This is a genomic window from Thalassorhabdus alkalitolerans, assembly GCF_042656525.1.
GTDB lineage: Bacteria > Bacillota > Bacilli > Bacillales > Marinococcaceae > Thalassorhabdus > Thalassorhabdus alkalitolerans.
In genome coordinates this window covers 1-115,057 of record NZ_JBHSOZ010000008.1, presented here as the reverse complement: position 1 = coordinate 115,057, position 115,057 = coordinate 1, and the positions used below count along the sequence as shown (strand labels likewise).

Sequence of the window (115,057 nt, the reverse complement as noted above, 5' to 3'; positions counted from 1 at the left end):
GATCCTCCAGCACTTTTAATGCCTCAAGTACCCTGTCTTTAACACCTTGTTCTACACCTTCAGATAAATATTCTTTCGGCACGCCAATCCGCTTGCCTTTGATTTCCCCAGTAATCATGCTGAGAAAATCTGGAACAGGAATATCTGCGGACGTGGAATCCATGTTGGAGTGACCAGCGATTTGCTGAAGAACAAGAGCATTGTCTTCTACTGTGCGGGTAATGGGCCCGATTTGGTCTAGAGAGGAAGCAAATGCTACCAGTCCGTAACGAGATACTCGTCCGTATGTAGGCTTTAGCCCCACAACTCCACAATAAGCTGCCGGTTCCCTTATAGAGCCACCTGTATCAGAACCAAGAGTAAAAGGTACTTCTCCAGCTGCTACAGCGGCTGCTGAGCCCCCGCTCGATCCTCCTGGCACATAATCGGTGTTCCAAGGATTACGAGTCACGAAAAAACCTGAATTTTCATTAGAAGACCCCATAGCAAATTCATCCATATTTAACTTTCCAATTTGAACAGAATTTGCCTTGTTTAACCCCTCAATCACTGTGGCGTCATGAACAGGCTCAAAGTTTGCGAGAATTTTACTTGCACAGGTGGTGCGAACACCTTTTGTCGTAATGTTATCTTTAATTCCGGCAGGTATCCCGAAAAGGGCACCGTTTACTCCCTCTTTTTCCAAAGCTTCATCGAGATTCTTTGCGTGGCTGCGTGCTTCTTCTTCATTTAATGTGAGAAAGGCCTTAACTTTATCATCTACTTCATTGATGCGCTTAAATGAAGCATCAACCAGTTCTGAGACAGTAATTTCTTTGTTTTCGAGCCTTTTATGTATCGTAGAAAAACTCTCTTCTAAAATAGACACGGTGAGCTCCCTCCTTTATTCAAGAATAGACGGCACTTTAAATCGGCCATCCTCATGATCTGGTGCATTTTTGAGTACGTCTTCACGATCCAAAGACGGTCTTACTTCATCTTTTCTAAGAACATTGTGAAGATCTAAAACATGGGTCGTTGGTTCTACGTTTGTTGTATCTACTTCATTTAACTGTTCTGCTGATCCAATTATATCGTCAAGATCTTTAGTGAACTTTTCTACTTCTTCTTCTGTCAAAGACATGCGCGCGAGATAAGCAACGTGTAAGACCTGCTCTTTCGTAATTCTGCTCACTGCCTGTCACCTCCGTTAAAATCGTCCTTTTTCACAATACATTGATGATACCAAATCCAACATGTACAAGCAACAAAAGGCAAGAAAGACAAACATTGAAGAAAGTTTCCCTGACATCTGCTTTCTTGCCGTGCTTTTAATGAATATGGATATATGGTTCCTCGTCGGGCTCTCTTACAATTAAGGCTTCCTCTTCTCCCGAAGCAGTCACACGAATCTGGACTTCAATTTCAGGAGAAAAATGCTGTTCCACCCTGTCAGTCACATGCTGGGTAAATGCTATTACTTCTGTTTTACTGTAAAAACGGATAGGAATCTCAATCTCCATTCTTTGCATCTGGTCATTTTGATAATAACCATTTCCAACTACCCCCACATAGTTTTCAAAGAATCTGTTTATATCATTACTAAATTGATTAAACCTCTCCGCATCTGTTCTTTGCTCATTTTCAGCAGTTCCGGAAGGAAACAAATAATGAGCTTCGTTTAAGGTTTGCCATCCGCCTACGTCCTGGCCGGGATCAGCCACTGCTGTGGCTATAAACTCACCTGGCACAGAAGACTGACGAGGTGCTTCTCTAAAGAGTGCAAAAACGATTGGAACGTCTTCCAATCTTCCGTCTTCCCTGTCTTCACTTCTTAGGCGTTCCAGTACCTCCTGGGCAATCCTTTGGCCCTCTTCCAGACTAACCTCTTCATCGATTTCTTCATCAAACCAGGGACCGTAACTTCCATCATCGTGACGTTCTCTAAAATAATAGGCACTGTTTAAGGAAATTCCTATGGCCAGTCCGCCAATCTCCAAGTTGCCATTTTCATTTTCTGTTACATAATTATGTTCCAGAATATGAGACAAATAGCGAGGAGAATTTCTTTCTCTTTCTTCAAAAGAGCTTCCTTCTCCAAGGGGCGGGTTCAATCCAAGGAGATTCCCCTCGTCGTCTTCATCTTCCGGTTCTTCATAACGACGTAACCAGCTGTTCAAGTCACTTCTCGTAATAAACTGGCCTTCACTAAAGAAATAAGAAGAAGGATCAAATTGATCAGACGCCAGTTCCGTAAGGCCTACCTCCAGCCTTTCTAAGTCCATACGGTTGTAAACCACCGATGTGCTGAACCCTCTGGTCGCTCCATGTCGATACTGTCCGTCCTGTAAAATGCTTCTGTAATAACTGTCCAAACTTGGAATTTCCGGACTCACTTCAACAACCGTGTCTGCTCCATCTTCATCACTTTCTTCCACGTCTGCCGTTTCATCTGTTTCTAACCCGGGCAGGCAGCCTGAAAGTAAAATGAGGGCCGCAAAAGCAAAGCAACCCGCTTTATTAACCATTATTCCCATCTCCTCATTCCCTGATCTCAATCTTATTTATTAGGCACCACTTATAAAGCTGGCTTCTTTTACAGGTAAAACAGCCATGATTTGGATGTCTTGTTTTATCATAGGCTTTTCCATCCAAGCGCTCAAGAGAAAAATAAATCAATTCTCGAAAAGAAGGAGAAGGAACCTTCTCCTTCTCCTTTCCCTTATTACTCCACTCCACCTGTTTCCTCGATAAAACGGTTTTCATCCCACACTTCAACTTCCAGTTTTTTTGCCTTTTCCAGCTTTGAACCAGCATCTTCACCTGTTACTAATAGGTCTGTGCTCTTGCTTACACTTCCTGTGACTTTACCGCCTAAGGCTTCTATTTTCTCTTTTGCTTCATTTCTGGTCAGGAGAGAAAGCTTTCCGGTTAACACAACAGTTTTTCCGTTAAAAACAGAATCCGCTTGTGATTCTTTGTCGGCTTTTGGTCCCGTATAAGTCATGTTAACTCCCAGGCTTTTTAGTTCTGTTAACAGTTCGTCTACTTCCGGCTGGTCAAAGAAGCTCACAATAGAGTCTGCCATTTTGTCACCAATTTCATATACAGCAAACAAATCCTCGTAAGTGGCTTTCTGGAGATTTTCCATCGTTTCAAATTCCTGAGCCAATGTCTTAGCTGCTTTGGAGCCGACAAAACGGATTCCCAGACCGAATAGGAGCTTTTCCAAGGAATTTGTCTTAGAGTTTTCAATGGCATTCAGGAGGTTTTCTACTGATTTCTCACCCATTCGTTCTAATTTTAATAACTCTTCCCGCTCCAGCTTGTATAAATCTGCTACATCGGTTACGAGTTCGTGAGCAAAGAGCTGAGAAATCACCTTTTCCCCCAAGCCGTCAATATTCATTGCATTTCTTGACACAAAGTGAATCAAGCCTTCACGAATTTGTGCAGGACATTTGGGGTTAAGACAGCGCAGGGCTACTTCTTCTTCCAGCCTGACCAGCTCACTTTCGCAAGCCGGACACTCTTCCGGCATAGAAAAGTCTCTTTCCTCCCCTGTCCTAAGCTCGGTAAGCACTCTTACAACTTTAGGGATAATATCCCCTGCTTTTTTGATCACTACTTGATCGCCTATTTTAAGGTCCTTATCCCGGATTAAATCCTCATTATGAAGTGTTGCCCTCTGTACGGTCGTTCCCGCCACTCTAACTGGTGCTAAATGAGCATTAGGTGTGACAACTCCAGTCCTTCCAACAGTCAGGGTAATACCTTCAAGGGTAGTAACCACCTCTTCAGCCGGAAATTTATAAGCTATGGCCCAGCGCGGACTTTTCGCGGTAAAGCCAAGCTCCTGCTGCTGTTTTATGCTGTCTACCTTTATAACAATACCGTCAATTTCATAAGAAAGATCATCCCTGCGGTCAAGCCAACCGTTCACGTACTCAATAACTTCATCTATAGACTCACAAAATTCAGTTTCAGGATTCACCTTAAAACCTGCTTCTTTCATAAAAGACAACGCTTCATAATGAGAAGCCAGACCTATTCCTTTATCGTTGCCAATCGAGTACAGAAAGATATCAAGGTTACGTTTTGCTGCTACCTTTGGATCTAGCTGTCTGAGGGATCCAGCAGCAGCATTTCTTGGATTCGCAAATAGAACTTCGCCATTTTCTTCTTTTGCTGCATTCAGTGCTTCAAACGATTGCTTTGGCATAAACACTTCTCCGCGAACTTCTATATCTGCGTCCTGCTTAATACGCAAAGGGATAGACTTAACGGTGCGCAGGTTGCTTGTAATATCCTCACCTGTTGTTCCGTCCCCTCGTGTAGCTCCACGGACAAAAACCCCATTTTCATAGGTTAATGATACTGCCAATCCATCTATTTTCAATTCACATATATAAGCTGGACTTTCTCCGATTCCCTGCCTTACTCTTCGGTCAAAATCTCGCAGCTCCTGTTCGTTAAAGGCGTTAGCAAGGCTTAACATAGGAATTTCATGCTGGACTTTCTCAAAGTGAGATAAGGGCTCTCCACCGACACGTACAGTCGGCGAATCATTCGTGATGAGATCCGGATTTTCCTCTTCAAGCTTCAATAGTTCCTGCATGAGCTGGTCATACTCCGCATCGGAAACAAGAGGCTGATCCAAAACATAATAATGATTGCCGTATTTATCCAGAAGCTCACGGAGTTTCTTCACCCGCTCTTCAATCTGCTTCTCATCCATGGCTTCCAATCCTTTCTGCTTTGTTTGTCACGATGATAATCAGGATGTGTTTTCATTATTTTTACGGGATTTTAACCTTTTTTTATTGGAGCGAACTTAGCAAACAGCCTTTTAATTCCTTCTTTTGGAAAAGCAATATCAAGTTCAAGGTTCTCCCCTTCACCCTTTTTGCTTACCACGGTGCCAGTTCCCCATTTTTTGTGTTCCGCCTTATCGCCAACTTGCCAGTCAAATTCGTTTCCGCCTGTCGTCATCGTTGCAGGGCGTGAAGAGGCAGTTCGGCCTCCCTGCGGGCTGCTTCCTCCGCGGTTTCGTCCCATCAGCTCCTGGCCGGCACCTCTGCTTGTTTTCATCCAGGCAGGTGTCTCCTTTTTCTCCAACCCGTCCAGCAGTTCTTCAGGAAGCTCCTTAATAAAGCGTGACATTGGATTAGCCTGTGTACGCCCGTATAATTGGCGCATGTTTGCCCGCGTTAAGTGCAGTTCCTGCTCTGCACGGGTAATTCCCACGTAGGCAAGACGTCTTTCCTCCTCCATCTCTTCTGCCTCAAACAGTGAGCGGTTATGGGGGAAAATTCCTTCTTCCATTCCTACGAGAAAGACAAGAGGAAATTCCAGACCTTTGGCAGAGTGAAGGGTCATCATTACAACTGCTTCATCTTCCTCTTCTTCATCCATTTGGTCAATGTCTGCTATTAGTGCAAGATCAGTTAAAAAAGAAATAAGGGATTTGTCATCATTATTCTTTTCAAAATCCTTCGTAACAGACATAAACTCTTCAATATTTTCTAAGCGGCTCTGAGATTCAAGGCTTTTATCTTCTTTTAACATATCCCTGTAGCCTGTTTTTTCTATTAGTTCTTCAACCAATTCTGTCACTGATAAATAATCCTGCTGCTGGATCCAGTTGCCGACCTTATCAGCAAAATCTTTCAGCTTACTTGTCGTACGGGCATTAAGACCGATCTGCTCTGCCTCCTGCAAAGCAGAAAACATGGAAAGATCGTGAGCCATTGCATAAGCTGCAACCTTGTCTACGGTCGTCGCACCGATCCCGCGTTTTGGCACATTAATGATTCTTGCCAGGCTGATATCATCATCAGGGTTAGCAACCAGGCGGAGATAGGCAAGAACATCCTTAATCTCTTTACGGTCGTAGAACTTTGTTCCGCCGATCATATTATAGTTAATGTTTGACTTTAAAAACATTTCCTCAATCACACGGGACTGGGCATTTGTCCGGTACAGTATGGCTACATCAGAATACTTAAGGCCTTTCTTTTGAACCGCTTGCTTGATCTGGTCGATAATATAGACAGCTTCATCACGCTCGTCTGCCGCTTCAAAAAAGTAAAGGTTCTGCCCCTCATCATTATCCGTCCAGAGATTTTTGGGCTTGCGTCCGGTGTTGTTTTTGATCACTTCGTTCGCTGCCTGTAAAATCTTTTTCGTTGACCGGTAGTTTTGTTCAAGAAGAATCGTAACAGCTTCTTCATAATCCTCTTCAAAAGAAAGGATGTTTTGAATATCTGCTCCTCGCCAGCGGTAAATAGACTGGTCAGAATCCCCTACAACACAAATATTCCGGTAACGTTCAGCAATCATGTTCACTAATACATATTGGGCATTGTTTGTATCCTGGTACTCGTCTACGTGAATGTATTGAAATTTCCTCTGGTAAAATTCCAAAACTTCCGGCACCTGTTTGAACAGCTTAATTGTTGTCATAATCAAATCATCAAAGTCCAGAGAATGATTTTTCTTCAGACGCTTTTGATACTCTTTGTACACATCAGCTGCAATTTCCTCAAAAGGGCCATCGGCCTTTTCCGCAAATTTCTCAGGAGAATCCAGAATGTTCTTTGCCGAAGAAATAGCTCCAAGGAGGGAACGTGGTTCAAATTTCTTGGAATCAATATTTTGATCCTTTAAGATCTGCTTAATGACAGACAGCTGGTCTGAGCTGTCGAGGATGGAGAAGTTTCGATTGATTCCTATACGATCTGCATCTCTGCGTAAAATCCTTACACACATAGAGTGAAACGTAGACATCCATATATCTTCTGCTGTTCCTCCAACAAGCTGAGCTACTCTGTCTTTCATTTCTCTGGCAGCTTTATTCGTAAATGTCAGCGCCAGAATATTATATGGAGCTACCCCTTTTTCCCTTATGATGTAGGCAATGCGGTGAGTCAGAACTCTTGTCTTTCCGCTGCCCGCTCCTGCCATTATAAGTAACGGCCCATCTGTGTGCTTAACAGCACGTTTTTGTTCTGGATTCAATCCCGAAAGCATTTTTTCAATAATTTGCTGTTGCACAGTATCACCACCTCAAAACGTATGTTCGTGTAATATTATTATACCTTCCCTTTTGGCATCCTTCAATTTTCTTTTACTTCTTTAACGGCTTTGACTGTTTTTAATGCCTGCCTGCTATTTTCATATATGATGTTGCCCACAACCACAGTATCTGCATAGGCAGCCATTTCCCTTGCCTGCTCAGAAGTTTTGATCCCGCCGCCATAAAACAAGCGGGCATGCTGCAGCGACTGTTTTGCCTTCTGGACAATTTCAGGATCTCCGTATTCCCCGCTGTATTCTACATAGAATACAGGGAGATGAAACATCTTATCAGCCATTAATGCGTAGGCTTCCACATCATCCGCGCTTAACTCTGTATCTGCCTGGGTAAGCTGAGCAGCTTTTGAACTCTTGTTTAAAATACAATAGCCTTCTGTAATAATCTCCTCCCAATTCATTAAATGGCCGAACTCCTTTAACGCCTGACGATGTAAACCTGTCACCCATTTTGTTTGGCCGGCATTTAATACTGACGGGATGAGAAAATAATCGAACCCCGGGGTCAACGCATCCAGGGCCGAGACCTCCAGTGCACAGGCAACGGAATACCTTCGTACTCTTGATAGAAGAGCCAGCGTGTTATCAAACGTAACATTATCACTGCCTCCGATAATAATAGCATCCGTGCCAGATTCACAAACCTTTTCTAACAGATCATCAGCTATTTCCTTGGCTGGATCAAGTTTAAATACATGTTTCCATTCATTATAGGAAAGCATTTATATCCTCCGACTTGTTATTGTTCTGTTCTTCAAACTCTGATTATATCAGAAAACAAAATGATCTCGAAATGGGATCACCCCTAAGATATGTGTCAAATTCTTTCCTTTTTTCCTCTCAGCCCCAGCCTTCTTCAAACTTACTGTATTCCATCCACATATCATCCATAAGACGATAAATTTATTTCTTAAACAGGAGCTTTCGTACCCGTTTTCTAAAACGCTCATCCTTAACTTCCTTCTTGTTTTCATGTTCACTGCAAAGACTTTCCATGACAAGAAATTTAGGTTCATTTACAAGCTGTGGAAAGGGAGGGCGAACATTGTGAAAAGGTGATTCTCTGCCCAAAGCTTGACACCATACATGCACGGCCCATTTTGCCGTAACAGGTCTTATGTTTTCAGTCATAAGCTTTTCGGCTAAGGCCATAGCTTCCCCGTAAGTAATCCCACTATCTTGTTGGAGAATCCTCTCTGGAACCTCACAATTCAAGGCCAGAATCAACGCATAAATGTCCGTTCTATTTTCCCCGTATAACTCGGATAGAGCCTTTTTAAGATGATCTTCTTCTATACACCATGGCAGACCAAAACGATTCACAAATTGACAAACAGATTCTTTCATGTAATCCTTCATTTTCGTCTCCTCAATTATTGTACTCAGCAGATCAAACGGAAAAATAAAGCCTGCATCTGTGTTACATTTGTTTTCCTTTATACAGACTCAAAAAGTCTAAATCATTTGATTTATTGGAATAGGATAAATATGAGAGAAGATTTATCAATCCCCTTTCATATGCACCTTCATTTCTGTAGGATAGAAGAAAACTTAAAGGGTGAATGCATGGTGGAGGAACATATATTACAAGAACGTTTAAATGCAGCCACTGGACGTAAAAAAGCAGAAATTGTTTTTAAAAATATAAAAGTGGCTGATGTATTTAACAAAGAATGGAAAGAAACAGATGTAGCGGTGGAAAAAGGCAAAATTGTCGGGCTGGGTGCGTTTGAAGGTGAAACGGTGATAGATGGCAAAGGAAAGTACTTAAGTCCGGGATTTATTGACGGCCATGTTCATATGGAATCTTCTATGGTTGCTCCAGCAGAGCTGAGCAAAGTTCTTCTCAGTCATGGTGTTACATCTATTGTGACAGACCCCCATGAAATTGCCAATGTTTCTGGGACAGAAGGAATACAGTACATGCTCGACGCCACGGAATCACTGCCTCTGCATGTCTTTTTTATGCTTCCTTCCTGCGTTCCTTCCACTGAATTTGAGAATTCCGGAGCTGTTTTAAAGGCTGAAGACCTCTCTCCTTTTTACAATCATAAAAGAGTGCTGGGCTTGGCTGAAGTCATGGATTTCCCTGCTGTCAGGAAGGGAAGGCCTGATATGATTGAGAAGCTTCTTGATGCCATTAATGGAAATAAGCCTATCGACGGCCATGCAGCAGGGCTGCAGCCGGAAGATATTAACACGTACCGCACGGCAGGCATTTCCACCGATCACGAAGCTGTTACAGAGGAAGAAGCGAAGGCCAGGCTTGAACGAGGCATGTGGCTTATGATTAGAGAAGGGTCAGCGGCTAAAGATCTCACCTCATTGATAGGGGTTGTGACAGAAAAAAATGCAAGCAGATGTTTATTTGTAACAGATGATAAGCACTTAGATGACCTGAAAAGAACCGGAAGCATAAATTACAACGTCCGGCTTGCAATAAAGGAGGGCATCGACCCTGTAACTGCTATTTCCATGGGGAGTTTTCATGCTGCTCAATGTTTCGGCTTAAAGGAAAAAGGTGCTGTAGCACCTGGATTTGATGCAGACCTTGTTTTGCTGAATGATCCCTACAAGCTCGACATCCATGAGGTGTACAGCTCAGGAAAACTGGTCGCAAAAGAGGGCGAGTACTGCGGACCGGATCCAGTTCCGCATCCAGTTCCAAAAAATCTTACTGAAAGTGTTTCTCTTAAGCCTGTCACAGTAGAGGATTTAACAATCAGGTTTAAGGAAAAGGAAGCAAAGGCTCATGTTATTGAAGTGAGACCCAATGCTATTCATACAAGACACGTAGTAGAAAAAGTGCCAGTAAACAATGGTGCTTTCATCTCAGATCACATGTATTTAAAGCTTGCTGTCATCGAAAGACACAATGCAACTGGAAATATAGGCAAAAGCATTGTAAAGGGAATGACTTTTACCGATGGGGCTATTGCATCTACTGTTGCTCATGATTCCCATAACCTTATGGTTTGCGGAGCAAATGATGAGGATATGATCGCAGCAATCGAACAAGTACAGCACCAAAAAGGCGGCATAGCAGTAGTAAAAGACAAAGCAAGTATTGCTTCTATTCCTCTTTCTATATCAGGCCTGATTTCTGACCAGCCTTCTCATGTGGTAATGAGGCAAATTGAAGAAGTAAACGATGCATTAAAGCAAATTGGATTTACTGGTCATTTTGACCCTCTGCTAACTCTTTCGTTTTTAGCACTTCCAGTTATTCCAGAGTTAAAAGTAACAGATAAGGGATTGTTTGACGTAAAGCAGTTTGACTTTCTAAATATTGAAGCTATTGAATAGCCCAGCCTCAGACAGTGATAGAGATGTAAACTCTCTTCACTGTCTTTTTTCTTCCTTTCATACTTCCCCACTTTTTCAAAACATTTACATCGTATGGAATGTATATTAACCTCCTTTGTGAAGTTTTTATGTTAGATAACCTAACATGAATGTACTATCTGCTTTTTTCCCGTGTTAGTGTAAGTACATAGAAATCAAAGGAGGCAGTAAAGCAATGAGACTACATAAGCTCAAAAACTTACCACCTCTGTTGTGGAAAACGGGCTCACCAACATCCAGACGGACCTGAAATCAAAATCCAATAAAACACCATGAGGCTAATTATTAAAAAAATTAATTTATATTCAACAAATGGAGGAAGATTATGTTAACACCAAGTACAGGATATTTAATTTTGCTAATATTCGGATTGTTTTTCACCACTCTAACCATTGTCATGCATAGACGCAGAGGAAAGGAAATGACCGCAGAACAATTTAGTACTGCCGGCAGAAGTGTTGGTGTCGGCCTGGCAAGCGCTTCTATCATTGCGGCATGGACGTGGGCAGCTACACTGATGATGTCGTCATCTACCGGCTTTCAATACGGAATCAGCGGTCCATACTGGTACGCAGCCGGCGCTTGTATCCAGGTCCTATTATTTGCTGTTGTAGCTCTTCACTTGAAACGAAAGGCACCAAAAGCTCACACGTTCTTGGAATTTATCGGAAAACGGTTTGATAAGAAAAATCATAAACTTATGATGGTGTTTGCCCTCATGACAAATATTATTGTAACTGCCATGGTTATACTTGGCGGAGCGATTGCTTTAAATTCACTAACTGGGATGAATATTTACGCTGCTGCTTTCTTGATTCCGCTGACTTTCACCATTTATACAATGATCGGCGGTTTAAAAGCTTCTTTTATAGCAGACTACTTAAATACTGTAATGATATTTGTTATCTTAACGATTTTTGCAACTGTTGTTTATCTGAATTTTGGCGTATCTACTGTATACGAAGGACTCAGCTCACTTCCTGAGTCACAGCAGATGCTTACTATGGCCTCTATCCCTGGATTGTTTTTCGGGATGATCAATATTATCGGAAACTTTGGCGCGGTATTTGTTGACCAGTCTTACTGGCAGCGTGCTATAGCAAGTAAAGACAGCGCTGCTTCCAGAGCTTATATTTATGGCGGGATTGCATGGTTTTCCATCCCATTTGCGATTGCTACCTTCTTAGGGGTAAGTGCAGCAGGTCTGGGATTAAGCATAACTGATCCAGATGCCTCCGCTCCCCTCATGGCAGCTCATTTATTAGGTTCTGTCGGGTCAATTTTATTCTTAGTGATGTTGTTTATGGCTGTGATGTCTACTGGCGCAGCCGAACTTACAGCCATTACAAATATTGTCGTAACTGATATTTATCGTAAATCGATTAACCCAACGGCAAGCAGTAAACAAACATTAAAAGTATCACGTATCGTTACTCTTAGCTTTGGACTCTCTATGGGATTCCTGTCTATCTTACTTTTCAACATAGGAATAGGTTTAGGTTTTGTTTACATGGCTATGGGTATTTTTGTAAGTGGTGCCGTTATTCCATTAACGTTAGGACTGCTTTGGAAACGCGCAACCAACACAGGATGTTTTTACGGAGCATTGTTAGGGATGATTTCTGGTGTAACCGTGTGGGTCACGACTGCTTACGTCTCTTATGGACAAGTCAGTGTTGCATCCTTGGGAGAACTCAATTCTATGCTGGCCGGTAATGTTACTGTATTTGCCGTAAGTGGAGCCATTTCTATAGGACATGCCTTGCTCTCTAAAGAAGAATTCGACTTTGAAGCGTTAAAAGATCAGTTTAAAAGCTTTGATGATGAAGTAGAAGAAGAAGGTGCACTTGAATCCGGTGCAAGGAAGGAAGTAGTCTAAGCATGGAAGAAGATAAGCAGTTATTAAGAGATGCTAAATTGTGTACAAGATGGGTATTCGGACTAACATTTGTGTTGATCATTCTTTTCCCAGGAATCATGTTTATTACAGGATATAATTACAGCCTGCAATTTTTCAAAGGGTGGACATACCTTGCGTTTGGCTGGCTGGTGATCGCAGGTCTCTATATAGCCATCCGGCCATGGGTGGAGTACTTCAAGGAAAACAAAAAAGCCTCTTAATGAAAGAAACGGGTCAGCCTCAAGCAGGAAAGCTTTTGAGGCTGACCCTTTTTTCTGTTACCGAGGTACATACCATAAAACAAGCTCAGAGCAGCCATTGCTCTGAGCTCGTTTTGTTATCTTTGATACTCATTAATAATTTCTTTGACCTTCCCCTGCACGTGATTCATTTCTTTTTTCAGCTCAATGAGATCATTACTTAACCACCGAAAGTGCCATGCTCCCTCTTCTACTTCTGTCACTGCTCCCCTGGTTTTTGCAGCCGTTCCTAAAAAGCTTTGAAATTCAGCCAGTGAGTTTCTATGTAATGAAGGAGAAACCACCCAAATCGTTGCATAATAAACAAATGTATCAAAACCGCCTAGGCCCAGCTGCCTTTCATTCTCAGAGGGCGAATAAGAAAAACGGTCAAAACAAAGGAGCTCCTCATCTTTTGTAATTTCAAAAAGGGTATCTACTGCTTTGTACTGGAAGGACTCATCTTTATCCTTTCGCCCTGGGGCAAGGATATCTCCCCAAACCAGATGAGCACTGTCGTTCATATGCACTCTGGTCTCACTCAGAAATCTTGCATCCTGAAATGGAATAACAGACTCTGGAGCGTATTCTAAAAATGCATTCTCCCCTACCTCTACATGAAACCTCTGAGTGCTCCACAAGCCCTCTTTTTCAGGATAAACCTTTGTAGCTGACTGAGGGATCATGCGAACATGAGCATTCTCCCCTAAACGAAAACCAAAGTCGTTTTCATCCCCTGCTACCATTCCTCCAGAGGTTTCTACCAAATAAACCACAGCTTCTTCCTCGCTTTCTGGATAAAGAACTCTGCTGACTCTTAGAGGGGGATGCTGGTACACTTTGTTAAGGACAGTTTTGTTATTTTTTTGAATGAAGGACAAGGTGAGCTGTCCTTTTAGATTTAACCTCTCTTTAAGAGCCACTCTTTATTTCTCCACTCTTTTCAACATCTTCAAAGAGCAGGGAATGCTTGATCCATGAAATTACTTCCTCAATTCCCTCGGAGGTCTTTTGGTTCGTGAAAGTAAATGGACGCTCCCCTCTCGCTTCTTTTGCATCCTTTTCCATCTGGTCCAGGTCAACTCCTACATAAGGAGCAAGATCAATTTTATTGATGACTAGAAAATCAGAACGAGTAACACCCGGGCCGCCTTTTCTAGGAATGTCCTGACCTTCAGCTGTATCGATCACATAAATAAAGCCGTCTACAAGCTCAGGGCTGAACGTAGCGGACAAATTATCTCCGCCGCTTTCCACAAAGATCATATCTAAATTGTTGAATCTGCTCTTTAAAGCATCAATGGCTTCAAAGTTCATAGAAGCATCTTCTCTAATGGCAGTGTGCGGGCAGCCCCCTGTTTCCACACCGATGATTCGGTCTTCTGATAACACCCCATGCTTGGCTAAGTACTGAGCATCCTCTTTTGTATATATATCGTTTGTAATAACCGCAAGTTCATAATCCTCATGAAGAGCTCTTGTCAGTGTCTGAACTAAAGCCGTTTTCCCGGAACCAACCGGCCCTCCAATACCAATTCTAACTGGTTTCATATTTCTACCTCCATATTATGAAATGAATAATCTTGTTCGTAATGTTTCATGTTCCATTGAAGCCAGTTCCAATCCAATAGCTTGGTTTCCTAGTTTCTCTAATGTAAAAGATTGAATTTCTCTGGCTGCTTCCGTGAAGATAGGGAGTAATTCATGAATGAGTTCAACTCCTGTACTTTGCCCTAAGGGTACTGACCTGACCGCATTATGAATGAGCCCGCTGACTGAGGAGTAAAGGAAGGCACCAAGTGCTTCCTCCTTACTAAATCCCATAGTGGCTGCGTACGCCCCGTACACGATGGGATAATGCCCTTTTCTTTCCTTATCCTTCCACAAGGTTTCTAACTGAGCTAATTCTCCGTTTGGGTGCAACAGGCTGACAGCTTTAAAAAATTGCTTCCCCATCATCAGGCTGCCATCTCTGGACTCCTTGGCCAGCTTCATGCCATGACAAAGCTTTTCCAGCACCTCAACCTGCTCCCACTCCTTATGAAGAGTCTTCTCGTATGCTTCCTTTACTAACAATCCATCCCCAGTCAGAAGGTTGCCGTGAAGGTAAGAAAGGCAAAATTCCTTTAACGTCTTTTTATCTTTGACCAGGTCACTTTGAATATAGGTTTCCATTCCGAAAGACTGAGTGTACGAGCCAATAGGAAAAGCTGAATCATGTATTTGCATTAAATGAAGAAATTGATAAGTCATCTTAATGAGAGTGCCCTTTGTATTTAAATGGCTTTTGAAATCTTCTTTCTTCTTCCCGGTAATTTACACCGGCATCTTCAAATAGGACAGGCAGCGTGGAATCATAGCGGACAACAATTTCATTATCCTCTATGATGCATGGTGTATGTCTGTTCCCTAATTCAAAAGCAGCCTTTCCCATTTCAACCATGGTTTGAGGAGTAACTACATACACCTTTTCAAGAGAGGTACGGACAACAACCTGCACCTGTTCGTCTTCATACAAAATGTCACCGACCTGCAGGTTTTCCCCTTCTTCTAAGGCAATGGCTACATCTCTTCCTTCGGATGTCTTTTTTCTAATAATTCGTTTGCTAAGCTCTTCCCAGTCCAGCTCCAGCCACTCCTGGCTTTTTCCGCTGCTACTCTTTTCAGAAATGTTTCCCAATGTTTTTTGTACATACATAGCTGTCACCCTTCACCTTTTAAAATAAGAAATAACGCTGGGCCATTGAAACTTCTTTTAACGGCTCACATTCTATTTTTTCGTTGTTGACAAGTACTTCATAGGTTTCTGGATTAATGGAAAGTTCCGGGGTCTCTGTGTTGTTTTTCATGTCTTTCTTACCGATATCCCTGCATCCTTTTACTACCCCGATTTTCTTATTAAGTCCCAGCTTTTCATGAACACCATTGCCATAAGCACTTTGGGAGAGAAACGTAAAAGTGGAGCTGCTTAATGCTCTTCCATAGCTTGCAAACATCGGGCGCTGAAAAACAGGCTGAGGAGTTGGGATAGATGCATTCGGATCTCCCATTTGCGCATGAGCAATATGACCGCCTTTGATGATAATTTCGGGTTTCACCCCAAAAAAGGCAGGGTTCCACAACACAAGATCAGCCCACTTTCCATTCTCTATTGATCCTACTTCGTGGCTGATGCCATGGGTAATCGCAGGATTAATTGTGTATTTGGCAATGTATCTTTTTGCACGTTCGTTGTCATTAGTTTGTCCTTCTGTAAGCAAACCTCTTTGCTTCTTCATTTTATCGGCTGTCTGCCATGTACGTATGATTACTTCACCAACTCTGCCCATTGCTTGAGAATCGGAAGAAATCATACTGAGAACACCAAGGTCGTGAAGGATGTCTTCTGCTGCAATGGTTTCCGGACGTATCCTTGAGTCTGCAAAAGCTACATCCTCCGGAACATTATGATCAAGATGGTGGCAAACCATTAACATATCCAGATGTTCATCGATCGTGTTATGAGTAAAGGGACGAGTCGGGTTAGTGGAAGAAGGCAAAACATTCGGATAGGCTGCAATTTTCATGATATCAGGGGCATGTCCCCCTCCTGCTCCTTCCGTGTGATATGTATGAATCACTCTGTCCCCAATAGCATTAATCGTATCTTCTACAAATCCTGCCTCGTTAAGAGTATCCGTGTGAATCGCCACTTGGACATCAAGTTCATCAGCCACTGACAAGCAGGTATCAATGGCAGCGGGCGTAGTTCCCCAATCTTCATGAAGCTTCAAGCCTATAGCCCCTGCCTCCACTTGCTCTCGAAGCGTTTCCTTGCCAGAACCATTCCCTTTCCCTAAGAACCCTAAGTTAACTGGAAAGGCCTCAGCTGCTTCAAGCATTCTGTGAATGTTCCACTCACCCGGCGTGCATGTTGTAGCATTCGTTCCCGTTGCCGGACCGGTTCCCCCGCCTATCATTGTGGTCACTCCAGAAGAAATCGCTACCTCAATTTGCTGAGGGCTGATGAAATGAATGTGGGCGTCAATGCCTCCTGCTGTTAAAATCTGTCCTTCGCCGGCAATCACTTCGGTAGAGGGACCAACTATCATATTATCGTCCACTCCATCCATAATGTCCGGATTTCCACCTTTGCCGATTCCTTCAATTCGCCCATTCTTAATGCCGACATCAGCTTTATAAATCCCTGTGTAATCAAGAATTAAAGCATTTGTAATAATAAGGTCAAGGACCCCTTCTTCTCTTGTTCTCACACCATTTTGACCCATGCCGTCACGGAGGACTTTCCCGCCGCCGAATTTAGCTTCGTCTCCGTAGGTAGTGTAGTCCTTTTCAACTTCAATCCATAAATTTGTGTCAGCCAGGCGGACCTGGTCACCTGTCGTCGGCCCATAGGTCCCGGCATATTGTTTTCTGGATATTTTCATTATTACACTCCTTTGAACCCTTTTTCTTTCGCTTTCTGCACCGCCTCTTTAGACTTATCAAGGTCTCCCTCTGTTAAGGCATTTAACCCGAAAAATCTCTTATTACCTCCGCATTCCACTAATTCGACTTCTTTTTCTTCCCCGGGCTCAAACCTGACAGCTGTCCCTGATGCTACATTTAAACGCATTCCAAACGCTTCATCTCTGGGAAAAGATAAAAATCTATTCGCTTCGAAAAAATGATAATGAGAGCCCACTTGAATCGGGCGGTCTCCCGTATTGCTAACCCTTATGGTTTTTACCTTCCTGCCTTGGTTAATTTCAATAAAACCTTCCTCTGTACGAATTTCGCCAGGTTTCATACCACCATTCTCCTTTTTTATATGATTGGATTATGAACGGTTACTAATTTCACGCCGTCAGGGAAGGTCGCTTCAACTTGAACATTATCTATCATTTCTGGCACGCCTTCCATAACATCCTCGCTTGTAAGAACCTCTTTTCCGGTACTCATTAGCTCTGCGACTGTTCTCCCATCCCTGGCCCCTTCTAAGATGAAAGAACTAATCATAGCTACAGCCTCAGGATAATTTAGCTTTACCCCTCTATCCTTTCTTTTTTGAGCCAGCTCTCCAGCCATGAAAATCATCAGCTTCTCTTGTTCTATTGGTGACAATTTCATTTCCTTCACCCTCTCTTTTCATGAATATATAGTATCGAACTTTTATGTAAGAAAACTTACCTCAATTGCGTTAACTAAATTCACTTCCCTACTATAAATTTTACTGTATTTTGAAATAACAAGTAAACCTATATATTAAATATTTTGATAAATAATCTAACCTAAATACACTTTTCTTCAATAACCCATGGTAATTTAAAAATGTGCTAATTTTCACACTATTTTACATATGGATGGAGGCGTGTGTAGTTGAAGAAAGCAAACAAACCTTTGGTCATGCTTTGTCTTGCATTACTCCTTGCTGTTTTATTAACAGCATGTGCAGAGAACACCGATTCCTCTGCTGACGAAGCGGAAGGTGCAGATCCGGTACCAGAAGCAGGTGATGTTGAAGATTCAAGTACAGAGGACATTCCTGAAGCCGGAGAAGAAGTAGTCGTTGAGGACGATCAAATTCCCGTCGGCATCCTTCATTCCCTCAGCGGGACAATGGCTATGAGCGAAACATCATTAAGGGATGCAGAGCTCCTTGCTATTGAAGAAATAAATGAAGCAGGCGGCGTCCTCGGTAAAGAGCTTGTCCCTATTATTGAAGATGGAGCCTCAGACTGGCCAACCTTCTCGGAACGGACAGCTAAACTCTTACAGCAAGATGAGGTTCCTATTATCTTTGGAGGCTGGACTTCCGCCAGCCGCAAGGCAATGCTTCCTGTAGTTGAAGAAAATGACGGGTTATTGTTTTACCCGGTGCAATATGAGGGCATGGAAGCTTCACCTAACATTTTCTACTCCGGTGCAGCCCCTAACCAGCAGATCGTTCCTGCAGTAGAATGGCTCCTTGAAAACGAAGGGACAGAATTCTTTCTTTTAGGTTCTGATTATGTCTTTCCTCGCTTGGCAAACCAAATTATTACGCTTCAATTAGAAGCACAGGGAGGGACTGTTCTTGATGAACAGTACACCCCGCTCGGCCACACCGATTACAACACGATCATCTCAAGAATCCGCGACGAACAGCCGGAAGTTATCTTTAACACACTGAACGGTGACAGTAATGTGGCCTTCTTTAACCAGCTTGCCGATGCAGGCATTACCTCAGATGATGTAACTATCATGTCTGTAAGTGTCGCTGAAGAAGAAATCCGTGGAATTGGGGCAGATGTCCTTGAAGGTCACTATGCGAGCTGGAACTATTATCAAACGACGGATACCCCGGAAAATGAAGCATTCGTCGAGAAGTACAAAGAAGCTTACGGAGAGGACAGAGTAACTGGAGATCCTATTGAGGCCGCTTACTTCATGGTTCATTTATGGGCGGCAGCAGTAGAAGAAGCTGGCACGACAGACGTGGACGCTGTCCGTGAAGCCGCTGCCGGAATTGAAATTAATGCTCCGGGAGGTCCGATACAGTTTGATGGAGAGAATCAGCACGTTTATAAAACTGTTCGAATCGGCGAAATTCAAGCTGACGGTCAATTTGAGGAGATCTGGAATTCAGGAGAGCCTGTAAAGCCTGACCCATTCCTGGAAAATTATGAGTGGGCAGAGGGATTAAGTGATTTCGTGCCGGAAGAAGAATAAGCAGACGAAAAAAGGTAGCCTTGGTGAATGCCAGGGCTACTTACCTTCTATTTACCCTAAGAAGGAGGTTTCACTATTGGAAAGCTACTTAATACAAATATTTAACGGCCTGAGTCTCGGTTCGATCCTTCTTCTTATCGCCCTTGGCCTGGCAATTACGTTTGGTTTGATGAACGTTATTAATATGGCACATGGAGAGTTAATTATGATAGGAGCCTATTCAGCCTATATGGTTCAAATGTTTTTTATCACATATGTCCCTGCTCATCTCTTTGACTGGTATTTCATCCTGGCCATTCCTTTTGCATTTCTTCTTGCTGCAGGAATAGGCTTGCTCCTGGAACTCACTGTCATAAGACACTTGTACGGAAGGCCTTTAGACAGTCTCCTCGCCACGTTTGGTGCAGGCCTTATTTTGCAGCAGGCAGCCAGAACGATATTTGGAGCTCCCAATGTAGGGGTGGAAAATCCAAGCTTCCTCACTGGCGGTATCCAAATACTGTCTGTCACCTTACCCTATACGCGGCTATTTATTATTTTATTGGTGGCTTCCTGCACTTTTCTTCTTTACCTCTATTTTTACAAGACATCAAATGGCCGCCGCATTCGGGCAGTGATGCAAAATAGAGACATGGCTAAATGCGTAGGAGTCTCCTCTCGCAGAATTGACGCCACGACCTTTGCCTTAGGAGCAGGGTTTGCCGGTGTGGCAGGTACGGCTCTTTCATTAATTGGGCCTGTCGGTCCAACCATAGGTACCTATTATATTATTGATGCTTTCATGGTGGTAGTTGTAGGCGGTGTCGGTATGCTTGCCGGAACCATTGCAGGAGCTTTCGGGATCGGGATTTTCAATACACTATTTGAATACTGGACGAATGCTTCACTGGGAAAAGTACTAATTTTTGCTCTTATTATTGCCTTTCTTCAATGGAAACCGTCCGGAATTTTTTCACTTCGTACGAGATCCGTTGACTAATACCAAAAAAGGAGAAGTTTCCTATGCAACTATCACTTGTGAAGATGCTCGTGAGCAAACAAGGCATGTTCTTAATTCTAGTACTTGCCCTGCTGCTGGCTCCCCTTTTCTTATCCGATTTCCGTCTGAATCTCCTTGGCCGCTTTTTAGCATTAGCTATTTTGGTAATTGGCCTGGATCTTCTGTGGGGCTACACCGGTATCTTAAGCTTAGGTCATGGTATCTTCTTTGGGCTAGGAGCCTATATTACGGCGATGTATCTCTTGCTGGAATCAGCTTCTTCCAGCGTCCCTGATTTCATGATGTGGAGTGGTATTCTGGAGCTCCCCTGGTTCTGGTCGATTATGGAAAATCCTTTTATTGCTATCCCGCTGGCCATAATAGTACCTATGCTCTTAGCTGGAGCCCTGGGCCTATTTACCTTTCGTAATAGAATTAGAGGAGTTTATTTCACAATTCTTACTCAAGCTCTTGTGCTGGTGACAACTACGTTAATTGTCAGCCAGCAAAACTATACAGGAGGCACTAACGGGCTTACAGGATTTCAAACCGTTTTTGGATTTTCCTTAAACCAGGCATCCACTCAGCAAGCCATTTACTTTATTACAATCGCCTGCCTCGTAGTTGTCTTTTTCCTTTGTTCCAAACTGGTAAACAGTCGTCTTGGAAAAGTTTTAATAGCTATCCGCGATGGCGAAAATCGCCTTCGCTACTCAGGCTACGACGCCTCTGTGTTTAAGATTTTTGTCTTCTCTCTCTCTGCCGGGATAGCTGGCCTGGCAGGAATGTTATTTGTTCTTCAAGTTGGTATTATTTCACCAACCATGATCGGGATTGTGCCATCTATTGAAATGATTCTTTGGGTTGCTCTTGGGGGCAGAGGAACACTTATAGGTCCTGTGATAGGTGCTGTCATTACTAACTCTGCAAGTACTTTTTTCAGTGAATCCTATCCTGATTTCTGGCTGTTCTTTATCGGCGCTGTTTTTGTCTTAATTGTTGTGTTTTTGCCAGGAGGATTAATGTCATTAGGTGCTAAATTCAAAAAAGGAAGAGGAGATCAGTATGAAAAAGAAAGAACTGAGCCGACAACAGAGCAAAAAAATACTGCAGTGTGAGAACGTTTCTGTAAAATTTGATGACTTCTTAGCTCTTAATTCTTTTTCTTTCCAGTTAAAAGAACATGAGCTTCACTTTCTAATCGGCCCAAATGGCGCTGGAAAAACAACTTTCCTTGATGTTCTTTGCGGCAAGACCAAAAGCAGTGCTGGAAAGCTGTTATTCAAGAAGGAGTACGACTTATCGAAAATGAAAGAGTATCAGATTGCCCGTCACGGGATTGGCAGAAAGTTTCAAGCGCCGTCCATTTTCCCTCACCTTACTGTCTTTGAAAATTTAGAAGTCTCAATGAAACAAAAGAAAGGTTTATTCTCTATTCTAACTGCTTCTCTGTCCGACAGTGAAAACGAACGCATTACAAATCAATTACGTACGATAGGGTTAACAAATGAAAAAGATAAAAAAGCAATAAATTTGTCACATGGACAGAAGCAATGGTTAGAAATAGGGATGGTAATGATGCAGGAACCAGATCTTCTTCTGCTTGATGAGCCAATTGCCGGCATGACTGAAGAGGAAGAAGAAACCACCGGCCACCTTCTACGTGAACTAAAGAAGGAATGCTCTATCATTGTGGTTGAACACGACATGGAATTTGTAGAAAAGTATTCAGAAAGAGTAACTGTCATGCACGAAGGCTCACTCCTTTGTGAAGGAAGCATGAGAGAAGTTCAGCAGAATGAACAGGTAATGGAAGTATACTTAGGGCGCAAGGAGGTACCACCTTATGCTGCAACTTCGGGAACTTGAGGTCGCTTACGAGGAAAGCACCGTCATAAGAGATATTTCTCTTAAGGTAAAAAAAGGGCAGGTTGTATGTATCATGGGGAGAAACGGTGTAGGAAAGTCCACCCTTATCAAAGCTGTTATCGGCCTGTTAAAAGCTAAAAAAGGCTCCATTCATTTTCAAGATAAAAACGTAACTAAGACCTCACCAGACAAAAGAGCGAAGAGCGGCATGGGGTACGTACCCCAGGGGAGAGATATCTTCCCGTATCTTACGGTGTATGAAAATCTATTAATGGGTCTTGAAGGACGTAAGAATGCAAACAAGAAAATCGATAATATTATTTATGAATACTTCCCTGTCTTACGAGAAATGAAGAACAGGAAAGGCGGGGATCTCAGCGGAGGCCAGCAGCAACAGCTCGCCATTGCCCGCGCTTTGGTTGCCGAACCAGACTTCCTCTTGCTTGATGAGCCTGCTGAAGGAATTCAACCCAACATTGTTCAGGCCATTCAGAATGTCATTATTGACCTAAAAAAAGAAGGCAGCACCTCTATGCTCCTCGTTGAACAAAATTTCGACTTCGCCCAGACTGTAGGTGATTATTTTTATGTCGTAAACAAAGGTACCATCGTGTATGAAGGAGAGTCACTCATAGAAACAGAAGTAAGCAGATATTTAAGTGTGTAAGAAACTTGGTTGAATCTATAAAAACAGATTTTCGTGTGGTCACCCAGTCTTTCTCCCTCCCTTACCTTGTAGGGGAAGCTCCAACAAAATACCTCCAATAAAAGAGAAGCCTAATACAAAAGGCTTCTCTTTCTAATTACAATCTTTATACAATCCTACTTCTTTACATCCTTTACCGAATTTACCAAGGGCTCAAACCCTTCAATATGACACTCTACTATGTCTCCCTCCTTAATAGGAACAGCACCAGGAGTTCCTGTTGAAATAATGTCTCCAGGCTTCAACGTCATCACTTGAGAATGAAAAGATACCAGGTTCCAGGGAGTAAAAGTCATATTCGAAACGACATTCTCGCGGTGCACCTCTCCATTAATGATGGTCGCTACTTTTAAATCGTTTACCTCTCCTACCTCGTCAGGAGTAACGAGAAAAGGTCCAAAGCTGAAGAAAGTGTCAAAGCTCTTTGACCTGGTTAAATACCGTGGGTTTTTTTCAAGGATATCTTCAGCGGTCATATCTATGATTGTAGTAAAACCTGCTATGTATGCAGGCGCTTCACCTTCAGAAACATCTTTGCATTCTTTACCAATAATAACTCCCAGCTCCGCTTCCGCTGTGGTTCGAGACGATTGTCTTGGTATGTTAATCGTATCACGGGGCCCAATGATTGTAGTGTCAGGCTTCATAAAGCTGGCCGGCTCTGTACTAGGTGCTTTTTCACTTAAATCCGCAGCATGGTCTACGTAATTTAATCCAATCCCCCAGATTTTGCTTGGATGACGGTATAAAGGCTTAAACGTATATTCTTCCGCTGAGACTTCTTTTCCTTGCAGCTGCTCGCTGTTTTCTTTATACCAATGTCTTATTTCGTCCAGCTGTCCTTGCTGGATAATCGAAAACAAATCCGTTTCCCATTTTCCACCGCTCAACTCACTTACATCTTTCATAAGGACAGGCCCATTCTCTGTCATGACAGCTGCCTGTTCCTCACCGTTATGTAGAATTGTTGCCAATCTCATACTTGCTCCTCCTTTTGCTGCTCTTTGGTCATAAGCAGCCATACATAATGGCCATCCCTATAATTACTTCTCCTTTCCCTCCCATACACCTTCCTGCCCTTCTTCCAATTTCTATTCCATAGTCTTTTTCATTTCCAAAAATGCAGAAAAGCACACCAGTTGTCTAGTGTGCCAGTTGTTTACCAAACAGCAATATGACCATCTGCCCGTGAATCTGTCCCTCCTGTAAGTACTCCTGTTGCTGGATCTCTCCAAATAACCTGCCCTCGCCCAAATCCGGTTTCATCTACTGCTTTTTTAATCTGGTGACCTTTTCGCTCAAGAGACTGAGCAATATGGTCCGGAAAGTGGGGTTCGACCTCTATCGTTTTCTCTTCAAGCCACCGCCATCTCGGTGCATCTAATGCTGCTTGAGGGTTTAAATGAAAGTTGATCGTGCTGGTAAGAACCTGCAGATGACCTTGCGGCTGCATGAATGCCCCCATTACTCCAAAAGGTCCCACTGGCTGGTTCTCTTTTGTTAAGAAACCAGGGATAATCGTGTGGTATGTTTTCTTTCTCGGCGATAGAGCATTCATGTGTCCTTTATTCAAACTGAACCCATGCCCTCTATTTTGCAGGTTAATCCCTGTACCAGGCACTACAACACCTGAACCAAAGTCCATATAACTGCTCTGAATAAAAGAAACCATGTTCCCTTCATTATCAGCTGCGGCAATATACACTGTTCCTCCTTTTGGAGGTTCCCCCGCTTCAGGTGTCATTGCCTTATCACTTATTTTCTTTCTCCTTTCCTTCGCATATTCTTTAGAAAGCAAATCTTTTACCCTTACAGACATTTCATGTGGGTCGGTAATATAATGAAGACCATCTGCAAATCCTAGTTTCATAGCTTCAATTAATAAGTGATAAGTATCGACTGTTTCTTTTTCAGAGAGGTTCATATCTTCTAGAATGTTTAAAGCAAGAAGTGTATTTAATCCCTGACCATTAGGAGGGATTTCCCATATATCAAACCCTTTATAAGAGGTAGAAATAGGTTCTACCCACTCTGGCGTAAAATCCTCAAGGTCTTCTTTTCTAATTAAGCCGCCGTGATTTCTGGAGTAGCTGTCTATCTGGTCTGCAAGTTCCCCTTTGTAAAATGCATCTCCATTCGAATCCCCAATCTTTCGCAAGGTTTCCGCATGATCTGGCGCTTTCCACATCTCACCTGCTTCCGGACATCTTCCAGAAAGTGAAAACGTATCGAACCAATTTGAAAACTCTTCTCCTGTTAATACCTCTTTAAATAACTCATAAGACCTTTTCCAATACTTTGAAACTACCGGAGAAACGGGAAACCCTTCTTCTGCCAAGGAAATGGCAGGAGCCAATACTTCCTTAAACGGCAGCCGACCAAACTTTTCTGAAAGCTCGGCCCATGAACCTGGAGCACCAGGCACAGTGACCGGAATCAGCCCATGTTCAGGTATCTCCTTATACCCGGCTTCCTTTACCGCCTCCATGGACATTTTTCGAGGTGATTTCCCACTGGCATTTAAACCGTGGAGCCTTCCATCTATCCACACTAACGCAAAGGAATCCCCGCCCATGCTATTGGATGTAGGTTCCACTACTGTTAAAGCTGCAGCTGTAGCAATCGCCGCATCTACCGCATTTCCTCCCTTCATTAACATTTCTTTTCCTGCTTCTGCTGCTAGAGGATGAGAGGTAGCCACCATCCCCTTTTTTGCGAAGACTGGATTTCTCTTTGAAACGTAAGGCTGATAAAGAACGTCGCTATTCATACACTCACCCTCTCTTTTTAATACATGCTGCCGAGGATAGATCATTTTCAACTGGCTTGAGCCACTTACCACCAGGCCTGGTCGAAATCAGACCCTTGTTTTTTTCATACACTATTTCTCCGCTTGAAAACACTGCCGCAACACTGCAAGGAAAGGTCCGTCCTTCGTACACACTGAATTTGTGCTTGTCATACATATTGTCCTTGACTGCTGTAAATGCATCACTGGTATGAACAACTGCCAGATCTGCCTGCAAGCCAACCTTCAGTTCCCCTTTTATTTTATCTAGACCAAACCTCCTTGCAGGTGCCGAAGCTGTCCACTGGGCTACCTCGTGAAAAGGCAGATCATATATAAGAGCAAGCTCAATCATTGAAAGCAAAGTAAACTGCCCTCCATTAATGCCGCCCCACGCTGTAAACATATTATCCTGGTCTTTTAAATCAGGGGTACAAGGTGAATGGTCAGAAGAAACCATATCTATTTGTCCTTCCACCAGCGCCTCAACCAGTCTCTCCTGCTCATGTTTCTTTCTAAGAGGCGGAGCGCATTTAGCTATTGCTCCTTTTTGAGCGAGGTCCTCATGTGTAAATAGCAGGTAGTGTGGACAGGTTTCCAATGTAATATCTAATCCCTCCTGCTTTGCTTTCTGGATCTCCACGGCAGCCGCTGCACTGCTGATATGGACAAAATGCAGGGGACAGCCGGTTATCCTGGCAAATGAAATGGCCCGCTGCACTGCTTCAACTTCAGCTTCAATCGGACGAGAAGAAGCATACGCATCTGCGTCACTCAGCCCTTGGGATTCCTTTTCTTTCTGCAGTAATTCTACAATTGGTGTGCTTTCAGCATGAAGTGCCAAAACCTTCCCAAGCTGTGCAATTCTTCTCATACCTTTTAAGAGAGTATCATCATCTGCTCGTTCAAATTCTTCATTACCGCTTGGAGACATAAACGCTTTGAACCCGACTACTCCGCTCTCTGAAAGAGCTGACAATTCTTCTTCATTTCCAGGAACCAGCCCGCCCCACAACCCAAAATCTACAAGGGACTTCGAACCAGCTATACTCTTTTTTTCCTCAAACGCTTCCTTTGTCACCGTAGAAGGGATGCCATTTAAAGGCATGTCAAAAAATGTGGTGACGCCGCCTGCCGCAAGCATGGCAGAGCCAGTGGAAAAACCTTCCCAAACCTCTCTTCCCGGTTCGTTAAAGTGAACATGAACATCAATGGCACCGGGGAAAATGTATTGTCCTTGCGCATTCCAAATCTGCTCTGTACTTCCTTTCACTTCTGGTTCCAGAGCAGATATCAGGCCATCCTTAATTCCAATCTCGTAGTCTTTAACGCCATTTGGAGTAACCACTTTTCCGTTTTTAATGACAAGATGATAATCATACATCTTTTTTTCTCTCCTTTCGCGATAGAATTTTCTTTCTTACATGGAAAGGGAGACTTCATTGCTTTCTTTCGTATAATAGGCCAGGGCTGCCTGAAGTGCTTTTCCAGGTTTCACTTCTGCCCCGTGATAAAGCAAAACAGCTTCAAGCGCAGCAAGCACAAGGAGAACATTTTCTTTCCGGCAGCTGTATCCCATTGTTCCAATACGCCAAATCTTACCATGAAGAGGACCAAAAGAAGTGGCTATTTCCACGCCAAATTGCTCCAATAGCATGGTTCGTACAGAATCTCCATTAATTCCTTCCGGGATTTTTATACATGTTACCATTGGAAGCTTCCATTCTTCTTCCACAAACAATGAGAGCCCCATGGCCTTCACACCTGCTCCTAACGCTTGTTCATGAGTAAGATGACGATTAAACCGATTTTCCAGACCTTCTTCTAAAACCAGACGAAGCCCTTCATGAAGAGCATAAAGCATAGAAGTTGCTTCTGTATGATGGTTCAGTCTACGCGGACTCCAATAGTCCTGAAGCTGACTTAAATCAAAGTAATTACTTGTAATCTTAGGCCCATCAGACTGGTTTTGTTCATCTAAGGGAGTTGCAATTCCCTTTTCAACTTTCTTTCTAGACAGTACTACTTTTTCAATTCTTTCATTATATGTTACCGGGGCCATGCCCGATGGCACAGACAAACATTTCTGGGTCCCGCCAACAGCTGCATCAATGCACCATTCATCTACCTTTACCTCAGTGCCGCCAATGGTTGCCACCGCATCTACAACAAACAGTATATCTTGTTCTCGACAGGCTCTCCCGATTTCTTTCAAAGGCTGCATGCATCCAGTGGATGTTTCACCATGTACCATTGCCACAATATCCGGCTGAACATTTTTCATTACCTGAATAACAACCTGGGGATCAAAGACGTTTCCCCATTCACACTCTATGGTCGAAATTTCTCCCCCGTATCGTTCACAAATTTCCATAAGAAGGTGACCGAACCTTCCAAATACCGGGATAAATACTTTGTCTCCCGGTTTAATCACACTCGCAAGCACTGCCTCGATCCCAGAGCGGGAAGTCCCATCAACAGGAAAAGCCCACTTGTTTGTAGTTTGAAACACCTCTCGCAGCATGTCCATTGTCTTGTTCATAATAGAGGTAAATGCAGGATCAAACTGACCTAGAATAGGAGTACTCATCGCTCGTAACACCCGCGGATCCACTTCAACAGGACCGGGGGTCATAATTGTACGCTGTGGTGTTTGCAGTTCAGAATATGTCATTTTTCTTCGCCTCCCTTATCATATGCCATCTCGTATAATAACTCAGTCAGCATCTGGACTCCTTGTGTTAAATCCTCTGCCTTTGTGTATTCTTCAGGAGAGTGGCTGACTCCATTTACGCTTGGAACAAAAATTAAAGATGTGGGGCAATGAGTACCAAACAGCTGAGCATCGTGCCCTGCTCCACTAAGCATCTTTTGAAATGACAGCTGCTGCCTTGTTGAAACTCCGATGGCCTTTTCTTGTAAGAAAGCATCCATTTCCACTGGCTTCACGTCTGTCCATTGGGAAAAAGAAATGTTGACCTTCTTTTCCTGAGAAACGACCTCAAAATGTTGGAATATTTCCGCACAGACTTTTTCTAACATTCCCTCATCATAATGGCGAATATCCAGGGTGAACGACACTTCTTCCGCAATGACATTTGGAACATTGGGAGTAGCGTCAAGTTTACCGACCGTGGCCACCAAATGAGGATCAGCTTTCTGGACTTTGGCCGTAATATACGTAATCAGTTCCGCTGCAGTGGTCATCGCATCATGACGATCCTGCATCGGAGTGGTCCCCGCATGATTGCTTTTCCCTTTTATGGAAACAGTATAGCGGCGTTGACCGACAATATGAGTCACTACTCCAAGAGAATTACAGCTTTTTTCGAGAACACTGCCTTGCTCGATATGAAGCTCAATGAAAGCTTCTATATTTTCTCGGTAAGGCAAGCGATGAATTCCTCTCCCAAACCCTGCCTTGTTCATGGCTTCCTTTAAAGAAACACCTGATTTGTCAGCTATATGTGTTATGTCCTTGTCCTTATAAACTCCCGTAATGTTTCCAGACCCCCAGAAAGTAAGAGGAAAACGGCTGCCCTCTTCTTCACAAAGAGACACTACCTCGATTGTTTTTGAAGGGCGGCCGTATTTTCTGTAAAGGTGTTCCACAGCAAGGAAACTGGCAATGATGCCGTATGCGCCGTCGTACTTTCCGCCATTGACAACCGAATCTATATGAGACCCTGTTAATACGGTAGAATCAGCATCTATCGTTCCTTCAAGCCTGCCGAATAGATTTCCTGTATCATCATAATAAGTGTCAAGGCCACCTTCTTCCATTTTTCTTTTTAATGCTTCCTGTGCTTCTAACCACTCTTCGGAATATAACAATCTGGTGACTCCACTGCCTTTGTTTTCAGTAAAACCAGAGAGCCACTCGACCATTGCGTTCAACTGCTCGACCGGAAGAGGAAACGAGGTTCTTGAGTACACCTTCATAAAATCTCTCCTTTTTTATGTTAACTTTCTTAACAATGCCTTTGTATGTATTTCATTTTACTGCTAATATAAAAATTATTCATCGGTAAAAATAGCAGTTTTTTCGATTTTATTTATACAAAATAACCAAAAGAAATTTTACATACGTTACCTTTACTCACACGAAAGAAGGGATAAAGATGGATATAAAGGGTGTTATGGACCTGCCTTTGTTTAAAGAAGCACAAATGCTAGCAGGCGAAAGCGGAAATCACCGGGAGGTTTGCCACATTAATATGATGGACGCTCCCGACATTAGTGATTATTTAAAAAACGGCGATTTACTGGTTACCACCGCCTACCACTTTAAAGATGAACCTTCTCGATTACTGGGCTTAATCAGGCATATGGCAAGCTGCGAGTGTGCGGGGCTGGGGATTAAAACACAAAGATTTCTCCATGAGATCCCTGAAGAAGTGCTTTCCTTAGCTGATGAGCTCTCTTTTCCTATCATTGATCTCCCCATTGATGTCAGCTTAGGAAGCATTGTCAATCAAATCCTGAGTACTATTTTGAATAACCGCACAACAGAACTGAACGATGCTATTGAAGCCCAACACCAATTTACTGCACACATTGTGGGCGGAAAGGATTTAAAAAGCCTGCTTGGAAGAGTGTCCTCTATTATTAAACAGCCTATTATTCTATTAGATCAGCATTCAAAGCTTATCAGTTCGTCTCATGAGCCTTCTACTCTTATAGAAACTATTAAAACTATGTATATACAGAACTTTGATTTTTTACTTCCCGCTAATTCATTTTCCTGCTTTTCTATGATTTCAGAGGAGCACCACTCTGAGATGGTATCAGTGTTCCCAGTTTATACCCATGCAAGGAAATGCGGATACCTTCTTGTTCTCGGCGAGGAGCTTCTCAACAATCAAGGAATGGCTTTAACGATTGAGCAGGCGGCCAATGTTATTTCCTTTGAGCTAATGAAGGAAAATGCATTAAAGCAATACGAACAAAGGGCGAGGAATGAGTTTTTCAGCAACTTTGTGGAAGGGGTGTTTTCTTCCAAAGAGGAGATCATCAACCGTTCAAAAGAATTTCACCTTCAAAATGCAAAGAAATATATTTGTATTGTAGGAAAGTTGGATCGTGATGAAAAAGCAATTAGTTTCACCCAGTATCAAATGGAAACAGATACAGCCTATGAATACTTGGAAGGAGAACTTGCTGCTTTTTCTTTTCAACCCCATTTTTTTATTAAAGGAAACACCTGCGTCATCCTCCTTGAAGTGAATGATTATTCTCAGGAGACCAGTGCATCGGCTTTATCTACCCTTCAAACCATCCAACAGGGTGTCCAAAAACAGTTCCAGCGTACTCTTTCATTTGGAGTGAGCAATATATCCCATCAGTTCATTGAAGTGAAAGAGGCCTATGATGAAGCAGCTGATGCCCTGCAAACCGGCCAAATGTCCGGAAAGGCAAATTTCATCCAAACCTACCAAACGAAAGATATAACAGAGCTCCTTAGAATGATCCCAACAGACGATTTGAGAAAGTTTCATGAATACACTCTTCAAAAGCTTTCTGAACCAGAATATAAGGATCAGGGACTTTTACACACTTTATCTGTGTATCTGGAGACACACTGCCAAATCTCTGAAACTGCCAAACGTTTGTACATCCACCGAAATACAGTTATTTACAGATTGGAAAAGTGCGAGGAGCTTTTAGGAAAAAGTTTAAAAGATCCCGATACCTCCCTGAGATTAAGACTGGCTTTAAGAATACAAACTTCCTTGAAATTGAATGAATAATACGTAAAGCAAAGTAACATTGTATGTGCTTTACCCTGAGGGATTTGTAGTATGTATATAATCTTTTAAGTAAATTCAGTTAACTTGCATAATGACATCCCCCTCTCCCTCCTATATTATGTTACTAAAGTTAACACGACATTTACAGGCAGGTACAAGGAGGTATGTGCCCGAGTTATTTGCTGCACTTCCTCCAAGCCTTCATATCTTAGTCAGTGATGGCGTGATCACTGGAAGCATAGCGGCCATTTTACTTAATCTTCTTCAGCATCCGTTCAGGTAAAGTAGAGCTGCCTGTTCAAGAACAAAAAATGAGAGCGTAAATTACAAAATACAAGAGAGGAGAAATCCGTTTATGATGACCCTTGAACAGTTGAACAAACTTACCGTTGAAGAATTTACACAAGAGCTTGGTGAGGTCTTTGAGCATTCCCCCTGGATTGCCCGCAAGGCGGCTGAAGGCAGACCCTATACTTCAATTACCGACCTTCATCAAGGAATGATTGAAGTGGTGAAAGAAGCAGGCAAAGAGGATAAGCTTGATTTGATACGAGCTCATCCAAAGCTTGGGGCCAAAAAAAAGATGAGTATCACCTCAACTCAGGAACAACAAGGAGCCGGCCTGCACGATTTATCTACTGAAGAATCTGAAGAATTTTACAAATTAAACGAGGACTATGAAAAAAAATTCAATTTCCCTTTTATCTTTGCTGTAAAAGGAAAGACAAAAAGAGATATTTATGATTCTCTGCAAGAGAGGGTTACTAACAGTCAAAATGAAGAATTCGAGAAAGCTTTAGGTGAAGTATACAAAATAGCACTTTTTCGTTTAAAGGAAACTTACAAAGGAGATGATCATATGACTTCAGAATCCAGATTGATGACTTATGGAAAAGGGGACGTATTTGCTTACCGAACTTTTATGCCGCCCCTCACTGGTCTACAGCAAATTCCTGAATCAACTTTTGAAGGAAAAAGCAACACTGTATTTGGAGTAAACGCCTCAATAGAAATAGGAGGAAAGGCTTTTCTCCCTTCCTTTGCAGAAGGAGATAACAGTCTGGTTGTTGCCACAGACTCTATGAAAAACTTCATTCAAAGACATTTAGCTGATTATGAAGGATCCACTCTTGAAGGTTTCCTGGATTACACTGCCCGGCGTTTTCTTGAAAAATATACCCATGTAGACACTATTAAAATGACTGGGGTAGAAGTTCCTTTTGAATCAGCTGTGGGCATCAAAAACGGGGAATCCTCCTCTAGTGATCTTGTCTTTAAAAGGTCTCGTAATGAACAAGCCCGTTCTACAGTTTCATTAGAAAGAATAAATGAAAAGATGGAAGTGACCGGCCACTCCAGTGAAATTACTGACCTTCAGCTAGTAAAGGTGAAGGGCAACTCCTTTGTCGGCTTCATCAGAGACGAATACACCACTCTTCCTGAAGACGGCAACCGTCCTCTCTTCATCTACTTAAACATTGGCTGGACATACGAGAACCAACAAGACTCATTAGGAACCAACCCATTGAATTACGTTGCAGCCGAGCAGGTAAAAGATATCGCAAGCACTGTGTTTGACGAAATTGAATCCCCATCAATACAATATCTGATTTACCTTATTGGCTGCCGCGTCCTTGAAAGATTTCCACAGCTCAAGGAAGTTACCTTTCAGTCTCAAAACCGCACATGGGATGTAGTTGTTGAAGACATTCCAGGCTCAGAAGGAAAAGTGTATACAGAACCCCGACTCCCATACGGATTCCAGAGATTTAGTGTCACAAAGGATGACCTGAATACTTCAGCTAAAAAAGCTGTTACTAGTGATACTTATAAATAAGGAGGACGAAAAGTCATGAGCTCACTTACCACTCATATCCTGGATTTAACTCATGGCACACCAGCTCACAACGTAGAAATTCACCTTAGCCGGGTAATAAACAATCAAATAAACCCGCTTGCCGTGGCAGTAACTAATGAGGATGGGAGGCTTTCCGAACCTCTTTTATCAGAAAAAGACATGAAGAAAGGAGAATACGAGCTTCTTTTTCATATCGGTGATTACTTCCGAAAAAAAGAAATACAGGACAAAGACCCTCGTTTTTTAGATAAAGTTTCTGTTCGTTTTGGAATCTCTGACTCTTCCTCTCACTATCATGTACCCTTACTTGTCTCTCCGTGGGGATACCAAGTGTACAGAGGAAGCTGAACACATTCGCACCTTTAGAAAACACTCAAAGCCAATTGGGTGTTTTCTGTATTTCCCATTGAAAAAATCGCTTCCTAAAATGAAGAGCATTTAGTCCTTTCTTATTTTTTCAAAATTACCCAACCACAAATACAGGAGGTTACTTATGAAGCGATATTTTCAATTTGATAAGCACCAGACAAATTTGCGCCAGGAATCCTTAGCCGGACTTACAACCTTTTTAGCGATGGCTTACATTTTGTTTGTTAACCCCTTGATATTGGCGGACGCTGGAATGGATGAAGGGGCGGTTTTTACCGCTACAGCCTTAGCCGCCGCCGTAGGAACTCTCATTATGGGGCTTGTTGCTAACTATCCGATAGCTCTTGCACCTGGAATGGGATTAAACGCGTTTTTTGCTTATACAGTCGTGCTCGGAATGGGAATTGAATGGCAGCTTGCATTGTTTGGAGTTTTGGTATCGGGGATTGTTTTTATTATTATTACCCTGTTTGGGATAAGGGAAGCCATTATCAATGCGATTCCTGCAGAACTGAAATATGCAGCGGCCTCCGGTATAGGACTCTTTATCGCATTTATTGGACTGAAAAATGCCGGAATTGTTGTTCCTGATGAAGCCACAGCCGTAACACTAGGAGATATGAGCCAGGCAACCACTCTTCTCGCGGCCTTCGGTCTGGTGGTTACTGTTATTTTAATGGTTCGAGGATTTAAGGGCGGGATCTTTTATGGAATGGTTCTTACGTCTGTCGCTGGTATTATTGTCGGGTTGATTGACATGCCTTCACAAATTGTCGGCGCTGTTCCAAGTCTTGCCCCTACCTTTGGGGTAGCCGTTACAAGCTTATTTCAAGTAGAGTGGACGACCGCCTTAATGGTGCAGCTGCTTATTGTGGTGTTGACCTTTCTCTTTGTTGACTTCTTCGACACTGCCGGCACCCTTTATGCAGTCGCAAATCAGGCGGGATTTGTGAAGAATAACAAGCTGCCGCGTGCAGGGAAGGCTCTGCTTTCCGATTCCTCTGCCACCTCTATTGGAGCGTTATTAGGAACTTCCACTACTACCGCTTATATCGAATCTTCGAGCGGGGTAGCTGCTGGAGGAAGAACTGGATTTGCTTCTATTATTACAGCACTTTTATTCTTAGTGTCTATGTTTTTTTCTCCCCTGCTAGCTGTTGTCACCGACCAGGTGACGTCTGCAGCGCTAATTGTTGTTGGAGTGCTTATGGCTGCTTCTCTTGGGTTGATCGACTGGAAAAAACTTGAGATTGCTGTCCCTGCTTTCTTGACTGTAGTGGCCATGCCATTAACTTACAGCATTGCAAATGGGATCGCTCTTGGCTTTATCTTTTATCCTATAACTATGGTACTAAAAGGAAGATCAAAAGAGGTTCATCCAATCATGTATATTTTATTCTTTGTCTTTATTGCTTACTTTGCTTTCCTAGGTGAATAAAAAGAAAAGAGTCTCACAAAAGTCTAACTTTTGATGAGACCCTTTTTTTCGGCAGGCTCTGTAAAGGCAAATATTGATTTTTATAAGTATTTTGATTATTAATCACTAACCAACAACAAAATGTAATAAGACATTGTTATAAAAAAATGCAGCCTGACCCTTGTCTGGTTTTGACGTTACGATACTTGCGAGAGGGGAAAAAAACCACCCCAAAATGCGAGCAGCTATACTCGTTTCAGCTAAGCTAATGTACCCATTATTTGTAGAGTATGTTGTCTTCTAATTTATTCAAGCTCATACTTATAAAATTTTTTATCTACTTGTAACACTGGAAAACCCTTTGGTAAATCACCTAGAAGAATGCTTATAAATCCATTTTTTTCATAAAACCTGTGAGCAGCCAAAAATTGGGGTGTAGTTCCAAGATAGATTGCTTTGATTTTATGTTCTACAGCCCATTTTATTGCTGTATCTAATAACAAGCTTGCCGTTTTATACTTTTCTCCACGGTAATCTTTATTTACAAACATTTTTCTTAAAGCAGCTTCATTATTTCCTATATCTAAAAGACTAATGGTCCCAACTACAACCTCATTGTAAAGAGCTACCCAAAAGTTCCCTTTTCCCGACTGATAATATTCTTCTATAATAAACAAATCAGGCTGGTCATGTTTTGTTATTGGTACATTGTATTCTTTTTGTTGAATTTGAAGAATCAAGTCTAATACTTGAGCTTGTTTATCAAAAGAATATTCTTGAACATTAGGGAATTTCTCCATAAAACACCGCCAAATAAAAGTTTCTCAGTAAGTATAACTAATCGTATAATTTAATGTATTTTCAGTCGTTCGTTGAAAAGATCATCCACATCAAATGCTACCATAATCTAGTAAATAGTAAATAAATCTCTTTTTATATTACAACTATCAATGCCAAAACATCCTCCCTACGGGGTTCCAGGCAAGAAAAGAAAAAAGAAAGGAGAGCGATATGCAGATCACTCTCCTTTCTTCTGGGTGTTTTCAACAGCCCTGTAAACAGCACGTATAATTCCGGCATACCCTGTACAGCGGCAGATGTTTCCTGATAAGGCTTCTTTAATGTCTGCTTCTGAAGGTATTTCAATTTCTTTGAGTAATGCTTTCACCGCCATGATCATACCCGGGGTGCAATACCCGCATTGAAAGCCTCCTTCATTTAAAAAGGCTTCTTGAACGGGGTCCAGCTCTCCTTCTTCTCCCACGCCTTCTATAGTTGTAATAGTACCTCCATCGACTTGATAAGCAAGTACGAGACAAGCATTTACAAGCTCCCCGTTCAGAAACACCGAACACGCTCCGCAGCGGCCGATGCTGCAAGAAATTTTGGTGCCTGTAAAGTTTAATTCCTTCCTTAACATATCAATGAGTCTATAGGCAGGCGGAACTGTAAGATATACAGGCTTGTTATTAATAGTTAGAAAGATGTTTACCATCTGTTGTTCTGCTGGCGGCTCTTGCATTGCTAATTTTTTATCCATGACAGGACCCCCTTCTCATTGGAAACAGCTTGGAGCAATTCCTCTGATGATACTGGCAGCTTAGATACCCAGCATCCAACGGCATTTTTAATCGCAGCTGTAACAGCCGGTGATACTGCCACTGTTCCGATTTCCCCTACTCCCCTGGGCCCATATATATATCCCTCAGTCAGCATTTCTACCGCCTTTACATCCATGTCAAAAGGAACATCACTAATACTTGGCATCATATAAGAATCAAGATTGTCGGTTACATATTTGCTGTCAACCATTAAAGCCTCTTCAAACAATGTGTAGCCAAGCGCCATCACGCCTCCGCCTTCTATTTGCCCCGTGTATCCCAAATGACTTACCACAGGTCCTGCTGAGACAGCCTGGTCAAGATGGGTTACTTTTACCTTTCCAGATAATAGATTCACTTCCACTTCAGCAAATACACCGCTAAAGGTATATAAAAAATGACCTGAATCTATTTCATCTGGTGTAGTCGGAAAATCAAAACTTGTGTTTACCACGACAGGTTTACCGTTACACTGTTGCATAATATCTTCATAGGTCATCAGCAGTTTTTTTGAATCATCCTTCGTTATATAAACTCCGCCTTTTCCCAGGCTCAGTTGATGCTTAGGAATAGTTGTCACCTGTTCCGCCCGCTTTAGTACTTCTTTTATAAAAGTACCTTTCAACCTCTGAACAGCATGCCAGACCATGCTGGTTCCTCTTGAAGCTGTGGTTGAGCCCGAGGCTGGAACCGTATTGGTGTCTCCAATAACAATGTCTATATCATCTGATGAACAGCCTAGTTCCTCTGTAATAATCGTATCAATAACAGACAAAATCCCCTGTCCCACTTCTTCAAAACCAAAAGAAATTTCGATTTTTCCATCTTCCCGTAAGGAAAGCCTTCCTCCTGCAGGGTCAAGACGGCCGTACCCCAGGCCTCCGCCATGCATTGTAATAGCAATACCTGTTCCTTTTTTCTTCCAGGGTTCCTGGATTTCCTTTGGCTTTGAGACTCTTCTGTCTGACACCTTCTTAATCTCTTCTAATACATAAGCTGCTCCCTCTGTAAGAGCAATTCTTTGACCTAAAGGTCCTAAGTCCTCCTCCCTTCTGATATTAGCTTTTCGAAACACTACCGGGTTAATGTTCAGTTTCTCAGCTAACCGCTCAACTTGACCTTCTAGTGCAAACGTTACCTGATTGCCCCCAAAGCCTCTAAATTCACCTGCCACTCCATTGTTTGTAAACACCGAAATGCCATTTACTTCAACGTTTGGAATAATGTAAGGTCCCACTGCATGCTCGACAGCAAAATCTAATATCGCAGGACCCAGGGTAGAATAAGCTCCTGTATCGGCAACAATGTCCACTTTGTGTGCAAGAATTTTTCCTTCATCATTGGCCCCCGTCTTCATTGTAATTCTCATCGGATGCCTCTTAATACTGGAGATAAACGATTCCTTTCTTGTTTGGTGAATTTTTACAGGCTGCTTTGTAAGGAGTGCTAATATTGCAGCGTAAGGCTGGATATTCAACTCGTCTTTCCCGCCAAAAGATCCGCCCATTGGACTTGATACGACCCTGATCTTTTCTTCGGGAAGCGCAAGAATTCTTGATAATTGAAAACGATCTTTAAAGCCGTGCTGAGTCCCAATATATACTGTAATTCCTCCATCTGCTTCAGGAACAATAACTCCCCCCTCCGTATCCATGTAACCATGCAGCTGCCGGGGGAGCTGGTACGTCTCTTCTACTACTTCAGTGCATTGTCCAAAGCCGTCCATTACCGTCCCCTTTGAATACCCAGCGCGATGAAGGAGATTTCCATCTGGATGAAGCTTAGGGGCATCTCTATTTAAGGCTTTTTTGGGATCATCAATAACGTCCAACTCTTCATATTCTATCTCTATCAGATCCATGGCGTAGGCTGCTGCTTCTTCTGTCTCCGCGGCCACAGCCGCCACAGCGTCTCCCACGTACCTTACCCGGTCCTGACAAAATACAGGCTGGTCCGGCTGGACAATTCCGTAGCCATTTAGTCCAGGAACATCTTTATACGTAGCTACCGCTTTTACACCAGGCACTCTCTCAGCTTTTTCAGTGGAAATAGAAAGTATTGCTGCGTGAGGGTGCTCACTCCTTAGTATCTTTCCATAAAGCATATTTGGAAATGTGAGGTCACTCAAGTATTTCAGGTCTCCCGTTATTTTTGAAACCCCGTCAGGCCGCACTTTGTTTCGACTGATATGTGGTTCGTTTGCCGTCTCCATCCTATTCCTCCTTTCTTTTTTGCTCAATCAGTCTGTGAAACTCTGAAACCATAATATTTGCCGCTACTTTCTTTTTATAAGATGCCGATGAAAAAGGGTCTGACATTGGGCTGAATTCTTCCATCACGCCATCATAGAGGTCTTTCATGAGTAACGGGTGATAGACAGTATCTTCGAGCAATTTTTCACAGCCAACCAGCCTTTCAGGATGGTGGTCCCCTCCGCCACAGGCAAGTCGAATATTCTTTAGGGTCCCCATGCCGTCCTTTAAATCAAGCTCTCCAGAACAAGCTACGGTGAGCATCGAAGCAGTAAATGCCTCTCGGCGTCCTACTTTTTTGTAAAATCTAAAGGGTTTGTTCTGGACCTCCTCAAAAGGAAGACTAACACTTAGTAATAGACGAGAAGTTGGGTCTTGATCCTTACCATATATAGCATCCATGTACTCCTCAATTGGTTCGGTAATATATTCAGCCTCAATAAAATATGTCACTTTAGCCTGTAATACGAGTAATGCAGGTATAATGTCTCCTTTTCCATATGAGATATTCCCCCCAATGGTCCCGCGGCTGCGCACAGCTGGAGCAGCAACATTCTTTACGGCTTCGATGAAGAAAGGATAATGCTCCTTAAGGTCATCATCACGAAGACAACCAGCTAAAGTGGTCAAAGCTCCTATTTTCAAAAATGTGCCTTCTTCACTTTCTTCCTTTGTAATTCCTTTCATTTCCTTTATTTGTTCTAAACTGATCATATGCTTTGGCAGTGGGGTCCCCTTCTCTCTTTGAAGCTGAATAAAGGTTCCTCCCGCTATAAATAATGCATCTTCCTTATATTGGATCTTTTTTTTCCATGCTTCTGCCACCTTTGCAGGGGTCCAGACGATTGTGTAAAAAGGGTCTGTTTGATGTTCTGTTAATGGTTCTTCACTTCTTTTATCCATTGGTACTCTTCCTTTGTATCAATATCATAAAAATTTTCCCATTTGTCATTTTCTATCACCACTCCTTTAATTAAGGGATCATGACGCAAGACAGCCCGTGCACCTTGATCTCCTTGAAGCTTCATCAGCTTTGGAAAAAGATCTCTAGATAAAAAGATCGGAGGCTGAATTCTATCCTTAAAGCTTGCAGCTGCATATTGATTAGCGCTTCCCACCGCCTCTCTGCTTTGAATGATCACTTCCTCTAAAAGCGATAAAGATAGAAAGGGCTGGTCTCCAAGTAATACGACTGCACCATACACTTCCTCTGTTTCCGCCTTGTTAAGTCCTGCTCGTAAGGAATACGCCTGCCCCAAGTCAGTCTGTTTTGCTTTTACCTGAGTCCACCGGCTTCGGTAAAAAGGGGAAAAAAGCAGGGGGTCTACCCACTCCAACTGGTCCTTTTCATCTGTAACAACCAAAATATGATCAAGACTAGAATCTAACGCTGTTTTTAAGGAGAGACTGCCTATCGATAACTGACCTAAGAAAAGAGCCAGCTTATTTTCACCCATTCGGCGGCTTTTGCCGCCCGCAAGCAAAATACCTATGACCTTGGGTTTCATTAGGTAGAAACCTTCTCATGCCCTGGCGTTTTCTTAACAACTTTTACTAGCTCAGCCGCAACACTAAGAGCGATTTGCTCCGGCCCCTCTGCGCCTATATCAAGCCCTATAGGGCTGTGAATAAAAGAGGGAACATCCTTTTTCTCAAGCAAACGGGAAGTTCTTGATTGGGATCCAAGCACCCCTAAATAACGCAGCGGCTTATCTTTCACGTGAGATAAAATTTCTTTATCTTTATGAAAATTATGAGTCATAAGAATCACACTATCTTTGGGAGTAAAGGTGATCTGTTGCAAAAGATCTTCAGGAAACCCAGTCATAAGATTGACTGCCTCTGGAAACCTTTCTTTTGTACATAAAGCCGGCCTCCAATCAGCTACAGTAACAGTAAAGCCCGATTGGTCAGCAAAGGATGCCAGCGGGACCGCATCAGGCCCTGCACCAAAAATAAATAACCGTGGTTTAGGCTGAAAATATTGAAAATAAACCTCAGTCAGCGGATCCAGGCTCAGTTGCTTACCACTTTTAAGTCCTTCTTTTGATGCTTTGTCCCTCAATTCCTTAAGAGAGTCAATATGGCGGTCAATAACCCAATCTCCAAATACAACGTCATCGTCAGTTAAAAAGAAGCATTCTGCCCGTTGTTCCTCAACATCTATCTTTTTTCCCATGAGCACTTCTTTTCCCTTCGCCAACTGGGACCCTAACATTTTCAGCTGTTTTAAAAAAATATCATCGAGGGGTTCTAGAAGAATTTCAATCTTTCCATTACAGCCTGAGCCTTCCCCCCAAGAAATTTCATCACTGTTTCTCATGTCATAAACAATTTTTGTGGACCCTCGAGCCAGAACACTGTCTTTGCGAGCAAGGATGTCCTCCTCAAGGCACCCCGCACTCAAAACACCAATTTGAGCTCCGTCTCCCTTGACAAGCATCGATGTTCCTTCTTTTCGATATGCCGATCCTTCAACATGAATAATGGTTGCAAGCATTGCTCTTTGAGAAGAGGAATCAATTTCTTCCAAAACCTCGTAAATTGTATCCATCCTTTGCTCCTCCTTTACGTGTCCTGACCTCTTCTTTTGCTCCCTATGCTCTTCTAGGCAAGACTGGGCATTTTCGCAAGCAATCGTTTTATTGACTCATTTGATTTTGTTAACACTTCTTCTTCATCAATGTGTGTAAGCTTTCGCTCCTCCATGACGATGTCACCGTTAATCATTGTCATTTCCACATCTTGGGCACTAGCTGAATATACAATTCTGGAGATAGGATCAACCGTCTCTGAAGGATAAGAATGAAACTTCTTTAGGTTAACCATAAAGAGATCTGCTTTCTTTCCTTCTTCTAAGCTTCCAATTTCATCTTCCAAACCCACTGCTTTCGCCCCGCCAATTGTGGCCATTTTCAATACTTTCTCTGCCGGCATCGCTGTCGGCCCGTGGTAAGGTTTGGGGAGAAGAGCGGCAAGCTTCATCTCTTGAAACATGTTGAGTGTGTTATTACAAGGAGCTCCGTCTCCTCCAAGGCTGACCTGAATTCCTTCTTCTGTCATGCCGTATACATCCGCTATGCCAGACGCCAGTTTCAAGTTAGAACCAGGGCAGTGAGTGACCTTTACGTTTCTCTCCTTGATAATCTGCTTTTCTCTTTCGTTCAGCCATATGCAATGAGCCAGAACCAAGCGTTCATTTGCTAATCCAATATGGTCAAGGTACTCTACATTTCTCATCCCGCGCTGTTCTTCCACGATTCTGATTTCGTCCTTGTTTTCCGAGGCGTGAGTATGAACAAGAACATTATAAAAGTGTGATAAGTCTCTTACCTCAGTGAGCAAATTCTCTGTACAGGAGACGACAAAGCGCGGACAAAAAGCATATTGTAGACGTCTCCCATCATGTCCATGCCATTTTTCAAGCAGTTGAACACTATGTTCAACTGAATGCTTCGTGCTCTCTAAAAGCTGAGGCGGCAAATTATCTCCTAAGTCCATCATCACTTTTCCGGATAAGGCCCTGATTCCCGACTTCGCCATAGCTTGAAATGCGGCTTCAGTGTGGTTTACAGTTTCCATATCCACGACTGTTGTTGTGCCCCCCTGAATTAATTCTCCTAGTCCCAGCATGGCAGAATAATAAAGTGATTCACTGTCATGTGCTGCTTCTAGAGGCCACAGCTTGTTTTGCAGCCAATCCATCAGTTCCATATCATCAGCTTGACCGCGAAACAAGGTTTGGCATAAGTGAATGTGGGTCTGAACAAAACCGGGAAGAATGGTTTTTCCTTGTGCATCTATAACTTTCGTCTCCGGCCTTGTTACTTCTGTTAAGTCCTCTCCAATCTTTTTTATTTGCTTTCCTTCTATGAACAAATCACCATAAATAATGTCCATGGATTCATTCATCGTAATAATTTCTGCATTCTTTATTAAAGTGCTTTCCATGCAAGTTCCTCCTTTTTCGCTCTTTAAGCGGCTGTTAACTTATCTTGGTTTTCTCTGATGGCAGGGTATCTAATGTTTCTCGCTGAACTGCTTTTTCCTGCCGAAGGTAGTAGTAACTAAAAAGCCCTGCCAGGAGCAGGTAACCTGCCATAAAATCAGGTGCAGCAGCCACCTGCAGTTCAGATGCATGCATAAATCCTAAAAAGGATAACAAAGCACCTATTAACGAAAAAATTGCTGCTTTTCCAAAATGCTTGTCGGTTATAAAAGCTGTGACTGCCCCTAAAACGATTCCGGTGAACATTGCTCCTTCTCCTAAGGGAATAATTCCAGTGGAGAGCTCTTGTACAATATCGCCTGCATCACCTTGAAAGTTTGTCATTATATAATTTGCAAAATAAGGGAGCATGGCAATAGCCACAGCTGGGTAATATTTTGTATGGTTATTCTGAAACGCTGTGGATACCATGGAGATGCCTACGAATACAAGGATTGGAGCGATAACAGCCACGGGAATGATCTCAGCCATCGCAGCAATTAGACCAAACATGGCTGCTGCGGCATAAACGATCCCATTTAAGATGCTGTATCCACGCCCAGCTCCCATCCATTTTGAGCCCACAGATGCTATATAAACGGTTGTTGGAAAGATCCCTCCAAACAAGGCACCTATCATTGTTCCTGCTCCATCAACCGCCTGGCATTCACGCACATCATATTCATCGCCCTCTACTGCCATGGCCTCTACATTATTCATGGTCTCTATTGCGTTATAAATCGTAATCGGGACAAGAACTGCTAATAATCCAATCAATCCAGTAAAAAGGTAAACCATACCATCAAACGCAGCTAAGGTAGGAAGAAGGGGGTAAAACCCCACGTTGCTAAGGCCTTCGGTAATATTTCCTGCACTGTGCTGGCCAAGAAGAAAAGCTAACAATGTCCCAATGACAATAGCGAACAATGAAGAAGGAATATTAAATGGCATTGATACTTTTCCAATGAACCCTAGAAGAATAATTCCAAGTACAAGTATTCCTATCATAGGCATTTCAAGGGTGGCAAAAAGCATTTCGCCAGCCACAAAGGTAAGAGCTACCCCTGCCAGAGCTCCAAGCATCGCCGGTCTTGGTATGTTTTTTCTAACCCATTTTCCAGCGAAGCTCACAACACACTCAATCAGTCCGCTAAGAAAAGCTGCCGCAACTGCTATCCTCCAAGCCAATTCCGGATCATTGGTTAGAGTGTATGCTGGCAGAGTAACGCCAAATAAAAAAACAAACATCACGGGTGTGCTAATTCCATAAGAAAGAGCTGTAACATCAATTCTGCCCTCTTTTTGTGCCAGCCTCTTTGCCGAATGTGCATAATATAAATTTCCTGCTAACACGGCAACAGCTGCTCCAGGAATCACTTGACCAAAAACAATGCTTGCTGGAAACCCCATCCCTAAAAGTGTGACTGCGATGATAACAAAGTTAGCCAGGTTATTTTGAAATAAAGCAAAGAAAGCATCAATGTCTTGTTTTTTAAATAAGGGATAATGGACTATCTTTCCATCCATTTGTTATATACCTCCTTCACTTCAATCATTTGCATACTCATTCTCCTAAGCAGATTTTTGGTTTTTGGAACAAAAAAACCGGAGAAATGCATAGCCAAATACGCTAACATCATTTCCCCGGTTTCTTCACCTCTCCGGCAAGCAGAGAGGAAGCTCCCGATCAATCTGTGGATAAGAAAACAACCGTTACAACAGCTCGTTCTCCTATACCTAATCGTGCTATCGACTTATCTTGCCTTTATTGTAAAAAATAGTTTATTGCCTGTGTGAATTTACGTAAGAAATGCTTACACTCTTTTTATTGCTTTTCTGTTAAGTAAATGACAGCCACTGCTTCCTCACTCTTAGGGTCAAAATCTTTAAGGATGGTTTTTACTTTTAGATTCAACTGGCTCCCCAATTCCTTTTTTAAGCGTTCTTTAAATTCTTGAATAAGAGTGTAATCAACTGATAATGTAAGCTCGGGATGCTTCTGTCCAATCGCATGCAAAGCCTGCACTCTTTTGTGCAAGCCAAAAATAATAATTTTATCCTCTAAGACCTCAATTTTTTGCTTTCTAACTCCCAGGCCATACATCTCCTGGTTAACCTTATTATAAATTTGAGCAATGGTTTTCTTCATGGATTTCTCTTGTGCAGTTGAATGTGGCAATGTAAATCATCTCCCTGCTCATACTGTCTACATTATAGGCTTTGGCCTTTATTACAGTAATATCTTTGTAAGGTTTTCTTCTATAATTTCTCTTGTCTACCAAGTCCAAAAAAAAGACATGCCCTGTCCTAGGCATGCCAATTCCTTACTCTACTTTTTCTTCCTGTTCTTTAACCCGGTCCAATGTCATTTGATAGCTGTCGTTTCCATAATTTAAGCAGCGCTTCACACGAGAAATCGTTGCTGTACTCGCTCCGGTTTCTGTTTCAATTTTGTGGTAGGTATATCCTTGCTGAAGCATACGTGCTACTTCCAAACGCTGGGCAAGAGATTGAATTTCATTTACAGTGCAAAGATCGTCAAAAAACTGGTAACATTCTTCGAGATCACGAAGGGATAAAATGGCGTTAAACAGTTGGTCGAGCTCTTTTCCCCTTAACTTATCAATTTGCAATGAAGGACACCTCTTTCATCCTGATTCTCATGTAATCTTTCTGTCTTATGGGCTTAGTTCTACTGCGTGATCTACTCCTGGAGATGAAGGGACAATGTTAATCCAGGTATTTCCCGGTACAAGCGGAACGGTCTTGCCATTTTTCACAGGCAAAAGACGCCCGTCTATGTTTTTCCACTCCACATCATAAGCTTGTCCCTTTTGAAGAAGGATTCCATTTCCTCCAGTTGACAGCTCAATACTTCTTCTTCCTTGTTCGTCCACTTCTTTATGAGGGGCTTCCAAAATAAGAATGTTAGATATAGTAATAGGCTCCTGTGTCTCTAAGTCGATATCTTTCTTATTATCCGTGGCCCGTAAATATGACCCTGATTGCTGATCAAAAGTATAGGTAACATCATATTGGTCCAAGTAATTGATTTCAGCTTTGGAAGCCTCGGCAGTCTGCTCCAATGTTTCTTCCTCAGCAAATGGAAGGGGCCTAACCTCGTACTCTGCTTCATAACCCTTACTCGTAAGCCCGGATAGTGCATCGATATAAGAAATATAAGAATTATGCGGCGCAGACCGATCCGATGATCTTTGAAACAGCGTTCCGTCATGATGAAGTCCGCTTAGATAGGGAGCTGCGTTGTTTTCGAGCATCCTTTCTGCCTCCGGGCTCCAGCCATGTGTAACAAAGAATGCATCAAAACCGTTAGCCAGGTCAATATGGTATCCTCGAGCACTGCGTACCGGACCTATTCTAACTGGCTGCTGACTCTGATAAATAGCAACAAACCTAGTGACCGCACCTTCACTTAATACTTCGTATACAACATCCGCATGCTGCAGTCCGGACTGAGGCCGCGCTTCCGGATGGTTATTAATGATAACTGCAAGAGGACGGTTAACAATGTGAGAATCTGCTTGTTCCCCGGTTAAAGGGTAAATAACACTGTCGTCACCCTTTTCTTGGGAACGAGCTTCTTTGCTGCTGGAAAAAGGATCATAAGGGTTTTCACTATTACTTCCTGTTAATCCAGCCCACAATACGACCGCCGCTCCAAGGAACGTGACACTAATAAAAATTATGATCCACTTTGTCATCTCGTTCCAACCTTTTCCGAGTTTCAAACTTACTTTTATAGTTTAACGCATAATCGAAGGAAAGAGTACACTTTTCTTATGAACATCATAGATTCCTTTTTGAGTGACCCGGATATATGGCAAATGCGTGGAAGAAAAGAAGAGAACACTGTAAATAGGATCGTCATGAGGGTATCCTCGTTCCTTTAATGCTTGTTCCAACTGCTCATGCTGCTCCATGACATTTTCCATACATTCCAGTGACATAGCACCAAACAGGGTCAAAGGCATACTCATAACTACCTCATCATTTTCCACCAGGAACATGCCGCCATTATGAGTTTTAAGCTCTTTAAAGGCACGGAGCATATCTTTTTTGCTTTTCCCTATAAGAACTACGTCTCCAGTATTGGAATAAGTGGTAGCAAACCCCTGAACATTTGTTGCAAACCCTTTGATAACCGTGTTAATTCTCCACTTTCCATGACGATCAATCATAATAAAATAACTTTCATCATGTTCTGAAGAAAGGACATCTTGCGTGGCGTCCACAGTAACCTGATAAGGCTTCAAAATCACTGAGTTAACCAGTTCAAGTCCCATAGGCATGGAGAAAGTCAAGTCTTCCTCTGTTAGTGTCCAGTCCACTAAAAATGGATACACTCCATGCTCCTCCCAGGAGAAATGTTTATCTGGATATCTGCACTCTCCCTCGTAAAGGACCCACTTACCTTTTGCTAAAACTGAGCTCGGCAGGGGATTTTCCATATCATCCAAAATATTCAAATGAGCTATTCTTCCAGGTGCGACCATCCCAATTTGGTCGTCTATGGAGTAGTGCCTGGCTACATTGTAAGAAGCCATTTCATACGCATCAATTACAGGGACACCCTTTTCAATTGCGATAGCAATCATATTATCAATAACCCCGTTTTTGTAAAACGCCGGGGTAGAACCATCAGTGGTGAATATAAAACGGCTGTAATCTTTTACTTCACTCTCCTTAAGATCCTCTAAGATCTTTGGCAAATCAGGGCGGATCGATGAGTAACGCAATGAAGTAATCAGCCCTAGATCCAGCCTGCGTAAAGCCTCTTCTCCCGTCATTGCTTCATGGTCGCTATTTACTCCAAGAACAGACAACTGTGTTAATGTCCTCTCAGAAGCTCCCGGAAGATGCCCTTCAATAGGCTTATTGATCTCCTTTGTGTATTGCATCCAATGTAAAATCGTATCATCACCGTGCATCACTTTCGGCCACCCTGTGAGTTCCCCTCCCTGCAGGACAAGAGGATGATCCAGCCATGCCTTCATGTTAGAAGGTGAAAATAAGGAATCTTCTTCCTCCATTTCAGTCTGTGCATCGTATCTGCACCACCAGAACATGCTCGTTGGCAGCTGGTCAAGCTCCTCTATCAAAGTAAGCGCTTTCTTTTTTTCAATATTCAAAAAGAAAAACATGTTGTCGTTAATGAGGGTCGTCGTTCCCCGTTTAGATGCATACTCAGCAAGGGTATGGGGATTATATAATTGAAACGGGTGTGCGTGGGGTTCTATATAGCCTGGTACTATGTATTTATCAGTACAGTCTACAATTTCGGTGTTCTTTGTATTAGCGGGAAAATCTTTCCCCACATAAACAATCCGGTCTTCATAAATCCAAATGTTCCCCTTTAACCAATCCTTACGAGGACTGCTTAAATACGTAGCATTTTTCAAAACCTTTGTGGGAGGTTTCTCTTCTCTTATAACAGAAAGCTGCTCACGCAGCATTGGTTTCGTCCATCGAAAAAGCTGTGCTGCCATGTCCACCACCTGCTTTCAATTGTGTAAAATATCAAATTAGTATTATGGGAATGTATGGTAGCATTATATCACATTTTCGTCCATTACCTTACGAAAGTGTGCCCTCATCTTATCATGTTCCCATATAGAAAGGAAGGTCTTTGTCATGAAATCCAACATAGGAATTTTGAATGCATTATGCAGAATTACCTGCGGATTAACAGTACTGGCTTGGGCAACAGCTAAATTAACAAAGCGTTCGTCCAGTTCAATGTATTTGTTAGCTGCCATGATGGGAGCTATGAAGGTAGGAGAAGGGATTACGCGTTTTTGCCCAATTACAAAAATGGTTCAGGATACTGTACAAGAAGCTGACAGCCAAAGCGAAGGACAGTCTGAAACCGGTCCTTCCATGAATCAACTTTAATTAAAAAAGGGACCCGTTGCCGGGACCCCTTTTTTTGTTAAGAATGTTTGCCGGCTTCATGAGGAATCCTGATAGCAAGGAGTGATAATATGTTTAATGCTTACTGGGAGTATGTCACCCATACATTATTTGTTTACTCAATGCTCATTGGTTCTCTCATGGCCGTTGGAGCTGTATTTGTTAAAAAGAAATACGTGAAATAGCTTTCTCTCCAATATCTTTTCGATAAAAAAGGTGTTGTTCTTCAAGTGTGCTAAGTTTTTTATACGTTCTTTGTTGGGCTTCTTTTAATGTTGGTGCTTTTTCTGCATGCAATAGCACACGGCCGCCTGAGGTAACCAGGCGGTCCTTTTCTTTTTTAACCCCTGCATAAAAAGTGTACTCACCTTCCTGGAGACCAGTGATCTCGTGTCCCTTTTCGTACGAACCAGGGTAGCCTTTCGCTGCCGCCACTACCCCCACTACAGCATCTTCCGTCCACTTGATGTCCGGCTTATACCCATCAAGGATGGAAAAGATGATTTCACATAAATCAGACTCCATTCTCGGTAAGACTACTTGTGTCTCAGGGTCCCCAAACCGTGCATTAAACTCAATTACCTTAGGCCCGCTGGTTGTCATCATTAAGCCTGCATATAGAATTCCTGTAAAAAACCGGTTTTCTTCGACAAGAGCATCCGCCATTGGCTGAAGAACTTCCTCAACTGCACGCTGAACCTCAGTTTCGTTAAACTGGGGTACCGGACTATAAGCGCCCATTCCGCCAGTATTAGGTCCCTTGTCTCCATCATAAGCACGCTTGTGATCCTGAGAACCAACCATTGGAACTACCGTATGGCCGTGAACAAATGCCATTAACGAAAGCTCCTCACCATCAAGGTATTCCTCAATGACCACCTGGGCGCCGGCTTCTCCAAATTTATCATCTAGAAGGATATCCTTAAGACTTGCGACAGCTTCTTCTTCTGTCATTGCCACAGTCACGCCTTTTCCTGCTGCCAGTCCATCGGCTTTAATGACAATAGGTGCTCCCTGCTTCTTCACGTAAGCAGCTGCAGCCTCATACTCTGAGAAAACCTCATAATATCCTGTCGGGATCTGGTACTTTTCCATTAATTCCTTAGCAAATGACTTGCTTCCTTCAATAAGAGCGGCTTCTTGAGTCGGGCCAAAAACAAGAACATTCTCCTGCTGAAGACGATTAACCAGCCCATCAAGAAGTGGAACCTCAGGACCAACAAAGGTCAATCCTATCTCGTTCTGTTTAGCAAACTCCACAATCTGATCCTGCTCACTTTCCTTAATAGGCACGATATCGGCTACATTGCTCATCCCATCATTTCCAGGCGCCACGTAGACTTTGGTTACTTTTTTACTTTGCGAAAATTTCCATGCAAGAGCGTGTTCACGTCCGCCGCTGCCAACCACTAAAACGTTCATTGCACTCACCCTCCTCGTTATCCCCTTACTAACCTCTTACTGCTCCACTACCTAATGCCTTCTTAATGTTTGAAATGACGCACTCCTGTAAAGACCATCGTTATGCCCAGCTCATTAGCTTTCTCGATGGATTCTTCGTCTCGAATAGAGCCTCCTGGTTGAATAATCGCAGTGACACCTGATTTTCCTGCCTCTTCCACTGTGTCCTTCATTGGAAAGAAGGCATCAGAGCCCATGGCACTTCCTTGAGCATTCTCCGCGGCTTGTTCAAGGGCAATTTTAGCAGAGCCTACCCGGTTCATTTGCCCTGCTCCCACACCCACGGTTTTCTGGTCTTTTGCTAACACAATGGCATTAGACTTTACGTGCTTGACGACTTTCCAGGCGAGCTTCAGGTCTTTCCATTCTTCCTCAGATGGCTCTCTGTTTGTTACAACTTTTATCTCTGCGTCTTCAAAGCCTTTTACATCTTCTTCTTGGACAAGGGCTCCCCCGTGCACTGTTGTAACTTTTCTTTGGGCTTCACTGCCTGTATCTTTCAGGTTAATCGTCAATAGGCGAAGATTTTTCTTGCCAGTTAGAATTTCCTTAGCCTCTTCTGAGAAAGAAGGTGCAATAATGATTTCAAGAAATATCTCTTTCATCTGCAAAGCCGTGTCTTCGTCCACTTCCTCATTCACAGCGATAATACCGCCAAAAATGGAAACAGGGTCTGCTTCATAAGCTCTTTCAAATGCCTCCTTAATGGTCTGTCCCACACCAACCCCGCAAGGGTTCATATGCTTAATGGCAACAGCGGCAGGCTCATTAAATTCCTTTACAATGGACAATGCCGCATCTGCGTCATTGATATTGTTATATGAAAGCTCTTTTCCGTGAAGCTGTTCGGCATTGGCAATAGAGCTTTCCGGCCCTAAAGGCTGTTTATAAAAAGCTGCCTGCTGATGAGGGTTTTCTCCATAACGCAAATCTTGTTTCTTTTCGTATGTAACGGTATAGGATTCAGGATACAGCTCTCCTGTTTCTTTTGTTAAATATGTGGAAATCATAGCATCATAAGAAGCGGTATGGCGGAACACTTTTGCTGCCAGGCGCTGCTTTGTTTTGCTGCTGACTTCGCCAGTTTCTTTGATTTCTTCAAGAACGATCTCGTAATCCTCCGGGTCTGTTACAACTGTAACGTGGCGATGGTTTTTGGCTGCTGCCCTAAGCATTCCAGGTCCGCCGATATCGATATTTTCAATGGCTTCTTCAAAAGTGGTTCCTTCTTTGGCGATCGTCTCTTTAAAAGGATATAAATTCACAATAACCAGATCAATAGGTGTAATATTATGCTCTCTTAGTTGATCTAGATGCTCTTCTTTCTCACGCATAGCCAAGAGTCCGCCATGGATCGCAGGATGAAGGGTCTTCACTCTTCCATCTAATATTTCAGGAAAACCTGTGACTTCAGAAATCCCCGTAACCGGTACATTTGCTTCTTCCAATACACGTTTGGTTCCACCGGTAGAGACTACTTCTACACCTTCCTGAACTAGCTTTTTAACAAAGGGTACAATCCCCTCTTTGTTCGAAACACTTACCAATGCTCTTTTTAAACTCATGTTGATGTCTAGCTCCCTTCATGACTTTTGAATAATACAAGTGAAAATGTTGTAAAAAAGAAAGCCCGAGTTGGGCTGAAAGTTACAAAAGTTTTTAGTGATATTCACTTACATTTTGTCGTTCTAAAATGTTCTTCAAGGTTTGGGGATAGAGCCTGTGCTCTACAGTCTGAATAGCTTTCGTTACTGTCTCTCTATTGTCATCTTTCTCTATGACAATTGCTTCCTGGGCTATAATCGGGCCCGTATCCATGCCATCATCAACAAGATGGATGGTGACTCCCGTAACCTTAACTGATGCTTGAAGTGCTTGCCCTATCGCATCTTTTCCAGGAAAGGACGGCAGCAACGAAGGATGGATGTTAACGATTTTTCCTGGATACTCTTGCAAAAGTGTATCTCCAACTAAACGCATATACCCGGCCAAAACAAGAAATTCAACATCACGACTTTTTAGTTCATCTAAAATAACCTTTTCATATGATGCTTTACTTGGAAAGTCTGAAGCCTGAAAAACAAATGTATCAATTCCAAGCTTCTGTGCCCTTTGCAGTACGATAGCATCCTTTTTATCGCAAACAACAAGCGCTATTGAAGCGTCCAGTTTTCCAGTATGAATGGCTTCTGCTATGGATTGAAAATTTGTGCCGCTTCCTGAAGCAAACACGGCTAACCTTGTCACGAGGACACCCCCTGAATCTCTATACCCTCTTTGTCTGTGACCTTCCCAATCACATAAGCTTCTTCTCCTTGTTCTCTTACATGTTTCAAAGCTTTCTCAGCTTCCCCTTCACTGACACAAACAACAAAACCGATTCCCATATTAAACGTGCCAAACATATCCTTTTCACTTAATTCGCCCTTTTCCTGAATAAAGGAAAAGATCTCCGGCCTTTTCCAGGAAGAAGGGTCAACTGATGCACCGCAGCCATTGGTAAGCATGCGGGGAATGTTTTCATAAAAGCCGCCGCCTGTCACATGGGCCATCCCTTTTATGTCCACCTTGTTCATCAAGCTTAATACAGGAGATACATAAATTTTTGTCGGCTCAAGAAGCTCCTCACCTAAAGAACGCTGAAAAGGGGCATACGTTTCATGCAGGGAGAGACCTGAATTCTCAAGCAATACCTTCCGGACAAGGGAAAACCCGTTACTGTGAATGCCAGAAGAAGAAAGGCCGATCAGAACATCACCTGTTTGAATCTTCTCCCCTGTAATTAATTTTGACTTCTCGGCTACCCCTACTGAGAATCCAGCAATGTCGTACTCTTCTTCTTCATACATCCCTGGCATTTCAGCTGTTTCCCCGCCAATAAGAGCTGAGTTTGCCTCTTTGCACCCTTCAGCCACACCTTTTACAATCGCTTCAATCTTTTCAGGATAGGCTTTCCCGCAGGCAATGTAATCAAGGAAATAAAGAGGTTCAGCACCCTGGACCACGATATCATTTACGCACATAGCTACTGCATCTTTTCCGATGGTATCATGCTTGTCCATCATAAAAGCAAGCATGAGCTTTGTACCGACTCCATCTGTTCCCGAAATAAGGACAGGTTCCTTGTACGGTAAGGAAGAAAGATCAAACATACCGCCAAAAGCTCCTAAACCTCCCATGACCTCCGGACGCATTGTCATGTTGACATGTTTTTTCATTCGATTGACTGCTTCGTATCCAGCTTCAACGTCTACACCGGCCTGTTTGTAAGCTTCAGACATTGTATAGGCCTCCTTGTCATTACATTCTTAAGTGTTCAATACTTTATCATGAGGGTGAAGAGTATCCGGATAAATTTCGGTCGGATAGTTTCCAGTAAAACACGCAAGACACTGGCCACAGCTTGAACTTTCCTGCTTGCGTCCAATTCCTTTTAACATCCCATCGACGCTCAAAAAGGACAAGCTGTCAGCGCCCATCATTTCTCTCATCTCTTCAACCGAGTGACTTGATGCAATGAGCTCCGACTTTGTAGATGTATCAATACCGTAAAAACAAGGATGTGTAATTGGCGGCGAACTGATCCGCACATGTACCTCTTTCGCTCCTGCATCCTTTAATAGCTTTACAATACGTCTGCTTGTTGTCCCGCGCACAATCGAGTCATCTACCATGACCACTCTCTTTCCTTCTACAATGCCTCGGACAGCAGATAGCTTCATTTTCACTCCCTGTTCCCTAAGCTCCTGAGAAGGCTGGATAAATGTTCTGCCCACATAGCGGTTTTTTATGAGGCCAAGCTCATAAGGAATGCCAGCTTCCTCAGCATAACCGATAGCTGCAGAAATGGAGGAATCAGGTACGCCGGTTACAACGTCAGCTTCAACAGGCAGTTCTTGTGCCAATTGTCTTCCAAGGTTTTTCCTGGCACTATGGACGTTAATCTCATCTACATTAGAATCAGGTCTGGCAAAGTAAATATACTCCATGCTGCAAATGCTCCGAGCAGAAGAGGAAGAGAAAATTTCTGAGTGCATGCCATCAGCATCAAAGGTTATAAGTTCTCCAGGCTGTACTTCACGTAAATATTCAGCACCCACAACATCAAAAGCACAGGTCTCAGAAGAAATGACATAGCCTTCCCCAATTTTACCTATGGACAATGGGCGCAGGCCATTTGGATCTAAAGCAACCATCAGCTTGTTCTCTGTCATGACCGCAAAGGCATATGCTCCTTTAATCATGGATAAGGCATTGGTGACTTTATCCTCGAGCCTTGGATACACGCTTCTTTTGACCAGGTGGGCGAGGACCTCCGTATCTGAAGTAGATTGAAAAATGCTCCCTTGTCCTTCAAGCTGATGCTTTAGTCCATTGGCATTCACTAAATTTCCATTATGAGCAACAGCAAGACCGCCTGTTTGAGATTGAAAAAGTAATGGCTGACAGTTTACAAGACCGCCGCCGCCCGCTGTAGCGTAGCGGACGTGGCCGATAGAAGCGTGCCCCTCCAGCCTTTCGAGGTCTCCTTCTTTAAATGCTTCCGTTACTAGTCCTAATCCTTTGTGGATTGACAGCTTGTCCCCGTCACTGACAACGATCCCTGCACCTTCCTGTCCACGATGTTGCAGACTGTGAAGTCCATAATAGGTAATCTGGGCTGCATCCTTATGATTCCAAACTGCAAAAACACCGCACTCTTCATTTAACCCTTTGATTTCACCAAGCATGGAATAGCTCCTTTCCAGGCCTCCTCCACTTTTTTCGTGGAAGCCTGCAGCACTACTTCTCCAGAATGTTGTTGTACCTTTAACATTGACTGACCGGTCACTTCACCAATTTGTGTACTGTTTCTAACAATCTCTTCGAATTTAGCTTTATCTTCAGGCTTCACACTTACAATAAATCTGGATTGACTTTCAGCAAACAACTGGGTCACAGTATCTCCTTCGATGGCAACCTCAGCTCCTAATTCTGTGTTCATCACACTTTCCGCTAAAGCAATTGCCAATCCGCCTTCTGCCACATCATGGGCTGAAGCGATTACTCCAGTGCGAATCGCTTTTAACAGCATCTCCTGTTGAAGCTTCTCTGTTTCCAAATCAATGTGAGGAGCTTTTCCGGAAATGGATCCATCAAGCATTTGCTGAAGTTCACTGCCACCAAATTCTGCTTTTGTTTCACCAATTAAATAAATTAGATCTCCTTTAGTTTTAAAGGTCTGGGTGGTGATATGAGAAAGATCTTCTATTAAACCAACCATCCCTACTACCGGAGTTGGGTAGACCGCTCCTTTTTTCGTTTCATTGTAAAGGGAGACGTTTCCTCCAATTACAGGCGCATGCAATTCACGACAAGCCTCACTCATCCCATCTGTGGATTTTTCGAGCTGCCAGAAAATCTCTGGGTTTTCAGGACTTCCATAATTTAAGCAATCAGTCACTCCGAGGGGCTCTCCCCCTGAACAAACAATGTTTCTTGCCGCTTCTGCCACAGCTATCTTTCCGCCAGCTTCCGGGTCAAGGTAAATATAGCGGGAATTACAGTCAGTTGTCATGGCGAGAGCCTTGTTTGTGTCTCTTACACGAATGACTGCTGCATCAGATCCCGGGTGAACAACGGTATTGGTCTGCACCATGTAATCGTACTGATCATACACCCACTCTTTACTGGCGATTGTAGGCCGCTTCAGCAATTGATAAAACGTATCTTCTATACTCTCAACAGCAGGAACGCTGTGTTCTTTTTCCTGGAATTTCTTAAAATAAGAAGGTTCTTTTGATGGCTGGTGGTACACTGGTGCATCTTCTGCCAATGCATCTACAGGCACGTCCGCCACTGTTTCGCCCTTATGAATTAAGCGAAGGTTTTTATCCTCTGTCACCGTCCCAATTTCAGCTGCAAGAAGATTCCACTTTGCACAAATATCTTTCACTTCTTGTTCGTGTCCTTTTTTGACAACGAGAAGCATTCGTTCTTGAGATTCTGAAAGCATCATTTCGTATGGCGTCATATTCAGTTCACGCTGAGGAACAAGGTCAAGGTTCATTTCAATGCCTGATCCGCCTTTGCTCGCCATTTCTGCTGAAGAAGATGTTAAGCCTGCAGCACCCATGTCTTGAATCCCGATCAAAGAATCCAGCTGAACAAGCTCTAAACAAGCCTCAAGCAAGAGCTTTTCCATAAAAGGATCTCCCACTTGAACTGCGGGTCTTTTGCTTTCCGATTCTTCACTTAACTCTTCAGAAGCAAACGTCGCTCCGTGAATGCCGTCTTTTCCTGTGCTTGCACCTACGTACATGACTGTATTCCCAGCACCCGCTGCTCGTCCTTTTTGAATATCCTTGTGGTCAATGAGGCCGACACACATGGCATTTACCAGCGGATTTCCTTCATAACACGGATCAAACTGAACTTCTCCGCCGACAGTTGGAACCCCCATACAGTTGCCATAGCCAGCAATCCCGGCCACTACTTCTTCAAATAAATATCGAACACGAGGAGAAGTAAGTTCCCCAAAACGAAGTGAATTTAATAAGGCAACCGGACGGGCTCCCATGGAAAATACATCCCTAAGAATTCCGCCGACGCCAGTAGCCGCTCCTTGGTAAGGTTCAATTGCAGAAGGATGATTATGGCTTTCGATTTTAAAAACTACCGCCTGCTCATCGCCAATATCAATGATTCCGGCCCCTTCTCCAGGTCCTTGCAATACTTTTTCGCCACTGACCGGGAATTTTTTAAGGAGGACTTTGGAATTTTTGTAGCTGCAATGCTCGGACCACATGACGGAAAAAAGTCCCGTTTCTGTATAGTTAGGCAGACGACCGAGAATCTTTTCCACCATGGCAAATTCTTTATCTGTTAATCCCATCTCCTGGTAGACTTTATCTGCTTTAATTTGCTCTGGTGACGGCTCAAGAAGTAAGGACATGTGATTCCCTCCAGTTTTTTAACAAAGATTGAAACAGCGTTAATCCATCAGCGCTTCCTAATATTTCATTAACTGCTCGCTCTGGATGAGGCATCATGCCAAGTACATTTCCTTTTTCATTAGAAATCCCTGCAATCTGCTCTCTTGATCCATTAATGTCATCCTTATAGGTAAATACAATTTGCTTGTTCTCTTTTAAACTTTCTAGTGTTTGCTCATCACACTCATAGTTTCCTTCACCATGAGCAACCGGAATGGAAACCACTTCTTTTTCCTTATACATCGAGGTAAACCACGTACGGTTATTTTCAACAACTAGATCAGCCGGCCTGCAAATAAATTTAAGGTCTTTGTTTCTTTTCATTGCTCCTGGAAGGAGACCCGCTTCAAGAAGCACTTGAAACCCGTTGCATACACCTAGAACTGGTTTACCTGCTTCAGCTTCCTTAATAACACTCTCCATAATCGGCGCAAAACGGGCAATCGCTCCTGAGCGAAGATAATCACCGTATGAAAAGCCTCCTGGAATTAAAATGGCATCATAATCTGCCACACTCTTCTCGGTATACCAAACGAATTCAGCCTCTTCTTTTAGTTCATCTTTAATGGCATGGTACATGTCTGAATCACAGTTTGACCCTGGAAAAACAATGACTGCAAACTTCATGAAGAGACAACCTCCTCAATTTCAAAGGAATAATCTTCAATAACCGGATTGGAAAGAAGTTTCTCACACATTTCCTTTACTCTTTCTTCAAGGTTTTCGCCGTTTTCCACAGTAAGCTCCATGAACTTCCCGACCTTAACTTCCTGCACTTCGTTGTACCCTAACGTATGAAGAGAGTTCTTTACAGCACTTCCTTGAGGGTCTAATACTCCGGACTTTAATGTAACGTAGACATGCACTTTAACCATGTTTTGCGCCTCCCAGTCTTTTTAATATCTCGCTGTAACCATCTTGCAGGCTCCCGATACCAAAGCGATATAGATCTTTATCAAACTTCTCTTTTGTATCTTTGTCCCATAAACGACATGTGTCAGGTGAAATCTCATCAGCCAAAAGAACTATTCCTTCTTGGGTCACTCCAAATTCCAGCTTGAAATCAACAAGCAGGAGATCATTTTCCAAGAAGTATGATTTCAATGTTTCATTGATTTCAAGAGCCTGCTTTTTCAGTTCCTTGACTTGTTCGGCAGTAGCAGCCTGCAGCGCTCTGATGTGATCTTCATTAATAAGCGGATCTCCCAGGTCATCATCCTTGTAGTAAAATTCAACAATGGCTGGAGCCAGCTCTTCTCCTTCAGACATTCCGGTTCTTTTCTTCAAGCTTCCGGCAACAATGTTACGGACCACTACTTCAAGTGGAATAATGTCTGTCTTTTTCACTAGCTGTTCAGTTTCAGATAACCTTTGAACAAAGTGAGTCGCTATTCCGCCGGCATGCAGTGAATCGAATAAAATGCTTGAGATCTCATTATTCAACCGTCCTTTGCCTGTCATGTTGTCCTTTTTCTCACCATTGAACGCTGTTGCTTCATCTTTGTACTCTACCCATAAGAGAGAAGGATCGTCGGTTACGAAAAGCTTTTTTGCTTTCCCTTCATAAAGAAGACCTCTTTTTTCCACTGATGAACGCCCCTTTTTCCAAATTTCAAAATAAAAAGTCTTTTTTTGCTGAAGGAAGCCTGGAACACTTCCTTCAGTCATTATATTTTCTATTCCAGGCCTACTCTTTTAAACAGCGTATCTACCTGGCTTAAATGGTGGTTATAGTCAAAGCAGTCATCAATCTCTTTTTCAGTAAGAACAGAGGTAATCTTTTCCTCTTGCTCCACGAGGGTGCGGAAAGGAACTCCTTTTTCCCACGCCTCCATTGCCTTAGGCTGAACTAAATCATAGGCTTCTTCACGGACCATCCCTTTGTTAATCAGAGTCAAAAGGACACGCTGAGAATAAATCAGTCCGAAGGTCTTCTCCATGTTTGCCTTCATATTTTCAGGGAATACAGTAAGATTTTTTACAATATTTCCGAAACGATTCAGCATATAGTTCAGGGCTATCGTGGAATCCGGCAATATGATTCGTTCTGCAGATGAATGCGAGATGTCTCTTTCATGCCATAAAGGTACATTTTCGTAAGCTGTCACCATGTGGCCCCGGATGACACGAGCAAGGCCGGTCATATTTTCAGAACCAATAGGGTTACGCTTATGAGGCATAGCAGAGGAGCCTTTTTGGCCTTTAGCAAAAAACTCTTCTACCTCACGGGTTTCACTTTTTTGCAGCCCACGGATTTCAACGGCCATCTTTTCAATGGAAGCGGCGATTAAAGCAAGCGTTCCGACGTAATGAGCGTGACGATCACGCTGCAGAGTCTGGGTTGAAATGGGTGCAGCCTCAAGTCCAAGCTTGTCACAAACAAACTCTTCTATAAATGGCGGAATGTTTGCAAAGGTTCCAACAGCACCTGAAAGTTTTCCAAACCGGACTCCCTCGGATGCGTGCTTGAAACGTTCAAGGTTTCTTTTCATTTCTTCATACCAGAGAGCAAGCTTAAGTCCAAAGGTTGTTGGTTCTGCATGGACACCATGTGTTCTTCCCATCATGACAGTGTACTTGTGCTCTTGAGCTTTATTTTTAAGTATATCGATGAAATTCTCCAGATCCTTTTGGATGATTTCATTAGCCTGCTTTAACAAATAAGAAAGGGCAGTATCAACAACATCTGTTGAGGTTAACCCGTAATGAACCCATTTACGTTCATCTCCGAGAGTTTCTGAAACCGCTCTTGTGAAAGCAACAACGTCGTGGCGGGTTTCAGCCTCAATTTCGTGAATTCTGTTCACATTAAATCCTGCGTTCTCTCTAATTTTCTTTACATCTTCTTTTGGGATTTCACCAAGCTCTGCCCACGCTTCACAGGCTACAATCTCAACCTCGAGCCAGGCATTATATCGATTTTCTTCTGTCCAAATTGATCCCATTTCCGGGCGTGTATAACGTTCAATCATGTGACTTCCTCCACTCTGTCTCTCTTTTTACATGGTTTATAGAAAAATGACCATTCAGGTATCCTGGGTTGATCAGCTTTCCTTACTACTTTTCTCTATAATAAGCATACGCTCTTTTTTACTTATTCCAAAGTCCAAGGTTGCTGGTCCGGCCTAATGCCTCTTCCACACTCTCACCCATTACAGTAATGTGCCCCATTTTCCTCTGGGGACGAGCTTCTTCTTTTCCGTAAAGGTGAAGATGCGCATCTCGAATGTCTTGAACGTGGTCTAATACCTTTGGAAGATCTTCACCTAAAATATTTGTCATAACCGCTGGTTTTAAAAGATCTGTTTTTCCAAGCGGCAGACCGCAAATGGCACGGATGTGCTGGGCAAACTGTGACGTTTCACAGGCATTAATCGTGTAATGTCCTGAATTATGAGGTCTGGGAGCCAGCTCATTCACATAAATGGTATCTTCTTCTGTTAAAAACATTTCTACTGCCAGTGTACCGACGAGTTTTATATGCTCTGCCAGCTGAAGAGCTATTGTTTCTGCTTTGTCCTTAACCTGGGCCTCCACTCTTGCCGGTACAATCGTTTGGTGGAGAATATTATGTACATGAATGTTTTCTCCCAGAGGGAATGTTGCTGTTTCGCCGTTCGTACTCCGTGTAACGATCACAGAGATCTCTTTCTTAAATGGAATCCACGCTTCAAGCACAAGCTCTCCTGATTCCTTTAAAGAGCTATAAGCCTTTTCAGCTTCTTCAGCCTGTTGAATGACCACTTGTCCCTTTCCATCATAACCGCCTCGGCAGGTTTTAAGGACTGCAGGAAGTCCTAATTCCTGGATGGATGCCTCCAGGTCCTCTAAAGAAGTAATCTCCTTATAAGGAGCAACTTCCACCCCGGCTTCTTGAATAGCTTTTTTTTCACGTATTCTGTGCTGGGTGATAAAAAGAAGGTCCTTTCCTTGCGGGAGGTAGAGATGACTTTCTAAAAAACCTGCAGTGTCCGCTTCAATATTTTCAAATTCATAGGTGAAGACATCACAATGCTCTGCCATTTCCCTGGCACCCGACTGATCATCGTAGGAAGCAATAACCTCTACGTCTGCAATCTGCCCTGTTGGCGAATTCTTTTTCGGTTCCATTACAGCAATTTTGTATCCCATTTCCCTGGCAGATAGAGCCATCATTCTGCCGAGCTGTCCGCCGCCAAGTATCCCAATTGTTTGACCAGGTATAATCACTTTACTCATAGCGTGTCACTCGTTTCTAGCACTGTATTCTTTATCTCTTCTCTGCGCTGCTCCAGTCTTTCACTTACTCCCTCGTCAAATGCTCCAATCATTTCGGCCGCAAGAAGGCCTGCGTTCGTGGCTCCCGCTTTTCCAATGGCTACAGTTGCCACCGGCACGCCACCTGGCATTTGTACAATTGATAATAATGAGTCCAGACCATTTAGTGCTTTAGATTGAACGGGAACTCCTATGACTGGGAGAGAGGTCTTTGCAGCGACCATTCCTGGAAGGTGGGCGGCTCCGCCAGCTCCAGCAATGATTACTTTCAATCCTCTGGCTTTAGCCTGTTCTGCATACTCAAACATTAAATCAGGTGTTCTATGTGCGGAGACTACTTTTTTTTCAAATGGTATGTGTAATTCCTCGAGTATGGTACAGGTATGCTCCATTGTATCCCAATCTGACGTACTTCCCATAATTACCCCGACTAAAGGTGCCACGAAGGTTCCTCCTTCATTTTTCAACAATTAAATTTCCTTTTTTTTACATAACAATACCCCGAAAAATAAGTCCCTTTCTTACGAGAGAAAGCAGACCGGGTTCCCGGGGCTTTTTTAACGAAAGATTTGCAGTAGTTATTTATTTGACCGGCAAAAGCCGGCCTCACTACCTGTAATCCCACGTGCTTCCCCCCATAGTCCAGTGATTTACGGTCACCGGGTAGAAACTTTTGGGCCTTATTCCCAATGATATATGAGGATATATGAAATTTCTTTTTTATGAATTCAGTCATTTTCTTCAGCTTTATAGTAACAAGATGGAAGAAGATCTGTCAATAAAAATCGAACATTTTTTCTTATGTTTTTATAAACGTTCGCCTTTTACTTCTTTTTCCCTTCAAAAATAACTAACTGCCTCACAGGTATAACTTCTGTCGTACCGTTTTCTTCCTTCTCTTCAAAAATCGGTTCTTCCATTCTTCTCACCGGCCTGTATCCTTCTTTGTCCATCCTTTGAAGGCATTCTGCTATGCTTTCCGTTTCCATCACTTCAAACTTTTTTTTGTCGGGCTGCTTGTTCTGCTGTTTTTGCTGCTTCTTCTTAGCCATTTTCTATGCCACTCCCTTGAATGTTCTTTGCTGATCTTTTTTTAAAAGGCTCTGTTAAAGCCCAATTTTTTATGAGTCATTCGATTGTGATAAACGCAGATGTCCTCGGAAAATAGTATGAGCCGTCGCAGAGTGGTTTTCCCTAGGGTGCAGGCAATGATCGAGGCATAAAAAAACCGTGAATTGCGAATGTTGTAATGTTGTAAAGTATATATGGATGTCGCACGTGTACCTTTAGCTCAATGAGAGCATCGTATCGAACATCTGCAACAAAATGTAACAAAGCCTATTATATGAGAATGGTGACTGTCACGCTTACTTTCTAACACCCTTAACCCAAAAGCCTCCAAAGAAAGCTTTCGGTTCATGAGAAATAATAAAAGCTTTTGGATCCAGCTGCTTAACTGTTTGATACAATACCGCTTCCGATTTCCTGGATGTTAAGATCTGCATCATCAGGCGTTCGCCCTCTCTTCCGTATGCTACCCAGTTTGTCACCCCGTACCCCTTGTCTCTTAATGCGTTCGGGATATCCGGCTCGTATTCTTTCGTAATTACATTTACGGTTATATACCCAAGTGCAAGCTTCTCTTCAATTTTCATTCCAACAATTACTCCTGTGCCATATCCTATCGCATATGCAATCAGGTTGGCAATCTGGTCCAGGTTGTCCAATACAAGCCCCAATCCAATGACGTAAATAATAATTTCTATTATACTTACACCAGCTGCAAAATACCTCTGACCTTTTAAGGTAAAAATCATTCGAATCGTAAAAAGGGTTACATATACAATGTTAATAATTAGAATGATTATTATCATTGTGACTGCATTATTAAGCAGCATATCCAGCAATCACAACACCCCGCCTTCTCATTATTTCAAAAAAATATATCATGAAAAATAAAGTGCAGGGAAGCCATAATCCTTCGTCAATTATCGTCTTTATTTTCACTATCTATCGTAATATCCTGCAGCAAATCCTCCACTTCTTCCGGCGAGGCTTTTCCAGCCCACCCAATATTTAAGGTTCCCTTTAATTCCTTTACGTGAAGCTCCTGAATCTTATAGTTAACATTTTCAATTGTCGTTTTGTTCATTGCCTCTATTTGCTTACGCAATTCCTCATTCTCTTCCTCCAGCTTCTTGATTCGCTTTTCCATATGTTGAGCCCAGCTGTAAAGGTCTATATACATTAGGATCCTCCAAACTGCTTTGAGCGGGAATTGATCATCCAATCTTTCTCTTCTATATAACTATATGAACGCCTTTACCTTTCACGACATAAAATGTTAGACCATAGATGACTGCGGAGTTTATTAATAGGAGGGGATAGTTATGAATGCTTTTGAAAAAATGATGCAATGGCAAAAGTATGCCGAAAAGGTTCTTGATGAAGACTTTTGGACCGACTTCTCTGAGGTCATGCAGCACAAGGGTCCTTATTTAAATGTGTACGAGGCGGAAAAGGAAGCTATGATTATCATGGGTCTTCCCGGCCTTCAAAGTGAAAAAGACGTTAGACTGTCAGTGGACCCTCATAAACTTTATATTAAAGGAACGTTACGCTGGAAAGAACCTGAGCATAGCCGCCCTATCCAGACTGAACTGAATCACGGAAACTTCCACCGTACTGTTGACCTTCCTTTTCCCGTAGAGGCGGAAGGCATTAATGCCGCCTACGAAAACGGACTGCTCACCATACGTTTGCCAAGAAAAACGAATGAAGAAAAATATCAAGACCATGTTCCTGTTCAATACCGAAGAAGGCCATCCCGTTAAGGATGGCCTTCTTGAATTAGACAGCGGGAGGTGCTGGAGGAGGGGGACCCGGCGGCGGCGGGGATACGTCGTCAACAGCCTCAGGCTCCTCAACATCATTTTCTTCTGGAGGCTTTTGCACAATGAGCGTCTTCCCAATATTGAGAGATGCATTGGTTGAAATGCTATCCACCTTTAAATTTAAGATAGAGACTTTTACCACTCTTGGTTATTCCTCCTTAAATAGATTTAGCTGAATTGACACTTTTAGTAAGGAATTCCGGCTCGTTTGCAACCATATCATTCACATCTGGATCAAGAAGCTGGTTTTTGTTCCAGGCAGACAGAGGAGAAAGGTCTCCAATCGCAGTATTTGTTCCCTGTGATTTATCATTTACGTTATGACCTTCATGAACAGCATTCCCAAAGTTTACCGATGCATTTGAAGAGATGTTGTTTATTTTGATATTAAAAATGTTATTGATCACTGGCATACACATACACCCTTTTCAGCCAAGTTATGGTCAGTATATGTTATTGCCCAGTATATGTGAAATACAAAAAGGCTCCCACCTAAAGAGAAGAGTTCTTCCCATTAGTGAGAGCTCATGTTTTGTGTTCAGTATTCAATTGGTCTTGACCAGGAGAATGACTCTAATGGAGTCCAATTATCAAAAGAAGATAATTAGAGATTTGCTTAGGTGTGACAATTTTATCCCAGCCTCTACTCTCTGGAAACCGAAACCTTACGTTCAGCCTGTTCTTGCTTCAGTGCAGTTAACGCCTTCTCTTCTGCAGGTATTCTAACAAACAAAAGCAAGAGAGCATTTAATATTGTAAAAACGATTGCTGTAAAATATGCACCAAATATAAGAGGCAGTGCTGCAATTTCAGTTGCCACAACGATATAGTTCGGATGCTTCACCCACCGGTAAGGCCCCTTAGCCACTTTGTTTTCCCCAGGGAGGACTATAATCTTAGTGTTCCAAAACTTCCCTAGAGAAGCCAAAGCCCACACCCTCATCACTTGAGCGGCAATAAATAAAAGGAAAAAGAAAAACCAGCCTGGTCCTGTCTGTCCTTCATTAATAGTTCCTTCAATAAGTATAGATAAAAAAAACAAAACATGAAGCAGAACAATGAACGGATAATGCTTGCTTCCGTATTCCACCGCCCCCTCTGCTTTCATCCATTTCTCATTTCTTTTGGCATACAGCAGCTCAATCAAGCGCTGAATAATTACAATTGCTACAAGTATACTGAAGAACACCATTTCACTTCCTCACTTCCATTCAAGCCATACAAGCTCAGAGCTAAATCCCGGACCCAACGCTGTCAGCAGTCCTTCTTCTCCAGCAACCGGCTGTTTATTCATGGTTTCCTTAAGTACATACAATACAGTCGGAGAAGACATGTTTCCATAGTGGGCTAATACTTTTCTTGAATCCTCAGTTTTTGCCTCTGTAAAGGACATTGCCTTTTCGTAAGCAGTGAGCACCTTCTTCCCTCCAGGATGGGCGACAAAGTAGGAAATCTCTTCAACCGTTTTGCCGATTGTTAACAGGAATTCTTCTACATTAGGCTTAAGCCACGATTCTATTATGCTTGGAATATCCCTTGAAAAGATCACATTTAAACCATTATCCTTTACGTCCCATCCCATCACATCTTCGGAATCTCTCATCAATGTAGATTGGACTTCCTTAGTATTGGGGTAAGCCTTTTCCTTCTTTTCGTTTGTTTCAATTTGATCCCCTTCTATTAACGCGCAAGCCACTCCATCAGAAAAAAGAGAAGTGCCAATCAGGTTGCTTTTGGTAGTATCTTCTCTTTGGAAGGTCAGGCTGCATAATTCAACACATAAAACCAGAACACGTGCCCCAGGATAAGCCAGGCAATATTCATGAGCCCTGCTGATTCCTGCAGCGCCTCCGGCACACCCGAGGCCCCAAAGGGGAATACGTTTTGTATGAGCTGGAAACTCCAGCATATTCATAATTCTCGCTTCGATCGAGGGTGTGGCAAGTCCTGAACTTGAGACATATATAATAGCGTCGATCTCCTTAGCAGTAAGGTCGTTTTCTTTCAGACAACAGGTGACCGCCTCACTTCCTAGACTGACTGCTTCTTGTATATATAAATCATTTCTCTCTTGAAAGCTGTGATCACCTGTAAACCACTCTAACGGTTTTACCAGATTTCGATTTTCTATTTGTCCATTCCCAAACACCGTTAATAACCTGTCGATGTCATAGAAATGATCCTTAAACATTTCTCTTACTACCCTCATGGTGTCTTGCTGAGATACCTGGCAGGGCAAGTCCACTGTGCTGACCGATCGTATAACCGGCATGACCTCACATCCTCTGATTTTCACCTCTGTTGCTTCATTCATTCCCACGCGTGCTAAAGGATAAACTCGTAAGAATCTTTTAATAAGCAACTAAGAAATTTAACGTTTGCTGATAGAGAGAACGGGAAGTAAAATATAAGCAGGTTTTTTCCTATATAAAAGAAATCACTCTCTCGGTTTAAGCTACAATGATTCCCCTTATGCATAATCCCGAGAAACTTCACCAACCAATCTAAAAGGAGTTCTGGTATATGGACAGCACGGGTCTTGTTCTAGAAGGGGGCGGCATGCGAAGCGCCTATACAGCAGGTGTCCTGGAATTCTTCCTGGATTCAAATATACGATTTCCCTATGTCATAGGAGTTTCCGCCGGCGCTTCTAACGCTTGCTCCTACCTTTCAGGACAAAAAGGCAGAAATAGAAAAGTGGGAATTGACCATGTTAGAGACCCTCGTTTTTTAAGCTTCCGAAACCTTTTTAAAGAAGGAAGCCTCTTTGGCATGGATTTTATCTATAAAGAAGTACCTACCAAAATTGAGCCCTTAGATGTAACCAGCATTTCAACTTGCCCGGAACGGTTTGTTATTGTAACGACTGACTGCCAAACAGGCGAACCATATTACATTGATCACTCTGATGACATAGAGCTATTGGATGCTGTTCGTGCTTCAAGCAGCCTTCCTTTTATCGCTCCTATGGTACAATTTAAGGGAAAAGAGCTTCTTGATGGGGGAATCGCTGACCCCATTCCTCTCCGCAAAGCATTTAACGACGGGTTTGAGCAGAACCTTGTTGTTCTTACTCAACCCAAAGGCTATCGAAAAAAGCCTTACAAATTAAAAAAGCTGGCGGAAAAGCTATATCCACAGCACGAAAAATTGATTCAGTCAATCTTCTCCCGTCACCTTCGCTATAATCAGGCAATGGAAGAGGTCGAAAAACTAGAAGAAGAAGGAAGAATCAAAGTCCTCCGCCCCTCAAGGGAAGCCTGTATCACTTTTATAGAAAAGGATGAAACAAAATTATCCTCCTTATATGAAGCAGGTTATAAGGATGCCAAAAGCTCCTATGAAGAGATCATGCCATGGCTTGAGCGGAAAGCAGCTGCTATTGCAAAGTAAACACAGAGACACTGTTTAAGCCGGGCAGGATATGGAGCCCGGTTTTTTTTGTGAGCAGAAAAAATTTTATTTACCTTCCTTTGGGCTGCTGGCCACCTTTTCCTTACACTCTTTCCATGCTTTTGATACAATTCATTACAGGAATCGAAGTAACCGGGAGGAGAAAGCGTATGAAAGATACAGGTCTTGTTTTAGAAGGAGGGGGCATGCGCGGTCTATATACAGCCGGAGCTCTGGAATACTTTTTAACCCATAATATTCATTTCCCTTACATTGTTGGTGTCTCAGCAGGAGCATCTATGGCCTGCTCCTATTTATCCCGCCAGCACGGAAGAAACAAGCAAGTTAACATTGGGCTTGTAAATGATCCAAGGTTTCTGGGCTTTCGGAACCTCCTTCGTGAAAGAAGTTTGTTTGGCATGAACTTTCTCTTTGATGAAATCCCTACTAAAATTGTTCCGCTGGATTTTAAGGAAATTGCAGAAAGCGATCAAGAGCTGGTTATAGGAACGACAGACTGCAGAACCGGCAAGCCTTATTACATTAAAAGCAGCCAATGTGACGATTTACTCAATGCTGTGCGTGCTTCCAGCAGCATTCCCCTTCTCTCACCTGTTGTAAATTATGAGGGAAGAGAGCTTGTTGATGGCGGAGTTGCAGACCCCATACCAATAAAAAAAGCAGAAGAAGCAGGATACAAAAGAAACATTGTAATCCTTACTCGTGAAAAAGGGTACAGAAAGAAAGGATCACGAATGCAGCGAGTGACAAACAAACTGCTGCGCAAGTATCCTAATCTAATTGAAACGATAGAAACCAGGCATCAGCTCTATAATCGTACCCTCGATTACATTGACGAACTTGAAGAAACAGGTAAGATCTTTGTGCTAAGACCTTCTAGAGAGGTGTCAATCAGCCGTACAGAGAAAAGCCAGGAGAAGCTCACTACTTTATACGAAGCCGGGTACTCGGACGCTAAAGCCTTGTTTCCTGACCTTCAGGCATCCAATACTACATTGCCTTCTTAATGGCAAATCATGATTGCTTCAGTCGCCACATCCCGCTTACAAAGCGGGTTTTTTATTTAAAACGCTGGTTGTACTTCATGTAATTTTAAACAAAAGAAAAACAGGCTTTTATCATTACGTTCTAGAATACTATTCTTTAAGCGGCCTATGAGTGGCAAGAAGCCTATAGCCAATTAGACTTTGTGCCAGAAAGGAGTAAAACAATGAATAAGCCCTCCATCCTCGTTTATAATCGAATATCCTCTCCTGTTATAAATGACTTAGAAAAGGATTTCAATCTTTCCTATTTTACTGATTTGGAAGGTTTGGACAATCCTGACTTCAAAGAAGCATTAGAAAAAGCTGAAGGAATTATTAATGTAGAACTGGAAGTAAACGAAAAGCTATTGAGCCATGCTCCTAACTTAAAAGTTGTATGTAATGTCTCAGTGGGCTACGACAACCTGGATATAGAGGCTCTTACAAAGCGTAACATTATGGCAACAAATACCCCTGGTGTGCTGACTGACACAACCGCTGATGCGATTTTCTCTATATTACTGGGCACAGCCCGCCGCATCCCCGAGCTAGATCAATACGTAAAGAACGGAGAATGGACAAAGGTTCTTCCGGAGGAAAAATTCGGAACCGATGTTCACCATAAAACGCTTGGCATTATAGGTATGGGTAGAATCGGACAAGCCATTGCCAAACGTGCCAGATTCGGCTTTGATATGAACATCCTCTACTATAACCGTTCTCACAAACCCGAAGCCGAGGATCAATATGAGGCTGAGTTTGTCTCCTTTGATGAGCTTTTAAGGCGCAGTGATTTTGTCTGCTTAATGACTCCTCTGACCAACGAGACAAGACATTTGATGAACCGTGAGGCTTTCCAAAAAATGAAGAATGAAGGAATTTTTATTAACGGTTCACGAGGCGAAACAGTCGATGAAAAAGCGCTTATTGAAGCTCTGGAAGCCGGGGAAATAAAGGCTGCCGGTCTGGATGTTTTCCAGCAAGAGCCCGTTGATAAAGATAACCCGCTGCTGCATATGGAAAATGTGGTAACCACTCCTCACCTTGGCTCTTCCACTCATGAGAATGAACTAAATATGTCTCGACTGGCTGAAAAACATCTGCGTGCTGCCCTTCAAGGAAAGCAGCCAAAACATTTAATCAATGAAGAAACTGCGCCTTCATAAGCATGTGTAGTAGGAACAAATTACTTATTTAAAAACTGGAGGTTTTTTTATGTCTGATCATAAAAGTGTTGCAAACGTCGAGGATTTTCAAAAGAAAGACCAGGAACATATCTGGCATGGCATGCGTCCCCACAGCCCTGACCCATCAATGATTATCGAACATGCTATAGGCTCATGGGTTACTGACATTGAAGGTAACCGCTATTTGGATGGAATGTCTGGCTTGTGGTGTGTAAACGCTGGGTACGGAAGAAAAGAGATTGCAGAGGCTGCCTATGAACAAATGCTGGATATGCCTTACTATCCGTTAACCCAAAGTCACGTCCCTGCTATTATGCTTGCAGAAAAGCTTAACGAATGGCTTGGTGATGAGTATGTGTTCTTTTTCTCCAACAGCGGCTCTGAGGCCAATGAAACAGCATTTAAGCTTGTGCGTCAATACTTCCACCAAACAGGACGCCCCGGAAAACATAAATTTATTTCCCGTTACCGTTCCTATCACGGAAATACGATAGCAACATTAGCGGCGACCGGTCAGGCCCAAAGACGCTACAAGTACGAACCGCTAGCCCAAGGCTTTCTTCACGTGACCCCACCTGACTGCTACCGCTGCCCTTTTGGGAAGGAAGCTGAATCCTGCAGTTTGGAGTGTGCAAATGAAATTGACCGGACGATGACCTGGGAATTAAGTGATACAGTAGCCGGGGTTATAATGGAGCCTATCATTACAGGAGGAGGCATCCTTGTTCCACATGATAATTACATGAAAAGAGTGAGAGAAATTTGCGATAAACATGATGCCCTCCTTATAGCTGATGAAGTAATCTGCGGCTTTGGGAGAACTGGAAAACCGTTTGGTTTCATGCATTACGATGTGAAACCGGACATTATTAGCATGGCAAAAGGAATTACAAGCGGCTATCTCCCGCTCTCAGCCACTGCTGTCCGCAAGGATATATACGAAGCTTTTAAAGGAGACGACAAGCATGACCACTTCCGTCATGTAAACACATTTGGCGGCAATCCAGCGGCCTGTGCTGCAGCCTTGAAAAATCTGGAGATTATGGAAAGTGAAAAGTTAGTTGAAAACTCTGCAACCCTGGGCAAAAAACTTCTCGAAGACCTAAAGACGCTTGAATCCTTGCCGAACGTGGGAAGCATACGAGGAAAGGGTCTCCTTGCCGGGATAGAGCTTGTACAGGATAAAGAGACCAAGGAACCACTAGATGAAAAGATTCTCGCCAAAATTGTTGGCTCTTGCAAAAAGAAAGGACTTATTATTGGAAAAACGTCAGATACAGTTGCCGGCTATAATAATATTCTGGCACTTTCCCCTCCTTTAAATTTAAACGATAAAGATTATAAATTCCTGCTTGAAACCTTTACTGAGACGGTAAAAGAAGTGTTGGCATCTGCTTAATTTTTAATCGTTTACATTTGAATTCGCTTTTATGACAGAGTTTAAAGTAAAATAAGACTAGGTTCTGTCCGCCTGGTCTTATTTTCGTTCCACGGACATTTCTCTTTTAATCTATACATAGTAGGAGTTGATTGCATGACATACCGTATTGCAGTGATACCAGGGGATGGTATTGGACCAGAAGTAACCACTGAAGGGCTTAAGGTGTTAAAAACGATTGAAGAGTTAGATCCTTCCCTGTCATTTTCGTTTGAAAGCTTCCCATGGGGTTGTGAATATTACACGGAAAACGGAAAAATGATGGATGATGACGGCATTGAAAAATTAAAGGACTTTGATGCAATCTATTTAGGAGCTGTTGGATTTCCAGGTGTTCCTGATCATATTTCTTTATGGGACCTTTTGTTGAAAATAAGAAAAGGCTTTGATCAGTATGTGAACCTCCGCCCTATAAAACTATTAAATGGCTCATCCACTCCGTTAAAGGACGATCCAAAGCTCAGAAACATCGATATGCTCGTTGTACGTGAAAATAGTGAAGGAGAGTATGCCGGTGCAGGCGACTGGCTTTTTAAAGGAAAGCCTGAAGAAGTGGTTCTGCAGACTGGGGTCTTTTCCCGAAAAGGAACGGAAAGAATTATCCGTCACGCTTTTGAAATTGCGAAAGAATCCGGTAAATCATTAACAAGCATAAGCAAAGGGAATGCCCTCAATTACTCGATGGTATTCTGGGATGAAGTGTTTGAAGAAGTAAGTCAGGACTATCCGGAAGTCACCACTTATTCTTACTTGGTTGATGCAGCCGCCATGTTCTTTGTCACTGACCCCGGAAGATTTGAAATCGTTGTCACCTCCAACCTGTTTGGAGATATCGTAACAGATTTAGGGGCAGGCTTAGCCGGAGGACTTGGTCTGGCTGCCGGAGCAAACATTAACCCGGAACGAAATTACCCATCCATGTTTGAGCCTGTTCACGGTTCCGCTCCTGACATTGCTGGAAAAGGCATTGCAAATCCTCTGGCTGCCGTGTGGTCAGTCAGTCAGATTTTAGACCACTTTGGTCACGAAGACTGGGGTGCACGCGTTTTAGAAGCAATCGAAACTGTACTAACTGAGAAAAAAGCAAATACTCCTGATTTAGGGGGCGATGCTTCGACTAGCGCCGTTGGAACCGAGCTTTGCCGTGTCCTTGAAGAAAAATTTAAAAATGAATAATGATTGAAAAAAGGACTTCGCATGTTGCGAAGTCCTTTTTTGACATTACTTCTGTGCCAGGTTTTCCAAGGCATCCACTGCAAGCTGGGCCATGATTTCTGTCCCTGGTACTAACGTATCCTCGTTAAATTCAAATTCCTCATCATGAAGAGGCTTCTGTCTTTCCCTTCCAGGAATGGCTGTGCCAATCCAATAAAAGAAGCCCGGATATTCTTCTAAAAACCGCCCAAAGTCCTCTCCACCAAGGCTCGGCTGTACTTCTGGCATTGATTTTTGCCCGACAATTTTTTCTACGGAAGAACGCAATGTCTCTTCCCATTCTTTGGAGTTGACCACTGCAGGATATCCATCCAGATATTCCAGCTGAATTGTCACCCCCATTGCTTCTTCAAGGCCTGAGAGAATGTCTTCCATTCGGCTTCTTGCTGTTTCTTTTACATCATCTTTATACGTGCGAAGTGTTCCTTCTATGGTTACTTCGCCAGGAAGAACGTTATAGCGTTTCCCACCATGGATTTCTCCAAGAGTCAGCACAGCAGACTCTAAAGGGTCCACGCTTCGGCTGATAATGGTTTGCAGGTCACTAATCACTTGTCCTGCAACCACAATTGCATCCTTCCCTTGATGAGGCTTGCTGGCATGCCCTCCTTCTCCTTTAATAGTTATCTTAAAGCGGTCAGAGTTCGCTTGAACGGGTCCAGAAAGCACCCCTACCTCTCCCACTTCCAATTCTGGCTGAGCGTGTTGGGCAAAGATGGCATCAGGCTTGTGTTTAGAAAACACCCCGTCTTTCATCATATCTTCAGCGCCTCCGATAGGCGAAAGCTCCTCCGCTGGCTGAAAGACAAGGAGAACCTTGCCGGGCAGCTTATCCTGCTTCTTTTTTAAGATAAGCGCAACCCCCATCAACATGGCAGTATGAGCATCATGCCCGCACGCATGCATGACCCCTTCCTTCTTTGAAGCATAAGGGAGTCCGGTTTTTTCATCGATAGGCAATGCATCCATATCCCCACGAAGAGCGATCGTTTTCCCTTCCTTTTCTCCCTCAATAATCGCCAGGATACCATGGGTGGCAAACCCAGTTTCATATGGTATGTCATGCTCGTCTAAAAATTTCTGAATCGTTTTTGAGGTATGCTCTTCCTCTTGGCTTAATTCTGGGTTTTCGTGAAAGTAACGTCTGTATTCTATGAGTGTTTCTTCTATTTCTTTCCCAAGCCCTTTGATTTCCAGACTCATGCTTTTTCCTCCTTATACGCAGTAATACTTGAGTCAGTAAATACTCTTACTTGTCCTATACCCGATTTTCATTCTGCAAACATGTTTTTCAGGATGTATAGGGCTTTTATTCAATGTAGGTTTTAGCAGTTTGCTTATAAGCAAAGTGGTATAAATAAATGAGTTTTTGCTTAAAACGCTAGAATGAAACAACTGAAGCAAGGACAAATATTTCGATCCAGACTACCGATAAATAAGCCCAAATAAGAAAAAGTCACCTGGAATTATGCCTGGATACCCATATATTACGAACGTGTGTAATGATTTTTGTATGTAAGAGCATGATCATCAACCCTGCAGAAGTGTGCACCAATAGTCGGGGTCCAGTGCCCCATAATTGTTATTCTATTGTTGAAAGGGAGGTCATGATGATGGATTCACTGGAAAATATGAATGGAGCAATAAGCTATATTGAAGATAATTTGATGCATGAAATCGATTTTCAAGAAGTGTCAAGAATTGCACAATGTTCGGAATACCACTTTAAAAGAATGTTTTCATTCCTGGCTGGCGTGTCGCTTTCAGAATATATCAGACGACGTCGACTGACACATGCTGCTTTTGATTTGAAGAATAGCACTGAAAAGGTAATAGATATAGCAATGAAATATGGCTATCATTCACCAGATGCCTTTACAAGAGCCTTTCAAAGCCTTCATGGAGTTACTCCGACAGAGGCACGCCTCCATGCTCATTCAATCAAAGCTTTTCCAAAAATGACCTTCCAACTAACAATAAAAGGAGGAACAGAATTGAATTACAGAATTGAGGAGAAAGGCGCATTTCGAGTGGCAGGTTGGAAAAAAAGGATTACACTGGTGCCTGCAGGTACAAACCCTGAAATATCGGGGATGTGGGAGTCTATTAGTGATAAAACATATACACAAATTGAAAGCTTAGCTGAATTAGAACCTAGAGGGATCATCAATGTATGTACGAATTTTTCTGAGGGACGAAGTCAACATGGCGAACTGGATTACTACATTGCAGCTGCTACAACGAAACAATGCCCAGAAAATTTGGAAGAGCTTGAGATTCAGAAGAATACTTGGGCGGTGTTTGAGGTGGAGGGCGATTGGGATAAAGTGCAAGATGCCTGGGGAAGAATCTATTCGGAATGGTTTCCTTCCTCTGGATACGAGCATGTAGAGGGGCCGGAAATACTTGCGAGTAAAGAGAATAAAAATGAGATATGGATGACAGTAAGGAAAAAATAGAGTAGTTAAACTAAAAGGTAGAGACCCGAGGACCAACAGATGTCTTTGTTGTTAGATTTCGGTTTTCAAAGATTTGTCTGGCTTAAGGAACAGCAAAAAAATATATAAAATGAAATGCTAAATACAATCAGATTTATATCAACCCGAACTTCTTATGCTCAAGCTCCGGTCTCCCTTCTTCACGCTCTCTACCAAGGCACAAGTCCCCATAAAAAACTGCAGCCACTCTCTATGGCTGCAGCACTGCACTTAGGTTATAGCTCTACCACTTTTCTTCCTCTTACCTTTGCTTGTAAAATCTCTGATAACGTGTCAGGCAGTTCTTCAAGAGTAATTGTCTCCTCTATGGTTTCAAGCAAATCTTCTACTTTCAGGTCACCTGCCAGACGTTCCCATACGTTCTGACGACGTTCCATTGGACAATGCACCGAATCTATTCCAACTAGATTTACGCCTCGCAAAATGAAAGGAAACACACTCGTCGGTACCTTTGTGCCTCCAGTCAATCCACTTACCGCGACTGCCCCACCATACTTTACGGTGCTTAAAATATAAGACAATGTCTCCCCGCCAACAGGGTCGACAGCTCCTGCCCATCTTTGTTTATCAAGGGGCCTGATTTTTTCAGGGTTGAGCTCTTCACGAGACACAATTTCAGATGCCCCCAGTTCTTTTAAATAATTATGTTCTGATTCTTTGCCTGTGCTTGCTACCACCTCATATCCAAGCTTAGCAAGCATAGCCACAGCCATGCTTCCGACTCCTCCGGTAGCTCCTGATACTAGAACCGGCCCATCTTCAGGAGTAACACCTTCCTCTTGAAGCCTAATGACAGACAGCCCTGCAGTAAATCCAGCTGTGCCAAAAATCATTGCTTCTTTTAAGGATAGACCTTGAGGCAGCGGCACTACCCATTCCGATGGAACTCTTGCGTACTCACTGTATCCGCCGAAATGATCCACGCCAAGATCGTAGCTTGTTACAATGACCTTATCACCTTTAGAAAATGAGCTGCTATCCGATGACTCTACGACTCCGGCAAGATCAATGCCGGGCACCATCGGATAACTGGATACGATGTTTCCATTTTTGGTTGCAGCAAGTCCGTCTTTAAAGTTCACACTGGAATAATGGACTTTAATAAGTACATCACCTGCAGGAAGGTCATCTTGTTGGAGCTCTTTTACGTTGACACTTACCTCTTCATCTCCGCTTTTATCCACAACTAATGCTTTGAAAGAATTCATCATACGCCTCCAGTTTTCCTCGTATTTGTATGCACTTCTCTCTTTTTCCACTCCTTACAGACTCACCTATATTGTAAGGCCTCTTAAGGGCATCTATCAATGAATAAGGGAAGCGCTTTATTTATACGGAATTAAAATTATTAAACTACAAAAAAAATACAGGTGCAGAATTGCCACACCCGTATCCATAATAAAACGCAGCCCCCCGATTGGAGAACTGCGTGGTTTCATAAATTCAACTTGCTGTGTTCAAGAATGTTCATTAGTATTGGTGGAGCATAGCGGGCTCGAACCGCTGACCTCCACACTGCCAGTGTGGCGCTCTCCCAGCTGAGCTAATGCCCCATTTTTCTCATTATATTAGGAGAATCAGATCATTTGCGTTCTTTGTTATATTATCTCGCAAGAAGAATGTTTCTAAAATATAACAAGGTTTTCGACATAAGTCAACATTTATTCTACCCTTCTTTTTATTTTTTAAAACTTTTTATTTTCTCTTCACTTCTAGTATTAGTCAAAAGAAAAATATATGGATTTTAAAAAGAAAAACAGTGCTTTTTTATTCCTTTTATTTCTTTTTTTATCTATTTTTTTCTTGTTACACTGGTTGAAGATTATTCTACGAGATGATGGAGAGGGAAAATTGTTTATGTATGGCACGGATCTATTATTTTGGGTAAATTTGATTATTCTTTTAAGTGGTATTAGCCTGCTGTTTCTTATGGTTAATGCAGGGATGAGAAAATGGCTTAACCTGAAGAAGAAACCGTGGTTTACCAATGACTATGTCAACGATACTCATAAGAAAATCGATTCTTTTTTCTCCAATTCACCTTTCTTGGGCTGTTAGCATTGAGTGTGCTTGTCACGGCTTATAACGGACGAGAACCAACAAAGCAGCCTGCAGAGCTCACCTGGCTGCACTCACCTTTGATTATACCTTTGGGCTACTACTTTCTGGTTGAAAGTGTTCGAGCGGTGATGGAGTGGAAATACGCGTCTCATCCAAAAGCCTGCCTTTACACAGTAAGTCAAATGTTCTTTTTTGCTGCCATTTTATTTCTTATGTTTATGACTGACTTTTTCGGTCTGCTGTGAAGCATTCCTTTGTACATAGTGAGATGCTCAAATTTCAAGGTTGTCCTCCCCTTCTTCCCCTCACCTGAATTGAACATTTTATCAAGATACAAAAAGGCCTGCTTCCTTAATAAGGGAAAGCAGGCAGGCATTTCATTTATTCTCCAAGAAAGATAAAGTAAGCAAGGAAAACAAAGAACAGTAAAAACATGATAGGGTGAACTTCCTTTGTACGTCCTTTCATTACCATCGTAATTGGGTAGAAAAGAAAACCAAGGGCAATTCCGTTTGCAATGCTGTAGGTTAAAGGCATGGCGACAACCGTTAGAAAAGCCGGAACAGCAATTTCAAGCTTCTTCCAATCGATAAGGCCAAGGGAAGCTGCCATTAACACCCCTACAATAATTAATGCAGCAGATGTTACTTCCTCTGTTACCACAGCTAATAGCGGTGAAAAGAACATGGCAATCAAGAATAATCCAGCTGTCACGACTGATGCGAACCCGGTTTTCCCTCCGGCAGCCACACCTGCCGATGATTCAATATAAGCTGTTGTTGTTGATGTTCCAAGCAGTGCTCCAATAGATGAAGCAGAAGAGTCAGACAGCAAAGCTTTACCAGCTCTAGGAAGCTTATTATTTTTTACAAAACCGGCTTGGTTTGCTACCGCATATAGTGTTCCAGCGGTGTCAAAAAAGTCCACAAACAAGAAAGTTAATATTACGATTAACAGCTGGACCATTAAGGTAGTGGTCCATTCGACTTCAAACAAGCTGGTAATCGCGACACCAAAGGTTGGTGCCAGGCTTGGTACAGAACCTACTACTTGGCTTGGCATATCAATTAAGCCAACAATGATTCCAGCAATTGACGTGATAATCATCCCGTAGAAAATTCCTCCACGAAATCCTCTAACCATTAAAATGACAGTTACCACAAGACCAAAGGCTGCCAGCAGTGTTGTTGCCTCGCTCATGTCTCCAAGCGTAACTGCGGTTGCTTCATAGGGCACAACGATGCCGGCGTTTTTCAAGCCGATAAAAGCGATGAAAAGACCAATACCAGCTGCAGCAGCATACTTCAGCTCAGCAGGGATTGCATTAATGATAGCTTCCCTGATTCCTAATAATGAAATGATAATGAAGATAATACCTGAAACAAATACTCCAAACAAAGCAAGCTGCCATTCAATCCCCATTCCAAGCACGACTGTATATGCAAAAAATGCGTTGAGACCCATTCCAGGTGCAAGAGCTATTGGATATTTAGCAACAAGTCCCATAATGAGAGTTCCTAAAGCCGCAGCTAACGCTGTTGCTGTAAAAACCGCCCCTTCATCCATGCCTGCGTCCGCCAATATCAGTGGATTGACAAACAATATATAGGCCATGGCCAAAAATGTCGTTAACCCGCCAACCGCTTCCTGGCGGTAGCTGGTGTTATGTTCTTTAAAATTAAAGTACCGATCCATGCTTTTCCCCTACTTTCTTTTCTCCAGTGCTTTTATAATATATTGTTCCTTACAGAACTTTTTTTATTGCCTGCAGCCGTTGAAAGTATGTTCTATCTAGCACCATGGTCTCCTGGGAGCAATAAAAAATGCTTCAGGTATCTACCTGAAGCATCAACAACAAAAAATCCTTACAGAAAATAGTCCGTTCGTTTTTCTGCAGTAGATCTTTCGTAGTCAAGCCATTTACGGCAGCTTGGTAGAGACTCGCGGGCCATATTCCCGCGATTATACGAACATATTTACATGACGACTTTCGACATTTTTTACTTTATCAGCAATCACGTCGTGAGTCAACAGAAAAAACGAACAATATTTATATTTTCCTTGTAATTATTCGGTAATTTATTCCCACTCAATTGTCGCAGGCGGTTTTGAAGTAATATCGTACACTACTCGATTTACATGCTTTACTTCGTTTACGATTCGAGTTGATATTTTCTCAAGCACGTCATACGGGATACGAGCCCAGTCTGAAGTCATTCCATCAATGGAAGTCACAGCACGGATACCTACTGTATAGTCATACGTACGAGCATCTCCCATTACCCCTACACTGCGCATATCAGGAAGAGCCGTAAAGTACTGCCAAATCTCACGGTCCAAGCCGGCTTTTTTGATCTCGTCTCTAAGAATGGCATCGGATTCGCGGACAATCTCTAATTTTTCTTCTGTGACTTCACCAAGAACACGGATACCAAGGCCTGGCCCTGGGAATGGCTGACGCCATACGATTTCATCAGGCACCCCAAGCTCGGTTCCAAGCTTACGTACTTCATCCTTAAAGAGAGTGTTTAAAGGCTCAATTAAATCGAACTTCATGTCTTCAGGAAGGCCGCCCACATTGTGATGAGACTTAATTGTTTGAGCCGTATCCGTTCCACTTTCAATAATGTCAGTATAGAGAGTTCCTTGTGCTAAATAATCCATATCTGTCAGCTTGCCGGCCTCTTCTTCAAACAAGTAAATAAACTCATTACCAATGATTTTACGCTTTTCTTCCGGATCGGAAACCCCTTTTAGCTTAGAGAGAAAACGTTCCTGCGCGTCGATTTTAATCATATTCATATCAAAGTCACCGCTGAAGGTTTCCATTACACCTTCGGCTTCATCTTTACGAAGAAGACCATGATCAATAAACATACACGTAAGCTGATCGCCAATGGCTCTATGGATTAAAGCAGCTACAACTGAGGAGTCTACTCCACCGCTCAAGGCGCACAGTACTTTCTTATCGCCTACAAGTTCTCTGATCAGCTCAACCTGCTCGTCAACAAAATTGGCCATGGACCAATCGCCTTTGCACCCGCAGATTTCAAATGCAAAGTTTTTTAGCAGGTCGTCTCCAAATTGTGTATGTCTTACCTCTGGATGGTACTGAACGCCATAAAAATTCCGGCTTTCATCACTCATTCCCGCTACCGGGCAGGATGGATTGGTTGCATCAACCGTAAATCCTTCTGGAGGAGCTTTAATTAAATCACCATGACTCATCCATACAGATTGCTCTTCTGGAAGATCTTTGTAAAGAAGGGAGTTGTTTTCGACAGTAATAAGAGCTTTTCCATATTCCCGGTGAGAGGCTTCTTCTACTTTCCCGCCAAAATGGTGAGTCATAAGCTGCATGCCGTAGCAAATACCAAGGATAGGGATGCCAAGTTCAAAGATTTCCGCATCACAGCCTGGTGCTCCTTCCACGTAAGCACTATTTGGCCCGCCGGAGAAGATAATTCCAGTCGGCTTCATTTCCTTTACCTTTTCAGCAGATATAGAATTGGGATGAAGCTCACTGTAGACTCCCAAATCCCGAATCCTTCTTGTAATGAGCTGATTGTACTGACCGCCAAAATCTAACACAATGATTTTCTCATGGATGTTTTCCATTTTCTCTCCACCTTTATCTGTATTTCTTTGATATGAATAAGCTCTGTATAAACCGACATATGTTCTTATTATTCTCCACTATCCTAACGAAAAGTGAAGAAAAAGAAAAGTTTTCTTCGAAATTCAGGATACTATTTTCAAAAATAACTCCCCTAAATAGAAAGAAGCCAGAATTACCTAATAAAACAAAGGCAGATTCTAGCTTCTCATGCTTATTCTTCAGCTATTATATCTCTGCCTCCGTAGTCTGGTTATTTACGGTAACCAGGTAGAAACTCTGGGCCCTATCCCCAGGATATACGAAGGTGTATGACGTTGACTTCTCTGCATTAAAACACGAGTTATATTCTATCAACCGCTTTTATTGCGGTCAAGGCTCGATTCGCTTCACGAGGCCTGCCCAGACATCCTTTTCACTGCTCCAGTCTGCAGGGCCTGTGGTTTTATTTCCATAATAGATTTTTTCGTAATAGCTTGTCAGTAAGCTCATTTCCTTTGTCCCATAGGCCTCATCGACTCTGCCAGCAAATTCTCGGAGTGTTTCTCCGTTTTCCCTTTTCATCCCGTTAAACCCTAAAAGCCAGAGGAGGGATTCAAAGGCTTTCATGAAAGAGGCCGCCTCGCTTGTTTCAACCTTTTTATATCGAAGGAGAGTCACTTGTTTCATTACCAAATGCCTAAAAATAAACGCTGTTAAAGCTAAAACAGCCAGAAGTGCAAAGACCCACCAGGGAATACTCCCCTCTACGGAAGCCGCTCCTGCTTCCTCTTCTTCCTCTTCTTCTGCAGCTCCCTCTTCTTGTTCTTCCTCAACGTCTGCCTCAGATGGATCCGTTTGTTCTGCTTCCCAATCCTCATCCTGGAAGCCTGTTTCTTCAAAAATATAATCAAAGGAAGATGAAAATCCCCGAGTCGGTTCAAAAGGAACCCATCCTACATCCGGAAAATAAACTTCTACCCAGGAATGAGCGTTTGCATTTGTAATCTCGTAGAGAGAACCTTCTGCTGTATATTCTACTTCTTCTCCCCTCGTAAACCCTTTGACCCAGCGCGTCGGAATATCAACTGAACGAAGGAGGACAGCCATAGAGGTAGAGAAGTTGTCACAATAACCCTCTTGGGTTTCAAATAAAAATTGATCAACATAATCCTGTCCTTCTTCAGGCACAGCAATATCTTCTGTCTCATAAGTGAACTCTGAACTGTTTAAATAACTTTCTACTGCCCGGGCTTTGTCATATCGATTATCGTGCCCGGAAGTCAATTCTTCAGCTAAATCTGCCACCCGTTCTGGAAGCTCGTCTGGCAATTGTAAATAATAGTGTTCAATATCATCAGGATCACTTGAAGCATTCTCCCTCATTCTCTCGATAGGAAATTGAGGGTAAGAATAAGATACTTCATAGGGGGAAGATTCAAGATGTGATCCTTCTGAGTGGACTTCCGCCTGGCCTGTATGCCGGTCAACTGATGGAGTGACGTCAGCACCGGGAACGTTCACATCTCTAAGCTCCCCTGGATAGAATAGCAAGCCGTAGGATCTTCCTTCCGCAAATTCTATCGTTGTGTCCAGCTCCTCTACAGATATGCCTTCCTCATAGTGCATGCTTTGAGGAGCTCTTTCTTCTGGTGTATCAGCATCCCAGCCGTGACCTGTGTAGACATTCTTTGACTCTCCGCGCCAGTAGTGGCCTCTTTCTGCCCAGGCTCGAAAGACAGGGGACTCATCCATCTCAAAGCCTCCGCCCAACCTTTCATCATTATCTCCGTAGCCAATGCGCTGTGTTCCTTCTACCGTCTCTCCACTCCCTCCTGGGTTCACCCCAGATTGGTTTTGTAAAAACGGCATTGGATCCTCCCATTGAGGTTCCTCTTTAGGAGCAGCGATTCCCACGCTTCCTGCTACGAACAATAGAACCAAAGCCAGAGATGTCCACTTAACCCACAGGCTGGACTTTACCCTGCCAGGAAATTCCCCTGTCACACGGTCCCACTGGAGGACAGCAAGTAAAAGAAATCCTATGAAAAATACTCTTAATATACTAAACGTCCCGTCGTATGGAAGGAAGGTATCCATAACCGCAATATACGTTACTGTCACTACAAAAAAGAAAAAAATACGTCGGACGTAAATCACCCAGAAGTAAATCAAATAACTCATAATAGCCATTAGAATAAAAAAGAGAAGACTTCTGAACATTTCCGTTAGGAAAAACCATTCTCCACCTGCTATTAATGAAAGGTTCGCTCCTATATCAGAAAGGAAGAACTGCCACCAGGTACCACTCATAAATGTATACGGAAAAAATATAAGATGGAGCCCGTACATAATAATGATCCCCATTAAAGGGATGAGAGCCCACCAGGGAATTCTAAAAAAAGTCAGCATAAAAAAGAGCGCTGTTGCCCCTACATACAAAGAGATGAAACCTGTATCCGATACAGCAGGAAGAGGCATCAGCCACTCAGTTAACAGTAAAAAACCAAGCATATAAACAAAAAAGTGACGGGGTGTACGCAAGGATCCTACTAATCTCCTCATATTTTCCCACCTGTCCTTACCTAGCTAGCATCTATATTAAATTGATAATCTTTCACATGAAACACCTGTGCACCCTGAAGCTTTATATTATCCAGTATCTTTAATTCACCGCTCTTATCATCGAAGGACCGTGTATTTACAAAGATTACGATAACCTCTCTTCTCTGGTATAAAAGCTGCTGTATATGATCTTTTACTTTCTCATTTACATCAGTAACTACATATACAACTCCATCTTTCTTCTCGAGGCTGGGCGGGGAATGGAGCACGGATGAATGTAACTGGGGAGAGGCTTTGGAGAGCTCTTCAAAAACCTCTTTAAAATGAGCTTTACTGCTTGCCTTTTCCAGTTTCTCTTTATCAACCTGCATCAATAAGAAGCCCAATGGTATTCCTTTCTTTAAACAAAAGTCAGCTAATGAAGCTGAAAACTCTATGGCAAGTTCAAATGACGTATGGTCCTTTGTTTTTTGAAATGGATCGAAAAACAACGTGTAGCCTTTTCCCTCTTGAGCCTCAAATTCCTTTGTTACCAGCTTTCCAGCCCGGGCAGAAATTTTCCAGTCAATACTTGTCATTCTGTCCCCAGGTACGTAATCTCTGACCCCTGCTACGGATAAGGCTTCTTGTAAAACTTTTGTTGAAATAGCCTCAGTCTCAGCATCCTTCTCCATGTGAGTCTTCCAATTACGCAAAGGGTGAATAGAAGGATAAACGAGGAGTGTTGTCTTTTCTTCTGCTCTTCTTTGCCTTTTAAAGAAGCCGAACATGTCTCCTGCCTGAAGATCAATTGAAGAGAAAACATATTCACCTCGTTGTACACCCTTTACCTCATAGGAATAGGTGAACGTCTTTCCGATGGGGAAAAAAAAGACCATGCCTGCAGGTTTCCCAGTCCCCTGCAATCCTTCAGGCACATTGTCTTTAACGGCGAAATAAAGAAGGGGAAACGGAGCTTTTTTTGTAACAGTTAAGGTAACCTCACAAATTCCTTCGCTAGGAAGCGTCGTTGTCTCAATACTTCTCTTGACCTCTACCATCCTCCAGGGAAATAGAACAAATAGAAGATTTATCCCTACCAAAGAAACAGCACTGTAAAACAAAAACCAGCTTACAAATCCGCCTTGAAACATGGCATAGGCATATAAGCCAGCAAGAAGCAAAAGGAGGAAAAAGAATTTCATGGCCTTTACAGCCTGGCGGCCCTTTTCCTCCATTAGCGAACAGCTTCTTTCCTGGTGGCAGGCACCTTTAATTGTGAAAGAATGTCCCTTACGATATCTTCACCAGTCCGATTAGTCATTTGGAGATCTGACCGCAGGATCATACGGTGACTCAAAGTATAAGGAGCTAATTCCTTAACATCGTCTGGAATCACATATTCTCTTCCATTAATGTAAGCAAAAGCCTGGGCAGATTTCATTAATGCAATTGATCCTCGTGGGCTCACTCCAAGATAGACTTCTTTATGTTCTCTTGTTTCATTCACAAGTGAAATAATATAGTGTTTAACAACCTGATCCACGTAAACTTCTTTCACTTCATTCTGCATATCTATGATTTCTTCTATAGTTAACACTGGTTCAATTTCTTCAATGGGATGACCTTGTTCGATCCTGTTTAACACTTCCAGCTCTTCCTCATAGTCTGGATAACCCATTTTTAATTTGAATAAGAAGCGGTCAAGCTGTGCCTCAGGAAGTGGATAGGTGCCACCATATTCAATAGGGTTCTGAGTGGCCATAACAAAAAACAATTCCTGAAGCTTTCTCGTTTCTCCATCAACCGTTACACTGCTCTCTTCTAACGCTTCGAGTAAAGCGGCTTGAGTCTTAGGAGATGTTCGGTTGATTTCATCTGCCAGAACTACATTGCCCATTACCGGTCCCGGGCGATATTCAAAGCTCATAGACTTTTGGTTGTATACAGAAACCCCTGTAACATCCGATGGAAGAAGGTCAGGGGTAAATTGAATCCTCTTAAATTCAGAGCCTATTGAACGGGCAATGGCCCGAACCATCATTGTTTTCCCCACCCCAGGAACATCCTCTAGCAGTACATGTCCTTTAGCCAAAAGAGCGGTGAGACTTAATTCTATTTCTTTCCGCTTACCTACAACCACACGCTCTATATTCTCTATCACTGTCTGAAGTGCGGAACGATCTATTTTCACATCTATTCCTCCATTTTTCACTTTACCTGCGAGCACAACTGCTCCACCTTATCATAACATTCTACTCGTTTCTTTGGCTTCTTTTTTACATCCAAAAATTGATAGAATTAAAAAAAACTCTCTATTCAATTTCACCCTTGAAGCAGGTTCATAACCTGGAGGAACACTAGTCTACGGAACCGTTTTGGTAAGATTCAGGTAAGATAAACTCTGCTACCAGGTTCTAAGTTTTACTTGGTAGAGAAGCTGATATGGGATGAAAGCAGAACAACTTCAAAGAACGGTAAAAAAGTTCTATAGAAGAAAATATTCCTGAAAAAATATTTGAACATCCTACATTTCGACAGAATTTTTATTCGGCAGCATGTATGATGAGCTATGTGCTTTTGAACAGCTGAGTTTTTTTCAGATATGCCTAGACCAAAAGCAACTACTAGCTGGAGGAAAAGGAAATGAATGAAAGGAAATATTTATTACAGCTTTTGATCAAACTAAAAAGAAAAGAAATGCTCTATACAGCGAAACGTTTCGGTCTGACTCACACCAAAACAGTAACCTGTAGTCAAAAACTTGATGTTCTCTTAAATGAATATCAAGGAATAGACCAAACAAAAGAAAGCTTCAGACCTGTACTTAAAGATTACTAGAGCTTCTCTTATAGAAAGCTCTTATTTTTTTATGTAAAAAAAAGCCAATTCCATATAGAATTGACCTTTGCAGATAAAGTTTGGCCGCTATGCCGCTTAATAATAGAGTTCCAAACCACCACTTCAGAAAGTGGGTGTTTGCAGAAATATTTCCGTCTTCCTTCTTACTTTCATGAAGGCTTGACTTCCATACCTCAATGTAAAACTCCCTATTTTAGCTTAAAGGTTGAAACATATATTAGTCACGCACAAAGCAGCTTGTGAAAATATAATACACCACCTTCATGAGATAATCAATACCATTTTGAATGAAATTTAAAACCAAAATTGAAGCAGTATCAACGGCTTTTAACTCTTTTCTTATACAACCATTTTGTCTGATTTTTCTTCTTCTTCCCATGCTTCCGTATTTTCAATCCCTAGTTTAGAAGGAGAAAATACAGGATCAAGTCCTTCTCTACGCTGTTCTTCGTAATCCCTTAGAACCTTGAATGCAATGTTACCTAACAGTACAATCCCGACTAAATTGATAATTGTCATCAAGGCCATAAATACATCTGCTAAGTCCCAAACCAGTCCTAGACTGGCTGTGGAACCAAACATTACCAACGCCATAGTTAATAAACGGTAAATGTTCACAAATGCTTTGTTCTTTCTTATAAATTCAATATTTGTTTCACCATAGTAGTAACTTCCAATAATGGAGCTAAACGCAAAGGTAAATATCGCAAAAGCAACAAAGTAACTGGCCCAGCCGCCTATTTGAAGGCTCAGGGAATCTTGCAAAAGGCCAATCCCTTCGGCTCCTGTTCCAGCAAAGTCAGCATTAAGCAAGATAATAAAGGCAGTAGCTGAGCAGACAATCAGCGTATCAACAAATACACCTAAGGTTTGAATAAACCCTTGCTTAGCCGGGTGAGTAACGTTTGCTGTAGCAGCTGCGTTCGGGGCACTTCCCATCCCCGCTTCGTTGGAAAAAAGTCCCCGTCGGACACCCATCATAATTGCTGCGCCAATGCCTCCACCCAATGCCTGCTCAAGGCCGAAAGCACTGCGGACAATCAACCCAAGTACGGCTGGAATCTCACTAAAGTTCATAGCAACAACCACCATAGCAATGGCTACGTATACTACAGCCATGATTGGCACAATAATACTCGAGAACTTTGCAATTCGGTGGACACCGCCAAAGATAATAGCGGCTGTCAGAACTGTCATGACGATCCCCATCACAACAGGTGGGATACCAAACGCATTATCAAAAGCGCCTGCTATGGTATTACTTTGTACAGAGTTAAAGATAAGACCAAACGTAATAGCAATTAATATAGCAAACAAAATACCAAGCCAGCGCATATTTAACCCTTTCTGAATGTAGTACGCAGGCCCTCCGCGATAAGCATCCTTATCCCGAACTTTAAATACCTGGGCAAGAGTACTTTCAATGAAACCTGTTGCCCCGCCGACTAAAGCCACCAGCCACATCCAAAAAATCGCCCCGGGTCCTCCAAGCGTGATCGCCACCGCCACCCCGGCAAGGTTTCCTGTTCCAATTCTCGTTGCTGCTCCTATACAGAAAGACCGGAAGGAGCTGATACTCTTCAACCCTTCAACATCCCTTGTTTTGTCAAACAATACTCTAAACATTTCGCCAAGGTAGCAAAACTGCATAAAGCGGGTACGTACAGTGAACCAAACCCCAGCGCCAAGTAAGCCTGCAATCAGCACATACGTCCATAAAAGATCGTTTAACATATCAATTATTGTCTGCAAAACAAATCCCCTCTCTTTGTGGAATGTGTGAAAAGATACTTCATACTTTACATGGGTGTTGTAAATTTGTACCGTTTATTGTCAGACAATTTATCGGTTTTTTACAAATTTTACATTTCAGCTGTCCCTTTTCACCATAAAAAAATCCCTGAATCACAGGATTCAGGGATTTTTGTGTTTACTCTTTTCCTTTAGGGAGAAGGGTCCGATAGGGTACTGGTGAAGTTAAAACGACAGAGGTATTAATATTGCCATAAGGAATCAGCCGGTCAATCAGAATCCTCATACTGTCCATATCTGTTAACGCCGCTTTAAGAAAATAGCCTACGGTTCCGGTCACACGATGACATTCTATAATATCGGTTTCTTCCTTAATCATTTCCTCAAAATCCTTAGGAGTTATTTTGAGATCACTCACCTGAATAAAGACCATAACTCCTCGTCCAATTGCTGCTGGAGAAACCTTAGCCCCGTACCATTCTATGACACCGTTTTCTTCTAAACGATGCAGCCTTTCTGTCACACTCGGCCTGCTTAACGCTAAACGTTTTGAAAGGTCGCTGATCTTTATACGGCCATCCAATTGCAGAATTTCTAACAATTTAGTATCAATTTCATCCATATGGGACACCCACTTTCCATAATGAAGGATCTTAAAGTTATATTATATTAAATTGAAGGCTTTGGGAATGAAATACATTCTTTTTTGTATGTAATTTACCCAAAATATATTCTAACATTGATATATGAGAAAAAATCCAAGGAGGAGAACACAACACATGGTAAGAATAATAAATATTTTGTTTGGTTGTTTACTTACAAGTGTGGGCGTTGTTATTCTTAACCATGCTGAAATTGTGACCGGCGGTACTGCTGGACTTTCCTTAAACGTATCCTACCTTACCTCATTACAGTTTGCTTTGGTTTTCTTTTTAATTAATATTCCCTTTTATGTGTTTTCCGTTCTTCGAATGGGATGGCACTTTACCCTGTCTACAATCTTTGCAGTCACTGTTTTATCAGTAATGACTGGCAGCTCAGCTTTTATTCTCCCGGACTTTTCAATTGAACCCTTCGTAGGGGCAGTTGTAGGCGGAATGAGTATTGGGCTTGGTATTTCCATACTATTTATAAATGGCGCCTCTCTTGGCGGTGCTAACATTCTTGCTCTGTTCCTTCATAAGAAATTTAATTGGAACCCTGGAAAAGTAAATTTTCTTTTTGACTTCTTTGTAGTCCTGACTGGCATGTACGCAATAGGATTAGTAAGCGGATTCGCTTCTGTTTTATCAATCATCGTTACATCGTGTATTATCAGCTACTTTAAAACAAAAATTGCCGAGAAAAACGAAGCAGAAGAGAAAGCTAAGAGCTTTGGAGATAAATCAAAAGAGCTTTCTTACAATAATTGATCAGATCCCACGCCCCCTCTTGAATGGGGGCTTTTTTCATGTTACCTGTTTAGAAAACGTTGTGATTGGGAAAATACATGATAATGTGAAACCCCTCTTCTTCGGCTGGAAAACCAGCCGTTTTTTTATTTTATACCAATCAAGAACAGGAGGGAAAAAGAGTGAAGAATAAAGCTGATTTAGAAGCCATGTACAAAAGAAGCGACCTTACAGAAAAAGAAGTGACATCCTTTTTTAAAAGGCTGGAATGTGTGGATCGTACTTTTATGCATGGAACCTGGAAAGGAAGGGAACTGAAAACAAAACACCCTCTGAACGGCTTACTGGAAGCAGTTCCTTGGTACGGAAAACGATTTATTAACAATGAAGACGTTCATCCCCTCGTGTTTCAAAAGAAATCCGGCTTGCTCTACAACGTGAATCCCGGTCTGCTGCCTTTACAGCTCCCTCTAGATAAAATCCCTGAAAAAGTAATGAAGAAAGCTTTTCCTTTTTTCTCCCCTCTTCTTCACACAACAGAAAGCAAAGCAAGACTACGAATGGTTGAAAACCATGGGAAGCTGACAACTGCCATGATTTATGATCAGCACCCTATTCAGGACCTTTTTAAAAAAGTAGATGACAACGCCGTCGTGGGAATGATGGACTTTAAAAAAGAACAGAAGCCCTTCTTTTTTATTCTAGAGAGAGTTTCCTATTATTAAAAACGGGACCCACAGTGAGTCCCGTTTAGTTAGCCAGCTGGATAATGTTGTAAAATTGTTACCTTCTCCCATTTCTTTATTCCTGACCCTAGCATCACCGATCCTATCGTAAGCAGACAACTGTCTACATTCTCTATTTCATTCATCAACGCACCCCATCTGGTTACCTATACTCTTTACCATGCATGAAGAGAGAATTGGAGGTCTGCCTTCAAGTGGTCTTTCATTAGAATCTCAGCTTTGTCAGGATCTCTCTTTTTTATTGCATAGTACATCTCTTCATGTTCCTCAATGAGGTTTGGACGATTATGATAAACAACAGTTTTTCTAAATAAAAAGATTATTGATTGCATTCTCTCAATCGTATCAATTAATATTTGGTTTCTGCTCGATTGTACAATAAGATCATGGAAGCGCTTGTTGGCCGCCATTATCTCATCATTTATACCCTCTCTTGCAACTTTAATACAGTTATATAATTCATCCATTTCAGCAGGCGTCATAAAAGAAGCCGCACTTCTTGCCGCGTAGCTCTCAAGGAGTATCCTTACTTCAAACGTATTTATCAAATCTTTCTCAGTAGGATTAATCACTCGTTTTTTTTGAATCAACCCCTCTTCTTCAAGTTTCCGAATGGCCTCTCTTATCGGAGTGCGGCTGATACCCAGCTCCTTTGCAAGCATTACTTCAGTTAATTTCGTCCCTCGGGGAAATGATCCATTTAAAATTTGATCTCTGATATATACATAAGCAATTGACGAAGCAGATTGTTTTTTTTCCATATCATTCTAGCCACAAGATACCTACCTTGCGCTACCCTCCGATCTATAAAACTGGTTTCTATATTATACCGTTGAAAGTATAAAGTTAAAAGCTTCTTTTGTATACTATTATTTTCAAAATGTATACATTATCAATTAAATAGTATACAATATTACATATCCTTGAAAGCCTTATCATTTGAAAGGGGTAAGAACTATGAAATTAGGATTTATCGGATTAGGAATTATGGGTAAACCTATGACTGAAAACTTATTAAAAGCCGGTTACCAAGTGACTGTTTTTGATATAAACCGGGATGCAGTAGATTATCTACAAAATAAAGGAGCACTACCTGCTAATAATCCAGGAGACGTGGCAGCTAAAAGTGATGTTATTTTTACTATGCTGCCCAACTCCACTCATGTCGAAGAAGTAGTTACCGGAACCGACGGATTAATTCATAGGCTTCATTCTGATCATATTGTAGTTGACTTAAGCTCAATTTCTCCTGTCATGTCTCGTAAATTGCATGCACGACTTCAGGAAATAGAGGCCCAATTTATTGATGCACCCGTAAGCGGCGGAGAACCAAAAGCCATTGACGGAACACTCTCAATCATGGCCGGTGGAGAAGAAGCTGCATTCAATAAAGTTAAGCCTATCTTAGATAGAGTTGCTGGCAGTGTCATTTTAGTAGGCGAAACCGGTGCCGGGACGACAACAAAGCTGGCTAATCAAATTATTGTAAACGCAAACATCGCAGCGATGTCTGAGGCTGTAAATTTAGCATCAGAAGCTGGAATAGATATTGAGAAGATGTTTCAAGCAGTTCGAGGCGGGCTAGCAGGAAGTGCAGTATTAGAAGCTAAGATCCCATTAATACTAGAGGAAAATTTTAAAGCTGGTGGCCGCATTGATATTAACGCCAAAGACCTCACTAACGTAGTTGAAACGGGAGAAACACTAAATGTTCCCCTGCCTGTTACGAATCAAGTATTAGATATGTTTAAAGAATTAGTAAATGATGGCAAAGCAGAATTAGACCATGCCGGTCTCCTAAAATATTACGAAAAGCACACCCCTTTACAGAAAGGATAATTCAAATGTCTTCAAAACTAGATGCAACACAAACACTAAAAGCATTACCCCAACAGCTAAGCAAATCAATTCAACAAGAATGGGAGGAACTTTACCGGCAGTTCAAACATAAAATTATCGTACTGGATGATGATCCCACTGGGGTACAGACGGTGCACGGAGTCTCTGTTTATACCAACTGGGATCTAACGTCAATAGAGAATGGTTTCAATGAAGAAAACCAAATGTTTTTTATTTTAACTAACTCCCGTTCATTTCCTGTGAAAGAAACAGAAGATGTACATCAAACGATAGCAAAAAGAATTAATCATGTATCTCAAAAACTAGGTATTCCGTTTCTTATTATAAGTCGCGGTGATTCGACTATGAGAGGTCACTATCCTTTAGAGACGGAAACCTTGAGACAATCCTTGGAAGCATGTTCAAAAGACACTGCCTTTGATGGTGAAATTATTATACCCTTTTTTGAACAAGGCGGACGCTGGACAATCGATAACGTTCACTATGTAAAGCAGGAAAACACCTTGATACCTGTTGGTGAAACGGAATTTGCCAAGGACCCTTCTTTCGGCTTCTCATCAAGCGATTTAACAGAATATATTGAAGAAAAAACAGATGGATTATTCAGCAAAGAAGAAGCTATTTCGATTGACCTGCCGCTCATACGAAGCGGTAACACAGAAGCAGTTAAAGAAAAGTTAATGGAAGCGACTTCTTTTCAAAAAATAATAGTGAATGCAGTTAATGAGGAAGACATTCGAGTTTTCAGCATTGGCTTGCTAAAAGCTCTTTTTAAACAAAAACAGTTTTTATTCAGAACAGGAGCTACTTTCACAAAAATCATCGGGAACATCTCTTCGAGACCTCTTTTGAGCAGCCAAGAGCTTAGAGACAGTTCTTCAAAAAACGGGGGATTAGTGGTTGTTGGTTCTCATGTTAGGAAGACAACCGAACAGCTTGAGCAAGTAAAACAGCTAACAAGCCTTGCATTTATTGAGTTCGACTGCCACTTAGTTTTTAATAGAGAGGCATTTTCGGAAGAACAAAACAGAATTAGGAATGAAGCAGAGAAAGCGGTAGAACAAGGCCAAACCGCTGTAATTTATACAAGAAGAGAACTTGTTAATCTTGAACATTCTTCTGCAGATGAAAAACTTGCCGTTTCCGTAAAAATTGCAGATGCCCTCACTGATGTAGTAAAGTCATTTGCTGTTCGCCCTTCCTTTATCATTGCTAAGGGTGGAATCACATCCAGTGATATCGGTACAAATGGGTTAGGAGTTACAAAAGCGATTGTAGCCGGTCAAATTTCTCCTGGGGTGCCAGTATGGACAACCGATGCGGGAAGTAAATTTCCTGGCCTGCCATATATTATTTTCCCAGGAAATGTCGGTACAAAGGACACGTTGAAAAATATTATTGAGCACTTGGATACCAATGATAAAAACAGACAGTAAGTGATCCAAATCCTATGAGTGAAGTGGAAGACCAATAACTACAGTAGGCCCCTTTTCTACTACATGGCATTAAAACAAAATCTTAACACTATCAAAGGCGCAGTCAGAAGTTGAAGCTATGCTCTGGTGTTTTACTGGGGCTATCTAGAGGGCATAGGTATTATAGGGGATATTGGTTTGGACGCAGGCATAACCCTTGGGCGATTTTGGATTTTGGGTTATGGACATTAATTAATGTATCTCTTACTGGTAATAGGCTTAAAAAAAAGGAATTACGAGAAGCTATTCAGCAAGTTGTTAAATCCTGCAAAAGATAAAGCATTCTAATAGTCCTTTTAATAGTCTTTATAGACCTCTATTCTCCTAGGGGTCTTTCCTTATACCTAAAATACTCCATCCATGCGAAGGATGACTAATCAACTCAGTGGCATGTAAATTTGTAAGGTTTTTTAAGAGGGTGGTACTTTGCTTTACTAACGTTTCACTGTACATATGGAAATGTCATTATCTCCGATCCCTTACCAAAGAAAGTAAAGAAAAATACTTCTTAGATGAGAAAATTAGTATTCGCCTAATGATGATATGGGCACACATTTTCACAATGGTTTCAATGTCTTTAATGGAAAATAAAAGCTTCCCACAAGTTCAGTGAACTCATGAGAAGCTTAAAATAAAATCTTCCTCAATGTGACCAAAATGTGACCATACGCCTCATTTTGACCTCTCTTAGCAAGAGACTCCCTTGTTACATAAGGGAATGGAGAGCGACATTACATCATTCCGCCCATTCCGCCCATTCCGCCCATGTCAGGCATTCCGCCGCCGCCGGCGCCTTCTTCTTCAGGCTTGTCGGCAATAACAGCTTCTGTAGTTAGGAACATTGCTGATACGGAAGCTGCATGTTGAAGTGCAGAACGAGTAACCTTGGTTGGGTCAACGATACCAGCGTCAATCATGTTTACCCACTCGCCAGTAGCTGCGTTAAATCCAACGCCGACTTTTTCGTTTTTCATGCGCTCAACAATGACAGATCCTTCAAGACCAGCATTTTGAGAGATTTGACGAAGCGGCTCTTCAAGAGCGCGAAGCACGATGTTGATACCTGTAGCCTCATCGCCTTCTGCATCAATAGCTGCTACTGCTTTATAAACGTTCATAAGAGCTGTACCACCACCGGATACAATCCCTTCTTCTACTGCAGCACGAGTAGAGTTCAAGGCATCCTCGATGCGAAGCTTACGCTCTTTCATTTCAGTTTCGGAAGCTGCACCAACTTTAACTACGGCTACGCCGCCTGCTAGCTTTGCAAGACGCTCTTGCAGCTTTTCACGGTCAAAGTCAGAAGTAGTTTCTTCGATTTGAGCCTTCAATTGATTCACGCGAGCAGAGATTTCACTTGGGTCTCCTGCACCTTCAACGATGGTTGTGTCGTCTTTTGTGATAACGACTCTTCCAGCGCGTCCAAGCTGAGAAATATCAGCAGATTTAAGGTCAAGGCCAAGGTCCTCAGTGATAACTTCTCCGCCAGTAAGCGCAGCAAGGTCTTCAAGCATTGCTTTACGACGGTCACCAAAGCCAGGTGCTTTAACTGCTACAGCGTTAAATGTACCGCGCAGTTTGTTCACAACAAGTGTAGCAAGAGCTTCGCCTTCTACGTCTTCAGCAACGATAAGGATTGGCTTGTTTTGCTGAACCACTTGCTCAAGTACTGGAAGAACCTCTTGAATGTTAGAGATCTTCTTGTCAGTGATAAGAATGTAAGGGTTATCCAGCTCAGCAACCATTTTGTCTGAGTCAGTAACCATATAAGGAGAAGCGTATCCACGGTCGAACTGCATACCTTCTACTACTTCAAGCTCTGTAGAGAAACCTTTGGATTCTTCTACTGTGATCACTCCATCGTTTCCTACGCGCTCCATTGCTTCAGCAATGATTTGGCCGACTTCTTCGTCAGCTGCAGAAATTGAAGCTACTTGTGCAATAGACTCGCGGCTTTCAATTGGCTTGGAAACTTTCGCAAGCTCAGCTACAGCAAGCTCAGTTGCTTTTTCAATCCCTTTGCGGATTCCCATTGGGTTCGCACCGGAAGTAACGTTTTTCAGTCCTTCTTGAATCATTGCTTGCGCAAGTACGGTTGCAGTTGTCGTACCGTCACCGGCAATGTCGTTTGTTTTGCTGGCTACTTCAGCAACAAGCTGTGCACCCATGTTTTCAAACGCATCTTCAAGTTCTACTTCTTTAGCGATCGTGACACCATCGTTAGTGATAAGGGGAGAACCAAATTTCTTTTCAAGTACTACGTTACGTCCTTTTGGTCCTAGAGTAACTTTTACAGCATTCGCAAGTTCATCTACACCACGAAGCATCGCACGACGAGCATCTTCACGGAACTTAATGTCTTTTGCCATAATAAAGACCTCCTATTAGTAAATTATGTAGGGTAAGCAGTGTTCAAGTCTTACCCAATAACAGCCAATACGTCACTTTCACGAAGGATAAGGTATTCTTTACCTTCATACTTCACTTCAGTCCCAGCGTACTTAGAGAAAATAACAGAGTTGCCTTCACTTACTTCCAGCTCTACTCTTTCACCATTCTCTGTTACACGGCCGCTTCCTACAGCTACAACTTTTCCTTCTTGCGGCTTTTCTTTTGCAGAATCAGGAAGTACGATTCCGCTGGCTGTTTTTTCTTCAGACTCGATTTGTTCAATGATAATGCGGTCACCAAGAGGCTTTAACAAGATAAACACCCTCCTTTAATATTTGTTGCATGAAGGCTGGAAGCCATCACGCATCCCTAACATTTTTAATTATTAGCACTCTGGTTTGTCGAGTGCTAATTCCAATTATAATAATAATCACTTGTAAGTTTTTTTGCAAGTACTGAAACTAATTTTTTCACAAATTTCCCTTAAACGTATTATTCATGGTAAAAAAACACACCCCTATATTATTCCTCAAATACATACCGTTAAACCTTTAAATGTACTCAAAAATCTTTAGACATTTTCCTCGTCTCCATGACACGGTTAGTTATAAGGTGCTCATTTCTCAAATGCTTTTCTCCCTTTTACGTAGGTTGCTTCTACTTCAAACTCATCATTTAAAACGGTAAAATCAGCATCTTTTCCTTCTTTTATACTGCCTTTGTAACTGTCTGCCCCTGCCTGCTTAGCAGGGTTGAGTGATGCCATTTGAATGGCTTCCTCGAAGCTGCATCCGCTGAATTCAATCATATTTTGTATGGCTTCATTCATGGGAAGGATACTACCAGCCAGAGTCCCGTCCTCCAGTCTTGCTTCCTTTCCCACGTATACCTCTTGCCCGCCTAGCTCATAAATCCCCTTATTCATCCCTTTTGCACGGATGGCATCAGTAATTAAAATAAGCTTATCAGCTTTTTTGACCTGGTAAATAAGTCGAAGCATATAAGGATCAATATGGACACCGTCAGCAATGATTTCAGCGGAAACGTCGGGATCCAACAGAACAGCACCGGCAGCCCCTATGTCTCTGTGATGAATCCCTCTCATTCCATTAAACAAATGGGTCGCATGGCTGATCCCTTTCCCAAAAGAACGTAACGCTTCTTCCCCGGTTGCATTGGAATGGCCGATAGATGCAATCACTCCATTCTTAAATAAGTGGTTTGTAAGCTCCTCCCCCTTCTCTTCCTCAGGTGCTAATGTGACAATGCTGATTTTTCCGCCAGCTGCTCCTTGAAATTCTTCAAATAATTCTATACTAGGAAGAACAATTTCCTGAGTAGGCTGAGCTCCTGCTTTTTTTCGAGAAATAAAGGGTCCCTCTAAATGAACACCCAACAGCTCTGCTCCTCCGGCAGCTGTTCCAGAGGAAAGGTTTATTTGTTGTAATGCTGAGAGGACCTTTTCCTTTCCTTGGGTCATGGTGGCCGCCAGAAATGAAGTAGTCCCTTCTGCAGGCAAGTTTTCCTGGATCGTTCGTATGGCCTCCTCCGTCCCGTCCATGAAATCCGAGCCGGCTGCACCGTGAATATGAAGATCGATAAAACCAGGAACCACTTTTACCGTCTTCTGAAAATGGAGAAGCTCTATGTCTTCCTTAGTAGAGAGGTGCTCCGTATTCCTGACTATTTCACTAATTCTTCCGTCTCTTATTATTAAAAGAGGGTTCTTAACCTTCTCTTCTTCTGCATATAAAACAGCATTTTGAAATAAGATGTTCTTGTTCATATTTTTCTCTCCCCTCTTTTTAGCCATTGCTGATGATTTAGTGACGAACGGGCCGTTTTACTCCTTTTATAAGAGCCATTATGATACAATATTCACTGTATTCATCGAGAAACATCATTTGTATGAAGGGATGACACAAATTTGAATAAACGCTACTGGTGGATTGTTATTACTTATATCCTCATTCATTTGTCAGGTATTATTGGTATCCCTCTTTTAATGGGATTAGGGTTTACAGATATAAACCAAATGGTCGCATGGTGGACGATCATCAGCTTTGTCATCGGGTTACTCATTATTTTATTGCTTCTTCTGCCAGAAAGAGGCTCCTCGCCACACCCTAATATGAGAGTAACAAGTAAAGGACATGCGACAAAATGGGCTATTATTGGTGTGTTTCTCGCCTTTATCGCTCAATATATAGCCATTTTAATTGAAACATACGCTTTGGGAATTGACCCGGGTTCAGAAAACACGCAAGAAATTCTTGAGATCGTTCGGATGATGCCTTTCTTTGCCATTATTGTTGCTTTGATTGGTCCGATCCTTGAAGAAATTGTTTTTCGAAAAGTCATTTTTGGGGCACTCTATAAGCGAATGAATTTCTTTTTCTCTGCTTTAATAAGCGCGCTTATTTTCGCTGTTGTACATCTGGACTTTGAACACCTTCTTGTTTATATGGCTGTTGGGTTTGTATTTTCTTACCTTTATGTAAAAACAGGAAGGATTATCGTTCCTATCTTAGCCCACGTCGCAATGAATGCTTATGCGGTGCTGATGCAGGTAGTGCTTGGAGACAGGCTTGAAGATATGCAAAGGCAGTTAGAGCAGATGCAAGGATTTATTGGAGGCTTATTTTTATGAGATTTTCCCCAAGATTTATGGGAACTATGTATATAGTGATTGGCATTATGTTTATCGTGTTAGCTGTGCAAAATGTCCGGGAAAATTCCTGGAATGTGTGGACATGGTTTTTTGCCGCTATTGCGGCAGTAGATATATTAGTGGGACTTCGTTTCTTCGGATTAAAACGTGCCGATAGCAAGGAATGATACAAAAAGCATAGCTCTGTACAGAGCTATGCTTTTTTTCTTTCTTCTTCTTTTTCTATTTCCATTTCTGCCTCTTTTGACTTCTTCCCAAGCATAAAAGCTGCCGGCACCGTCAAAAGAGTAAGGATGCCAATAATCAAAAACCCTTCATTAATCGCCTGCAGGCTTGCTTCTTCAATGGAAAAGCCATTTTCAGCAAAAAGCTGGGATCTCCTCACTTCAAAATAAATGGAGACAAAGACAATTCCGAGGGCATTGCTCATTTGTCTGAATACATTGTTCATCGCCGATCCCCTTGAAACAACCTTTTCCGGAATAGCGTTCATCCCGGCTGTGGTCGCAGGAATACTGGAAAAGCCCATTCCCACCCCTCTTACAGCCATCCAAAAGAAAATCCAGAACAAAGCTGTTTCCATAGACATAAATGCAAGGGCGATCGTACCGCCGCCAAGAATAAGGACTCCGGAAGTAACAATCCCCGTCGCTCCCCTGCGATCAAGTATTCTTCCCCCAATACTCATGAAGATTCCACTCAGCAGAGCTGCCGGTAAAAAGACTAAACCAGTGATGATCGCACTTAAACCATATACCTGCTGGATCAGTAAAGGAATTAAAAATATTCCTGCAAACAGACCAACGCTTGTAACCCCTGTAACCCAGATGCTGAGGGAATATGCTTTAATACGCAAAATAGACAGGTCAAGAAGTGGAAATTCCGCCCTTTTCTCCACCCTGACGAAAAAATAAATAGAAACCAGGCCCAGAAGAATCAAGGTCACGTTTAACGGATCCTGCAAATGTTCAAGAGAAGAGGTGTTTCCTAACGCAAACAAAATAGCTCCCACACCGAGAGTAACAAAAAGAAATCCCCAGCGGTCAAAGCGAATACCAGGATTAGTCGGCACTTCTTTTAAGTACATAGTTGCTACCACTAAGGCAAGCAAACCAAAGGGAACGTTGACTAAAAAGAGAAAATGCCAGGTTGCCATTTCAACAATTACTCCACCCAGAGTAGGACCTATCGTTGGCGCCATCATTGCAGCTACGCCCCATACTCCTGTAGCCATTCCTCTCTCTTTACGAGGAAATGCCTCAAAGATTAAAGCCATGGACAAGGGCATCATAATTCCGCCGGCAATACCTTGAATAGCACGAAAGAAAATAAGAACCTCCAGGGTCCACGAAAAGCTGCCCAGCAAAGAACCTAGAACAAATAACGAAAGCCCCATTAGATATACTTTTTTCTTCCCGAATTTATCTCCTAAATAGCCAGTAACCGGCATGGTCATTCCCATAGAAACCATAAAGATCGTAATGATCCACCCTGCAGCTACTGCATCTACTTCAAATACTTCCATGAAAAGAGGAATGGCAGGATTCAGCATGCTGTTATTTAAAATCATCGTAAACGTTCCAAACAGCAAGGATACAACAACCATCCATTTTCCAGATAATCTGTTCATAACTATTCCACCGCTTCGCTTCCCTAAATATCAATATTACTATACCACAGTTTCCACCATGTAAGCCTCGAACTTTCTCTCATCCACCATAACCCTGGCAGGTACACTCAATAAAAAAACCACACTCTATACGAGTGTGGTTTCTTATTTTGCTTGTCTTTCTTCATCCTCTTTTGCCCACTGCTCCATTTTTTCCTGTTCTGCTTTCAAGACTTTCTTATAAGAAATTCTGGAAATAATAATGCTTATTTCATAAAGCAAAAACAGCGGCAGTGTCACCATGACGTGTGACAGCAGCTCCGGTGGAGTAATAAAGCCTGCAATGACCAACAGGACAAAGTAAGCAATTTTCCTTATCTTTCTTAGGTAAGCTGGAGTAACAATCCCAAGCCTTGTTAAAAACATGACCACGACTGGCAGCTGAAACAAAAAACCAAATGGGATCGTCAGCTTAAACAAGAAAGTGAAATATTCATTGATCCCATATTGCTCAGTAATATTCAACGTAGTAGCTAGCCTGCTTACAAAATCTATGACAAAAGGAAACAAAATAAAGTAAGCAAATGCAAGTCCACCAAAAAACAATAAGGTTGAAATTGGTATATAAGAAAGTGTGGCTTTACGCTCTTTTTCTAATAAACCTGGACTGACAAACGCCCATAATTGGTATAAGAGAAATGGAAATATTAGGATGAGTCCTGTTAAGAATGCAAAGTTTACGTAAACCATAATCGGATCCGTCAGCTTAAAAGCATTCATTGGAAAATCTTGGGCCTGAGGGGTGCTCTGCAAATACCCGATTAACACCGGAGCTAGAACAAATCCTCCAATCATCGCCACGAGTAGCAAAACCACAATCATGATCACACGTTTGCGAAGCTCTCCAATGTGATCATAAATGGACATATCGTTCTGTGACATTACTTTCCCATCCTATCTATTACTTTTCCTGATTAGCTTCTTCCTTCTTCTTGCTGTTATCATCATCGTCAACTAACCCTTTTGTAGCGCTCTTAAATTCTCTTAATGTATTACCTGCCGCTCTTCCAAGCTCAGGCAGCTTTTTCGGACCAAAAATCAACAGTGCTACTAATACGATTAATGCAATACTTCCCGGACCCAATGGCATAGGGGGTCACCTCCGCTTATAGTTGTTCCTCTTTTTCTTCAAGAGGATAGTTTTTTAAAAAGTAAATCAAGGACTGTAGTTCTACCGACAAATCAATATGATGAACCCTTATGTGCGGCGGCACAGTTAACCTTGCAGGAGTAAAATTCATGATACCTTTGATGCCCGCTTCCACAATTCTATCGGCTGTTTTTTGAGCGACAGCCACCGGCACAGTTAAAATAGCAACTGTGGCATCCAGCTCCTGAATGGAAGCGATATCTTTCATATCGTCAATCTTCACTCCACTGATTTCATGTCCTATAATATCATCATTCACATCAAATGCGCGAATAATTTTCGTGCTGTCATTCTTAGAAAAGTTGTATCTTAATAGTGCAGTGCCTAAATTTCCCACGCCAATCAAAACGACATTCGTCTGCTCGTCCTGTTCGAGTGTTTTTCGAAAAAATGATAGAAGATAGCTTACATTATAGCCATACCCTTTTTTCCCGAGAGCGCCAAAGTAAGAAAAATCCCTGCGAATCGTAGCAGAATCAACCTTCACTGCCTCACTTAATTCTGTAGATGATACACGCTGCTTTCCTGAAGTATGGAGGTTCTCCAAAAACCGGTAATATAAAGGCAGGCGCTTTGCTGTTGCTTGCGGTATTTTATGTTGATCTATGTTCATAGCAGCCTCCAACGTATCTTTCATTCTTACGAGAGTAAGTAACTCTTGCACCGCCGCTACTTATAAACTGCTAGGCTGGGTTGGACCTGCCGTTCACCTTCCTTATTGTACAACATTTCATTCTTGAATGTAATGGGAACAGAACTTCCAGGCGACATAATTCACGAATATGTAAAAAAGATTGAGCCAGCTCAGACCGTTTCAATGTATCTCTCTCTTTTTGCAGGGACCTAAATAAGATACACTAAAGAGAAGTGAAACATGATTGCCAATTCTATAGCAAGGATGAAGAGACATGATATTGTTGCAATGCGTGAACCTTACCAAATCGTTTGGAGCGGAAACGCTCCTTGATAACATAAAGCTTGAAGTAAAATCAGGCGAAAGAGTTGCTCTCGTTGGAAGAAACGGAGCCGGAAAGTCGACCCTTTTAAAAATTATCTCAGGACAGACTTCTTATGACAGTGGGGAGATTATTACCCCAAAAGGAATTAGAATGGGCTATCTTGCCCAGCATACAGGTCTTGAATCACAGCGGTCTATCTGGGATGAAATGCTCTCCATTTATACGGAGGTCATTCAAATGGAGAAACAAATCCGCCGCCTGGAAGAAAAGATGGCCAACCCGGCTGTGTACGAAAACAATGCCCAGTATGAAAAGATACTAAAAGAATACGACGAACTCCAGGTAGAGTTCAAAGAAAGAGGCGGGTACCAATACGAAGCCGACATCCGCAGCATTTTGTCAGGTCTAAACTTTGCCTCCTTTGACTACAGCACCCCGATTTCAAGCTTAAGCGGCGGGCAAAAGACCCGCTTAGCATTGGGCAAACTCCTTCTTTCCAAGCCAGAGCTTCTTATTCTTGATGAGCCCACAAACCACCTGGATATCGAAACCCTGACGTGGCTCGAACAATACTTAACCGGCTACAAAGGGGCGATTTTGATTGTCTCCCATGACCGCTACTTTTTGGACAAAATCGTTCATAAGGTATATGAGGTAGCATGGAAGGAAGTCACACTTTTTCAAGGAAATTATAGCTTTTACCTTGATGAAAAAGCAAAACGCTATGAGCTTGAACAAAAGGCATTTGAAAAAAACCAGGAGGAAAGAGCCCGCTTAGTGGATTTTGTCCAGCGTAATCTTGCCAGAGCCTCCACCTCCAAAAGAGCACAAAGCAAGCGAAAACAGCTTGAAAAAATGGAAAGCCTCAGCCGCCCGCTGGGAGATGAGAAATCAGCCAAATTTTCCTTTGATATCGACCGGCAAAGCGGGAATGAAGTAGTAAAGGTAAATAATTTAACTGTATCCTATGATGGCAGCAAGCCTCTTTTCACTAACCTGAATCTGCAATTAAACCGCAAGGAAAGCGTTGCCCTCATTGGTCCTAACGGTGTTGGAAAAACTACTTTATTAAAAGCAATTATCGATAAAGTCAAACCTTCAGATGGTACGATTTCTTTTGGGAGCAAAGTTACAGTCGGTTATTACGACCAGGAGCAGACCCAGCTTACTTCGAATAAGACCGTCTTACAGGAATTATGGGATGAATACCCGTTAACAAATGAAAAAGACATCCGCACTGTTTTGGGTAATTTTTTATTTAGCGGAGATGATGTGCTTAAGCACGTCTCTGAACTAAGCGGCGGTGAGAAAGCTCGTCTTGCCCTTGCAAAGCTGATGATGAAAAAGGCTAACTTTCTAATTTTTGATGAACCTACAAACCATTTAGACTTAGATAGCAAGGAAGTGTTGGAATCAGCGCTTCTTGACTACCCGGGTACTCTTTTATTTGTGTCTCACGACCGCTACTTCCTGAATCGGATGTCTACGCGAATAGTTGAAATGACCAGCGAAGGGTTAAAAGACTATCTCGGTGATTACGATTACTACCTGATGAAAAAAGAAGAAGAGCGCCAGCGAGAGGAACTGCGCAGTCAAAGAGAAGCATCTTCCTCTTCTCAAGAGGAGCAGAATGGTTCGGATAAAGAATCTTATTTTCTTGATAAAGAAGCAAAGAAACGAGCTAGAAAACGAAAAAGAGACATTGAAACAATCGAAAAAGAAATTGAGGACTTGGAGCAGGAAATTGAAGAGATGGAGAATAAGCTCCTTGACCCTGAAATCTATGAAAGTCATCAAAAAGCACAGGAACTTCAGGAAAAAATAGATACATCCCGACTGAAAGCCGAAGAACTTATGGAAAAATGGGAAGAACTTCAGCTGGAAGAGGACCAATAAAACACTTAATCAAAAAGAAGCGCAGAAGGATCTACGCTTCTTTTTGCAGTTTCCAAATTAATGCTCCGCATATGAGAAAAAACATAGAGGTGGCTGCGGCTGTAACACCAGAATCATTTAACAGCAAAAGAAATATAGAACCAGCAGCTCCCCCTTTAATGACCACTTTGTCTCTGTCATCCCAAAGCTTGAATTTCCCTTTGATTAAGAGCAGCGCTGCTACAACATAACTTGTGACAAACAATGTGGTCCAATTTGAATAACGAAGTATTTTTAAATTCATCTCTGCTTTTCTTATCATGATCTCCAGTATATAAGAAAAGTTTCCCCCTTCAAGCTGTCGGAAAGCCTCTCCTATGTGAGTGACAGGACCTGCAAGCTGCACAATCTTTAAAAAAGAAAGAGCACCGATCAACGCTCCTCCTGCCAGGGCCAGCTTCTTTAGCTTTCCTGCTGAAGGAAATAACAGCTGAAAGAAAAGAAAGCTAAACATTAATCCAGCTGACAATGTGGCACCTGCATTTGAGCCAAGAAAGGAGGCTCCCAGGAAAAACAGCGTCAGGATTGCCAGAACCCCCCCTGCCTTCCAAAACTTTTTACGCAGACAATAATGAATAATAAACAAGGCAGAGATAACGTAAAAACCAGCATATTCATTGCCAATTCCGTAATACCTTGCCCCTATTAACGGATCATAACCAAGATAAGATCGCTGCATAAGAGGCGAACCTAGAAGCAAATCAAACGAAACCATGATAAAGAGCAATAAAGATGACAGCCAGACTCCCTTCTCAGACCTCACAGCTAAAAGAAGACCCGTTAAGAAAGACAGCAGGAATATAAGGCCCACATACCAATAGAAAGAAATGGACTTAAGCAGGACAGGGGTAACTAAAAACCAAAAGGGTGAACTCATTCCTCCAAGTAGCACCCCTGGCAGCAAATACCTTGCTTTAGATGAATCCTCTCTTTTTTTCCACACGTAAAGAAATGAACTAAACAAAAGAAAAGCCAGCAGAATTATATAGGATAAAAGGACTTCAGGTCTTGTTGAATAAATAACAGCCAGCCAGTCAAAATGAGTAAACATGGCTTCCCTGCCATCCTCTTCCCCTTCTGTTTCCTTTCTTGTCAAGGGAGTGCCTGTAAGCTCTCCTGGAACCTCAATTTGAAAATAAGATAGAATAGTCGGCACAATGTCTACATTGGAAGAGATAAAAGGCTGCCTTGTCGTGTGAGAATACAGTGGCAAGCCATGCTGCTGGCCCTTTTCCCACAAAGCTACCGGTGCTATCCGGTACCCTTTATCATTTAATTCCTTAGGCACGGTAACACCTAGCACCATAAAATTTTGCTCGTTATTCCTTAAGGTAAGGAGAAAGGTTTGCAGCTCTTTTCTAAGCTGCTGTTGATAACTTCTTTGCCAGGAGGGATCCATCTTTTCTTTATCCTTATGAAAACGGTAGAATTCTCCCCATTCTATTACGCTAAATGACTTTTCGTTTTCTTGGCGTGTCTTCTCCAGCCACTCGGTTAAAGCCTCACGATCAACCTTCCAGCCTCCAGGAGCGTGAGGAACCTTTACCATTCCTTCCTTAAGCTGTCCCCTTGCCTCCCCTTTTTCATTCATTGTAAATAAAGAACCATATCTTACTTTTTTCTCTTCATAGTCACTGGTCCCTGCTACATTTGTCATAATTCCGTTCTCTTCTAACAGACCTCCTAACAAACCAGGTTTAGAACCAAATGATTCAAGGGTATTCTTTTTAGAAAGACTGTGGATAAGTGGATGAATAATAGAGGAAACAGGGGCAGTTCCTTGAAGCTTTCTATATTGTACTTCTGCGGAAAGGCTGCCTGTGGATAAAACCTTTTCCCCTCGATTATATGCATTCCACTCAGCCACACCTGTTCCTCTGGCTCCAGTACTTAATGTGACAGCTTCATTTATGTATGAAGAAGGCCCGGCTGCTTTTACATTTATACCTGTCATTGAAACTTCGTCCCATAAACTTTCATTATCAGCTGAAAGAAACTCTATGTCTTCAAGAGACAGTTCCGGAACAACTACGAGAGTGAGATGGTCCCCTGAAATACTTTTGGCAGAAATTGTTGTCGATATAAGGCAGGTGCTTAACCATAGGCACAGAATACTTATGTGGACAAATTTAACTCTCATATTTACAAACAACCTTATCTTTGTTAATTTTCTAACATATCCACACTATCCACATACTTATCAACAACAGTATACCCATCTAAAAAGGGTTTTTTTCATTTATACACAAACTTCTCCACTTATCCACAGTTTAATCCGTACACATCCAAAAGTCCCGTATATAAAGTTATTCACTGATTTATCCACATTATCCACAGTTGTTTTTTCAACAGCTTTTGACAAAAAAAGACCCTCCCTATGATAAGGGAAGGCCAGGCTCTCCATTCAAATCCAGTTTTGCAAACTTGTTGCTTTTCCATCCTGTATACGCAGCTGCACCAATCATGGCTGCATTGTCTGTGCATAGCTTTAAAGATGGAATCCTTAGCTCTGCTTCACTGTTTTCTAATGCTTTTTCCAATGAATCTCTTAACCCTTTATTAGCAGCCACTCCGCCAGCTACAACAAGCTGCTTTACATTATACTCTTCTGCAGCTTGTTTCGCTTTTGTAACAAGAACTTCCACGACACTGGCCTGAAAACTAGCGGCCAGGTCCTCAGGCTTTACCTCTTCACCTCGTTGTGACGCATTGTGAAGAACGTTGATCACTGCTGACTTTAACCCGCTGAAACTAAAGTCATATGACCCTGTTTCCAGCCATGCACGGGGCAGGTCAATATTGGCTTCCCCTTTTGCTGCAAGCTTATCTATTTCCGGTCCCCCTGGGTACGGCAGTTTCAAAGTGCGAGCGACCTTATCATATGCCTCTCCCACTGCATCATCCCGAGTTTCTCCAATCACTTCAAAATGCCCGTCTTCTTTCATGTATATAAGTTCTGTGTGCCCTCCTGAAACTACAAGAGAGATAAGAGGAAACTCCAGAGGTTTCTCCAGCTGGTTTGCATAAATATGACCGGCTATGTGATGTACCGGGATTAAAGGCAGACCATGAGCAAAAGCAATCGCTTTTGCAGCATTAACCCCAATGAGCAATGCGCCAACCAACCCTGGTCCTGCAGTCACAGCCAAAGCATCCAAATCGCTAAATGTGAGATTGGCTTCACTCAAGGCTTCCTCCACTATAAATGTAATTTGTTCCACATGATGTCTTGATGCAATCTCCGGGACCACTCCCCCAAAGCGCTTATGGCTCTCGATCTGAGAAGACACTACGTTTGAAAGTACCTCTTTGCCTCCCTTAATCACAGCAGCAGCCGTTTCGTCACAGCTGGTTTCAATGGCCAGTATGATTGGAGCATCATTTTTCGTTAATTGATTGTTCATGTAAATTCACCCACATCACTAAAGCATCCTCGAGATTATCCGTATAATAATTTTTACGGATGCCTCCCGGCTGAAAACCATATTTTTTATATAAAGACTGAGCAACATGGTTTGTTACTCTTACTTCAAGACTCATACGCAACGCTCCATAGGACTTTGCCATTTCTAACGCGTTAGCTAAGAGCAGTTCCCCTATACTCTTTCCTCTATGATTGGAATGGACTGCAATATTCGTGATATGAGCATCATCTATCACCACCCAGACACCACAATAACCAACAATCTCCTCTTCACAATCGGCTACAAGATAATGAGCAAATTGATTAGATGTCAGCTCGCTTTCAAATGCAGCCCTGCTCCACGGAAGAGTAAATGAATCCTGTTCTACCTCCAGTACCCCCTCTATATCCTCTACCGTCATAAACCGCACGGATACCTTCTCACCCATTCGTCTTTCCTTTCTGATCAGCAAGCCACTTCTTCTCAGCTTCCGCAAGCTGAATGTACTCAGGGACAAATTCGTGAACAGATGGACCCGACTCAGCTTTTTCACCCAACGCTAACAGTTCACCAGGACGGACGGAATTTTCCTGCATGGTACCACACAGAGCTTTATCCCCAAGGGTGTACTCAATCAATTCACGGTGCTTTTCTATATCCTGACTTAAAAACAATACGTCCTTTTCTGTCTTTTTGAGTCCCTGCAGCCAATCCTCCATTAATGTAATCCGGTCTTTTTCCACCATTTTGCTCTCACCATGGCTGCCCTGGTAAAGCCCGGTGTACACCTGTCCCCGGCGAGCATCTATAAATGGGCAGACCAATCCTTGAAAATGCTTCCCATTTTGAGCCAGTATTTTCAAGCTGGATATCCCTACGACCGGGATATGTAATGCCCAGGCCATCGACTTGGCAGTGGTCACTCCTATACGAACCCCAGTATAGGAACCAGGTCCTTTTGCTACAGCAATTCGGTCCAGTTCGTTTGTCTTTATGGAGGCTTCTTTTAAAAGGTAATCTATAGCTGGCATCAGCCTGATAGAATGATTCTTCTTAAGGTTCGTTATTACCTCTCCTTTGATTTCTCCCTCAGCAGAAACCCCTACCCCAAGTGTATATGTTGTTGTATCTATAGACAGGATCTTCATTTCCCCTGCAGCTCCTTGCTTAGTTGAATATATCTCTCCCCATAAGGGGTAAAAGTAAATGTCCTTTGTGTATCGCTGTCTCTTCTTATTATAATATCCAGAAAGTGATCAGGGAGCTGTTCTTTAATAATTTCCGCCCATTCAACTACCGTGAGGCCCTCACCTTCAAAGTATTCCTCAAAACCCAGGTCTTCTCCCCCTTGTTCTTCTAAACGATAAACGTCCATATGATACAAGGGAAGCCTGCCCTTATACTCCTTAATTATGGTAAAAGTCGGACTGTTTACCACTCGTTTCACTTCCAGCCCTTCAGCAATTCCTTTTGTAAAGTGTGTTTTTCCCGCTCCTAAATCTCCTGAGAGGGTAACGAGATCACTTGGCTGCGCAGCACGGCCCAGGCGTTCTCCTAACGAAATGGTTTCCTCAGGTGATCTAGTGATAAACGTAAAGCTTTCAGCCATTACCCTCACCAACTTCCCTTACCTTTATGATTTAAAATGATTGTAGCCTTTTTTATTAAGACGAACCAGTCCGTTCTTCTCTTTTTTAAGCCACACTTCCCCACGGCCTTCTTTCACGGTCCCAATCTTATATAAAGAGAGGCCTTCTTTTTTCATCGCTTCCGATAGCAGCTCCCAATCGTTTTCCCTAACCGTTCCTACAAGCTCAAAATCTTCACCACCAAACAGCATCCATTCAAGCCGCTTGGCCGTATCTACACTCTGCAGTTCCTGGGCAATAGGGAGACTGCTTTCATCCAGCTCTATGGAAACATTACTCGCTTCAGCAATTTCATGCGCTTCGCTGCCAATTCCATCACTTATGTCATTCAATGCTCCCCTAGTATTCAAAGAATTGATCACCCTTGCTTCTTCCACTTTAGGCCGCGGACGTTGGTGAGCTATCGTCAGCCGTTTTTCTCTTGCTGTAAAGTGCGCGTTTCTTGACCTCTTGAGCAAAAGAGCAAGTCCTGCCGCTGACTTCCCAAGAGAACCTGTGACAAACACTATATCTCCAGGCAGAGCATTTTTTCTTAATAGGCGTTTTCCAGCTTCCACACGGCCGGTAACCGTAACGGAGATCACTAGTTTATCGGTAGTGGAGACCGTATCACCGCCAATTAAGTCCATTTTGTACCCCTCTGCCAAGGATGACATCCCTTTGTAAAGCTCCTCCATTTCTTCCTCCGACCAGTCAGAAGGAATCGCAACAGAGACTAAATAAAAGACCGGCCACCCTCCCATCGCGGCTACATCACTGATATTTACGGCCAATGCCTTGTGCCCTATATCAAATGGGGAGAGAGTAGTCTTCTTAAAATGCACATCCTCTACCAGAGTATCAACACATATAATTTCATCATAAGATGCATCGGTTTTATAAACAGAAGCATCATCGCCAATACCTTCAAGCAAATGGCTTTGATAGTGTGATTTTGGCTTAATTTTGTTTATCCAATCAAATTCATCATGAATCATAAGGTCACACTCACTATTTCTTAAGGTTAGATGTCCGCATAACAATCCTAATCTCATTCTTTCCAATATTAGAAATGTCAACGGTAATATCATTGAAATCATCCATTTTCTTTCTACAGTGTAACGTATTCTTTTGGAAAATTCACTTCTCGATAGCCGTTTGCACAAAAAAAGCAAAACAATACTTTGATTGCTTTGCCGACTTTAAAGTATATGTACCTCATTTTGAAACCAATAAAAAAAAGCCTCTTTCAGCTTATTAGTAAATGATTATTTGGTTGCACTCTTCGAGTACTACTGATGTTTTTTTGCTCAGATGTTGATTCGACGTAGGAGCAAAAACTTAATTTGGTTGCGGGGGGAGGATTTGAACCTCCGACCTCCGGGTTATGAGCCCGACGAGCTACCAGACTGCTCTACCCCGCGATATTATAAAATTAGATAAGGCCTGGCAACGTCCTACTTTCACAGGGAGTTGCCCCCCAATTATCATCGGCGCTGAAGAGCTTAACTTCCGTGTTCGGCATGGGAACGGGTGTGACCTCTTCGCTGTCGCCACCAGACCTTTTATGACGTTCTCAACGTCACGTATATAAATATATCACGGTTCTTAATGCAATGCAAGCACTTATTTATATTTTCATTACAAATTTGTTTTTTTTGCAAAAAGTCACTTGTTTTGATATCATATTAATAAGAATATTTAGAATATTATTATAAAGGAGGGTTTTATCATGGATCTTATCCAATGTGTAAAAGCTGCGATCGGAGCTAACATGGCGTTACTTGCGACCTTTCTTTTCCTGCCTATATTAATATTCAGTGACAATATTTCTGTCTACCAAAATTTTCAGGACTGGATGAATGCAAAAGACAGCCGTTTTTAGACGGCTGTCTGTTTTTATTTTTTAGCAGCTTGTAAGGCTCCGTTAAATGCTTCAATAATATCCTTGGACTCTTCTATTCCAACCGAAATTCGTACAATTCCCGCTGTGATACCTAACGAATTTCTTATTTCCTCTGGCACTGTTCGATGTGAGGTTCCAAGTGGATAGGACACAGTCGTTTCCACGCCAGCTAATGTAGGAACAATTTTCACCCAATCTAATGAGGAAAAGAAGGTATGCAAATCAATGTACTCTTCCAGCTCAATACTAACCATTGCCCCGTTCCCTCTTTCAGAGACTGCTTCCGGATAGTAAACTTTTTTAATATCCTCTTGCTCTCTAAACCAGACAGCAAGCTCATTAGCATTGGCGCATTGTCTCTCCATTCTTACACTTAAAGTTTTTAACCCCCTGCAGGCAAGCCAAGCTTCAAAAGGGCTCAAACTTCCCCCTAAGTTAATTATCTTTTTCTTAGCTTTTGCTATCAGCTCTTCATTGCCCACTATCACTCCAGCCGTTACATCGCTGTGACCGCCTATGTATTTTGTAGCACTATGTACCACTATGTCTGCGCCCTGTTTGTATGGCTGTATTAAATAAGGTGTAGCAAACGTGTTGTCAATCATTACGGTTAAATTATGAGTTTTACCGAGCGAGATCAGCTCTTGCAAATTTTCGGCTCTAAGCAGGGGGTTGGCAATGGACTCAGAGTAAAGAAGAACAGTGTTATCTTTAATCTCCTCTTCAACATTCTTAATACTTGTAAAATCTATAACTGAAATTTCATATCCAAATCCTTTTAATTCCTGTTCAAATAATTGGTACGTCCCTCCGTATAAGTCTTCTGGCACTATAATATGCTCACCCGGATTTGCAGCTGCCATAACGCCTGCAAGAATTGCAGACATCCCTGAAGAACTGGCTGCGCCTGCGGGAGCTCCTTCTAATTGAGCAACGCCTGCACCTAAGTCATCAGGGTTGGGATTGCTATAACGAGTATAAAGATATTCCTTCTCTCCGCTAAAATAGCTTTCCATGTCTTCTAAGCTTTCAAATGTGAAAGCTGAAGTTTGGTAAATAGGCTTTGTTTTACTTACGTTCTTCTCCCCATCACCCTTTTGAAAATGTACAGTTTGTGTATTAAAATGCTTAGTCATAACGTTCTCTCCATTCGCCTATGTTTGGTCGTTCTTTTTCATCATGATTCCGAGTTGAGAAATTCAATTTGTGTAAGAGTTTTTTCTTGTTTTTTCATCAAAGAATGGGCAGTCTCTACGCTCACTTTTTCAAATGAGATTTTTTTACCAGGGAGAAGCTGCGCTAATCGTGGAAGGTCCGTGCTTATTACATTGGCAATACGGGTGTACCCGCCTGTAGTCTGTCTGTCAGCCATTAAAATCATAGGCTGTCCGTTCTTAGGCACCTGAATGGTACCGTATGCTACGGCATCCGATAATATATCAGCTTTGTCTAGATGCTTTATCGGTGTCCCTTCAAGTCTCATACCCATACGGTCGGCTTCCTGAGTGACAATATACTCAGTATTATAAAAAGCATGAAGTCCATCCTTGGAAAAGTCTTCTTCCTCTGGACCTGGAACGACTCTCAGAGGGGAAAGGTCATCATAGTCAGGAATAAATGAGTAATGAAGTCCTTTGCCCGGCTTTACGGTTCTATCCTCCACGTTTTTATAGATCGTATCTCCCTTTTCTGCAGACCTTCCTTCAATACCTCCCATTTTTGCTTTCATATAAGTTGACTGACTTCCAAGTGTTTTCTCGCCTGCTATGCCACCCGAAATACATAGATAAGCTCTTACTCCCTTTTTCGCTCCATGAAATATCAGCTCATCTCCTTCTTTTATAGAAAAAGATATCCATCGGGAAACCGGCTGGCCATTTAATTGAGGTTGGAGGTCAGCACCTGTAATGACTGCCACAGCATCACTTTGGGCAAGTAAATGCGGGCCAGCCATGGTTAATTCCAGTGCAGCATCTCCGCGGTTGTTACCAACTAATAAGTTTCCTGCTTGATAAGAAAATTGATCCATCGCCCCAGAAGCCACTACACCAAACTGCTGATAACCCGTTCTCCCTTTATCCTGTATAGTTGTTTGCATTCCTGGCTTTTTCACAAGGAATAGAGGTTTACTCATTTCCATTCACCTATTGGCTGGACAGTAATATTGTTCTCTGAAAAAACCTTTCTGACATGTTTAACAAATTCCAAAGCTTCCGGCTTATCTCCATGAACGCAGATTGTGTCAGCCTCTAAGTCAATAACCGTACCATCTAACGCTTCCGTCTGCTTTTTTGTAATCATTTTAATCACTCGTTCGACTGCCTCTTCAGTGCTATGGATTAATGCCTCAGGATTGCTTCTTGGAGTTAATGTCCCATCAGGCAAGTACGTACGATCAGCAAATACCTCATTTGCGCATCTGAGTCCCAATCGCTTTCCTGCCGTAATTAATTCTCCCCCCGCTAAACCAAATAGTATAAGTGAAGGATTTACATCGTACACTGCTTCTGCTATCGCCTCTGCCGTTTTTGTATCCACCGATGCAATGTTAAACAAGGCTCCATGAGGCTTCACGTGCTGAAGAGAAACCTGGTGAACTCGGCAGAAAGCCTCTATGGCTCCAATCTGGTAAGTCACAAGACGATGGACCTCACCAGGTGTCATCTCCATCTTTCTTCGTCCGAATCCCGCAAGATCAGGAAACCCGGGGTGCGCTCCTATACCTACTCCTTTTTCTTTAGCTAATTTAACCGTCTTGTCCATAACGTTATAATCTCCTGCATGGTATCCACAGGCTACATTTGCTGAGCTTACAAACTCCAGAACCTGTTCATCTTGTCCTATGGTGTAAGCACCAAAGCTCTCTCCTAAATCACTGTTTAAATCCACTTGATAATTCATGTGTCCCCTCCATGACCCTTGTGGTTAACTGGTATACTCTTCTATCGACCTCTATTTTTATTTTTTCATATTCCTCATTTTCTACCGGAACAAAGCGAATATAATTACCACTTTCCACTAAAAAAGGGTGCTCTCTATGTTGATCAAATAATTTTATTGGTGTTCTGCCAATAATGTTCCATCCTCCAGGACTCTCTAATGAATAAATACCAGTTTGCTCTCCTGCTATTCCAACGGATCCCTCTGCTACTTTTCCCCTTGGCTTACTTAAACGAGGAGCAGCTATTTTTTCAGACATCCCCCCTAAGTAGGGAAAACCAGGTGTAAAGCCAATCATATAAATAAGATAACTTTCACTTGAGTGAATACTGACTACTTCCTCAGGAGATAAGTTGTTTATTTCTGCTACCCTTTTTAAATCAGGGCCACTTTCTCCTCCGTAATAAGTAGGGATATCATAAATAACAGGAGGAGGCAGTTTTACTTTCTGCAAATGAGCAGACAGCTCATATAACCATTCTGCTGCTTTTTCATAGCTTATTAAAAAAGGATCGTAAAAGAAGGTTATCGCTGTGTAACTTGGTACCCATTCATTAATTCCAACCATTTTTGTTTCTTTTAATAAGTATAAGTAGGCTCTAATAAGACTGTTTGTTTCTTTGGATATTGTCTTACCTACTTCCATTCTTATTGCACTGTCCCCTAACGGAAGCATTCTAACTTGGTGTGACACCTCGTTTTCCTCCTTTCTGAACTCTGATTTTCCCTGCCTTCTCTTTCTGTTAATTATATTGTACCAATAACATGTTAAATAGAGGTGCTCTCTTTTTATTCTTTTAGACTTGGTAAAAGATTCAAACAAAAGAAAAGGTAGTTCATTTTACTATTTTAGCTAAGGTATGACTCTAAATAAGATAATTTAATACAAAAAAAGCACCCGTCTTGTGGGTGCTTTCATGATTGGCCTAGCAGCGTCCTACTTTCACAGGGAGTTGCCCCCCAATTATCATCGGCGCTGAAGAGCTTAACTTCCGTGTT

At 42.3% G+C, this 115,057-nt stretch carries 109 protein-coding genes, 2 tRNA genes, 2 rRNA genes, 1 other RNA gene and 3 riboswitches (1 of these 117 cut by a window edge); of the genes, 32 read left to right on the top strand and 82 right to left on the bottom strand.

Annotated elements, in window-relative coordinates:
• The 7 genes from gatA to ACFPU1_RS14235 form a co-directional block, all read right to left on the bottom strand.
• A protein-coding gene (gene gatA / locus ACFPU1_RS14265) for an Asp-tRNA(Asn)/Glu-tRNA(Gln) amidotransferase subunit GatA (RefSeq protein WP_385942400.1) crosses the window boundary here: on the bottom strand, positions 1-868 show its 5' portion. It extends 590 nt beyond the left edge of the window; only the first 868 of its 1,458 coding nucleotides appear in the window; the start codon lies at positions 866-868; its stop codon lies off the left edge, out of view.
• A 15-nt stretch (positions 869-883) separates the two neighbouring features.
• The gene (gatC, locus tag ACFPU1_RS14260) at positions 884-1,174 is read right to left on the bottom strand and encodes an Asp-tRNA(Asn)/Glu-tRNA(Gln) amidotransferase subunit GatC (protein ID WP_100397849.1); all 291 of its coding nucleotides are present in this window, start codon (positions 1,172-1,174) and stop codon (positions 884-886) included.
• A gap of 136 nt (positions 1,175-1,310) precedes the next feature.
• Positions 1,311-2,507, bottom strand: coding sequence for a CamS family sex pheromone protein (locus tag ACFPU1_RS14255; RefSeq protein ID WP_385942396.1), 1,197 nt, complete (start codon positions 2,505-2,507; stop codon positions 1,311-1,313).
• A gap of 197 nt (positions 2,508-2,704) precedes the next feature.
• Complete coding sequence (gene ligA / locus ACFPU1_RS14250; protein ID WP_385942393.1) at positions 2,705-4,717, bottom strand: NAD-dependent DNA ligase LigA; 2,013 nt, start codon at positions 4,715-4,717, stop codon at positions 2,705-2,707.
• Between the two features lie 71 nt (positions 4,718-4,788).
• On the bottom strand, positions 4,789-7,011 hold the full coding sequence (gene pcrA, locus ACFPU1_RS14245; protein WP_385942423.1) for a DNA helicase PcrA: 2,223 nt from the start codon (positions 7,009-7,011) through the stop codon (positions 4,789-4,791).
• Positions 7,012-7,097: 86 nt separating this feature from the next.
• On the bottom strand, positions 7,098-7,796 hold the full coding sequence (pcrB, locus tag ACFPU1_RS14240; protein ID WP_385942391.1) for a heptaprenylglyceryl phosphate synthase: 699 nt from the start codon (positions 7,794-7,796) through the stop codon (positions 7,098-7,100).
• A 181-nt stretch (positions 7,797-7,977) separates the two neighbouring features.
• Positions 7,978-8,433, bottom strand: a complete 456-nt coding sequence (locus ACFPU1_RS14235; protein WP_385942389.1) for a hypothetical protein — start codon at positions 8,431-8,433, stop codon at positions 7,978-7,980.
• Between the two features lie 207 nt (positions 8,434-8,640).
• Here ACFPU1_RS14235 and ade point away from each other — a divergent pair, with 207 nt between their 5' ends.
• The 3 genes from ade (at position 8,641) to ACFPU1_RS14220 (ending at position 12,540) form a co-directional block, all read left to right on the top strand.
• Entirely contained in the window at positions 8,641-10,380 is a 1,740-nt protein-coding gene (gene ade / locus ACFPU1_RS14230) for an adenine deaminase (protein WP_385942386.1), read from the top strand.
• A gap of 364 nt (positions 10,381-10,744) precedes the next feature.
• Positions 10,745-12,298 carry a sodium:solute symporter family protein gene (locus tag ACFPU1_RS14225; protein WP_385942383.1) on the top strand — a complete coding sequence of 518 codons (1,554 nt, stop codon included), beginning with the start codon at positions 10,745-10,747 and terminating at the stop codon, positions 12,296-12,298.
• Between the two features lie 2 nt (positions 12,299-12,300).
• Complete coding sequence (locus tag ACFPU1_RS14220) at positions 12,301-12,540, top strand: hypothetical protein (RefSeq protein ID WP_054635966.1); 240 nt, start codon at positions 12,301-12,303, stop codon at positions 12,538-12,540.
• A 116-nt stretch (positions 12,541-12,656) separates the two neighbouring features.
• Here the strand turns inward: ACFPU1_RS14220 and ACFPU1_RS14215 are convergent, their stop codons facing one another.
• Genes ACFPU1_RS14215 through ureA form a run of 7 tightly spaced genes read right to left on the bottom strand, consistent with a single transcriptional unit; the run spans position 12,657 to position 17,667 of the window.
• A complete protein-coding gene (locus tag ACFPU1_RS14215) occupies positions 12,657-13,481 on the bottom strand; it encodes an urease accessory protein UreD (RefSeq protein WP_385942380.1) in 825 nt (274 codons plus the stop codon).
• On the bottom strand, positions 13,471-14,109 hold the full coding sequence (ureG, locus tag ACFPU1_RS14210; RefSeq protein WP_385942377.1) for an urease accessory protein UreG: 639 nt from the start codon (positions 14,107-14,109) through the stop codon (positions 13,471-13,473). The genes ACFPU1_RS14215 and ureG overlap by 11 nt, the downstream gene beginning before the upstream one ends.
• 15 nt (positions 14,110-14,124) lie before the next feature.
• On the bottom strand, positions 14,125-14,811 hold the full coding sequence (locus tag ACFPU1_RS14205; protein ID WP_385942374.1) for an urease accessory protein UreF: 687 nt from the start codon (positions 14,809-14,811) through the stop codon (positions 14,125-14,127).
• A gap of 1 nt (position 14,812) precedes the next feature.
• Positions 14,813-15,256 (bottom strand): urease accessory protein UreE, encoded by a 444-nt coding sequence (locus ACFPU1_RS14200; protein WP_054635964.1) that lies wholly within the window; start codon positions 15,254-15,256, stop codon positions 14,813-14,815.
• A gap of 19 nt (positions 15,257-15,275) precedes the next feature.
• Complete coding sequence (ureC, locus tag ACFPU1_RS14195) at positions 15,276-16,985, bottom strand: urease subunit alpha (protein WP_385942371.1); 1,710 nt, start codon at positions 16,983-16,985, stop codon at positions 15,276-15,278.
• A 2-nt stretch (positions 16,986-16,987) separates the two neighbouring features.
• On the bottom strand, positions 16,988-17,347 hold the full coding sequence (ureB, locus tag ACFPU1_RS14190) for an urease subunit beta (RefSeq protein ID WP_100397835.1): 360 nt from the start codon (positions 17,345-17,347) through the stop codon (positions 16,988-16,990).
• Between the two features lie 17 nt (positions 17,348-17,364).
• A complete protein-coding gene (ureA, locus tag ACFPU1_RS14185) occupies positions 17,365-17,667 on the bottom strand; it encodes an urease subunit gamma (protein WP_054635962.1) in 303 nt (100 codons plus the stop codon).
• Positions 17,668-17,943: 276 nt separating this feature from the next.
• Here ureA and urtA point away from each other — a divergent pair, with 276 nt between their 5' ends.
• The 5 genes from urtA to urtE all read left to right on the top strand — a co-directional run bounded on the left by urtA (position 17,944) and on the right by urtE (position 22,763).
• Complete coding sequence (gene urtA / locus ACFPU1_RS14180; protein ID WP_385942420.1) at positions 17,944-19,248, top strand: urea ABC transporter substrate-binding protein; 1,305 nt, start codon at positions 17,944-17,946, stop codon at positions 19,246-19,248.
• A gap of 76 nt (positions 19,249-19,324) precedes the next feature.
• Positions 19,325-20,227, top strand: coding sequence for an urea ABC transporter permease subunit UrtB (urtB, locus tag ACFPU1_RS14175; protein WP_385942366.1), 903 nt, complete (start codon positions 19,325-19,327; stop codon positions 20,225-20,227).
• A 23-nt stretch (positions 20,228-20,250) separates the two neighbouring features.
• Positions 20,251-21,345, top strand: coding sequence for an urea ABC transporter permease subunit UrtC (gene urtC, locus ACFPU1_RS14170; protein ID WP_385942363.1), 1,095 nt, complete (start codon positions 20,251-20,253; stop codon positions 21,343-21,345).
• Positions 21,293-22,096 (top strand): urea ABC transporter ATP-binding protein UrtD, encoded by an 804-nt coding sequence (urtD, locus tag ACFPU1_RS14165; RefSeq protein WP_385942360.1) that lies wholly within the window; start codon positions 21,293-21,295, stop codon positions 22,094-22,096. The genes urtC and urtD overlap by 53 nt, the downstream gene beginning before the upstream one ends.
• Positions 22,074-22,763: an urea ABC transporter ATP-binding subunit UrtE gene (urtE, locus tag ACFPU1_RS14160; protein WP_385942356.1), complete on the top strand. Its 690-nt coding sequence runs from the start codon at positions 22,074-22,076 to the stop codon at positions 22,761-22,763. Before urtD ends, urtE begins: the two co-directional genes overlap by 23 nt.
• Positions 22,764-22,918: 155 nt before the next feature.
• Here the strand turns inward: urtE and ACFPU1_RS14155 are convergent, their stop codons facing one another.
• The 5 genes from ACFPU1_RS14155 to allC all read right to left on the bottom strand — a co-directional run bounded on the left by ACFPU1_RS14155 (position 22,919) and on the right by allC (position 29,532).
• The gene (locus tag ACFPU1_RS14155) at positions 22,919-23,782 is read right to left on the bottom strand and encodes a fumarylacetoacetate hydrolase family protein (protein WP_385942353.1); all 864 of its coding nucleotides are present in this window, start codon (positions 23,780-23,782) and stop codon (positions 22,919-22,921) included.
• A 179-nt stretch (positions 23,783-23,961) separates the two neighbouring features.
• A complete protein-coding gene (gene ggt / locus ACFPU1_RS14150; RefSeq protein WP_385942350.1) occupies positions 23,962-25,572 on the bottom strand; it encodes a gamma-glutamyltransferase in 1,611 nt (536 codons plus the stop codon).
• Between the two features lie 4 nt (positions 25,573-25,576).
• Positions 25,577-26,974 (bottom strand): allantoinase, encoded by a 1,398-nt coding sequence (locus ACFPU1_RS14145; RefSeq protein WP_385942347.1) that lies wholly within the window; start codon positions 26,972-26,974, stop codon positions 25,577-25,579.
• A gap of 36 nt (positions 26,975-27,010) precedes the next feature.
• Complete coding sequence (locus ACFPU1_RS14140) at positions 27,011-28,264, bottom strand: pyridoxal-phosphate-dependent aminotransferase family protein (RefSeq protein ID WP_385942344.1); 1,254 nt, start codon at positions 28,262-28,264, stop codon at positions 27,011-27,013.
• Entirely contained in the window at positions 28,261-29,532 is a 1,272-nt protein-coding gene (allC, locus tag ACFPU1_RS14135; protein ID WP_385942341.1) for an allantoate deiminase, read from the bottom strand. The genes ACFPU1_RS14140 and allC overlap by 4 nt, the downstream gene beginning before the upstream one ends.
• A gap of 179 nt (positions 29,533-29,711) precedes the next feature.
• Here allC and ACFPU1_RS14130 point away from each other — a divergent pair, with 179 nt between their 5' ends.
• From ACFPU1_RS14130 to ACFPU1_RS14115, 4 genes are all read left to right on the top strand, one after another.
• The gene (locus ACFPU1_RS14130) at positions 29,712-31,340 is read left to right on the top strand and encodes a PucR family transcriptional regulator (RefSeq protein ID WP_385942338.1); all 1,629 of its coding nucleotides are present in this window, start codon (positions 29,712-29,714) and stop codon (positions 31,338-31,340) included.
• Positions 31,341-31,695: 355 nt separating this feature from the next.
• Positions 31,696-33,177, top strand: a complete 1,482-nt coding sequence (pucL, locus tag ACFPU1_RS14125) for a factor-independent urate hydroxylase (protein WP_385942335.1) — start codon at positions 31,696-31,698, stop codon at positions 33,175-33,177.
• A 15-nt stretch (positions 33,178-33,192) separates the two neighbouring features.
• Positions 33,193-33,546 carry a hydroxyisourate hydrolase gene (gene uraH, locus ACFPU1_RS14120; protein WP_385942332.1) on the top strand — a complete coding sequence of 118 codons (354 nt, stop codon included), beginning with the start codon at positions 33,193-33,195 and terminating at the stop codon, positions 33,544-33,546.
• A gap of 145 nt (positions 33,547-33,691) precedes the next feature.
• On the top strand, positions 33,692-35,005 hold the full coding sequence (locus ACFPU1_RS14115) for an NCS2 family permease (RefSeq protein ID WP_385942329.1): 1,314 nt from the start codon (positions 33,692-33,694) through the stop codon (positions 35,003-35,005).
• 284 nt (positions 35,006-35,289) lie between these two features.
• Here ACFPU1_RS14115 and ACFPU1_RS14110 read toward each other — a convergent pair whose 3' ends face one another.
• The 12 genes from ACFPU1_RS14110 to ACFPU1_RS14055 all read right to left on the bottom strand — a co-directional run bounded on the left by ACFPU1_RS14110 (position 35,290) and on the right by ACFPU1_RS14055 (position 48,332).
• Positions 35,290-35,784, bottom strand: a complete 495-nt coding sequence (locus ACFPU1_RS14110) for a GNAT family N-acetyltransferase (protein ID WP_385942326.1) — start codon at positions 35,782-35,784, stop codon at positions 35,290-35,292.
• 218 nt (positions 35,785-36,002) lie between these two features.
• Positions 36,003-36,524, bottom strand: a complete 522-nt coding sequence (locus ACFPU1_RS14105) for a (2Fe-2S)-binding protein (RefSeq protein ID WP_385942323.1) — start codon at positions 36,522-36,524, stop codon at positions 36,003-36,005.
• Positions 36,509-38,797 carry a xanthine dehydrogenase subunit D gene (gene pucD / locus ACFPU1_RS14100; protein ID WP_385942320.1) on the bottom strand — a complete coding sequence of 763 codons (2,289 nt, stop codon included), beginning with the start codon at positions 38,795-38,797 and terminating at the stop codon, positions 36,509-36,511. Before pucD ends, ACFPU1_RS14105 begins: the two co-directional genes overlap by 16 nt.
• 1 nt (position 38,798) lies before the next feature.
• The gene (locus tag ACFPU1_RS14095) at positions 38,799-39,740 is read right to left on the bottom strand and encodes an FAD binding domain-containing protein (RefSeq protein WP_385942317.1); all 942 of its coding nucleotides are present in this window, start codon (positions 39,738-39,740) and stop codon (positions 38,799-38,801) included.
• Entirely contained in the window at positions 39,713-40,345 is a 633-nt protein-coding gene (locus ACFPU1_RS14090; protein WP_385942314.1) for a nucleotidyltransferase family protein, read from the bottom strand. Before ACFPU1_RS14090 ends, ACFPU1_RS14095 begins: the two co-directional genes overlap by 28 nt.
• Positions 40,345-41,391 (bottom strand): XdhC family protein, encoded by a 1,047-nt coding sequence (locus tag ACFPU1_RS14085; protein WP_385942311.1) that lies wholly within the window; start codon positions 41,389-41,391, stop codon positions 40,345-40,347. The genes ACFPU1_RS14090 and ACFPU1_RS14085 overlap by 1 nt, the downstream gene beginning before the upstream one ends.
• Positions 41,392-41,444: 53 nt before the next feature.
• Positions 41,445-42,788 carry a 5'-deoxyadenosine deaminase gene (locus tag ACFPU1_RS14080; RefSeq protein WP_385942308.1) on the bottom strand — a complete coding sequence of 448 codons (1,344 nt, stop codon included), beginning with the start codon at positions 42,786-42,788 and terminating at the stop codon, positions 41,445-41,447.
• Between the two features lie 34 nt (positions 42,789-42,822).
• The gene (locus tag ACFPU1_RS14075; RefSeq protein WP_385942305.1) at positions 42,823-44,352 is read right to left on the bottom strand and encodes a SulP family inorganic anion transporter; all 1,530 of its coding nucleotides are present in this window, start codon (positions 44,350-44,352) and stop codon (positions 42,823-42,825) included.
• A gap of 298 nt (positions 44,353-44,650) precedes the next feature.
• On the bottom strand, positions 44,651-45,004 hold the full coding sequence (locus ACFPU1_RS14070) for a Na-translocating system protein MpsC family protein (RefSeq protein WP_385942302.1): 354 nt from the start codon (positions 45,002-45,004) through the stop codon (positions 44,651-44,653).
• Between the two features lie 145 nt (positions 45,005-45,149).
• A complete protein-coding gene (locus ACFPU1_RS14065; protein WP_054635947.1) occupies positions 45,150-45,458 on the bottom strand; it encodes a YerC/YecD family TrpR-related protein in 309 nt (102 codons plus the stop codon).
• Positions 45,459-45,503: 45 nt separating this feature from the next.
• Positions 45,504-46,547, bottom strand: coding sequence for a DUF3048 domain-containing protein (locus tag ACFPU1_RS14060; protein ID WP_385942299.1), 1,044 nt, complete (start codon positions 46,545-46,547; stop codon positions 45,504-45,506).
• Positions 46,548-46,589: 42 nt separating this feature from the next.
• On the bottom strand, positions 46,590-48,332 hold the full coding sequence (locus tag ACFPU1_RS14055) for an adenine deaminase C-terminal domain-containing protein (protein ID WP_385942296.1): 1,743 nt from the start codon (positions 48,330-48,332) through the stop codon (positions 46,590-46,592).
• Positions 48,333-48,477: 145 nt separating this feature from the next.
• Between ACFPU1_RS14055 and ACFPU1_RS14050 the strand changes: the two genes are divergently transcribed.
• A complete protein-coding gene (locus ACFPU1_RS14050; protein ID WP_385942293.1) occupies positions 48,478-48,738 on the top strand; it encodes a YgaP family membrane protein in 261 nt (86 codons plus the stop codon).
• A gap of 89 nt (positions 48,739-48,827) precedes the next feature.
• The gene (locus ACFPU1_RS14045) at positions 48,828-48,941 is read left to right on the top strand and encodes an EYxxD motif small membrane protein (protein ID WP_332835271.1); all 114 of its coding nucleotides are present in this window, start codon (positions 48,828-48,830) and stop codon (positions 48,939-48,941) included.
• Here the strand turns inward: ACFPU1_RS14045 and purD are convergent.
• The 15 genes from purD to gerPC all read right to left on the bottom strand — a co-directional run bounded on the left by purD (position 48,919) and on the right by gerPC (position 63,696).
• Positions 48,919-50,178 (bottom strand): phosphoribosylamine--glycine ligase, encoded by a 1,260-nt coding sequence (purD, locus tag ACFPU1_RS14040; protein WP_385942289.1) that lies wholly within the window; start codon positions 50,176-50,178, stop codon positions 48,919-48,921. The genes ACFPU1_RS14045 and purD overlap by 23 nt on opposite strands.
• A 62-nt stretch (positions 50,179-50,240) precedes the next feature.
• Positions 50,241-51,782, bottom strand: coding sequence for a bifunctional phosphoribosylaminoimidazolecarboxamide formyltransferase/IMP cyclohydrolase (gene purH / locus ACFPU1_RS14035; RefSeq protein ID WP_385942286.1), 1,542 nt, complete (start codon positions 51,780-51,782; stop codon positions 50,241-50,243).
• A gap of 94 nt (positions 51,783-51,876) precedes the next feature.
• Positions 51,877-52,464 (bottom strand): phosphoribosylglycinamide formyltransferase, encoded by a 588-nt coding sequence (gene purN / locus ACFPU1_RS14030; protein ID WP_385942283.1) that lies wholly within the window; start codon positions 52,462-52,464, stop codon positions 51,877-51,879.
• Positions 52,461-53,498 carry a phosphoribosylformylglycinamidine cyclo-ligase gene (gene purM, locus ACFPU1_RS14025; protein ID WP_385942280.1) on the bottom strand — a complete coding sequence of 346 codons (1,038 nt, stop codon included), beginning with the start codon at positions 53,496-53,498 and terminating at the stop codon, positions 52,461-52,463. Before purM ends, purN begins: the two co-directional genes overlap by 4 nt.
• Before the next feature lie 27 nt (positions 53,499-53,525).
• Positions 53,526-54,947 (bottom strand): amidophosphoribosyltransferase, encoded by a 1,422-nt coding sequence (purF, locus tag ACFPU1_RS14020; RefSeq protein ID WP_385942277.1) that lies wholly within the window; start codon positions 54,945-54,947, stop codon positions 53,526-53,528.
• Positions 54,923-57,151 carry a phosphoribosylformylglycinamidine synthase subunit PurL gene (gene purL, locus ACFPU1_RS14015; protein WP_385942274.1) on the bottom strand — a complete coding sequence of 743 codons (2,229 nt, stop codon included), beginning with the start codon at positions 57,149-57,151 and terminating at the stop codon, positions 54,923-54,925. The genes purF and purL overlap by 25 nt, the downstream gene beginning before the upstream one ends.
• Positions 57,135-57,818, bottom strand: a complete 684-nt coding sequence (gene purQ, locus ACFPU1_RS14010) for a phosphoribosylformylglycinamidine synthase subunit PurQ (RefSeq protein ID WP_385942271.1) — start codon at positions 57,816-57,818, stop codon at positions 57,135-57,137. The genes purL and purQ overlap by 17 nt, the downstream gene beginning before the upstream one ends.
• Positions 57,815-58,066, bottom strand: coding sequence for a phosphoribosylformylglycinamidine synthase subunit PurS (purS, locus tag ACFPU1_RS14005; protein WP_054635940.1), 252 nt, complete (start codon positions 58,064-58,066; stop codon positions 57,815-57,817). The genes purQ and purS overlap by 4 nt, the downstream gene beginning before the upstream one ends.
• Positions 58,059-58,778, bottom strand: a complete 720-nt coding sequence (gene purC, locus ACFPU1_RS14000; RefSeq protein WP_385942267.1) for a phosphoribosylaminoimidazolesuccinocarboxamide synthase — start codon at positions 58,776-58,778, stop codon at positions 58,059-58,061. Before purC ends, purS begins: the two co-directional genes overlap by 8 nt.
• A gap of 89 nt (positions 58,779-58,867) precedes the next feature.
• The gene (gene purB, locus ACFPU1_RS13995) at positions 58,868-60,163 is read right to left on the bottom strand and encodes an adenylosuccinate lyase (protein WP_054635939.1); all 1,296 of its coding nucleotides are present in this window, start codon (positions 60,161-60,163) and stop codon (positions 58,868-58,870) included.
• 118 nt (positions 60,164-60,281) lie between these two features.
• Positions 60,282-61,409, bottom strand: a complete 1,128-nt coding sequence (gene purK, locus ACFPU1_RS13990) for a 5-(carboxyamino)imidazole ribonucleotide synthase (protein ID WP_385942263.1) — start codon at positions 61,407-61,409, stop codon at positions 60,282-60,284.
• A complete protein-coding gene (gene purE / locus ACFPU1_RS13985) occupies positions 61,406-61,891 on the bottom strand; it encodes a 5-(carboxyamino)imidazole ribonucleotide mutase (RefSeq protein WP_385942260.1) in 486 nt (161 codons plus the stop codon). Before purE ends, purK begins: the two co-directional genes overlap by 4 nt.
• Before the next feature lie 175 nt (positions 61,892-62,066).
• Positions 62,067-62,168, bottom strand: a riboswitch (purine riboswitch).
• Between the two features lie 104 nt (positions 62,169-62,272).
• Positions 62,273-62,500, bottom strand: coding sequence for an NETI motif-containing protein (locus ACFPU1_RS13980; RefSeq protein WP_385942257.1), 228 nt, complete (start codon positions 62,498-62,500; stop codon positions 62,273-62,275).
• Positions 62,501-62,815: 315 nt separating this feature from the next.
• Positions 62,816-63,346 carry a DUF2179 domain-containing protein gene (locus ACFPU1_RS13975; RefSeq protein ID WP_385942418.1) on the bottom strand — a complete coding sequence of 177 codons (531 nt, stop codon included), beginning with the start codon at positions 63,344-63,346 and terminating at the stop codon, positions 62,816-62,818.
• 86 nt (positions 63,347-63,432) lie between these two features.
• Entirely contained in the window at positions 63,433-63,696 is a 264-nt protein-coding gene (gerPC, locus tag ACFPU1_RS13970; protein WP_054635936.1) for a spore germination protein GerPC, read from the bottom strand.
• A 142-nt stretch (positions 63,697-63,838) separates the two neighbouring features.
• On the opposite strand from gerPC, the gene ACFPU1_RS13965 reads away from it, so the two are divergent.
• Complete coding sequence (locus ACFPU1_RS13965) at positions 63,839-64,282, top strand: Hsp20/alpha crystallin family protein (RefSeq protein ID WP_385942253.1); 444 nt, start codon at positions 63,839-63,841, stop codon at positions 64,280-64,282.
• 16 nt (positions 64,283-64,298) lie between these two features.
• Here the strand turns inward: ACFPU1_RS13965 and ACFPU1_RS13960 are convergent, their stop codons facing one another.
• The 4 genes from ACFPU1_RS13960 to ACFPU1_RS13945 form a co-directional block, all read right to left on the bottom strand.
• Positions 64,299-64,484 (bottom strand): hypothetical protein, encoded by a 186-nt coding sequence (locus ACFPU1_RS13960; protein WP_054635934.1) that lies wholly within the window; start codon positions 64,482-64,484, stop codon positions 64,299-64,301.
• A gap of 16 nt (positions 64,485-64,500) precedes the next feature.
• Complete coding sequence (locus ACFPU1_RS13955; RefSeq protein WP_054635933.1) at positions 64,501-64,755, bottom strand: spore germination protein; 255 nt, start codon at positions 64,753-64,755, stop codon at positions 64,501-64,503.
• A gap of 230 nt (positions 64,756-64,985) precedes the next feature.
• A complete protein-coding gene (locus ACFPU1_RS13950) occupies positions 64,986-65,534 on the bottom strand; it encodes an isoprenylcysteine carboxyl methyltransferase family protein (RefSeq protein ID WP_385942249.1) in 549 nt (182 codons plus the stop codon).
• Positions 65,535-65,543: 9 nt separating this feature from the next.
• Entirely contained in the window at positions 65,544-66,614 is a 1,071-nt protein-coding gene (locus tag ACFPU1_RS13945; RefSeq protein ID WP_385942246.1) for a type III polyketide synthase, read from the bottom strand.
• A gap of 251 nt (positions 66,615-66,865) precedes the next feature.
• Here ACFPU1_RS13945 and ACFPU1_RS13940 point away from each other — a divergent pair, with 251 nt between their 5' ends.
• The 5 genes from ACFPU1_RS13940 (at position 66,866) to ACFPU1_RS13920 (ending at position 72,582) form a co-directional block, all read left to right on the top strand.
• Complete coding sequence (locus ACFPU1_RS13940; RefSeq protein WP_385942243.1) at positions 66,866-67,735, top strand: patatin-like phospholipase family protein; 870 nt, start codon at positions 66,866-66,868, stop codon at positions 67,733-67,735.
• 170 nt (positions 67,736-67,905) lie between these two features.
• Entirely contained in the window at positions 67,906-68,763 is an 858-nt protein-coding gene (locus tag ACFPU1_RS13935; RefSeq protein ID WP_385942240.1) for a patatin-like phospholipase family protein, read from the top strand.
• 203 nt (positions 68,764-68,966) lie between these two features.
• Positions 68,967-69,947 carry a 2-hydroxyacid dehydrogenase gene (locus ACFPU1_RS13930; RefSeq protein WP_385942237.1) on the top strand — a complete coding sequence of 327 codons (981 nt, stop codon included), beginning with the start codon at positions 68,967-68,969 and terminating at the stop codon, positions 69,945-69,947.
• A 49-nt stretch (positions 69,948-69,996) separates the two neighbouring features.
• Entirely contained in the window at positions 69,997-71,367 is a 1,371-nt protein-coding gene (locus tag ACFPU1_RS13925) for an aspartate aminotransferase family protein (protein ID WP_385942234.1), read from the top strand.
• A 135-nt stretch (positions 71,368-71,502) separates the two neighbouring features.
• Positions 71,503-72,582, top strand: coding sequence for a tartrate dehydrogenase (locus ACFPU1_RS13920; RefSeq protein WP_054635925.1), 1,080 nt, complete (start codon positions 71,503-71,505; stop codon positions 72,580-72,582).
• Between the two features lie 45 nt (positions 72,583-72,627).
• On the opposite strand, the gene ACFPU1_RS13915 is transcribed toward ACFPU1_RS13920, so the two are convergent.
• Positions 72,628-73,824 carry a M20 metallopeptidase family protein gene (locus tag ACFPU1_RS13915; protein ID WP_054635924.1) on the bottom strand — a complete coding sequence of 399 codons (1,197 nt, stop codon included), beginning with the start codon at positions 73,822-73,824 and terminating at the stop codon, positions 72,628-72,630.
• A gap of 410 nt (positions 73,825-74,234) precedes the next feature.
• Between ACFPU1_RS13915 and ACFPU1_RS13910 the strand changes: the two genes are divergently transcribed.
• Positions 74,235-75,080 (top strand): AraC family transcriptional regulator, encoded by an 846-nt coding sequence (locus ACFPU1_RS13910; protein WP_385942230.1) that lies wholly within the window; start codon positions 74,235-74,237, stop codon positions 75,078-75,080.
• A 254-nt stretch (positions 75,081-75,334) separates the two neighbouring features.
• Here the strand turns inward: ACFPU1_RS13910 and ACFPU1_RS13905 are convergent, their stop codons facing one another.
• Both ACFPU1_RS13905 and ACFPU1_RS13900 read right to left on the bottom strand, forming a co-directional pair.
• Positions 75,335-76,327, bottom strand: a complete 993-nt coding sequence (locus ACFPU1_RS13905) for an NADPH:quinone oxidoreductase family protein (protein ID WP_385942227.1) — start codon at positions 76,325-76,327, stop codon at positions 75,335-75,337.
• Positions 76,328-76,596: 269 nt separating this feature from the next.
• A tRNA-Ala gene (locus tag ACFPU1_RS13900) sits at positions 76,597-76,672 on the bottom strand.
• A 184-nt stretch (positions 76,673-76,856) separates the two neighbouring features.
• On the opposite strand from ACFPU1_RS13900, the gene ACFPU1_RS13895 reads away from it, so the two are divergent.
• Both ACFPU1_RS13895 and ACFPU1_RS13890 read left to right on the top strand, forming a co-directional pair.
• Entirely contained in the window at positions 76,857-77,177 is a 321-nt protein-coding gene (locus ACFPU1_RS13895; RefSeq protein WP_385942224.1) for a DUF4181 domain-containing protein, read from the top strand.
• A gap of 8 nt (positions 77,178-77,185) precedes the next feature.
• Positions 77,186-77,425, top strand: a complete 240-nt coding sequence (locus ACFPU1_RS13890) for a DUF4181 domain-containing protein (protein WP_385942415.1) — start codon at positions 77,186-77,188, stop codon at positions 77,423-77,425.
• A 136-nt stretch (positions 77,426-77,561) separates the two neighbouring features.
• On the opposite strand, the gene ACFPU1_RS13885 is transcribed toward ACFPU1_RS13890, so the two are convergent.
• The 5 genes from ACFPU1_RS13885 to ACFPU1_RS13865 all read right to left on the bottom strand — a co-directional run bounded on the left by ACFPU1_RS13885 (position 77,562) and on the right by ACFPU1_RS13865 (position 85,549).
• Positions 77,562-78,875 carry an NCS2 family permease gene (locus ACFPU1_RS13885; RefSeq protein ID WP_385942221.1) on the bottom strand — a complete coding sequence of 438 codons (1,314 nt, stop codon included), beginning with the start codon at positions 78,873-78,875 and terminating at the stop codon, positions 77,562-77,564.
• Between the two features lie 193 nt (positions 78,876-79,068).
• Positions 79,069-79,170: riboswitch (purine riboswitch) on the bottom strand.
• An 89-nt stretch (positions 79,171-79,259) separates the two neighbouring features.
• Entirely contained in the window at positions 79,260-80,798 is a 1,539-nt protein-coding gene (guaA, locus tag ACFPU1_RS13880; protein ID WP_385942218.1) for a glutamine-hydrolyzing GMP synthase, read from the bottom strand.
• Between the two features lie 223 nt (positions 80,799-81,021).
• Positions 81,022-81,121, bottom strand: a riboswitch (purine riboswitch).
• 47 nt (positions 81,122-81,168) lie between these two features.
• The gene (locus ACFPU1_RS13875; protein ID WP_385942215.1) at positions 81,169-83,340 is read right to left on the bottom strand and encodes a transglutaminase TgpA family protein; all 2,172 of its coding nucleotides are present in this window, start codon (positions 83,338-83,340) and stop codon (positions 81,169-81,171) included.
• 20 nt (positions 83,341-83,360) lie between these two features.
• The gene (locus ACFPU1_RS13870; RefSeq protein WP_385942212.1) at positions 83,361-84,557 is read right to left on the bottom strand and encodes a DUF58 domain-containing protein; all 1,197 of its coding nucleotides are present in this window, start codon (positions 84,555-84,557) and stop codon (positions 83,361-83,363) included.
• Positions 84,557-85,549: an AAA family ATPase gene (locus tag ACFPU1_RS13865; protein ID WP_374701218.1), complete on the bottom strand. Its 993-nt coding sequence runs from the start codon at positions 85,547-85,549 to the stop codon at positions 84,557-84,559. Before ACFPU1_RS13865 ends, ACFPU1_RS13870 begins: the two co-directional genes overlap by 1 nt.
• Positions 85,550-85,965: 416 nt before the next feature.
• On the opposite strand from ACFPU1_RS13865, the gene ACFPU1_RS13860 reads away from it, so the two are divergent.
• Positions 85,966-86,160 (top strand): aspartyl-phosphate phosphatase Spo0E family protein, encoded by a 195-nt coding sequence (locus ACFPU1_RS13860; RefSeq protein WP_054635917.1) that lies wholly within the window; start codon positions 85,966-85,968, stop codon positions 86,158-86,160.
• 77 nt (positions 86,161-86,237) lie between these two features.
• Here ACFPU1_RS13860 and ssrS read toward each other — a convergent pair.
• From ssrS to ACFPU1_RS13845, 3 genes are all read right to left on the bottom strand, one after another.
• A non-coding RNA gene (gene ssrS / locus ACFPU1_RS13855) (6S RNA) lies at positions 86,238-86,423 on the bottom strand.
• Between the two features lie 97 nt (positions 86,424-86,520).
• On the bottom strand, positions 86,521-87,915 hold the full coding sequence (locus ACFPU1_RS13850; protein WP_385942412.1) for an alanine/glycine:cation symporter family protein: 1,395 nt from the start codon (positions 87,913-87,915) through the stop codon (positions 86,521-86,523).
• A 196-nt stretch (positions 87,916-88,111) separates the two neighbouring features.
• Positions 88,112-88,555 carry an Lrp/AsnC family transcriptional regulator gene (locus ACFPU1_RS13845; RefSeq protein ID WP_385942208.1) on the bottom strand — a complete coding sequence of 148 codons (444 nt, stop codon included), beginning with the start codon at positions 88,553-88,555 and terminating at the stop codon, positions 88,112-88,114.
• A gap of 157 nt (positions 88,556-88,712) precedes the next feature.
• Between ACFPU1_RS13845 and ACFPU1_RS13840 the strand changes: the two genes are divergently transcribed.
• Both ACFPU1_RS13840 and ACFPU1_RS13835 read left to right on the top strand, forming a co-directional pair.
• On the top strand, positions 88,713-89,345 hold the full coding sequence (locus ACFPU1_RS13840) for a YitT family protein (RefSeq protein ID WP_385942205.1): 633 nt from the start codon (positions 88,713-88,715) through the stop codon (positions 89,343-89,345).
• Between the two features lie 161 nt (positions 89,346-89,506).
• Entirely contained in the window at positions 89,507-90,049 is a 543-nt protein-coding gene (locus tag ACFPU1_RS13835; protein WP_385942202.1) for a DUF4334 domain-containing protein, read from the top strand.
• Positions 90,050-90,225: 176 nt separating this feature from the next.
• Here the strand turns inward: ACFPU1_RS13835 and ACFPU1_RS13830 are convergent, their stop codons facing one another.
• Entirely contained in the window at positions 90,226-90,831 is a 606-nt protein-coding gene (locus ACFPU1_RS13830) for a GntR family transcriptional regulator (protein WP_385942199.1), read from the bottom strand.
• 178 nt (positions 90,832-91,009) lie between these two features.
• Between ACFPU1_RS13830 and garR the strand changes: the two genes are divergently transcribed.
• Entirely contained in the window at positions 91,010-91,909 is a 900-nt protein-coding gene (gene garR / locus ACFPU1_RS13825; protein WP_385942196.1) for a 2-hydroxy-3-oxopropionate reductase, read from the top strand.
• Between the two features lie 5 nt (positions 91,910-91,914).
• Entirely contained in the window at positions 91,915-93,366 is a 1,452-nt protein-coding gene (locus ACFPU1_RS13820; RefSeq protein WP_385942193.1) for a four-carbon acid sugar kinase family protein, read from the top strand.
• A gap of 770 nt (positions 93,367-94,136) precedes the next feature.
• On the opposite strand, the gene groL is transcribed toward ACFPU1_RS13820, so the two are convergent.
• The 3 genes from groL to nagA all read right to left on the bottom strand — a co-directional run bounded on the left by groL (position 94,137) and on the right by nagA (position 97,582).
• A complete protein-coding gene (gene groL / locus ACFPU1_RS13815) occupies positions 94,137-95,774 on the bottom strand; it encodes a chaperonin GroEL (protein ID WP_054635912.1) in 1,638 nt (545 codons plus the stop codon).
• 50 nt (positions 95,775-95,824) lie between these two features.
• Positions 95,825-96,109, bottom strand: coding sequence for a co-chaperone GroES (groES, locus tag ACFPU1_RS13810; protein ID WP_385942189.1), 285 nt, complete (start codon positions 96,107-96,109; stop codon positions 95,825-95,827).
• Between the two features lie 303 nt (positions 96,110-96,412).
• Positions 96,413-97,582, bottom strand: a complete 1,170-nt coding sequence (gene nagA / locus ACFPU1_RS13805; RefSeq protein WP_385942186.1) for an N-acetylglucosamine-6-phosphate deacetylase — start codon at positions 97,580-97,582, stop codon at positions 96,413-96,415.
• A gap of 141 nt (positions 97,583-97,723) precedes the next feature.
• Here nagA and ACFPU1_RS13800 point away from each other — a divergent pair, with 141 nt between their 5' ends.
• Together ACFPU1_RS13800 and ACFPU1_RS13795 are read left to right on the top strand one after the other, a co-directional pair.
• Positions 97,724-98,446, top strand: a complete 723-nt coding sequence (locus ACFPU1_RS13800) for a CPBP family intramembrane glutamic endopeptidase (RefSeq protein WP_054635910.1) — start codon at positions 97,724-97,726, stop codon at positions 98,444-98,446.
• Complete coding sequence (locus tag ACFPU1_RS13795) at positions 98,443-98,634, top strand: YdiK family protein (protein ID WP_054635909.1); 192 nt, start codon at positions 98,443-98,445, stop codon at positions 98,632-98,634. The genes ACFPU1_RS13800 and ACFPU1_RS13795 overlap by 4 nt, the downstream gene beginning before the upstream one ends.
• A gap of 26 nt (positions 98,635-98,660) precedes the next feature.
• On the opposite strand, the gene ACFPU1_RS13790 is transcribed toward ACFPU1_RS13795, so the two are convergent.
• The 4 genes from ACFPU1_RS13790 to ACFPU1_RS13775 form a co-directional block, all read right to left on the bottom strand.
• Positions 98,661-100,097, bottom strand: a complete 1,437-nt coding sequence (locus ACFPU1_RS13790) for an MDR family MFS transporter (RefSeq protein WP_385942180.1) — start codon at positions 100,095-100,097, stop codon at positions 98,661-98,663.
• 144 nt (positions 100,098-100,241) lie between these two features.
• Positions 100,242-101,018: a twin-arginine translocase subunit TatC gene (gene tatC / locus ACFPU1_RS13785; RefSeq protein WP_100397767.1), complete on the bottom strand. Its 777-nt coding sequence runs from the start codon at positions 101,016-101,018 to the stop codon at positions 100,242-100,244.
• Positions 101,019-101,037: 19 nt separating this feature from the next.
• On the bottom strand, positions 101,038-101,226 hold the full coding sequence (locus tag ACFPU1_RS13780; protein WP_054635907.1) for a twin-arginine translocase TatA/TatE family subunit: 189 nt from the start codon (positions 101,224-101,226) through the stop codon (positions 101,038-101,040).
• 16 nt (positions 101,227-101,242) lie between these two features.
• Entirely contained in the window at positions 101,243-101,899 is a 657-nt protein-coding gene (locus ACFPU1_RS13775) for a redox-sensing transcriptional repressor Rex (RefSeq protein ID WP_100397766.1), read from the bottom strand.
• A gap of 295 nt (positions 101,900-102,194) precedes the next feature.
• Between ACFPU1_RS13775 and ACFPU1_RS13770 the strand changes: the two genes are divergently transcribed.
• On the top strand, positions 102,195-104,141 hold the full coding sequence (locus ACFPU1_RS13770; RefSeq protein WP_385942175.1) for an ABC-F family ATP-binding cassette domain-containing protein: 1,947 nt from the start codon (positions 102,195-102,197) through the stop codon (positions 104,139-104,141).
• 31 nt (positions 104,142-104,172) lie between these two features.
• Here the strand turns inward: ACFPU1_RS13770 and ACFPU1_RS13765 are convergent, their stop codons facing one another.
• The 8 genes from ACFPU1_RS13765 to rrf (ACFPU1_RS13730) form a co-directional block, all read right to left on the bottom strand.
• A complete protein-coding gene (locus ACFPU1_RS13765) occupies positions 104,173-106,320 on the bottom strand; it encodes an alkaline phosphatase family protein (protein ID WP_385942172.1) in 2,148 nt (715 codons plus the stop codon).
• Positions 106,321-106,555: 235 nt separating this feature from the next.
• Positions 106,556-107,584, bottom strand: coding sequence for a tRNA (adenosine(37)-N6)-threonylcarbamoyltransferase complex transferase subunit TsaD (tsaD, locus tag ACFPU1_RS13760; RefSeq protein WP_385942169.1), 1,029 nt, complete (start codon positions 107,582-107,584; stop codon positions 106,556-106,558).
• The gene (gene rimI / locus ACFPU1_RS13755) at positions 107,559-108,032 is read right to left on the bottom strand and encodes a ribosomal protein S18-alanine N-acetyltransferase (RefSeq protein ID WP_385942166.1); all 474 of its coding nucleotides are present in this window, start codon (positions 108,030-108,032) and stop codon (positions 107,559-107,561) included. The genes tsaD and rimI overlap by 26 nt, the downstream gene beginning before the upstream one ends.
• Positions 108,025-108,732, bottom strand: a complete 708-nt coding sequence (gene tsaB, locus ACFPU1_RS13750) for a tRNA (adenosine(37)-N6)-threonylcarbamoyltransferase complex dimerization subunit type 1 TsaB (RefSeq protein WP_385942163.1) — start codon at positions 108,730-108,732, stop codon at positions 108,025-108,027. The genes rimI and tsaB overlap by 8 nt, the downstream gene beginning before the upstream one ends.
• A complete protein-coding gene (tsaE, locus tag ACFPU1_RS13745) occupies positions 108,729-109,193 on the bottom strand; it encodes a tRNA (adenosine(37)-N6)-threonylcarbamoyltransferase complex ATPase subunit type 1 TsaE (protein ID WP_385942160.1) in 465 nt (154 codons plus the stop codon). The genes tsaB and tsaE overlap by 4 nt, the downstream gene beginning before the upstream one ends.
• A gap of 24 nt (positions 109,194-109,217) precedes the next feature.
• On the bottom strand, positions 109,218-110,303 hold the full coding sequence (thiL, locus tag ACFPU1_RS13740) for a thiamine-phosphate kinase (protein WP_385942157.1): 1,086 nt from the start codon (positions 110,301-110,303) through the stop codon (positions 109,218-109,220).
• A gap of 256 nt (positions 110,304-110,559) precedes the next feature.
• Positions 110,560-110,636: transfer RNA gene (locus ACFPU1_RS13735), tRNA-Met, on the bottom strand.
• Between the two features lie 20 nt (positions 110,637-110,656).
• A 5S ribosomal RNA gene (rrf, locus tag ACFPU1_RS13730) occupies positions 110,657-110,773 on the bottom strand.
• Between the two features lie 171 nt (positions 110,774-110,944).
• On the opposite strand from rrf (ACFPU1_RS13730), the gene ACFPU1_RS13725 reads away from it, so the two are divergent.
• Entirely contained in the window at positions 110,945-111,097 is a 153-nt protein-coding gene (locus ACFPU1_RS13725; RefSeq protein WP_385942154.1) for a hypothetical protein, read from the top strand.
• 14 nt (positions 111,098-111,111) lie between these two features.
• On the opposite strand, the gene ACFPU1_RS13720 is transcribed toward ACFPU1_RS13725, so the two are convergent.
• From ACFPU1_RS13720 to rrf (ACFPU1_RS17105), 5 genes are all read right to left on the bottom strand, one after another.
• Entirely contained in the window at positions 111,112-112,254 is a 1,143-nt protein-coding gene (locus ACFPU1_RS13720) for a trans-sulfuration enzyme family protein (RefSeq protein ID WP_385942151.1), read from the bottom strand.
• A gap of 41 nt (positions 112,255-112,295) precedes the next feature.
• A complete protein-coding gene (locus ACFPU1_RS13715; protein WP_385942148.1) occupies positions 112,296-113,252 on the bottom strand; it encodes a 5-oxoprolinase subunit C family protein in 957 nt (318 codons plus the stop codon).
• Positions 113,249-114,019 carry a LamB/YcsF family protein gene (locus tag ACFPU1_RS13710; RefSeq protein ID WP_385942145.1) on the bottom strand — a complete coding sequence of 257 codons (771 nt, stop codon included), beginning with the start codon at positions 114,017-114,019 and terminating at the stop codon, positions 113,249-113,251. The genes ACFPU1_RS13715 and ACFPU1_RS13710 overlap by 4 nt, the downstream gene beginning before the upstream one ends.
• A complete protein-coding gene (gene pxpB / locus ACFPU1_RS13705; protein WP_232725367.1) occupies positions 113,991-114,752 on the bottom strand; it encodes a 5-oxoprolinase subunit PxpB in 762 nt (253 codons plus the stop codon). Before pxpB ends, ACFPU1_RS13710 begins: the two co-directional genes overlap by 29 nt.
• Before the next feature lie 230 nt (positions 114,753-114,982).
• A 5S ribosomal RNA gene (gene rrf / locus ACFPU1_RS17105) occupies positions 114,983-115,057 on the bottom strand; the annotation flags it as partial.

Excerpts from the sequence above, each read along its gene's own strand:
- ACFPU1_RS13915 (WP_054635924.1), bottom strand. The coding sequence starts at position 73,824 with ATGAGTCTGGAAATCAAAGGGCTTGGGAAAGAAATAGAAGAAACACTC.
- ACFPU1_RS14115 (WP_385942329.1), top strand. The coding sequence starts at position 33,692 with ATGAAGCGATATTTTCAATTTGATAAGCACCAGACAAATTTGCGCCAG.
- ACFPU1_RS14055 (WP_385942296.1), bottom strand. The coding sequence starts at position 48,332 with ATGGCAGCACAGCTTTTTCGATGGACGAAACCAATGCTGCGTGAGCAG.
- rimI (WP_385942166.1), bottom strand. The coding sequence starts at position 108,032 with ATGGGTGAGAAGGTATCCGTGCGGTTTATGACGGTAGAGGATATAGAG.
- ACFPU1_RS13940 (WP_385942243.1), top strand. The coding sequence starts at position 66,866 with ATGGACAGCACGGGTCTTGTTCTAGAAGGGGGCGGCATGCGAAGCGCC.
- ACFPU1_RS13950 (WP_385942249.1), bottom strand. The coding sequence starts at position 65,534 with ATGGTGTTCTTCAGTATACTTGTAGCAATTGTAATTATTCAGCGCTTG.
- ACFPU1_RS14145 (WP_385942347.1), bottom strand. The coding sequence starts at position 26,974 with ATGTATGATTATCATCTTGTCATTAAAAACGGAAAAGTGGTTACTCCA.
- ACFPU1_RS13895 (WP_385942224.1), top strand. The coding sequence starts at position 76,857 with ATGGATTTTAAAAAGAAAAACAGTGCTTTTTTATTCCTTTTATTTCTT.
- ACFPU1_RS14095 (WP_385942317.1), bottom strand. The coding sequence starts at position 39,740 with ATGGATAAAAGAAGTGAAGAACCATTAACAGAACATCAAACAGACCCT.
- ACFPU1_RS14140 (WP_385942344.1), bottom strand. The coding sequence starts at position 28,264 with ATGACATATTCTGAACTGCAAACACCACAGCGTACAATTATGACCCCC.
- ACFPU1_RS13860 (WP_054635917.1), top strand. The coding sequence starts at position 85,966 with ATGAATGAAAGGAAATATTTATTACAGCTTTTGATCAAACTAAAAAGA.
- ACFPU1_RS13790 (WP_385942180.1), bottom strand. The coding sequence starts at position 100,097 with ATGAACAGATTATCTGGAAAATGGATGGTTGTTGTATCCTTGCTGTTT.
- ACFPU1_RS14080 (WP_385942308.1), bottom strand. The coding sequence starts at position 42,788 with ATGGAAAGCACTTTAATAAAGAATGCAGAAATTATTACGATGAATGAA.
- thiL (WP_385942157.1), bottom strand. The coding sequence starts at position 110,303 with ATGATATTACCGTTGACATTTCTAATATTGGAAAGAATGAGATTAGGA.
- ligA (WP_385942393.1), bottom strand. The coding sequence starts at position 4,717 with ATGGATGAGAAGCAGATTGAAGAGCGGGTGAAGAAACTCCGTGAGCTT.
- allC (WP_385942341.1), bottom strand. The coding sequence starts at position 29,532 with ATGAAGGTGTACTCAAGAACCTCGTTTCCTCTTCCGGTCGAGCAGTTG.
- ACFPU1_RS13770 (WP_385942175.1), top strand. The coding sequence starts at position 102,195 with ATGATATTGTTGCAATGCGTGAACCTTACCAAATCGTTTGGAGCGGAA.
- ACFPU1_RS14045 (WP_332835271.1), top strand. The coding sequence starts at position 48,828 with ATGTTTAATGCTTACTGGGAGTATGTCACCCATACATTATTTGTTTAC.
- ACFPU1_RS14235 (WP_385942389.1), bottom strand. The coding sequence starts at position 8,433 with ATGAAGGATTACATGAAAGAATCTGTTTGTCAATTTGTGAATCGTTTT.
- uraH (WP_385942332.1), top strand. The coding sequence starts at position 33,193 with ATGAGCTCACTTACCACTCATATCCTGGATTTAACTCATGGCACACCA.
- ACFPU1_RS13930 (WP_385942237.1), top strand. The coding sequence starts at position 68,967 with ATGAATAAGCCCTCCATCCTCGTTTATAATCGAATATCCTCTCCTGTT.
- ACFPU1_RS13710 (WP_385942145.1), bottom strand. The coding sequence starts at position 114,019 with ATGAATTATCAAGTGGATTTAAACAGTGATTTAGGAGAGAGCTTTGGT.
- urtA (WP_385942420.1), top strand. The coding sequence starts at position 17,944 with ATGCTTTGTCTTGCATTACTCCTTGCTGTTTTATTAACAGCATGTGCA.
- pcrA (WP_385942423.1), bottom strand. The coding sequence starts at position 7,011 with ATGCTTTCGGGATTGAATCCAGAACAAAAACGTGCTGTTAAGCACACA.
- ACFPU1_RS13975 (WP_385942418.1), bottom strand. The coding sequence starts at position 63,346 with ATGCTGCTTAATAATGCAGTCACAATGATAATAATCATTCTAATTATT.
- ACFPU1_RS13725 (WP_385942154.1), top strand. The coding sequence starts at position 110,945 with ATGGATCTTATCCAATGTGTAAAAGCTGCGATCGGAGCTAACATGGCG.
- ACFPU1_RS13955 (WP_054635933.1), bottom strand. The coding sequence starts at position 64,755 with ATGCCAGTGATCAATAACATTTTTAATATCAAAATAAACAACATCTCT.
- purD (WP_385942289.1), bottom strand. The coding sequence starts at position 50,178 with ATGAACGTTTTAGTGGTTGGCAGCGGCGGACGTGAACACGCTCTTGCA.
- ACFPU1_RS13945 (WP_385942246.1), bottom strand. The coding sequence starts at position 66,614 with ATGCCGGTTATACGATCGGTCAGCACAGTGGACTTGCCCTGCCAGGTA.
- gerPC (WP_054635936.1), bottom strand. The coding sequence starts at position 63,696 with ATGTATATAGACCTTTACAGCTGGGCTCAACATATGGAAAAGCGAATC.
- ACFPU1_RS13780 (WP_054635907.1), bottom strand. The coding sequence starts at position 101,226 with ATGCCATTGGGTCCGGGAAGTATTGCATTAATCGTATTAGTAGCACTG.
- ACFPU1_RS13925 (WP_385942234.1), top strand. The coding sequence starts at position 69,997 with ATGTCTGATCATAAAAGTGTTGCAAACGTCGAGGATTTTCAAAAGAAA.
- purQ (WP_385942271.1), bottom strand. The coding sequence starts at position 57,818 with ATGAAGTTTGCAGTCATTGTTTTTCCAGGGTCAAACTGTGATTCAGAC.
- ACFPU1_RS13715 (WP_385942148.1), bottom strand. The coding sequence starts at position 113,252 with ATGAGTAAACCTCTATTCCTTGTGAAAAAGCCAGGAATGCAAACAACT.
- ureB (WP_100397835.1), bottom strand. The coding sequence starts at position 17,347 with ATGAAACCTGGCGAAATTCGTACAGAGGAAGGTTTTATTGAAATTAAC.
- ACFPU1_RS14050 (WP_385942293.1), top strand. The coding sequence starts at position 48,478 with ATGAAATCCAACATAGGAATTTTGAATGCATTATGCAGAATTACCTGC.
- ACFPU1_RS13830 (WP_385942199.1), bottom strand. The coding sequence starts at position 90,831 with ATGGAAAAAAAACAATCTGCTTCGTCAATTGCTTATGTATATATCAGA.
- purL (WP_385942274.1), bottom strand. The coding sequence starts at position 57,151 with ATGTCCTTACTTCTTGAGCCGTCACCAGAGCAAATTAAAGCAGATAAA.
- ACFPU1_RS14205 (WP_385942374.1), bottom strand. The coding sequence starts at position 14,811 with ATGACTTATCAATTTCTTCATTTAATGCAAATACATGATTCAGCTTTT.
- ACFPU1_RS14220 (WP_054635966.1), top strand. The coding sequence starts at position 12,301 with ATGGAAGAAGATAAGCAGTTATTAAGAGATGCTAAATTGTGTACAAGA.
- ACFPU1_RS14225 (WP_385942383.1), top strand. The coding sequence starts at position 10,745 with ATGTTAACACCAAGTACAGGATATTTAATTTTGCTAATATTCGGATTG.
- ade (WP_385942386.1), top strand. The coding sequence starts at position 8,641 with ATGGTGGAGGAACATATATTACAAGAACGTTTAAATGCAGCCACTGGA.
- ACFPU1_RS13870 (WP_385942212.1), bottom strand. The coding sequence starts at position 84,557 with ATGGAGGAAAAGGGCCGCCAGGCTGTAAAGGCCATGAAATTCTTTTTC.
- ACFPU1_RS13905 (WP_385942227.1), bottom strand. The coding sequence starts at position 76,327 with ATGAATTCTTTCAAAGCATTAGTTGTGGATAAAAGCGGAGATGAAGAG.
- pucL (WP_385942335.1), top strand. The coding sequence starts at position 31,696 with ATGATGACCCTTGAACAGTTGAACAAACTTACCGTTGAAGAATTTACA.
- ACFPU1_RS13840 (WP_385942205.1), top strand. The coding sequence starts at position 88,713 with ATGGTAAGAATAATAAATATTTTGTTTGGTTGTTTACTTACAAGTGTG.
- ACFPU1_RS13820 (WP_385942193.1), top strand. The coding sequence starts at position 91,915 with ATGTCTTCAAAACTAGATGCAACACAAACACTAAAAGCATTACCCCAA.
- urtD (WP_385942360.1), top strand. The coding sequence starts at position 21,293 with ATGAAAAAGAAAGAACTGAGCCGACAACAGAGCAAAAAAATACTGCAG.
- purH (WP_385942286.1), bottom strand. The coding sequence starts at position 51,782 with ATGAGTTTAAAAAGAGCATTGGTAAGTGTTTCGAACAAAGAGGGGATT.
- ureG (WP_385942377.1), bottom strand. The coding sequence starts at position 14,109 with ATGAAACCAGTTAGAATTGGTATTGGAGGGCCGGTTGGTTCCGGGAAA.
- ACFPU1_RS13920 (WP_054635925.1), top strand. The coding sequence starts at position 71,503 with ATGACATACCGTATTGCAGTGATACCAGGGGATGGTATTGGACCAGAA.
- ACFPU1_RS13910 (WP_385942230.1), top strand. The coding sequence starts at position 74,235 with ATGGATTCACTGGAAAATATGAATGGAGCAATAAGCTATATTGAAGAT.
- ACFPU1_RS13845 (WP_385942208.1), bottom strand. The coding sequence starts at position 88,555 with ATGGATGAAATTGATACTAAATTGTTAGAAATTCTGCAATTGGATGGC.
- nagA (WP_385942186.1), bottom strand. The coding sequence starts at position 97,582 with ATGAACAAGAACATCTTATTTCAAAATGCTGTTTTATATGCAGAAGAA.
- ACFPU1_RS13885 (WP_385942221.1), bottom strand. The coding sequence starts at position 78,875 with ATGGATCGGTACTTTAATTTTAAAGAACATAACACCAGCTACCGCCAG.
- ggt (WP_385942350.1), bottom strand. The coding sequence starts at position 25,572 with ATGAATAGCGACGTTCTTTATCAGCCTTACGTTTCAAAGAGAAATCCA.
- ACFPU1_RS13965 (WP_385942253.1), top strand. The coding sequence starts at position 63,839 with ATGAATGCTTTTGAAAAAATGATGCAATGGCAAAAGTATGCCGAAAAG.
- purB (WP_054635939.1), bottom strand. The coding sequence starts at position 60,163 with ATGATTGAACGTTATACACGCCCGGAAATGGGATCAATTTGGACAGAA.
- pcrB (WP_385942391.1), bottom strand. The coding sequence starts at position 7,796 with ATGCTTTCCTATAATGAATGGAAACATGTATTTAAACTTGATCCAGCC.
- ACFPU1_RS14110 (WP_385942326.1), bottom strand. The coding sequence starts at position 35,784 with ATGGAGAAATTCCCTAATGTTCAAGAATATTCTTTTGATAAACAAGCT.
- ACFPU1_RS14200 (WP_054635964.1), bottom strand. The coding sequence starts at position 15,256 with ATGTATGTACAAAAAACATTGGGAAACATTTCTGAAAAGAGTAGCAGC.
- ACFPU1_RS13720 (WP_385942151.1), bottom strand. The coding sequence starts at position 112,254 with ATGACTAAGCATTTTAATACACAAACTGTACATTTTCAAAAGGGTGAT.
- tatC (WP_100397767.1), bottom strand. The coding sequence starts at position 101,018 with ATGTCACAGAACGATATGTCCATTTATGATCACATTGGAGAGCTTCGC.
- purM (WP_385942280.1), bottom strand. The coding sequence starts at position 53,498 with ATGTCTGAAGCTTACAAACAGGCCGGTGTAGACGTTGAAGCTGGATAC.
- purS (WP_054635940.1), bottom strand. The coding sequence starts at position 58,066 with ATGGTTAAAGTGCATGTCTACGTTACATTAAAGTCCGGAGTATTAGAC.
- ureC (WP_385942371.1), bottom strand. The coding sequence starts at position 16,985 with ATGAAAATATCCAGAAAACAATATGCCGGGACCTATGGGCCGACGACA.
- purF (WP_385942277.1), bottom strand. The coding sequence starts at position 54,947 with ATGCTTGGTGAAATCAAAGGGTTAAATGAAGAGTGCGGTGTTTTTGCA.
- ACFPU1_RS13775 (WP_100397766.1), bottom strand. The coding sequence starts at position 101,899 with ATGAACATAGATCAACATAAAATACCGCAAGCAACAGCAAAGCGCCTG.
- purK (WP_385942263.1), bottom strand. The coding sequence starts at position 61,409 with ATGAGTAAAGTGATTATACCTGGTCAAACAATTGGGATACTTGGCGGC.
- pucD (WP_385942320.1), bottom strand. The coding sequence starts at position 38,797 with ATGGAGACGGCAAACGAACCACATATCAGTCGAAACAAAGTGCGGCCT.
- ACFPU1_RS13850 (WP_385942412.1), bottom strand. The coding sequence starts at position 87,915 with ATGTTAAACGATCTTTTATGGACGTATGTGCTGATTGCAGGCTTACTT.
- ACFPU1_RS13980 (WP_385942257.1), bottom strand. The coding sequence starts at position 62,500 with ATGGCTAAGAAGAAGCAGCAAAAACAGCAGAACAAGCAGCCCGACAAA.
- ACFPU1_RS14130 (WP_385942338.1), top strand. The coding sequence starts at position 29,712 with ATGGATATAAAGGGTGTTATGGACCTGCCTTTGTTTAAAGAAGCACAA.
- ACFPU1_RS13795 (WP_054635909.1), top strand. The coding sequence starts at position 98,443 with ATGAGATTTTCCCCAAGATTTATGGGAACTATGTATATAGTGATTGGC.
- urtE (WP_385942356.1), top strand. The coding sequence starts at position 22,074 with ATGCTGCAACTTCGGGAACTTGAGGTCGCTTACGAGGAAAGCACCGTC.
- tsaE (WP_385942160.1), bottom strand. The coding sequence starts at position 109,193 with ATGGCTGAAAGCTTTACGTTTATCACTAGATCACCTGAGGAAACCATT.
- tsaD (WP_385942169.1), bottom strand. The coding sequence starts at position 107,584 with ATGAACAATCAATTAACGAAAAATGATGCTCCAATCATACTGGCCATT.
- ACFPU1_RS14075 (WP_385942305.1), bottom strand. The coding sequence starts at position 44,352 with ATGGATGGAAAGATAGTCCATTATCCCTTATTTAAAAAACAAGACATT.
- ACFPU1_RS13875 (WP_385942215.1), bottom strand. The coding sequence starts at position 83,340 with ATGAGGAGATTAGTAGGATCCTTGCGTACACCCCGTCACTTTTTTGTT.
- groL (WP_054635912.1), bottom strand. The coding sequence starts at position 95,774 with ATGGCAAAAGACATTAAGTTCCGTGAAGATGCTCGTCGTGCGATGCTT.
- ACFPU1_RS14090 (WP_385942314.1), bottom strand. The coding sequence starts at position 40,345 with ATGAAACCCAAGGTCATAGGTATTTTGCTTGCGGGCGGCAAAAGCCGC.
- ACFPU1_RS14060 (WP_385942299.1), bottom strand. The coding sequence starts at position 46,547 with ATGACAAAGTGGATCATAATTTTTATTAGTGTCACGTTCCTTGGAGCG.
- ACFPU1_RS14155 (WP_385942353.1), bottom strand. The coding sequence starts at position 23,782 with ATGAGATTGGCAACAATTCTACATAACGGTGAGGAACAGGCAGCTGTC.
- ACFPU1_RS14255 (WP_385942396.1), bottom strand. The coding sequence starts at position 2,507 with ATGGTTAATAAAGCGGGTTGCTTTGCTTTTGCGGCCCTCATTTTACTT.
- tsaB (WP_385942163.1), bottom strand. The coding sequence starts at position 108,732 with ATGAAGATCCTGTCTATAGATACAACAACATATACACTTGGGGTAGGG.
- ACFPU1_RS14105 (WP_385942323.1), bottom strand. The coding sequence starts at position 36,524 with ATGGATAAAAAATTAGCAATGCAAGAGCCGCCAGCAGAACAACAGATG.
- ACFPU1_RS13765 (WP_385942172.1), bottom strand. The coding sequence starts at position 106,320 with ATGAGAGTTAAATTTGTCCACATAAGTATTCTGTGCCTATGGTTAAGC.
- guaA (WP_385942218.1), bottom strand. The coding sequence starts at position 80,798 with ATGGAAAACATCCATGAGAAAATCATTGTGTTAGATTTTGGCGGTCAG.
- ureA (WP_054635962.1), bottom strand. The coding sequence starts at position 17,667 with ATGAAATTGTCACCAATAGAACAAGAGAAGCTGATGATTTTCATGGCT.
- ACFPU1_RS14085 (WP_385942311.1), bottom strand. The coding sequence starts at position 41,391 with ATGGATACAATTTACGAGGTTTTGGAAGAAATTGATTCCTCTTCTCAA.
- urtC (WP_385942363.1), top strand. The coding sequence starts at position 20,251 with ATGCAACTATCACTTGTGAAGATGCTCGTGAGCAAACAAGGCATGTTC.
- ACFPU1_RS13935 (WP_385942240.1), top strand. The coding sequence starts at position 67,906 with ATGAAAGATACAGGTCTTGTTTTAGAAGGAGGGGGCATGCGCGGTCTA.